Below are 98,929 nucleotides of genomic sequence, written 5' to 3' on the forward strand. Positions count from 1 at the left end.
ACAAAATCGAATTCTAACGAATTAGCGATTTCTGTCCCACTCTCTCTTTCTTAAACTTTTAATCAATATACTTCAGCTTTCCACGGAAATCTTCCAGGCTTTCATAGCCTTTTTCTTCCATAATCGCCTTGAGTTCGGCGGTGATGCGCTCGAAGGCTGCTACTCCTTCTTTATGAAGGGTTGTTCCTACCTGCACCATGCTGGCACCACAGAGGATATGCTCAAAGGCATCGCGCCCAGTCAGGACACCACCGGTACCAATGATTTGGATTTCTGGTTTCAGACGTTGGTAAAAGGCATGGACATTAGCCAGAGCCGTTGGCTTGATATACTGGCCACCAATACCGCCAAAACCATTTTTGGGACGAATGACCACTGACTCATCCTCAATGTAAAGGCCATTTCCAATCGAGTTGACACAATTGACAAACTTGAGTGGATACTTATTGAAAATCGCAGCGGCCTGATCAAAATGCACGATGTCAAAATAAGGAGGCAGCTTGATACCCAGGGGCTTAGTGAAATAAGCAAAAACTTCTGACAAGATTTTTTCTGTCGTTTCAAAATCATAGGCAATCTGTGGCTTACCAGGGACATTTGGACAAGAAAGATTAAGCTCGGTAATTCCCTTAAAATCACTCGCCTGCACTTTCTTGAGAATGGTGTGAGTCTCTTCTGGCGACATACCAACCAAAGAAAGGAAGAAAGTACGATTTGGCTCGCTTTCTTGCAGCTCCAGCAAGTAATCAAGATAATAATCTAAACCATTATTGGGCAGGCCCATAGAGTTGATAGAGCCCAGTGGCACATCCTGATAGCGAGGTTCTGGGTTTCCTTGACGAAATTCCAGCGTTGCCGTCTTTGTCACAAAGGTTCCTGCAACAGAGTTTTTGACTTCTTCTAACTCTTCCACTGTCATACAAGCCACCCCTGCAGCATTCATCAAACAGTTGTCAAATTCAAAACCCGCAATTTTTGTCTTGGTTGTTGTCATTATTTTGACCTCTTATTCCTTAATTTTCTCTATTATATCATTAAAATTCTTCCTATAAAAAATTTATCCTAATTTTCTAGCAAAAGGTTCGGCATTTCCATCTAGAATCTTCAAAAAAATATTATGGAAATTTTCAGAAAATTCAACTTTTTTCTTTACACCCTAAAAAAATTCTGCTATAATGGCTCGTGTAATAAAATATAACAACAAAAGGAGAACGATATGACATCTGCTAAAGAATATATCCAAAGCGTGTTTGAAACTGTAAAAGCTCGTAATGGGCACGAGGCTGAATTTCTTCAGGCAGTTGAAGAATTCTTCAGCACTTTGGAACCTGTATTTGAAAAACACCCTGAGTATATCGAAGAAAACATCTTGGCACGTATCACCGAGCCTGAGCGCGTGATTTCTTTCCGTGTTCCTTGGGTTGACCGTGATGGAAAAGTGCAAGTCAACCGTGGTTACCGTGTTCAATTTAACTCAGCTGTTGGACCATATAAAGGCGGACTTCGTTTCCACCCAACTGTAAACCAAGGGATCTTGAAATTCCTCGGATTTGAACAAATCTTTAAAAACGTCTTGACTGGACTTCCAATCGGTGGAGGTAAAGGGGGATCAGACTTCGATCCTAAAGGGAAGACTGATGCTGAAGTGATGCGCTTCTGCCAAAGCTTCATGACTGAATTGCAAAAATACATCGGACCATCACTTGACGTACCTGCTGGTGATATCGGTGTTGGAGGACGTGAAATTGGTTACCTTTACGGACAATACAAACGTCTTAACCAATTTGATGCGGGTGTCTTGACTGGTAAACCTCTTGGATTTGGTGGTAGCTTGATTCGTCCAGAAGCAACTGGTTATGGATTGGTTTACTACACTGAAGAAATGCTCAAAGCTAATGGTAACAGTTTTGCTGGTAAGAAAGTGGTAATTTCAGGTTCTGGTAACGTAGCTCAATATGCTCTTCAAAAAGCGACTGAACTTGGCGCTACTGTTATCTCTGTATCTGACTCAAACGGTTATGTCATCGACGAAAACGGAATTGACTTTGATCTTTTGGTTGATGTTAAAGAAAAACGCCGTGCTCGCTTGACTGAGTATGCAGCTGAGAAAGCAACTGCTACTTACCATGAAGGTTCTGTATGGACTTACGCTGGAAACTACGACATCGCTCTTCCATGTGCGACTCAAAACGAAATCAACGGCGACGCAGCTAAACGTTTGGTTGCTCAAGGCGTTATCTGTGTATCTGAAGGTGCTAACATGCCTAGTGACCTTGATGCGATTAAAGTCTACAAAGAAAACGGAATCCTTTACGGACCTGCCAAAGCTGCTAACGCTGGTGGTGTAGCTGTATCAGCGCTTGAAATGAGCCAAAACAGCCTTCGCCTCTCATGGACCCGTGAAGAAGTTGACGGCCGCCTCAAAGACATCATGACAAACATCTTCAACACAGCTAAAACAACTGCTGAAACATACGGACTTGGTACAGACTACCTTGCAGGAGCAAATATCGCTGCCTTCGAAAACGTAGCAAACGCTATGATTGCGCAAGGTATTGTTTAAACCCTAAAATTTAAAAATCAGCTTGCTCATTTGAGCAGCTGATTTTTTGTCTATCAATGGATTGTAACGATTTACCGAGCCGACTCTTTTAAAAGAGCTAGATATTCCTCTAAAACTAGGTGATGTTTTTGCATATATTGGGCCGACTCTACGCCAACATAACGATAGTGCCAATTTTCAAAATCCACACCAGTAATATCGCTTTTCCCTTCAGGATAGCGCAGAATAAAGCCGTATTTAGGGGCAATTTCCGCAATCTTATTTGCCATGCCGTCTTCCTGACCTTCTGGCTCGCTCATATCAATCGCCAAGCCTGTCTGATGCTCACTGGCACCTGGCAGCTGAATCCGCTTTTGCACTTCTTGCTCCGCTTCTTGCCGAGACAAGCCTTCTTCTTCGGCCAGAGCTAGGGCTTCTTCATAGAGCTCTGTCTGCTCCGCTCGGCTACGATAGCCCGAAATCAAAGTTTCCTCTGGCGCAATGGCCCGAGCTGCAGCCAAAAATTGTCTAGTATTTTCAGCAATCCGACTATCTACCTGAATATCATCGATTTGGGTCAACCTAGGATGAGACTCTTCCTGTAAATGGCTACGATTGATTAAAGTCAACTCCCAATCATCAACTGACACTTTGGGCAAGTCAGAACTCTGGGCTTTAAGAGCATGATTCATAAAAGTTGGCAAGTCTTCATCCATATCTTGCACTCGCAATAGAGCAAACAGCAAACTGATCCCAATTCCTAGAAATAAGAGCCTATTTATTAGTCGAAACAGAGAGAGTTTTCTCTTTCTTTCATGGCGACCTCGTCTCAAGACTTGTCCTCCAGCTCTTTCGCTCCAACTTCACGATAGGACATATCACCGATGGAAACAACCGAAAATTGTCCATCTTCATAGTCTACGATGGTCACACTACCATTGCCTAGTCCATGAGGTTGCATGCGATTAATTAGGTAGACAAAGGTTCCAATGGTCATGCCATGACTAACTACCAAAGCATTGCCACCACCAGCTGCCTCCAGCTCCTCAGCAATCTCTGAGAAGCCTTGCCAAATTCGGCCGCTGAGTTTTTCCCAATTCTCAGCCCAGCCAGCCGTGTCGACTTCTACTAAGCCTTCTGCCAGCTCGGCATAGCTGAGTTGATGGACATGGTCAATATTAAAGACCCTAGGCATGACCCCCATAAAGAGCTCGCCATCATAGCCACCATCAAAGCTGCCAAAACACCACTCTCGAATGCGCTTGTCAAACCGATAAGGAATCTTTCCAGTCAAGCCCAGCTCTTCCAGAATAATTCCCATGGTCTGAATGGTTCGACCCGAATCACTGGATCTAGCTAGTTTAAAATCAATACCCGCTTTTCGCAAACCAATTCCTAATTCATGGATGCCACGTTCGCCTTCTGCTGTCAACGGACTATCACTCCAGCCCTGAGCTCGTCCGATTGTATTAAACATCGTTTTACCATGCCGGATCAGGTATAATCTTGTTTTTGCCATACACTTCCCCCTTATTCTCCTCTCATTATATCACGTTTCTGAAAAAAAGTAGTTTCTAAGATTGAGAGAAAGCAGCTCAAGAAAGCTCAATTATTGCCATATTTTCTTTCAACCGTTTATTTAGCGTCCAATATTTTGGCACCAACTTCACGGTAGGACACATCTCCCAAGATCTGAATCGTAAATTGTCCTTTTTCATATTCAACGACTGTCACACTGCCGTTGTCAACTTCAGGATTTTTGCTAATGGATTTATCGAGCAGATAGGCAAAAGTCCCAATGGTCATACTATGGCTGACGACCAAAGCATTGCCTCCACCAGCAGCTTCCACTTCTTGAGCAATATCTGTAAATCCAGCTAAAATCCGCCCACTGAGTTGCTCCCATGGTTCAGCCCAGCCAGCCGTATCCACTTCAACCAAACCGTCAGCCAATTCTGGGAAAGTCAGCTCTTTATAATTGTCAGTATCACGCACCCTTGGAATCACTCCACGGAAAAGATCGCCACCATAAGCCCCGTCAAAGCTCCCGAAGCACCACTCTCGAATACGCTTGTCAAACTTATAAGGAATCTTCCCTACCAAATCCAGCTCTTCTAGGATAATCCCCATGGTCTGAATGGTTCGACCAGAGTCGCTCGAGAAAGCCTTGGTAAATTCCAAGCCAGACTCTCTCAGCCCAATCCCTAGTTCACGGATACCACGTTCGCCTTCTTCAGTTAAGGGAGTGTCCGACCAACCCTGAGCCCGACCAATGGTGTTAAACATAGTCTTACCATGCCGGATGATGTATAATTTTGATTTTGCCATGAATATCTCCTTTTTAATCAAGGCCACTCGTCTAAGAGTGGCTTATTTGTCTCGCACTTGACCAAGCAAGACAGAGGGAAAGGGTCTGTTTAGACAGACCCCTATATACTTAGTTTTTAAAGCTGTGAATAGGCGCTGGAATCTGACCGCCACGCGCGATAAAGGCAGCTGACGAAGCCTGATTGACCTTCATGACTGGAGCTGTTCCCAAGAGCCCGCCAAATTCAATCATATCGCCTTCCTTGCCCTTCGGAATAATCCGCACAGCTGTTGTCTTCTGATTGATGACACCAATCGCTGCCTCATCCGCAATCATGGCTGCGATAGTTTCAGCCGGTGTCGCTTCTGGAATGGCAATCATATCCAAACCGACCGAGCAGATTGCTGTCATAGCTTCTAGCTTTTCTAGATTGAGCGAGCCATTTTGCACAGCAGCAATCATGCCCTCGTCCTCTGACACAGGAATGAAAGCACCAGACAGTCCGCCAACCTGATTGCAAGCCATGACACCGCCTTTTTTGACTTGATCGTTGAGCAGGGCAAGTGCCGCTGTCGTACCATGAGTGCCGACTGTTTCTAAGCCCATTTCTTCCAAGACACGGGCCACTGAATCCCCGACCGCCGGTGTTGGAGCCAGACTCAAGTCAACAATCCCGAACTTGACGCCCAGACGCTCGCTGGCCATCTGACCGACCAACTGGCCGATGCGAGTGATTTTGAAAGCTGTTTTCTTGACCGTTTCAGCCACCACGTCAAAGCTCTCACCACGAACCTTTTCCAGAGCCCGCTTGACAACACCCGGTCCAGAAACACCGACATTGATGACCACATCTGCTTCACCGACACCATGAAAGGCGCCCGCCATGAAAGGATTGTCCTCTACCGCATTGGCAAAGACAACTAGCTTGGCCGCACCCATGTCAGAAAGCTGGGCCGTTTCCTTAATAATCCGCCCCATATCCGCAACTGCTGTCATGTTGATGCCGGTCTTGGTTGAGCCGATATTGACAGAGGAGCAGACTTTGTCCGTCTCCGCCAAAGCGCGTGGAATGGAATTAATGAGGATTTCGTCTCCTTTTTGATAACCCTTTTGGACCAAAGCAGAGAAACCACCGATAAAGTCCACACCGATTTCTTTTGCTGCCCGATCCAGAGCATGAGCCAGAGGCAGATAGTCTGTAGCATCCGTAGCCGCTCCGATCAGAGAAATCGGAGTCACGGAGACCCGCTTGTTAACGATAGGAATCCCCAGCTCAGCTGCGATCTCATTCCCGGCTGAAACTAAATCTTTCGCTTTGGTCGTAATTTTTTGGTAAATCTTCTCAGCAGCCCGATCAATGTCCGAGTCAATGCAGTCTAAGAGAGAAATGCCCATGGTGATGGTCCGAATATCAAAATTCTGCTCCTCAATCATGGCAATAGTTTCTGTAACTTGTCTAATATCCATGTGCACTCTCCTTAGATATTGTACATAGCGTCAAAAATCGCTGCGCTTTGAATATTGATTTTGACATTGAGGGTCTGACCGAAGGCCTCAAATTCACTACGAAGTGCTGCAAAATCCTGCTTTTCGTCGCTAGAAACGACAGCCATCATGGTAAAAAACTCGTCCAAAACAGTTTGAGAAATATCGTCAATATTGAGCCCTAGATCGGCAATTTTAGTAGCTACACCAGCCACAATTCCTGCCTTATCTTTTCCAACAACCGTAATAATCGCTTTCATCGTTTGCTCCAATCATCTTTATTGCTAATATTGTAGCATAAATGCCTGTTTTTTGCATGAAATTGCAAAAATCCAAACTGCGAATATTGCGTGCTGTTTAAATATCAGACTCAAATACTCTTCAGAAATTACACATATCTCTTCCTTTCGTTAGAAGTTTATTTTTTATCTATGTTTTTAATTGTAAACGGTTTCAAACTCTGTTATACTAAACTTAAAGAACACATTTAAAAGGAGGTTTCTTATGAAAAACTCATATAAGAAACACTTATATACACAAGCCCTCAGCCTCTCTGCTGCTGTCCTCTTAGCCGTTTTAGCTCAAGGAAATGCGGCAGCTGATACGCTTAACCCTGCTGAAACTCCTCAAGACAGCAGCAAAATCAGTACTCTTGTGGAGCAGCCTACACCTGCAAGTACAGATAAGGCTGAAGAACCTTCGACTACTCCACAAGCTGAACCACTGGAAAAAAGCAGCCCATCTGAAGCTACCGACAGCAAGTCTCCAAGTCTTCCTTCCACAGCGTCAGAGGAAAAAGCAGCTGAAACTACCCAAAAACTGGACACTACGACTAAAACAGAAGTCCGTGCAGCTAGCTCCCAAGAAAACAAGGTTCAGCTTGCCGACAGTAAGGTTTACATGTCCGAAAAAGCCAGCATTGAAGAAACTATTCAAGAACAGGGGGCTCAAGCTGGTAAAATCACTTGGACACTGGACAACAAGCCTATTAGCGAGTGGAAAACTTGGAAAATGGAGGACGGCACCTTCACTGGCGACCCATTTGTCACTGTTGAAGAAAAAGCTGATGGAAATGACCTAAAAGTTTCCCTCAAATTTAATGAACTATTTGGGCAAGACTTAAGCCTGCGCACACCAAACAATATCCGTAGAACCTATCGCAACTTTATGGGAAGTCATGAATTAGTCGGAACCAGCGAAGATCTTGGCCTGACTATTCGCAAGAACATCGTTCTGCGACCTTACGAAGATTTCCATACCCACGATGAAATGCTGGCAGCTATCGAAAAGAGTCGACAAGATGCTAAAACGGATCGCTTGGTACAGATTGAGAACATCGGAAAGAGTGCCCAAGGTCGTGACGTCAAGCTCGGTATCATCAGCTCCGACCAAAAGAGTATTGACGACTATCTCAACACAACCAATAAAGTCGCCCTTACTAAACCAGCTGAAATGTTAGCTGCTCTGAAAAATGGTACGCTGGACTATAAACTTCCAGTCCTTATCAATAACACCCACGCTGACGAACAGCCAGCCATCGACATCATCACTGGGCTCTTCAATACTTTTGCGACCAAGGAGCAAATTTCCTTCCAAACAACTGATGCCAACGGTGCTACTAAAAATATCACCCTCAATGTCAAAGAACTCCTCAAGAAATTCATTTTCCTCTTTGACTTTACTGAAAATCCTGACGGAGATGTTGCCAATACGCGTGCTCTTGCCAACGGAATTGATCCAAACCGCGACACTAGCTATCAGGCTAACCCAGAAACCCGTACTGTAGCTGGACTCATCAACAAATGGAATCCAATTGCACTTTATGACATTCATGGATTCGTTAAAGAATTCTTGATCGAGCCAGCGACACCGCCGCATGATCCAAACTTTGAATACGACCTTCTGTCAAAAAATATGCTGGAAAATGCCCACCACATGGGACGTGCCGGCGTCGCTAACTCTAAGTATGACAGCTATATCATCCCTAAACTAGACTGGGGCGATGGCTGGGATGACTCCTTCTCTGGCTACACTGGTGTCTATGCCATGTACCACGGCATATTAGGACATACCATTGAAATCCCTGAGGGCAATCAGGAATCCTACAAAGCTGGCTACCACGCTGTCCTCGGAGGTATCTCTTACCTGTTCCAAAATCCTGACAAGCTCATGGAAATGCGCCTCAACTTCTATCTCCGTGGCATCAACAAGGTTGAAGATCCAAAAGCTGAAAATGAGTTGGTTGGACCTGACGGCAAGGTTGTTGGACGGGTGAAAAACGGTCAGAAAAAATTCTTCCCTGACTATTATGTCATCCCAATGGGTCTCGATAAAGACAATGATTCCCAACAAGCCTTTAATATGATTGAATACTTCAAGAGAAATGGGGTTGTCATTCAAGAATTGAAGGAAGATGTTGGCAACTATAAGAAGGGTGACCTGGTTGTTGATATGGCTCAAGCTAAGCGCGGCTATGCCAATCATATCCTCTACAAGGGTTCCAACGAATCTGCTTGGGCTGCCATGTATGCTGAACTTTTGGTAAACTTCCCAGATATGAGAGGCTTTAAAGCTGAACCTATCTTTAAAGATAAACTCTTTGATGGCAAGCTCGGTGAAGTCACTGCTCTCCGTGCTACTCGGACGCGCGATATCAACTACTCAGCACCTTACTATGTCATCGCTAATACATCTGACAGCGCAGTCAAAGCTGTCAACCAAGCCATTCGCCAAGGTAAGAAGGTCTATCTGACAGAAGATGGCTATATCGTGGATACATCAACCTTTGCAAGCCTCTTAGCTGATTATGCTATTTATGGAGATGCCTTGTATAAGGTTCCAGAAGGGCCAAGCTTGAAAGCACTGAAGGTCTATGCACCTCCTCATCAATTCTACTGGGCAGGAGTGGACTCCCCTACTCATACCGCTCTGGCATTGAAAAATCTAGGTTTTGATATTGTCGATACACCTGAGGAAGCTGATGTCATCGTCCTTGAAAGTAACAAGTTTGACAAGTCTATCCTTGGTCGCAAACCAACCATTGTAGTGGGTGGCTCTGCTATGCAACGCCTTGAAAAACTCGGTGTCCTAGATGGATTTGATGCAGAAAGATTCTCTGGTGGCAGCGATTTTGAAGGTCTGATGAAGGCTATTATAGAAGATAAAGATCCATTGACTAGCGGCTATAAGAAGAATGATCTCTTCTATTCTAATTCCGGAAACTGGATCGCAAAAGCCCCTGCCAACTTCAAGACTTTGGCGACTATTGCAGACAGTGACTACTACATTGCAGGCTGGTGGCCAGGCAACGAAAAATTAGCTAATAAAATCGTTGCTATTTCTGGTAATTACAAGGAACATCCGCTCTTCGTTTATGCTGGAAATCCAACCAACCGTCTGCATACTATTCACTTCTACCGTTGGGTATCGAACGCTGTCTTTGGCAATCAATTGGCTGAGCTGAAAGATATGCCTATCACTCACAAACCAAGTGTCGAAATTGTAGAAATTTTGAACCTAAAACCTCAGCCAAAACAAGCAGGCAAAACAGCCGACAAACCGACAGCTCCGAAAGCGAAAGAAGAGCAATTAGAAAGCCTAGCTCAGAAAACAAGCGAAGCACAGCCTAGCGCTACAGTTCAAAAAGCAACAAATACACAACAGGCCCAGCTCCCACAAACAGGAAGCAAGGAAAACTCTGCTCTCTTCACAGTTGCAACGATTCTTCTGGCTACAAGTGGTGGCCTCATCTTGCTCAAAAAGAAAGAAGCGTAAGAATTTCTATTCTGCTAGATAAACCTTTACTTACGATAGTTCCTTAAATATAAAAATCGCATGGACAAATCATTTTAGGTTCATCCATGCGATTTTTTTCGTGACTGACCATCTTGCAATTTTATCTGATATTGAGGAAAGCTTAATCGAATATAGACTTTCATTATTAAGCTAAACCAGTTAGAACAGCGCTCACAAAAGCCGATTTCTGGTCTTTATCCTGGATTTTAGGGACTTGAATCATTGCTCTCTTCCACCATCTCAATCCAGGAATCAAAATACTGCTCCATAAATTGAGTCTGCTCCGCTATCAAAGTTTTGTCAACCTCCTCATTAACAGGAGCCAAAACCCACTTGTCTTCTATATCATCACGCCGATGGATGATAGCAACCAACTTTCCTGTAAACTTTTCCAGAGGCTGCTGCTGATCATGGGAAACAATATACACATCCTGCTCTTCGCCATCTCCACCCATCAGCTCAGGGATATAGCCATAATTAATCGGATAGACATTCCCAAAAGAATCTTTAAAACCGACCGGCCGATCAATAACAGCGCTAAACATTTTTTCCTTGCATTTCAACCTTTCTTTACCTCCATCAGCTACTTTCTAGCTTCATTATACAAGAAAAATCCCGCTGGAGCGAGATTTTCTATCTATAGCCTGATTATTCGTTTATATTTCCTATATTATGCAAGCCTTGCACCACATGAAATTAGAATAGACTTTGCTGTTTTTCCTGTTGCTACTTGTCAAAGGCTTTTTAATCAAAATCATCTTTTTTTCATCCAATTGTCTCCTAAGCTTCCTCAGCATTATTTTTATAAGTTTATCTTGCATTGTTTCAGTTGTATTTTCATTGAAATGGACAACAACCTCATAGGTGGTCTTTCCAATCTTTCTCTTTGTGCTACTGCCTTTTTTATCTGTATTTTTCAGTTCTTCCATAAATTCTCCTTTTCTTTTTTGAATGTTTGACAACAAAAAAGGAAATAGCGGCTATTTGCTTTTACCTCCTCTCTATCATTTTATTTAATTATTTTATTTCGACAAACTGGGATTTAGATTTTAACCCTTACGGAAAATAAAACGGGCTATTCTCCTGAAGTATATTCTATAATATTATAGTTTAATGCAGAGTGTAGCTATATAGTCATTTCCATAACGTGATAATCTATTTCTTTTATCACATGATTCATAAAAATCTATCATAGCGAGACCATTTTTAAGTTGTCCTCTAATCTGAGTTTCTAAGGTATGGCTAAATTCATATCCATATTCTGGATTTATGGTTATCTTGCCTTCCTCTTCAAGCTCTTTTGAATTAAAAGGGATTGAAAACTTTAAAAGTAATTCCTCATCGGGTTTATCCCATACAGTGTCAGCATCATACATGTATATCCAAGGGTTCATAAATCCGACCATTAACAAACCGCCCTTTTTCAATACTCGAGAGGCTTCTTTATACATGTTTTCTAAATCTTCTATATATACATTTGAAACTGGATTAAAAACAATATCAAAAGTTTCATCTTCAAATGGAAATGGTTTTGTCATATCGCCTTGAACGGTATTGATCTTTAAGCCTTCTCTTTTAGCAACCAACTCATCTCTTTCTAATTGCGATTTAGAAAAATCCATTATGGTTACATCATAACCTTTTGCAGCGAAAACGGGACCCTGCTGTCCACCACCACAAGCTAACCCTAATATCTTTTTTCCGTTGGCTTTTTCAAACCATTCTTTCGGAACTTTTTTTCCAACAGTTAAGGCAACAGAAATTGGATGTTTTCTAACTTCTTCTAATTCTTCATGTGTCAATGGCTCAGTATAGTCATTTTTTACATTATTCCATCTATCTTCATTGAATTTTATATAATCGTTCATCTTATAATCTCCTCGTAATTTTATACTGTTTAGATTTAGGTTAGATGTGTTGCCAGCACTTGATTTCATTTTATTATACCATATGTTCAATTACTATTATTTCAATATTTTCTTAATTAGTATTTTTAAAATTTATTTTTCCTATATTTAAAATATCGAACCAAAGATTCAATAAGCATATTTCAACTCACATTTTTCGTCACACACGTATCAGTTTTTTAGATGAGCAAGGAATTCCACTCGAAGCAATTCAAGATCGTGTTGGGCACACACGAGGAAGTCGTGTTACAGATATCTATTTGCACCTTACACAAAAAGCAAAAGATCTCATTATTCCTGTATTAGATTCGTTAACTAAATAAGTGTGGCAAAACAAAGAAAAAAGGTTTATCCAAATTGGATAAACCCCGTTATATCAAGCTTTTGCAAGCTTCTTATGCTTTACCTTCTGAACCGAATACGTCGATACGTTCTTCAACAGATGCTTGGATAGCTTTGACACCGTCAGCCAAGAATTTACGTGGGTCGAAGAGTTTCTTCTTGTCGTATTCTGCTTCGTTTGCTTCGTAGTCACGAGCAAATTTACGAGTTGCGTTAGCAAATGCAATTTGGCATTCAGTGTTAACGTTAACTTTCGCAACACCAAGTTTGATCGCTGCTTGGATTTGATCATCAGGAATACCTGAACCACCGTGCAATACGATTGGGAAACCTGGAAGAGCTTCAGTCAATTTCTTCAAGTGGTCAAGGTCAAGACCTTCCCAGTTTGCAGGGTAAGGACCGTGGATGTTACCGATACCAGCTGCCAAGAAGTCAATACCAGTTGCAACCATTGCTTTAGCGTCTTCGATTGGAGCCAATTCACCTTTACCGATGATACCGTCTTCTTCACCACCGATAGTACCAACTTCAGCTTCTACTGAGATACCTTTAGCGTGTGCTTTTTCAACAACGTCTTTAGCCAATTTAAGGTTTTCTTCAACTGGAAGGTGTGAACCGTCAAACATGATTGAAGTGTAACCAACTTCGATACACTCAAGTGCATCTTCGTAGTGACCATGGTCAAGGTGGATCGCTACTGGTACAGTGATACCCATTGATTCAACAAGGTTAGCGATCAAGTTGCGAGCAACTTTGTAACCACCCATGTATTTGGCAGCACCCATTGAAGTTTGGATCAAAACTGGTGCTTTTTTAGCTTCTGCTGCGCGCAAGATAGCTTGAGTCCACTCAAGGTTATTTGTGTTAAATCCACCAACTGCATAACCATTGTCACGAGCTGCTTGGACAAATTTTTCTGCTGAAACGATTGCCATTTGTAATAGGCCTCCTCTTATTTTTTGTGGAATGAACCACTTACATTGTTTATTTTATCACTTTTTCATTAAAATTGCTAGTTTTTCCTGAAATTTTAAGTAATTCCCAAGCAATTTTTGAATTCAGACATCTTCAGCTTCTTTGAGAAAACAAAAAAACTGACCGAAGTCAGCTAATCCTATGCGGAGAGAGGGACTTGAACCCTCACGACCTAAAGCGGTCACAGGATCCTTAGTCCTGCGCGTCTGCCAATTCCGCCATCCCCGCGATTGAGTACTTTACTAGTATAACAGGATAATCTCCCCTTGTCAACACCTTTTTTCAAAACTTTTAAAAAGTATTTTCAAAAAATAAAAATGAGACAGGGCTCGTAAACACTGCCCCATCTCACTCTTCTTATCAATGTTTTTCCAAATTGCGCAACATCTGATCAATCTTATTACCGTACTCAATAGACTCATCTTTGACGAAAGTCAAATCTGGAATCTTATACATCTTGAGATTTCGGCCCAGTTCACGCTTAATGGTACCGGTTGCCTTTTCCAAGCCCAGCTGTGCCTTTTGATTATCCGAAGCCAGGTCACTCATGATGCTATAGTAGACCTTGGCCATAGACAGATCGCCCAGCATTTGAACGTCAGTAATGGTCACACCTTGGACACGTGGATCACGGACTTTCTTTTGCAAAATCTCATTGACTTCACGCTTGATTTCCATCCCTACACGGTCGGTACGAAAATGATTTGCCATAGGATTTCCTTTCTAATTTTTTCTTCTGCAATATGAGGCTGGGACAAAAGTCCTAGCCTCTCAATTGTCTTTGGATTATCGAGCAAGACGCAGTGGTTGAGTGGGCTCTACTACGCTGATTTCATCAGCTTTTACAGCCCTACTCAACTGTGCGGAGGTGGGACGACGAAATCGAATTCTAACGAATTACCGATTTCTGTCCCACTCTCATATTTTTAGTTTTAGTTGAATGAAAGTCGCTCTAAACTCTTTGTGAAAAGGTGCTTGGGATAGAAGTATCGACTTCCACCCAATATGCTTTTCACTGAGAGTTTTCGACGTATTTCTCTTATTTCTTAATTTCTTCCATGATATAGGCTTCAATCGTATCATCCACTTGGATATCGTTATAGCCGTCAATCATGAGACCACCTTCGCGGCCGTTAGTGACTTCTTTCACATCATCCTTGAAGTGCTTCAAGCTCGCCAACTGACCGTCGTAAATTACGACGCCATCACGGATGACACGAACCTTAGAATCACGGGTAACTTTACCATTGATAACCATAAATCCACCGATAGTACCAACCTTGGAAACTTTGAAAGTTTCGCGGATAAGGGCTTCCCCGATGATTTTTTCTTGGTATTCTGGGTCCAGCATTCCTTTCATGGCATCTTCCATTTCTTCGATAACCTTATAAATAATGCTATGAAGACGGATTTCTACATCATCAGCTTCTGCTTGCTGGCGAGCTTGTGGTGTAGGACGAACGTTAAATCCAATGATAAAGGCATTTGAAGCTTCTGCCAAAGTTACGTCGGATTCATTGATAGCACCAACCGCTGAGTGGACAATGGTAATCTTAACGCCTTCCACTTCAATTTTCTGCAAGGAAGCAGCCAAGGCTTCTACAGAACCTTGTACGTCGGCTTTAATAATGACGTTAACAGACTTAACTTCACCAGCTTTGAGGGTATCAAAGAGATTTTCCAGACTGACACGATTAGTAGCTTGACGTTGCTTGAGAAGGGCACGTTTCGCACGTTCTTCACCGGCTGCACGCGCAGCTTTTTCATCTTCATAGACGGCAAAGTGGTCACCTGCCATCGGAGTTTCATTAAGACCTGTGATAGAAACTGGCGTAGATGGACCTGCTACTTTGACACGACGACCTAAGTCATTGGTCATAGCACGGACACGTCCGAAGGTATTTCCGACAACGATTGGATCTTGAACATTCAGCGTACCTTGTTGAACAAGAAGGGTTGCAACTGCACCTTTTCCTTTATCCAAACGGGCTTCGATAACCGTACCGATAGCGCGAACAGTCGGATCTGCCTTGAGTTCTTGAATTTCTGCTACAAGCAGAACTGTTTCCAAAAGCTCATCGATGTTTTGGTTGAATTTCGCAGAGATTTCAACAAACTCAGAATCTCCACCCCAAGCAGTTGACATAACACCATGCTCAGCCAATTCACCAATCACGCGCTCAGGATTGGCACCTGGCTTATCGATCTTGTTGATGGCCACAATAATTGGCACATTAGCCGCTTTAGAGTGGTTGATCGCTTCAATAGTCTGAGGCATAACACCGTCATCAGCTGCTACGACCAAGATGGTAATATCGGTAACAGAAGCACCACGCGCACGCATCGAAGTAAAGGCCGCGTGTCCAGGTGTATCCAAGAAAGTAATCTTCTTGCCATTTTCCTCAATCTGGTAGGCACCGATATGCTGAGTGATCCCACCTGCTTCACCTGTCGCAACGCGAGAGTTACGTAGAGTATCCAAGAGGGTTGTTTTACCATGGTCAACGTGTCCCATGATAGTGACAACTGGCGGACGCTCTACTAATTCATCTGGATTGATATAGCCTTCTTCGACAAAGAAGCGCTCAATATCAGCCGTATCCACTTCTACCTTCTTCTTAGCTTCGATACCGTAATCCACCATGAGGAGCTCAATAGTATCACCGTCAAGAGATTGGTTTTGCGTTGCCATCACGCCCATCATAAAGAGCTTCTTAACAATTTCAGCTGGCTCGCGCTTGATCCGTTTTGCGATTTCCGCAACGGTCATGCCATCTGTGTATTCGAATTCGCTTGGCAACTCATGGAACTTGCGTTCTGTAACAGGTTTTGGAACCTGATTCTGGTTACCTTTTCCTTTTTTATTTTTCTTATTGTTATTCCAGTTACTGTTTCTTTGATTTCTCACTTGATTTTGACTATTTCGATTCTTTTGTTGTTTTCTTGGACCTTCTTCTTCGCGATCAAAATCATCGCGCTTCTTATCTGGTCGAGCTTGCTTTTTACGACGAGTATCTACCGCAGCTTGTGCTGGTGCAGGAGCAGCCTGTTGGACTGTTTCAGCTGGAGTAGCTTTAAATACTTCAGCAGTTGTTGTCTCTGCTTGGACTGGCTCTTTTCGTCTATTCTGGCGTTCATGTGCCTCTTTAGCTGCTTGAGCCTGTTTAAAACGCTCCTCACTAGAACGGGCATACTCCGCATTTTGCTCTGCTTTCAGAGCTGCTGCCCGAGCCTTAAAGTCAATTTTCGGCCCTTGAGGCTGTTGGCGGTTCTGACCGTTAAATCCTTGATGATTCTGACCATTCCGACGGCCATCTTGACCACGATTATCACGACGGTCATTGCGGCGCTCTTGGCGATCGTTGTTGGCCTTGCGGTCATGACGATCACGCTCATTGCTTTCCTTCTGGTCAGAATTTTGTGGTTTCCGATTTTGTTGCTGCTTACGACGCTCTGCTTGTTCCTTGGCACGTGCTTCACGCTCTGCCTTAAAATTTCGACTTTGTGGCCGAGCTGGAGCCGGTTTAGCAGGAGCTTCAGCTGCCGGTGCGTCGGCTACTTTTGGCTCTTCTTTTTTAACAGGGGCCACTTCTTTTTGGACTGGAGCAGCAGGTTTCTCAGCTACTTTTTTGGGTGCGGGCTGGACTGCCACTTCTTTCTCTGGAAGAGGCTTAGCAACTTCTTTAGTTGCGAAGCTAGCCTTAATGCGCTGACCTGCTTCTTCTTCTACACTGGAAGAATGGCTTTTGACTTCTAGGCCTAATTCCTTAGCCCGAGCTACTACCTCTTTACTTTCCTTCCCCAATTCTTTTGCGATTTCGTACAATCTAATTCTAGACAATTCTTGTCCTCCTCTTCTATTGCATAAGAGACCTCATTTTCTTTGTAAAACCAGCATCTGTGATGGCGGCTACTTTACGAGCTTTGCCAATCGCAGTGCTTAATTCCAGTGTTGAAAACACGGTTGACACTTCTATCTTGTAATAATGGCTTTTATCAGTAATCTTTTTTGTCAGATTTGGTCCGGCATCCTCAGCTAAAAAGATCAGATGAACCTTGCCTTCTTGGATGGCTTTGATGACCAATTCTTCTCCTGAAATGATGCGGCCAGCCCGCTGGGCCAAACCCAGCAAGTTTGCTAGTTTTTCTTTATTCAAGACCCAACTCTCTTCTCTTGATCTTGTGATCGACATAGGCAATCAGCTCGTCGTAGAAACTTTCTTCTATTTCCATACTGAAACTACGATTAAAGACCCGCTTTTTCTTGGCCTGCTGAGCTTCTTCATTATCTAGCTTGATATAAGCGCCCCGCCCATTGGCCTTGCCTGTCGGATCAATGAAGACCTGACCTTCTTTATTCTTGACGATGCGCAACAGATCACGCTTGTCAATCACTTCATTTGACACAACTGATTTTCTTAAAGGGATTTTTCTTGTTTTTGCCATATCTGCCTCCCTTATTCTGCGGCTACTGCTTCACTTTCTTCGAGTTCAATTTCAGTTGCCACTTCTGTATCATTCAGCTCTTCCGCTTCAAATTCTGCTGAAAGGGCATCTACTTCGGCTGGTACTTCTTCTGCTATGTAATCTTGGCCAAATCCACCAAGCTCGTTGGCTGCTTCCATTGCTTCAAATTCGCTGGCTGACTTGATATCAATTCTGAAGCCAGTCAAATGAGCTGCCAAGCGAACGTTTTGACCACGACGGCCGATAGCCAGAGAAAGTTTATTATCTGGCACAACAACCAAAGCTCGCTTGTTGTCTTCTGCATGGAAGATAACTTGATCGACCTCTGCTGGAGCAATGGCATTGTAGATGTACTCGGCTGGATCAGCAACCCACTCGATGACATCGATATTTTCCTCAGTCGGAATCATACGGCCACTTTTAGCATCATATTTAGCTGGGTGGAATTTGCTGGTAATCTTCTTGATATTGGCACCACCACGTCCGACGATGGTTCCGATCGCATCCACGTTTGGATTGTGGCTGCGAACCGCTACCTTGGTCCGATCGCCCGCTTCGCGAGACACGCTCATGATTTCAACAGTTCCGTCGTAAACTTCAGGAATTTCCTGCTCCATCAGGCGCTTGATCATCTCTGGATGGCTACGGCTAACGAAGACATTGACACCACGCGGATTGTCTTCTACCTTGTAGACAAAAACTTCGATGCGGTCATGAGAGGCAAAGACCTCACCAGGAATCTGGTCTTGTTTAGATAATTGTGCTTCAATAGTGCCCAGATTGACATAGATAAAGCGATTATCAAATCGCTCCACTGTTCCTGACATGATTTCATTTTCATGTTCTTTGTAGGTGTTGTAAGTGATAGCACGAGTTTGCTTGCGCATCTTTTCCATAATGGTCTGCTTAGCAGACTGAGCTGCTACGCGGCCAAATTCAGCTGGCGCTTCTTCAAACTTGATCTTGTCTCCTAGCTCATAGGCAGAGCTGATAGCCAAGGCGTCCTTGAGGCTGATTTCCAAGCGGCTGTCAAAGACCTCATCCACGACTTCACGGACGGTATAGACATGGAAATCACCTGTTTTTTCATTAAACTCAATGGCTGCGCTGTCTGCCTGACCGTAGCGACGACGATAAGCAGAGCGAAGGGATTCTGTCACTGCTTCGATAATATCTTCTTTTTTAATACCTTTGTCCTCTTCCAAAATACGGAAGGCCTCTAGCATTTCTTTACTCATCTTCATGTAACTTTTGCTGAAGCAAAAGTATTCCTTTCTTCATTATATTATTGCGATCTGTTACTAAAATTTAACGGCCAGTCTTGCTTTTGACACTAGATTATATGGAATTTCAACTTCTTTTTTGCGTGTTTTATCCATATATTCCATGAGCAAGACATCATCTTCAAATCCAAGCAACGTTCCTTCGAAAACCTTATTTTTATCCAGTGCCTTATAAAGACTGACATGGATATAGCTTCCAACTGCAGCTGCCACAGCTTCCTTGGTCTTCAGCGGACGCTCCAAGCCTGGGCTAGTCACTTCCAGAAAATACTGGTCAGGAAAAGGATCGGGCTTGATAGAGTCCAACAGAGGACTGATTATATCAGTCAAATCTGCTGTATCATTGACCGTAATCCCCTCGGGCTTGTCTACAAAAACACTGAGAACATGGTCACCGCCCATCTTGCCGTATTCAATATCTACTAATTCATAGGGTTCTTGTATGGCTGGCTCAATGACTTCTCTTACTAATTCAACAATCGTTGCGATAAGACTGCACCTCCTCACAGATAAGAGGCGAAGATACTTCCTCGCCTCTCTTTTATATTCACTAAAATGATTATAGCATAGTCTGCCTTGAAAATCAAGGGATATACTTCTATTTCTCTACAAAACCTCGAATAGACTAGATAGGATAACTGTAGCTAGTCGCCTTATTGATGGTCCGTAGATACCGTTGTAGAGCTGCTGGAAGAGCTAGAATGACTTTCACTCTCACTCGTGGTGCTGCTGGAAGGCGATGACGACGATGAACGTTCGCTTGAACTAGAAGAACTTGTTACCGTACCGTCTGTCACGTAGAAAGTAATCTTGGTATTTGATTTCAATTTAATACCTTGACCAGCTGCTGGAGACTGGGATGTCACCAAATCAGCTTGGCTGGACTCCACGGAGCGATCAATCACTCTCTCAATACGAGACGAAGCGATTCCCATCTCCATCAGATAGGACCTCGCATAGGCATACGAAACTTGGAGATGACCAAAGTCCGGCATTGGAACAGTAGTCACTGTTTTAGCAACGGTCAGAGTAATCTGTTTATTTGACGTCACATCATAAGAAGAACCTGCAGCTGGGGTTTGACTGATGACCACTCCTTCTTCAGCATCAGAACTTTCTTCTTCTACAATCTTGATCAGCTTCTCAGGAATATTGTAAGTGCTTTTCAGATCTTCAATCGCCTCTGAGGACTTCTTACCGACGTAATTTTCTACCGTAAAGGTTTTTGCTCCTTTAGAGACAATCAAATCCACTTTACTGTTTTCGCGACGTTGACTATTAGCTGGTGGATCTGTCTTGATGATCTTACCTTCCGCCACTTTATCACTGTAATCCTCCTTGATTTCTCCTACCTCAAGACCCTTAGCAGTAATGGTCGAACGAGCTTCTGCCACTGTTTGTCCTGCTACATCTGGAACCGTAGTATTAGCAGGACTCTTGTAGATCAGAAAGAAGAAAGCTGCAAAAACTAAGAGAATAGCTAAAAACATAACTTTGTATCTAGCTCTTAAATGACGTTTTTTCGGCTTTTTGACTGGAGCTTTCAAAACGGGGGCCTCTCTCTTCACATCAGCTGTAGCTTTAGGAGCCACTGCTTCTGTGGCAGGGCTTGGGGTTGACTGAGGAACTGGAGGAACTTTTGGCAAAGTTTTAGTATCTGCCTTGGCCCCATCATCAAAGACCAGTTTCTTTTCATTTCGACGGTCATAGGATAAGCTGCTAGACAAGTCAACATACATCTCCGCAACCGATTGATAGCGATCGCTCAGCTTTTTAGCCGTTGCCTTAATGACCACATTTTCCAAGGCCTGAGGAACATTCGGATTTTCTGCGATGATTGAAGGCAGAGGCTTTTGGAAATGCTGCAAAGCAATCGTCACAGCACTATCTCCGTCATAAGGGATATGCCCTGTCAGCATCTCGTAGAAAATAATCCCCATGGCATAAATATCACTCTGAACAGTGGCTTTGGAACCCCGTGCCTGTTCTGGTGAAAGATAATGCACCGACCCCAGCATCGAATTGGTCTGGGTCAGACTGGTCTCTGCGAAAGCCACGGCAATCCCAAAATCTGTTACCTTAGCATCGCCATCTGGTGTCAAGAGGACATTTTGTGGTTTCAGATCACGGTGGACAATCCCGCGTGTATGCGCCAGGCGCATAGCCAGTAGGATTTGCCCCATGATTCTGACCGCTTCTTCGTTTGAAAGTGGAGAATTTTCTTTGATATAGCGCTTGAGGTCAAGGCCAGACACATATTCCATGGCCAGATACTGCTGACCATCTTCTTCTCCAATATCGGAAATCCGGACAATGTAAGGATGATCCAAGTCCGCCATTGCTTTGGCTTCTCTTTGGAAGCGGGCAACTGCAATAGGATCCGTCTGATAATTGGTTCTAAGAACCTTTACAGCAACTTCCTCACCATCAAGTATCAGATCTCGCGCCAGATAGACATCTGCCATGCCTCCACGGCCAATCTGTTTGATGATTTTATATCGCCCGGCAAAGATCTTGCCGATTTGAATCATTCCTGCTCCTCCTTGTCAAAACGAACCAGAGCAACTGTGATATTATCCAGCCCTCCAGCATTGTTGGCAAAGCGAATTAAGGTTTCAGTTTTTTCAGATAGGCTGATATCGCTGGTGACAATATCATAAATTTCGCTGTCTGAAATCATATTGGTCAGACCGTCACTGTTGAGCAGAAGGTAATCACCAGCTTCTAACGTGATCATGCCATAGTCAGGCTGCACTTCGTCTTTTTGACCGATAGATTGAGTGATAATATTCTTCTGCGGATGGCGTTCCGCCTCTTCTTGTGTAATCTGTCCAGCCTTGAGCAAAGCATTAACAAGTGAATGGTCACTGGTTAATTGGCTATATTCCTCACCGCGAATCAAGCCAATGCGAGAATCACCAATATGAGCATAGATAGCTTGATTATCAATAATGGCTAAGGCTTCTAGCGTCGTGCCCATACCCTTGTATTCTTCGTCCTGACCAAATTGGTGGATGCGCTGATTTTCTTGTTCCAAATGCTCTGCAAACCATTCACGGACTTGGTTTACTGAGTCAATCTGAGTATCAACCCATGCAGCACCCAGGTCTGTTACAGCCATTTCACTGGCAATGTTACCAGCTCTGTGGCCACCCATACCATCGGCCAAGATAATCATGGTCTTGCCAGCCCGATTTACAAAAAGATTGGCATAATCCTGATTATTTGTCCGCTTTTGACCAACATCTGTTAATATTGAAATTTCCATACTGTCAGTTTCCTCCTCTTAGTCCGATATCTTCCTAAATTGACTGATAAAAAATCCATCGCTTCCGTATAATTCCGGCGTAATCAAGATACAGCCGTCTTTCACGATATCTTCTCTTTCATGTTCTAGTCTAACTTGCTCAAAATTTGGGTGTCTTTCTAGAAATTTCTTGACTACTTCAAAATTCTCTGCAGACACAATCGTGCAAGTACTATAAGTTATTATACCACCTTTACGTAGACTTTGACAAACGCTGTCTAATATATCCAGCTGAATTTTTTGTAAATTTTCAAAATCAGCGTTTTCTTTATTGTATTTAATGTCTGGTTTGCGGCGAATTAAGCCGATGCCAGAGCAGGGAGCGTCCACTAGGATTTTATCAAAAGCATTTGGTCCAAAAGTCTCAAATACCTTGATCGCATCCAGTTTTTTAGTAGTAATTTTATCTGCCAAGCCTAGACGTTCTGCATTTTGACGAATCAAGTCCAGCTTATGGTCGTAAAGATCCAAGGCTGTAATCTGACCACTCGTCAGATAGGAAGCCATGTGCACAGCCTTCCCACCTGGCGCACTGCAGGCATCCAGAATCTGCTCATTCCCTTCAATATGCAAGGTTGGAGCAACCAGCTGACTAGACTCGTCTTGAATAGTAATCAAGCCTTTTTCAAAGAATTCATGACCAGCAAAATGGCCTTGTTTCTTGACCAAGGCTGAAGGGGCTAAGAGCGAATCGTCCGCACCCAAAACCGCTTTAACTTCTTCCTTTCGAGCCAAATCCGTCACTCGGATGCTGGCCTTGTTGCGCTCAAAGAGACCAGAAAAGATAGCTTCCGCGCGTTCTTCCCCGTATTCGTCAATCAACACCTTGACTAGCCAGACTGGTAGAGAATACTGGACTGAGTAGCGCTTATTCTTGCGGTTTATACTGGTCGGATCGGCTGCACCTTCCCGCTCGATTTTCCGCAGAATCGCATTGACATATTTTTCACTGCCACGCTTACGACTTTTGGCAATCTCAACAGCTTCATTGACGACAGCGTGCTGGGGGATTTTATCCAGATAGAGCATCTGATAAAGGCTGAGCTCAAGCAGGATATAAAGCCAAGCATCCAGCTTGTCTCTATCCTCCACAAAATGAGCCAATTGCCATTCCAGACTAATTTTGCGAGCGACCGTTCCATAGACCAGCTCCGTAACCAAGCTTTTATCAGCTGAACTGAGAGCACTCTGTTTCAGAGCCTTATTGAGGGCGATATTGGAATAAGCGCCCTCTTCAAAGACTTCTTCCAGAATTTCCAGAGCAAGCTCTCGGGCTCTTTTTTGCTTACTTTCCAAATTCATCACCTACTGCTAAATTCCGACCCAGACCGTTGAGAAAGTCCTTAATATCCATTTTGGGCTTGCCGAATGGCTGCACCGTCTTTAGAGAAAGAGCTCCCTCCCCCGCTGCGACCGCTAATTCTTTCTTGCTGATTGTCAAGATTTCACCTGGACGACCGCTGCCTTTTACTTGGCTAACCTCGTAAATCTTGAAGCGCTGGCCAGCTAGCAGGGTATGGGCCACCGGCCAAGGATTCATGCCCCGAACCTGATTGAAAATCTGACGACTGGTCTTTGTCCAATCAATCCGCTCTTGCTCTGGGCTGATATTCGGTGAAAAAGTCACCAGCTCTGGATTTTGAGGCTGAACTTGAATCTCTCCCGCTACATAGGCTGGCAAGACTTCTAAAAGAAGATCGCGACCAATCACAGCTAGTTTTTCAAAGAGAGTTCCCACGTTATCAGACTCTTCAATAGCTGTCGCTCGACTGGCAATCATATCACCAGCGTCCATCTCCTTAACCATTTCCATAATGGTCACACCTGCTTCTTGGTCACCATTTATCAAGGCATAATGAATGGGCGCTCCGCCACGGTATTTGGGCAAGAGAGACGCATGGACATTCACTGCGAAGTTAACGCTGTCCAGCAAGCGGCTAGGCAAAAATTGACCAAAGGCTGCTGTCACGATGCCGTCAGCCCCTAAGTTCATAATCTCTTCCAAGTCCGCGCTTTTAGCTAACTTTTCTGGTTGGTAAACTGGCAAGCCGTTAGCTAAAGCCACTTCCTTGACCGGTGTCATGCGGATTTCCTTTTTGCGGCCCACCGCTCGGTCTGGCTGAGTGACCACCGCTAAAATTTCATATTGTTCGCTTTCCAGCAGGCCTTTTAAGACCGTTGCTGAAAAGTCAGGCGTTCCCATAAAAATTAATTTCACTGTCATTTCCTCAAATCTGTCGCAGAATCCCATCACCTGCGACTGTTTTTCTTTCTATTATATCAAAAAAGCGAGCAAAGCTGATAGCTCTCGCTCACTTTCGCCATCAGATAAAATTCTGGGGTTCATTATCAATACTAAGGCGCAGGTCCTTGTTTTCCGCTTGCTGCGTTAATTCCAAGACCTGATTGAGTGTAGCTTGCAGGTCATCTTCAAAGCGATACTTCAGTAAAATCTGATAGTGGTAGAGGTTGTGGGTTCGAGCAATGGGTTTGGGTGTGGGACCCAAAATTTGCACCTTGTCCGACAAGCCACTCCGTAAAATATCCATGACTTGATAAGATTTCTTGACTACCGTTTCCTCATCCTTGTGGGATAGGGTCAGCCCGACTGTATAGTAATAAGGCGGATATCCTAACTGCCGTCGAATTCCCATTTCATAAGCGTAAAAACCTTCGTAATCCTGCTTTCTGGCAAAGTCAATGGCATAGTGATGCGGGTTGTAAGACTGGATAAAGACTTGCCCAGTTTTTTCAGCTCGACCTGCCCGACCTGCTACCTGAGTCAGCAGCTGAAAGGTTCGTTCTGAAGAGCGAAAATCTGGCAGATTCAGAGCCGTATCCGCATTGAGCACACCGACCAGGGTCACATTAGGAAAATCCAATCCCTTGGCAATCATCTGAGTTCCCAGCAGAATATCTGCCCGCCCCTGACCAAAAGCCTCTAGGATCTCTTCGTGGCTCCCTTTTTTTCGGGTCGTATCCACATCCATCCGCAGAATGCGGGCCTCTGGAAAGAGAGTCACCAGCTCATCATAGGCTTTCTGCGTTCCCGTACCATAGTAGCGAATGCTGCGACTGGCACAATTAGGACAGGTTTGCGGAATATCCTTGGTAAAGCCACAGTAGTGACAGTTCATGGTCTTGGTATCCATATGCAGGGTCAGAGAAATGTCACAGTTGGGACAGGTGTCCACCGTGCCGCATTCCCGACACATGACAAAGCTAGAATAACCTCGCCTGTTGAGCATGAGAACCGTCTGCTCACCCTGCTCCAGACGATCCTGAATAGCTTCTAGCAGGACTGGAGTGAAATTACTGGCTTCATTTTGCCCAATGTAATCTCGGAAGTCCACCACCTGAACCTGGGGAATCTGTGCCAGCGGATTAGCCCGCTTGGTCAGCTGCAAAAAGTCATATACGCCACGGCTGGCTCTGGCCCTGCTCTCCAAACTCGGAGTCGCCGAACCCAGCACTAAGACAGCTTGATTGTAGCGAGCTCGCAGGAGAGCCACCTCTCTGGCATGGTAGCGAGGATTGGAATCCTGCTTGTAGGAAGACTCATGCTCCTCGTCAATGATGATGGCTCCGATATTTGTCAAGGGGGCAAAGATGGCCGAACGAGCACCAACAACGACCTGAGCTTCTCCTCGCTCCACCTTGCGCCACTCATCGTACTTCTCGCCATCAGATAGACCAGAATGCAAAATAGCTACCTTGTTACCAAAGCGCGAAATAAAGCGATCGGTCACCTGAGGAGTCAGGGAAATTTCCGGCACCAGCATAATCGCGGTCTTTCCTTGGATTAGAGCCTCCTCAATCACCTCGAGATAAACCTCGGTCTTGCCACTCCCCGTCACTCCTTCTAGCAAAACGGGCTGAGCGTCAGCTTGGCCGATTTTTTGACAAATCGCAGTGACCGCGGCTGCCTGCTCCTCATTTAGAACCAGCTTTTTATCCTGTCGCTCCTTTTGGAAATGCGCTGCAGACCGGCTGACCTCTCTCTCCTCTGTATGAAGAAGCTCCTTTTCTAAGAAAATGTTGACTACTGCAGGCGAAAAGAGTTTACGTAAGTCTTTGAGAAGACCTGATTGTGGATTTTCCAGCAAATAAGTCTGAAGTTCCTGCTGCTTTTTCGCTCGGGCAGAAGGCAAGAACTGAGTCAATTTCTCACTGTTCACATGATACCAAGTTTCTGTCTTGATATGCTTACGGTCCGTCGCTTGGTATTCCAAGCGAATCTTACCAGCCTGAGTTAGCCGCATGAGCTTGGACTGACTTTTCTTGTCTAAATCAGAAAAGCGAAGACTAGCTTCCTGGCCAAAAATGGCCTGCCGCTCTTCGGAAGAAAGCTGCTCCGTTGGATAAAGCAACTTGTCATAGCTGGAATTAAGAAGACTCGGCAACATGGCCTTCAGGATGGAAATTTTATAGGAAAAGACAGACAGGCGCAATTGGTCAGCTAGCCAGAGCTGCTCGGCATTGAGAACCGGCCTAAAGTCAAGAACTTCAGCAATATCTTTCAATTCTCCGATATGACCAGCCAAATCTTCCTCTCTCTCATCAGCCAAGCCAACAATCAGCCCCTGAATCAACCGACCGCCCTTACCAAAAGGCACATGCACCCGCATCCCAGCTTCTAGCATCTCAGAAAACTCCTCTGGAACCGCATAGCTGTATGGTTTATCCGTCTGCATCAGAGGAACATCGACAATAACCTTGGCAACTTTCACACTCTCACCCCGCTTTCCCTAAACGAAAAATAAGATTGAGTATCCCAACCTTAAATTTTCTCACCCTCTTCTTTTTCTTTGGCAATTTGTTCTTTGATCTTGCGCTCTTCTTCTTCTTTACGCAAACGTTCTTCTTCCGCACGACGGCGAACTGCTTCGCGTTTTCCTTCTGGATCTGGGTGAATCACAACATTACCAGATTCAATTTCTTCTAAAGCACGTAGCGTTGATTTTACTGATTTAAAATCTTGAGTTGGCTTAGCGCCAGCTTCTAGCTCATGGGCACGCTTAGCTTCTAAGATAACCAAAGAATATTTTGACGGTACCTTGTCCAACAAGGTATCAATAGACGGTTTTAACATCATAACTATTTACCTAATTTCTAACTTTATTAACGAACAACTACTTCATCCTTAGGAAGCATGTCTTGGTAGTGACCGATGACCCGGTCCACACGAAAATGCTCGGCTTCAATTACACGTTTCACACGTTCAGCTGCCAAAGGCACTTGGTCATTGACAATAGCGTAGTCATACTCTCGCATCAAGGCAATTTCTTCTTTTGCTTTCTCAATTCGCTGAGCAATAACATCTGCACTGTCTGTACCACGGCCAACCAAACGGTCTTTCAACTCTTCCAAGTCTGGCGGAGTCAGAAAGATAAACACAGCATCGGGCACTTTTTTCTTGACTTGGAGTGCTCCTTGCACTTCGATTTCCAAGAAAACATCTATCCCCTTATCCAAGGTCTCATTGACATAAGTGAGTGGAGTCCCGTAATAATTGCCGACATACTCTGCATACTCGAGCATCTGCCCTTGACGGATCAACTCCTCAAACTCTTCACGAGTGCGAAAGAAATAATCAACACCATCAACTTCACCAGGACGCTGCGGACGAGTCGTCATAGATACAGAATACTGAAACTGATTGTCCGTACTCTCAAAAATTTCCCGTCTTACTGTCCCTTTTCCAACGCCTGAGGGGCCAGAAAAGACAATTAACAAGCCTCGTTCTGTCATCATATCTCCTTCACAGTCTTTCTATTTAGTGTAACAAAATTGCGCTCATATTTCAAGAAGATTCAAAGAGATTTCCTTGATAATCCTCCAGAATCCTGCTAGATTTTAGACGCTTTTATTCATCAAATAAGCCTTGAAGACTGGCGAAAGGACTGTTAGCTTCTTTCTTCTCCATTTGCTGCTTTTGGTAGTCTTCCTCCGTCAGCACCTGCCAGTCATTTCCCGTAGGCATACTCGCACCAGCTTCCTCTTCAGGAGTCAAAACTTTCAGCGGAATATGAAGTAAAATATTGTCCGCCACACTGGCTGCCAGATCGATCGTATCTCCCTCAAATGGTAGAACCAAATCATCTTCCAGCAAATCTTTTTGCACGGAGCCATCTTCGACGGAAGCAAAGACTTCATGAACCATGTAGGCTTCCTCCCTATCAACCGGAGCCATACTGCGACTAGAAGCGAGGATAATCTTGTAGGTCAAGGTGTAATCCAAAAAATAAAGCCCATTTTCATACTGAGCCTGACCTCTGGCCACGATTTTCTGGATATCTAACACTTCACGATTACGCTCTTGTAGCTCTTGCGCCAAATCAAAGTCTTGGTCGAACCGCAAGCCGCCAGCATTCTTCTTAATTTCTTGAATATTTAACATTTCAGCCTCATTTTACATTATTTTTTCTTCATTATATCATTTTCTCAGCCAAATACCTATACCCAAAACAGCCATGAAACAACTAAAAAGAAAATCTCTCAGCCAGCTGGACTGAGAGACAACACGTTTTTCCTAAAAAGGGATTATTTTCGGAATTTGAACTGGCTGTAAAGACCAAAGACGATGATCCAGACAGCTGAACCGATCGCTCCCACCACCGTTGACTCTTGTAAGAAAAGAGTGACAAAGACAAAGGCAAAGAAGAGCATGGTCAAAGGATTGAGAAACTTGTAAGCTGGCATGAGATAACCATCTGCCATAAAATCTGGTGACTTACGATATTTGAGGTGGGCCAGCATAGTCAGACCATAGATAGCGATGTAGACACCAGATGAGGAGGCCGTAATCAGAGCAAAGGAGTCCGATACTCCCGGAAGAATCTTGATAAAGGCCGCAAAGGCAATGGTAGCCGCCGAAGCCAAAATCGCATTCTGCGGAACATTTTGCCGAGATAACTTCCCAGCTCCTATTTTCTCAAGAAAAGGATTGGGCGTATCGTGGGCAATCTGATACAAATGGCGACCTGTTGAGTAAAGGGTCGAGTTTAGTGCGGAGGCCGCTGAGGTCAGAACCACGAAGTTAATCAAGGCTGCCGCCCATTTGAGACCCGCTAACTTAAAAACGATAACAAAGGGAGAGTCAGCCGTTGCCAGTTTTTCCCAAGGAATGATAGCCATAATGGCAAGGAGAGAACCCCCGTAAAACAAGACAATCCGCAAAGGAATTTCTTTGATGGCTTTTGGCAAGACCGCCCGTGGATTAGCCGTTTCAGAAGTGGTAATCCCGATAAATTCAATGGCCTGATAGGCAAAGAAAACCATCTGGAAAGCCATGACAAAACTTACAAAGCCATTAGGGAAAAGCTGAAAACCTCGTCCAATATTCCCAAGACTAGCTACTCCGTGAGGCGTTTTAAAGCCTGTCAATACCATAAAGACAGCCGTTGCAATCAAAGCAATAATAGCTACAATCTTTATCATAGCAAACCAAAATTCGACCTCACCGAAAACTCGAACCGCTATCAGATTGACCAAGCTAAGAAGAGCTAGAAAGACAAGCTGAATCATCCAAGCTGGCCAGTCAGGAAACCAGTACTGCACATACTGGGCAACAGCCGTAATCTCAGCCATTCCAATAAAAATCAGAGAAATCCAGTAGGACCAACCAGAAAAATACCCCCAGCCAGTTCCCAAATATTTGGTAATAAAGTTGATAAAGGTATGCTGGTCAGGGTCATAATAAAGCATTTCCCCAATCGCCCGCATCATCAGATACATGAAAAGGCCCGTCAGCATGTAAATCAAGATAATGGACGGACCCGTCAAACTAATCGAGCGCCCTGCCCCCAAGAAAAGTCCCGTACCAATGGTTCCAGCAATGGCTATAATCTGAACATGCCGATTTTGTAAGCCACGTTTCATCCCGTTCTTTTCTTTTTTCTCGTTGTTTTTCAACTCATTTTCATTCATTCAATCATTTCCTTTCACAAATCGCTTTATTGTATCACAATTCAAGCAATTCTGCTAGAAATTCTTTTATTTTTATCTATAAAAGTTAGAAAAAATATTTATTTTTATGCTAAGACCTGTTAATCTTCATCCGATACTCTTAAATTTATCTTCTCTTTTGTAGTAGATTGCCACGGATGATGTCCCCAAACTCAGTAAATCTCCTATTTCAAACTCCAGCCGCCGTCAATTTTGATAATCTCGCCCTGCATAGCAGCTGCCTTACCGCTTGCCAGAAAGAGACTGACATCAGCTACTTCTTGAGGATCCAGCCAGCGCTTGATCGGCGTTTCCTCAGCAACCCAGTCTGCCAGCCCGCCTGGCTCAAAATCTGCGGCAGTCATGGCTGTCTTGACAGCGCCTGGCGCCAAGCCAAAGACTTGGATATTTTGATCCGCATAGTCCAGGGCTATCTGCTTGGTCAAACCAGCTAGAGCATGCTTAGAGGCTGTATAGGCAGCACCGCCGCCGCCAGCCAAAAAACTAGCAATCGAGCACATATTAATGATGATACCAGACTTTTTCTTCAGCATCTTCTGCAGGTAAAAGCGAGTGATTTTCATGGTTGCGGTCAGATTCAGCGCAAAAAGCTGCTCCCAATCCTCGTCACTTGTCTCGTGCAAGGGACGATAATCGTCCAAAATACCGGCCGTATTACAGAGAATGTCCACCTCAGGCAAGCTAGTGAAGAGTGGCGCCAAGTCATCTGTCAAATCCATTTTAAAAAAACGTAGTTCATTTAGAAACTCCGGATTTTCACCCTTATCTACCCCATAAACGCGGTAGCCATTTTCTAAAAAGGTCAGAGCCTGAGCTCGGCCGATGCCAGAGCTAGCTCCCGTCACCAGTACTGTCTTAGTCATCCACTTCTACCCAATCTGTCGCGAGGACATCACAAGGAGTTGGACTCCACATGGAGAAGCCCTCCCCTTCGCCTGAAACATTGATGAGGAAATAAGGTGTCACCTCGAGAGCCACCCCATTCTGCTCAATCGTGTCAAAGAGCTGGACGTAGTTCTCTGCCCCACCCCAGCCTGTACGCACATATTTTTTCTTGGCCTTAAGGCCTGGTAAAATTTCTTCAAATGTCATGGTTTTCTCCTTTATTGTCTATAAACCTTGATTTGATAAGGTTTGTGAACCTCTGGAATGAGGTGGTTTTTAAATTTGTTCACCTTTTTGTGGACTTACAAGTCATTTATGGCTTTTTCGTAGTATGAAACAGCCTCTTTTTCTTTGTCCTTGGATAGGTGACTATAGATGTCCATGGTCATAGCCAAGGTAGCATGGCCTAACCGGTATTGTAATTCTTTATAGCTGATACCAGCGTTGAGCAATAAACTAGCGTGAGTATGGCGGAAGGCGTGGAAGGTAAAGCGGGGTATTCCAATTTCTTTGCAACGCCTATCCAGGGAATCTTGCCTTGTGGCCATATTCTGATATTCCTTAGTCGGGATAGCAAATACTACAGACGGAGCACGCGCCCCATCTTCTACGAATAGTTGCCGCTGCCTATTTTTGTAGAGCTTCAACATATTGACTGTTTTCCGGTCAATGCTAATCACTCTAACTCCTGCTTTACTTTTAGGCGGGCCTACTAGATCCACCAGCCTATTATAATTTTTTGATATGCTGATGGTCGCATTCTCCAAGTCGATATCAGACCACTCCAGAGCCACTGCCTCACCAAAGCGACAACCAGTCGCAAGTAGTAGGCTATACAGCACATAATCAAAATAATGACTGTATTTTTTGAATGCCAGCTTCTCCATATAGCCTAAAAGAGACTTCAAGTCCTCCGGAGCGATAAACTTGATTGCTTTACTCTCACGCTTTGGCTTCCTGGGCAGGATAATATCCCTCGCTGGGTTGAATGGCAAGAGCTGCAGCGAAACGCCATATTTTAAGATACGGCTATTTATCGAGTGAACCACGCCAAAGTGAACCAAGCGACTTGATAAGTCATTGATGAAACTCTGGATATAACTAGCTGCCAGCTTATCCAGTTTCATCTTTCCAAAAACTGGGATTAAGTGGCTATTCACCATTCTTTCTGTCGCTATGAAGGTTTGGGGTTTGACAGTCAGCCGGTAACTTTCCAGCCATAGGGCAGCCAATTCTTGATAACTCTTCACCCGCACAGTTTTATGAACCGTTGACCCGTTCGCTTTAAAGTCAAGCTGCGCGTGCTGGGTTTTGCTTTTGACCTCTTTTTTTGTCCGTCCGGTGATACTGGTCTTTACTTTCTTCCCCGTTACCTGATCCACTCCTAGATAGACACTTGCGCGGTACACGTTGCTACCGTCTTTCTTTTTGACTTCTGTTATTTTCATGATATACCTTTCCATCAGCAGGCAAGCTGTTATTAAAAAGATTTTAGATTGAATTAGGTTTATATCATGCTAGGAGCTACGAGACCCCCCTCTATTTTCGTTTTTAATGAGTTGGGCAGCATATATACCAGAAAAGAAAACACGCGCTTAAACGGGCTTATATTGCGTTTTAAAACGTGGCATATTTTGGGTGAATAATCTAGGTCAAAAAATGAGATTGTGAAGGTATGAGACTATTTATCCGCTAGGTGCTTGATTTGTCTTTCAAAGTCCGAGTTTATCTTTTGGGTTTTGTTGAATAGCTGATATTCTGCTTTTGCTTTATCTTTCGCAGCCTTGGAAGTGATTTTCCCATGACCTTCTAAAATATCGTATTCTTGGAAAGTCAAAAATCGGTCAATGCTTTGGGCTAGTTGTTGCATTGTCTGAGCTTTTCTTTGTTCAATTTGCCTTTCCAGGTAATCAAAGTAACTAGATATCCCTCGTTCAAGGGAACGGATCTGTTTTTCTGTTAGGTAATTCTTTGCTATTTGGGTATCTGATTGCAATATACGACCGTCAGGGGAGTTTTTCCATGTAGTAAGCCCCATATTGTCCTTTGTATGATCTGCTTTTGTGTAGATGATTTCCGCAGCAGTCTGGCCAGTAATTGCGTAATGGAACTTATTCTGTACATCCGCATAGAATTGCTTTGTCAACGTGCTTTGTGGGTCATAGTCGATAGAGATTTCAGCAAAAATATCTGTAATCTGCAACCATATACGACGCTCACTAGCTCGGATAGAACGCACGCGCTCCAAGAGCTCACGGAAATAGTCTTTTTCCAGAAGGTTCTCACCTTGTTTTAGACGGTCATCATCCATAGCGAAGCCTTTTATCATGTACTCACGAAGTACCGAAGTAGCCCATTGTCTGAAGCGCGTGGCTTTTTGAGAATTAACACGGTAACCAACTGAGATGATGGCATCAAGATTGTAGTAGCTGACATCCTTAGTTTGGGTTTTATCAGCAATTGCACCGTGTTTTGTGGTTATTTCCATTTTGGAAACAACCACCTTTTCTTCTAATTCTCCCTCTTCAAAGATATTCTTTAGATGCTTACTGATTGCAGGAACACCTACATCAAACAAGCGAGCCATTTCTTTCTGACTAGCCCAGATAGTTTCCCCGCGTATAATAACGCTAGCTGTTTCTTGGTTGTTATCTGCTGAATAGATTAAAAATTGTAATTCGTTCATAGCTTCCTTTCTGTTAGTGTTTTAAAAATTAGATTTTTTAGATGTTTGATTTGCTGAACGCCGAGAAATCACGCGCTTCATGGTTGTTGGACATTGTGGCAAGTGGGTTGATAGGTGATTTATTACCGGTTGTACCTTATTCCATTAATTGTATTTTGAAGTGCAACAATATCGGTACTTGATAAACTTTTGCCATCTAGAGTTAATTTATGAATTACTTCGGGATCATCAATGATATTCAAATCAGTTAATTTAGTTTTATCTAATTCTTTGAAACGGTATCTATCGAACGTTCCTGTTTTATGTTGAAGAGCTTTTACAGCAGAATATATTTCTAATTCTTGATCCGTCAAAGTGTTTAACATAATCTCAGTATATTCAGCTTTTGAAATCCCGTCAATTATACTGCTATCTTCAAAATATTCAACAAATTCTGTTAAAAATCTTTGATACCAATAATCGACCACCATACCTTTAACATATTCTGAATCGGGATAAGAAGAATAATCCTCATGATTTAGATGCTCCCCATATCCATTAACACCATACTTAGAATCAAGGAACTCAGTATATTCAGGGAAAACGGACATATCTTCAAGATTCCATGAACTAACATAATCACTAAAATCTTCTAAAGATCTAATTTCCCCTTCGTCATCATCTAATCGTTCATTTAATTCTTCAAGAATACGTGAAGAATACTTCTCCCAAAATTCAGGTAGTGTATCAGGAACATATATCTCTTCTTTTTTTTCGTCTGATAAGTCTAATTCAAAATACACATCATAATTTATTGGAGATAGTTCAGCGATAGAAAGAATTATCTTAAAAAACAATTCTTTAGTAGGGTAACGTTTTTCATTTTCTATATTTGAAATATAAGGTTGAGAAACCTGAACAGATTTAGCTAATTCCACCACTTTTATATTTTGTCTTTTGCGTAAATCCTTTAAATAAGTTCCTATCATCGTAACACCTCCTATTAAAACACATTATAACAAGAAATATAACTATTGACAAATAAAAATAATAGTGTAAAATAAATTATAACAGGTTATATTTCTTGTTATAATTTATTTTGGAAGGAGTTTTTTTATGAAAAACAATTTTCGTATTTTGCTTGCTAAAAAGCGTAAAAAGGTTTCAGACGTCTATAAGGCTACTGGTATTTCAAAAAGTACATTGACCGCTTTGTACTATGAGCGCACCAAAAACCCTGAAGCAGAAACTTTGCTTAAAATCGCTGACTATCTAGGCGTTACTATTGACGAATTATTAACACCAGAAGAGTAAGAAAGGGGCCAAACCATGAACCTAGTCTACATGGACGGTAAGAAAGAGCCGTATACAACCCACGAAATAGTGGCAGAACATGCTGAAATAGAAATAAATTCAGTAAGAAAACTAATTGATAAGCACAAAGAAGATTTAGAGGCCTTTGGGGTTTTGTCATTTGAAATCCATAAACCTAAAAAAGGATCGTTAGGCGGACGGCCTAGAAAAATCTATCGCTTAAACGAACAACAGGCTACTTTATTAGTGACTTATCTAGGAAATACCCGACCTGTTAGAAACTTCAAGGCAAATCTAGTAAAAGCATTCTTTGAAATGCGGGACGAGCTGACACAGTTTAAGCTGCAGCGTGCTTTAGAGAAGCCAAAGCGTAAAATTTTGCATGACAGTATAGAGACATGGGAGGCAAAACCCAAGCACGCGCATAGCACCATTACAAATCTTTTGCTAAAAGGCACTAGCGGCATGAATAAAAAGCAACTGATGGCGGCGCGTGGCGGTCTGACAGGCATTGATAGCCTAACCAGTACCGAGCTTGTCAAATACCAAGCCTTGGAAGATATGGCTATCGCTATGATTAACCTAGGCATGACCTATCAGGATATTAAGTCCATGGTCTTCAGACCAAAAGAAAACGCACCACAAGGCGCGTGAGAGCAACAAAAAAGGCTTTGAGAGCGACCAAACTATCAAGCCTTTCACACTATCACTAAAACATAATAAACAAGCAGGCAAGCTGTTATTAAAAGGGTTTTAGTAAAGATTTATACCTAGATTATAGCATATCTAGGACATTTTGACCATACGTAGAGCGCCAACTCTTTAAACTGGTACTTTCTCACGCTTTCAAACTTTGGCGACTCTGAGCGTGGGAATTAACTAGTATAGTAAAAGGCAAGAAAGACATTAAAAAGCTGTCGAAACAGGAACAAGCCTATCAAGGCAATTACACAAACACAGAAAAAGGAGTAAACACCATGGCAGAAACATCATACGAGAATTTAACTAGACGTATAGACAGAATTAGCGCAGAAATGCGAGAAATTAGCGAAAAAAATGGCCTAAGAAGACTTTCTTTATTGGCAAATCAGACAAAGTCCATCAAAGAAGATTTGTCCCGTTTACTTTGGATTGAATTTCCAGAATTGAATGAAAGTCATAAAATCGAGGCAGTCTCTAAAAGCACTACGGGAATGTTTTTCCATCCTGGTATTTTTGAAATGGATGCTATGCGACAAGCCTTTTTCAAAAGACAAGCCAAAACATTCTTCTTGACAGAGGCAGAACAACAATCTTATATCACTTATACAGAGAATCTATATCTAGAATCAACTAAAACTCTCAAAGAAATCATAAAAGATACTGACCAAAATTTACCCAATTCTAGTTATCAAGAAAAACGGGTTCGAAATATCGAACTATTTACAGCAGCTATCAGTAGCAATGTACAACACGAGGAGTTATAAAAAATGAGCGAACTACTAGGCGCAATTTTAACACTACTACTTTTCTTTCTGGCTGGCGTATGCGCTGAGCTGTTTCACTCCTGGGCTATTGCTTACAGACGCCGAGGGTATATCACCAAACGGCAACTCAGAAAGATGGAAAAATAGCTTGAAACAATGGAGGGCAGAGGATGACAAATAAAACGAATGATATTCTAGTGGACTATGAAGGGCTTTGCGGACAGTTAAAGGACATTCTAGATGTCTTAGAGTTAGCTAGTGCAGAGGAAGGGCAGAGAACTTTTTCCCTGCTCCATACAGCTAACCACGCTCTAAAACAACTCATTTCAGAACATGACGCTCTAGCCGAGACATACCGGAAGGAGGCCTGCCATGACAGAGCTTGAAGAAAGAATTCTAAGACTGATACCCGTAGGGGCGGACGAGCCACGCGCAGGGCGGGATATAGCCAATGTGCTAGGGCTGGAGATGAGAGCCTTACGAGATCATATTCTCCGGCTTATCGTTCGCTATGGTATCCCTATTGTGGCCAAACGTGGGGTAGGTAACGGCTACTATATTCCTGCTAACGATACCGAACGCCTAGCAGGGATCAGGGAGCTAAAGGCTCAGTATGACACAGAGGGAAAGCGTCTAGATGTGCTAATTAAAGCTGATTTAGAAAGCTATAAAGAGCTGCTGAAGGGAGCTGATCAGAATGTTTAGTCTCAGCAAAGAAAGTGAATATGAGCTAACCCATGGCGTTCTGGAGCTTGTGGAGAACTATCTAGAAGCGCGTGAGAAGGTCAAACCACGCTTGACGGGGTTAATTTCAGCCCAGCAAGCCATGGACGAACTGGACATAAAATATAAGACACTGCAACGGTGGGAAAAAGCAGGACTAAGACGATACAAACCACCGCTAGAGGATGCTAGAAAAGTATATTACAGGGTTAGCGAACTTTTAAAATTTTTGGGGGTGGAAAATGGCAAGGTATAACGTACACCCCGCACAAAGCGGCGGTAAATATCATGATATGAAAATTTATAAAGATAGGCAGCCTAAACCTCTTACACACGAGGAACAAAAACGCTTAAAACGCCTGAAAAAGAAACGGAGAAAGGGGCGATAGGATGGCTATCTACGAAAGCCGAGGATTTGGATCACTAGTCCGGCCATATAAAGGCAAGTTAGAGCCGTTTGAATATATCGCACAGTTTAAACCCATGGCAGTCCCAGAGGGCGCAGATATTGAGGAATACAAACAAACTGTGGCGCCCTACTGCTTAAGTGGAAAAATAATTGTAGAAAAAAACGGCAGCTATCGCAGAAGTAATCAAAGTTTAGTTTATCGTGATTTGATTTTCCTTGATTATGATGAGATTAAGGGAACAACTGAGAGATTCATAGAAGCTGTTTCTAGCGCCTTGTTTGGCTTCTCCTATATTTTATACCCAACTATAAAACATAGCCCAGAAAAGCCCCGTTTTCGCCTTGTGGTGAAACCTGACAACGTGATGAATGAGGCAACCTATAAGCAGGTAGTGAAAGAGATTGCTGACAAGATAGGGATTCCCTTTGACATGGCTAGTTTAACCTGGTCACAACTCCAAGGGTTACCGGTAACAACTGGAGAACCAGCAGAATATCAAAAAATTATCGAGCATGGCCTAGATTATCCAGTACCACAGGGGAGTGCTGAACCACTCAACAAAATAACTACTACTGCTACTCCTTACACCCCCAGAACAAACGGACAACGCTCTATCACTATGAGAGTCATAGACACCCTTTTCAATGGTCTTGGTGACAAGGGCGGACGGAATGTAGCACTCACGCGCTTTGTAGGACTACTCTTTAATAAGTGGGTGGATTGTGACATAGAAACAGCTTACGAATTGGCAAATATAGCTAACAACGTGACGCCTGACCCGTTGCCTATCGAGGAGCTAGACCGTACTTTTACCAGTATAGCTAGAGCAGAATTTAGAAAGAGAGGGTAGAACCATAGAACTAGAAGAATTGAAAAACCTAAAAAGTGAAATCTTAGATGCGCGTGAAACCGAGGATAAGTATTTCAAAACATTCAAAGGTGTTAGGGGACAACTAATCAAAGAATGCCAGGAACTCAAGGAAGAGGCTTATCAAGCAGCCTATGATGGAATTATGGCTGATAGCAAGCACCTTGAAAATGTAAAAGACGGAAGATTGACCATAGAGCAGCACGAGGAACTAGCTAGACAAAAAGGGCAAGAAGCGAGTAATAAAGCCCTACCTACTAAACCGCTAGGCGTGGCAATCATGCTGACAAAGCATATTCGCTTTATCAGGATTAAACCAGAGGCACAAGGGCAAAAAGCCCCACTCTATTTCTATAACCCTGATTTTGGCATCTGGGTAGAAGATAACGAATTTTTACAGGATCTTATCTCTATAATCTTCCCAAATGCTACTGAGAAACAAGCCTTTGACACATTGTATAAAATTGCTAGACAGAGCCAAATGAAAGAGATTCAAAGTGACTATACTGTTATCGGTAAGCAGCTTTACAATGCCAAATCAGGCATATTTGAAGATATTACACCAGCTATAACGGTCACACGAAAGATAAGAACGAGCTACAACCCTAACGCAAAAGAACCAATCATAAAAGGTTGGAAACCGACAACGTGGCTTCTAGAATTATTTGACGCTGATACGGAACTTTATAACCTCGCTATCCAGATCATAAAAGCCAGTATCACGGGGCAATCTTTGCAAAAAATCTTTTGGCTATTTGGCGAGGGAGGCACCGGAAAGGGCACTTTCCAGCAGTTGCTGATCAACTTGGTGGGGATGGAAAATGTGGCCAGTTTGAAAATTACAGGCTTAACTAAAAGTCAATTCTCAACCTCTATCCTATTGGGAAAGTCCCTAGTTATCGGTGATGATGTGCAGAAAGACGCTGTTATAAAAGACACGTCAGATATGTTCAGCTTAGCAACTGGCGACATCATGACCATTGAAGATAAAGGCAAGCGACCATATAGCATACGCCTGAATATGACGGTGGTACAATCTTCTAATGGCTTACCAAGAATGAACGGGGATAAGTCGGCTATTGATCGACGATTTAGAATTTTACCTTTTACCAAAGTATTCAAAGACAAGCCTAATAAAGCCATAAAAGAAGATTATATCAACCGAAAGGAAGTCCTGGAGTATTTGGTTAAGTTGGCGATTGAAACACCGATTACTGATATTAACCCTATGAAGTCTATTGAAATCTTGGAAGAACACCACAAAGATATGAACCCTGTTATTGATTTTATTTCCAAGTTTTTTACTGATGATCTAAACAGTGAATTTATCCCTAATAGTTTTGTCTATCACGTTTGGAAGTGTTTCTTGGAGTACTATGACATAAAACAATCTAGGTCAGAAATGGGCTTACACCGAGAAATTAAGAGTAATCTTCCTGAAGGTTTCGCAGTTGGCCAGAAAACTATTCCAGCGGGTCAACAGATTCATAAAGGTTTTTATCCTAAAGAGGATTTACCGTCTTTTGCCAGTCTTAATTATTTCAATGGCAGAGAAACCCCAGAAAGACAGAAAAAACCAAAAAATGAACGAGGTTACTACAACAATAGGCTAAAACTTAAGAAAAAACGTTGAAATTTTATACACTTTATACACTAGCTTATTTTTTTAACACACTTAGAAACACTGTATTATCAATGGTTTTAGACACTTCCCACACTTTATACACTTTTTTTGAAATTTCCCTATAAGAGTATTATAGAAAGCTCCCCTATTATTTGTTTATATATATTTTATTTTTAGTGTATAAAGTGTCTAAAGTGTATAAAACAAGACTTTATCCCTTGATATGACTGGGTTTTAAATTTATACACTTTCAAAACTAAGTGTATAAAAAACAAAAGAAGCGTCTAAAAAATGGAGGAAAAAATGAAAATCAAACTATTTTATCGACAACAGAAGCAAAGCCTACAGGAATTTGAATCTCAAGTCAACGACTTTATGGCAAGTGTTGAAGTTGTGGATGTGAAATGCACTGAAGCGACTGAAGGTGATTATGAGAATTTAACTGCAACATTGGGTCTACTGATCCTATATAAAGAATAAGGAGGAATCCCATGACAGAACCAGCATACTTCGAACAGGCAGATCAAGAACTGGAGGAACTCAACCGTAAGCGCAGGGATTTTATGACCGATGCGACACCAGTGTGTCTTGAAGATACGCCTGAATTGATTGAACTAGGTGAAAAGCTCCGGACAGAAGATACCAGCATAAACGCCTATGAGTTATACAGACACCCTGAAGCGCGTGCAAAGTTATTCGCCCAAATCGCGGAAGCCTGCTTCTTGCTGATTGCAGATAGTTCACCAGTAACAGTGCAGCCAACACAAGCACAGCGGATCCATTTTTGCGAGTACCTAGAAGGGCAGTTCCAGAATATCATTAAGAAGTTAGTCGCAGGCACAGACAAGCAAGCCCTGGAGTCTTTACTTGGAGCTTTGCAACTACCCAAAGAAAAACAAGCTCAGTTTGTCCGTGATGTGGCAGTAAGTGGCTTACTCAGTGAAGAATAGCAGCAAAGGGGCATTGCCTCTTTTTGTGGCTTAATTGCTACTTATCCCAATAGATTTGGGTTTTTCTGTATATAGGTATTTTTGAACGGATGAAAACTATAAAATCAATAGCTATTGAGACATTTATAAAGCCATTGAAAATAAAAAATCTAACCCATGGTATAGCTGAGTTAGACGGCAGGAAACTAGAAATAGACTTAGATAATTTATATATCACCCTTGGCAAAGACTACTTTGATTTAGATAGAATACCAGGGACTAAGGGAGGCTATCGCTACTTCTTTCTATGCCCTATTTGTGGTCGGCGGTGTAGAATACTTTATAAACGATATTTGCTCTATGGTTGCGGATCATGCCAGAAAATACACAAGTCAACCCTGAACCGCAGTAAAACAGATTGTCAATACTATTGGGAGAGAGCACTGAGAGAGGCTAGAAAGGTATAGCCGGGTTGGAGTCCTAAACGTGGCGGATATATGTTTGACGCTTTTCCTGAACGACCAAAGTATATGAAACATGACAAGTATTATAAGCATTATCAAAAATTCCTGAACTATACTAGAAAAGGTGACGGTCTTTGGATGACTGGCTTGGGTAGATTGAGGTAGCTTCTTGGCCACTAAACGGAATGGCTAAAGCTCTAAAAAAGTACCAAGTCTTGGGTTAGGCTGCGCGTGCTCAAAGCTCGAGCAAAGCTGGAGAAAATGCAAAATATCCCCTACCATTTATACAGGGAAGGAACAAATATCTCTCCTTATCTGCTTACAACATGTTGGCAGGTATGGAAAAGTATGTACACATTCTCCCAGTTTTCGAAAACAGAAAAAGCCAAGACGCTCCGCCTTAGCTTGATCGATTCATGCTTCAAAGATGAAGTTATAGAGTTGAACAACCTTCTGAAAGCTCGGTGTGTCCATGGTGGTGATTTTTTGCGCCTGGCGTTCTCGAAAGTCGAAGGTGTAGAGCTGGAGCGGATTCACTGAGCCGTCTACCTCAGAGGATAGGACAGGAACCAGCAAGCCTAGCTTTTCTAGTTTCTTCTGGCCATGCGTAACAGGGCAGACGGCAACGAAGCCAGTGCGTTCTGAGTATTCCTTACGAGATACCACCACAGCAGGGCGGCGCTTCTGTATCTCACGCCCGACAGATGGATCAAAGTCTATCCAGATGATATCCTGCTTTTCTGGGACATAGTTAGATTTCGCTGTCAAGTAGTTTCACCCCTTCAAAATCATTTTCCATACGGAGGTCAGCCGCTTCAGCGAATGGATCTGCAATCTTTGGAGCTAGGACGATCACATTATCAGCGCCTTTGTAAACGACCATTTCTTGACCTTCCGGGACATCTAGCGCCTTGGGAATGGTCACAGTCAGAGAGTTCCCAACTTTACGGGTTTTTACTGTATCCATTTCTTTTCTCCTTTGTTTGTATATATCAAGTATATACCTAAAAAGAGAGAAAAGCAAACAAAAAGCCAGCCTTGTGACTGACTCCTTGGTATAGATTTGATAGATTTATTATACCACAAGAGGAGGCCAAAGCGTGACACCAGAGCAAGTAAAAGCAAAGTTAGAAGGTATTAGATGGTTAGATAAAGAGATTCAGAGTTTGCAGTTAGAACTTCAATATCTAGATCAAGGTCTATTTAAAAAATCAACTCTGACACAAACCAAAGTCCAGACTAGTAGAGTGAACAATACAGAGAATGAACTTGTCTATGTTTTGAAGTTGAAAGAAGATATACAAAACAGACTTTCCAATCTAATCGAGGAACGTTCAGAAACTTCTAAACTCATTGACAAACTGAATGATCCTCTTGAAAGGTCAGTGTTGCGGATGTTCTATGTCAATCACTTGGAAATATGGAATATCGAAGACAAGATAGAAAAGTCAAAAACTACAATTTACAGGATAAAGAGTTCAGGAATAAAGAAGCTTGCTAAGCTCATGGATGATAGAGCTTCTAAACTTACTTAGCAAAGCAACTGCTTCCGCTACTTGCCTTTTGGCCAAATGCTTCAGGCTATCACTTATACTGTTCAACATTCGGAAACTACCCCCTATTTTTTTGGACGGGGCTATATTGTTTCGGTTTAAAAGGACGCGGCCTTTTCTGTGCGAAAAATTCCCTTTTTGAAAATTTTAAAGCAGAAAGAAATGCGGTATTATTAGGCTTTTAAGTTGATTTTTTAACTATAAGGCTACCCATTGACTAAGGATATTTATAAAAACAACCTAGTACTAACAAGTTCTTACACATTCCACCAGTTATCGTGAGGACGAAGCTACGCATGATCGAGCCGAGAGTGAACCAAGAAAGATTTTCATTTTTTAATTGAACAAGGAGCGAACAAAGAGGACTGCAAATATCGAGAGTAATAAAAGATTAACACTATCAAAGGCAGGAGCTATGGGCCTACCCTCTACTCTTTACGTCCTTCACACCATCACTATACATTTTTCACGGAACAATTAAGAAAAGGAGTATGCTTTTTACGGCCGATATGGACATAAGGATAAGAATTATTCTTCACAGATTTAGATTAAGAGGAAATATGATATAATCAAGATATAAAGGATAGAGGTTGAAAAGTATCCGCCTCCAACGCGCCACTTAGCTAGTGGGTCGAGAAATGCGGGCGACATTCGGCGGTCCCGCCTATCCTTTCTTATAGCTAGCCCTTAGAAAAAAATCTAGGGGCTTTTGTGAAGTTATAACTCTACAAAGCATGCACCTCATGATATAATATATCTATCAGCAACTCCACAAGTAATTAAAAAAGCACCTTGTGGGGTGCTAGTTCTTGCCTGCTGAACTCATCAAATTTCATGCCCTTTCGAGGGCTTTTTTTGTTCACCTTTTTGTGGACTCCTGAAGAATATCAAAGATGAACTAATATTGGTATTCTTACTATAAACCGCTATAAATCACTGTAAAGAGACACTAAAGAATATCTAAAATCATGGTTTTTCTAAATTTCTTCAAATGTCATGATTTTCTCCTTTTGTTTATTAATACTCTTATCAAAATTTGCTATTAGCAGTCATAGGTAAGTTAAAACTTCTTCTCCATTTCCACAAAGAGATGAATATCGCCATTGCTTTCCTGCGGAATGCGCCTCACCACTTCAAAGCCCATGTTGAGATAAAGCTGCTGGGCTCGGTGATTGAAGTCAGCCACGGATAGGCTTATGACTTGGGGCGCAAAATTACCCATGATAAAGTCCAGAATTTCCTGCAGAAATGAAGCGCCCTGGCCTTTTCCACAATTCTCCGGCTTCATCCCCAAACCAAGCTCCAAAGTTCGCTCTCCTTTCTGCTCCAAGCAGAAAAATCCATAGAGTTTCTCTTCTCGCAACACTTGATAATAACGGTCCCCACGCGCTTCAGGGGAGACCATTTCTTCATAATCTTCCAGATCATTTTTCATATCATAAAAGTCATAGGGTGCCTCATAATGCCAGTCGTTAGCAATTTCTAAAGCATGCTGATGGCTTAATTGTTCAATTTCCATCTTCTCCTCTTTTCTCTAAAATTCCCAATAAAAGCGTTTCTGGTCAGCTTTTTCGCTGCAGCCAAGACTGCGATAAAATTCATGGGCTGCGGAGCGGGAAATGCCTGAATTAATCCGAATTCCTGTGTAGCCTGCTGCTTTTGCCTCTTCACGCAAAGCTTGCATCAGCGCTCTGCCATGTCCCCGCCCTTGAAAATCCGGAGCGACGGCCAAAGCTAAGAGATTGAGCAAGGACGGGAAATAGAGACAGTCGTAGCTAGCCGCATGAGCGTAGCCTATGACCTGACCGCCTTCTTCAGCTACCAAAATCAAATGCTGGTCATTCTCTAGTAACTTTTTCAGTTGAGCCTCTGTCGCTCCCCTATCGAAGTCATAGCCCAGGCACTCAGCATTAAGTTGCTGAATGGCTGCGGCGTCTCTTAGTTTTACTTTACGAATCATTTGTCACCTCGTTCTTCTCTTTATTATAGCAGAAAAGCAGTCTCTTTGACTGCTTTCAATGAACTATTCTCCCATCTGTCCCTTCAACCAAGACTCGGCCTCTTCTAAAGGCTGATCTGTTGGGATATCTGGCTGAATTGCCTCATTCTCGTAAAGCTTGCCCGTGCGATCTAGGATACTCGAGGTAGTCAAGAGCAAAACCGCTCCATCATATAGTTGATAATAATTATTTCCCGTAGTATAGCTTGCCGTTGGCTGACCAAAAATTTTAACATTTTCAAGTCCCTTAAAAGCTAAAACAGTCATTTCTCCTGAGCTGCCTGTCTTCCCATTGGTAAGGATGGCTATGGGCACTTTCTTTGCTTTCTCATCAGTATGCTCCAAACCAAGCTGCTTCAGAACATCTGACCGAGAAACCGCACTCTTGCTTCCGTTTTTATAAACGAATTGGAAGAGGTCTTCATCAGGCAAAAGAGAGGACAGGCCCGCAATCATCGGATACATATTCCCGCCGGTATTATCTCTCAAATCTACAAGAACTGCCTGATAATCATCCTTTTTAAGAGCTGCTGACAGTTTGTTGGCATAAGTCTTCGCCGCTTGTGCGTCACCAGTGAAATCAGGAACTTTTAAATAGAGAATTCCCTCCCGATTCTGCACTTCAGGCTGATTTTTGCTTTCTGGACTATTTTCGGGATTATCCTGTGGGCTTAAAAAATAAGAATGCTTCCCGCCAGCCTCTTTGGTTAATTTTTCCAAGACAGGATAGGTGTCTTGATAAGTCTTGGCTGATTCAAGCTTCTCTAAAGCTTTCTTTTTCTCATTTTCCCAATCTTTATCCGTATAAAGACCAAAATCAAGCTTTTTCACAACCGAGCGAGCGTAGTCCTGCGGACTAGGTGGAAAAAGAAAAATTCCATAGTCTGGACCAAAGTAGACTAGAAAACCTATTAAAAGAGCAAGCAAAACCAGTACTGTTCCCAAGCAACCTAAAAGAACTTTTTTCATAATTGCACAACCTTTCTTGTGAGGATTCCTGAGCTGATTATAGCAAAATAGAGACACGTTTTCCATGTCTCTACCTTACATTTATAATCGTCAATCTTACATTTTTGTAAGATTATTTTATTTTAATCTACAAAAGCTTATTTCCATCTTTCACTCTTGGAAAACGCAATCATGAGACCAGAACCAGCTAGAACCGCTAAAATGACAAGACAGATATTTTTCAGAGGATACAGCCAGTCTTTATTTTCCTCATGCCATCTTGACTTCCAAAGTCCAACATAGTCAGCGCTCATATGTTCAGGTTGATTCAACTGGATATTGATTACAATGGCTAGTAAGATAAGGGCAAGCAAAGCAAGCGCAAACAGCCAAACTTTCTTCTTTTTCGTTAGGTTAAAACTCTTCATTCTTTTCTCTTTCTACGTTCTGTTCAGAACAACTTTTTTACACTATTTTTCTTTCACTTCTATTCCTGAATGGCGGTAACCATAACCAAAGTAAATCAAAATTCCCAAGAGCAGGGCGATGCCAAAGGCCAACCAAGTATCCCATGTGTACTGAGTCATAAAGGAAAGGCAGATGATAATAGATAAAATAGGAGTTAGAGGCACTAGCGGAGTTTTAAATTCTCCAGCTTTAGGCTGTCCCTTTTCCTTCCGCAACTTCAAAATGGCAAAGGCCAACATAATCAGATAAGTCAAGGTACAGATATTGAGGAAAGAGGCGATGCTAGCAAGAGGAAAGATACCCGCACAAATAGCTGAGGCAATCCCCACTAAGATGGTAGCATTTTGAGGCACACGGCTAGTAGCAGTTAATTCCTTGAAAGACCGCGGTAAAAGTCCGTCGCGCGCTATACTGTAAATCATCCGAGACAAGGCATAGGTCATGGAGATGCAGACAGTGATCAGGGTCAAAATCGCTACGATAGAAACATAATTGGCAGCCCAATCTAGTCCAATACTGCGAAGTGAAAAGGCTACTGCATCTGGAACATTTAGCTTGGTATAGTGGACCAAACCTGTCAAGACCAAGGTTACCAAGATATAGAGGATGGTCACAATCCCAAGGGAAAGGACAATACCGCGTGGCACATTTTTTTGAGGCTCTTTGATCTCATCCACAGACATAGAAATCGACTCAAAGCCCAGAAAAGCAAAGAACATCAGAGAAGCTCCAGCCATAATCCCCGTCTGACCGCCATAAATCTGACCAAAACCAAAAGGCGCAAAGTTAGACCAATTCTCAGGTCGAAGATGGAAAAGCCCAACGAGAATAAAGAGAGCCAAGGCTGAGAATTTTAGGACGACCAAGGCTGAGTTAAAGCGCAGGGCTGCTTTTGAGTTTAGAAGTACCACGCCTGTCACAAAGACCAAAACCAGAATAGGCAACAAATCCACATAAGTCCCTGCTTTTGGATTGAATGTGCCATTCAAGGCTGTCGGTAGCTGGATATGAAAGCCGCTCAAAAGCCCTTTCAAGTAAGAACCCCAGCCAGAAGCCACACCTGATATAGCTGTCATAAATTCCATGATGGTCAGCCAACCAGCCAGCCAAGCCGGAAATTCCCCTAAAACAGCGTAAATATAGCTGTAAGCTCCGCCATTAGCCGGAACTCGAGAGGCAAACTCCGCATAAAATAGGGCAGAGATGCTGACACATAGGGCAGAAATCACGATCGACACAATCAGAGCTGGACCTGCATAAGTCGCCGCCCCAATTCCCGTAACCGTGAAAATCCCTGTACCAACCATGGCACCGATCCCTAAAAGAATCAAATCCATCAGCTTCAGATGCCGCCGCATTCCCGTCCTGTTTTTACTGGCATCTTTTTTTCGAAAAATATTCATAAAATCTCCCTCCAAAGCATAGATGGCTTATTATATCATAGATTATTGGATTTACCAAAGTCTCTTTTAAAATGCCACTTTATCATTTGTCAAAGAAATAAAAAATAAGAAGCTGGGAAACCCCAACTTCTTACATAGAGACAATTTTACGATAACTGCGGGAAGTAATCATGAAGACAATCACATAGCTGATAAAGAAGATCGCACAGACACCCAGTGTCACAGCCAGCATGAGAGCTGAGTTAAGAACACCAAGAGCAGACAAGATCAAGCTCAGCATATGATAAGCAAAGGTCAGATGGATAAAGGCGAAGGCCAGCGGCAGGAAGAAAACAATCAAGATCTGTTTCCGAATGGTTTGTCTGATTTGCTTCTCATCCAGACCGACCTTTTGTAGAATCACAAAGCGATCCCGATCCTCGTACCCTTCTGAAATCTGCTTGTAGTAGATGATGAGGATGGTTCCCAGCATAAAGACGATTGATAGGAAGATACCGATGAAGAACATACCGCCCAGCATGCCTTTGATTTCTTGCTTATCAAAAGCTGTTACCGAGCCATATACCGCTTGATTTTCAGGCAAGGTCTGATTAAACTGATTCAATTTTTCTTGGTAAGCATCCCTCAGATTACGCTGTTCTTCCGTTGACAGCTTTGTATCAAGCCAGCCATAATAATTAAGGTTTACAGCATATTTATCCGTCATTGCAGAGAAGATTTGGTCAGGATTTTTAAGAACCATGTAGATTTTCTCTGGGACGATCATGTTCATCTGATCGGGTAAATGCCCAAAGATAAAGTCTTCTTTGAGTTCCTCTTTGATTTTAAAGGTCTGACCAGCCAGCTGCAAGTCTTGCTTAGAATCTAACTTCACTCCTTGCTGATAGAGAGCCACTTCATCATCCCCAAGATTCAGAGTTTTCCCTGTCATATTCTGATAATCCGCTTCTGAAATAGCCAAAATATACGTTTTCGGTGTGACAAATTTTTGAGCGGCAGCGTTGATATCGAGCTGGTTGTCAGCACGACTTGTCACTCCCATCGTATAGTATGGATAGACACCTTTCTTTGTGACTGGTAACTGCTGCTCATTCACAAACTCTGTCAGCACTTGGTCCATCTGCTCACCTGTGGTTCCTTTTCCTTGAATGCTAAAGTCATGAGGAAACATAGCCTTTTGCATGTAGTCACCGCCAGCATAGATATTAGCTCCGCCAGATAAGGTTACCAAAACCATGGTTGATAGGATAGCAATTGTCGCCAAGCCCACCGCATTTTTCTTCATGCGGAAAATCAGGTTGGAAACGGAAATCATGTTATTAGGTTGGTAATAATAGGACTTCCTCTTTTTCAAAAATTGTAGAAAGACTGTAATTCCAGCATTAAAGAGCAGATAGGTGCCTAGAATCACAAAGAGCACTGCGACAAAGAAGGTAAAGACTGCTGACAAGGGATTGGTCACTCCTAGTGCAAGGAAGTAACCGTATGCCAAGGCTGCCAGTCCAAGTAGCGTTTGTAGGAATAAAAAGCGACTTTTCTTTTCTCCGCTATTCTTTTCTTTGACTAATTGCAGCGCATCAAGCTTTCTCAGGCGCAGACCATTGCTAATCATCAAGCAGAAAAAGACAAAGGCGTAGAAAACAGCAACCGCGATAACTACAGCAGGCTGAAAAGTTGACACCAAGACGACCTTTATCGCCATGATTTTCAGCAAGAGAGCATAGATTAACTGGTCAAATAAGAGCCCAATCCCTAGTCCAAGGATAAGAGTGACCAGACCAAATACCAGTAATTCGATTACCACCATGACAAAGAGGTGGAATTTATTGAGCCCTAGCACACTGTAGAGCCCCAGCTCTTTGGAGCGATTCTTGAAAACAAAGCTATTAGCATAAAAGACGATAATGCTGGTCGTGATGCTGACAATCACCATCCCAAAAGATAGCACCATAGAAACGGCGCTTGCCCCCGTCATTTTTACTAGGTTGGGATTAAAAGTCAGGGAGAAAAAGATGTAGGAGATGGCGATAGCCAGACAAGTCGCCAGAGCGAAAGGATAATAAAGCTTACGATTTTTGATTAAGTTAGAAAGCGCAAGCTTACTAGTTAATCTAAGCATGAGCTTCCACCTCACTTGCCATGACCGTCAGCGTATCGGAAATCTCTTGGAACATCTGTCGCTCGGTCTTGTTGCCGCGGAAGATTTGATTGTAGAGAATCCCGTCCTTGATAAAGAGCACCCGCTTGGCCCGACTAGCTGCCGAAGTCGAGTGAGTTACCATGAGAATGGTTTGGCCGCGGTCGTTGATATCGTCAAAGACATCCAAGAGAGCAGCCGAAGACTTAGAATCTAAAGCTCCTGTCGGCTCATCCGCCAGCAAAATCTCAGGCTCGGTGATAATAGCGCGAGCAACTGCTACCCGCTGCTTCTGCCCACCGGAAATTTCATAAGGGAACTTCTCTTGCAGTTTGTTAATCCCTAACTCGTTGCAGGTTGTAACCAACTTTTGCATCATCTCGGTAATGGAGCGACGAGAAAGCACCAGAGGTAGGAGGATATTATCCTTGACCGACAGGGTGTCCAGCAGATTGAAGTCCTGAAAGACAAAGCCTAATTTCTCCCGACGGAAGCTGGATGCTTGGCTATTTTTGATGGTCGCTGTGTCAGTTCCATTGAGAAAGACGCGGCCCTCAGTTGGCTTGTCCAACATAGCTAGGATGTTGAGAAGGGTGGATTTCCCAGAACCTGATTCCCCCATGATGGCCACGTATTCACCTTTTTCTACCGTAAAGTGAATGTCTTTCAACGCCTCTACTTGGCTGCCCTGAAAGCGAGTTTTATAAATCTTTTTCACATGTTGTACGTCTAATAATGTCATACTTAAACCTCTTTTTTTATTTATGTGTAAAATGGTTATTTAGCTCATCTTTCAATACTTTGTTAGCTAGCTCTACTCTACTATTGCCTGAGCCACTGCCCCTACTGAAAGCAAACTAAAAACGATACTATTATCATACCGAAAAGCCCGATATGTTTCCATAAGCTAATCTTTCATTTTGGACGCTAATCTTACATTTTTGTCACTTAGCGATCTTCCCATTATGGAAATACCTGATTTTCATTAAAGGGAAAGGGCTGTATGATTTGGGTTGCTTTCCCAGTTTGCCTCCCTAAACTTTCAGTTCTATTTGAGCAAAAAGGCGGTGGGACGAGGCTGGGACAAAAGTCCTAGCCTCTCAATTGTCTTTGGATTGTCGAGCAAGACGCAGTGGTTGAGTGGGCTCTACTACGCTGATTTCATCAGCTTTTACAGCCCTACTCAACTGTGCGGAGGTGGGACGACGAAATCGAATTCTAACGAATTACCGATTTCTGTCCCACTCTCCAGCCTCTTCACTGCATCTGCTTCTTAATGACTATATTGTAACCAGAAATAATACTGGCTTGATGCACAGCCCAGTCTGGTTTTTTCGATTTCTTCCTTAGAAATCTTTTGCGCCATTTGTGTTTTTTGTTTATGGTTGAAGAGATTTGTTTTCATAGTGGGCCTCCTTTTATTTGGATATTATTTGTGATTTGTTTTTCCTTACACCTATATGATATAAAATTCCTCGTCCCGCTACCATCGAATAACCTTTCATTTTGGTGTTTAAACTTACATTTTTGTCATCTTAAATAGAAAATTTGACGATTGATAGTTCAGTTGCTCTATTTTCTACAATTCCCTAGAAAAACAGCAAAAAAGACCAAGGCATCTACCTTGGTCTTTCATGCGACAGCTTTAGTTGTCAAGATTAATCTTCTAGAGACTTAATCTTCTTTTTTCTTTAGTTTTGCTACAAGACTAGCTACTAAGCCTAACAATCCCATTCCTGCCAGTGCTGCTAGCTGTGCAGAACGATTTCCTGTGTTTGGCAAACGATCACTGTCTGTTTGACTTGCTTTTCTAGCTTCCGATTTTGTTTCTTCAATCTTTTGTTTTGCTTCTTCAGCCTTTGGTTCTTCTTCGGATTTTTCCGATGCTTGAGCAGGTCTTTCTGCAGCTGACTGAGTCGGACTTTGACCTTTCTCAACTTCTACAATCCGAGTTTCGCCCTTACCAGTCTCTTCTGATTTTTGAGGAGTCACATGATGATGTTCAGGTGATTTCTGTGGAGTCTCTTCCTTCGTTCCGACGAGTACGATTCTATCTGTCGGAGCTTGGAGAACTTCTCGTAGCTTCTCTTCTCGCTTACCATCTGGATAAACTTCTGTGAGAACTCGTTCCTGACCATTTTGGCCTTCTTGAACTACACGACTTTCTCCTAGTTTGAGCGTCGGATCCTCTTTTTCAACTGTTTGGAAGTTGAGCTCTTGTTCGAGGACTTCTAGACTTGGAAGCTCCTCTTGGACAGCGGCTGCAGTTTTCCCAGTCACTGGTTTTTCCTTGGTCAATTGGATGCGGTATTCCTTAACCTGCTTACCATTTTCTGAAACAAGGCGCACCAAGACTGGCAAATAATCATCTCCACTATCCACAACTGTTGAAGCTACTTGGTCGCTTTCTGCTACTGTGATCTTCGGACGTTGACCGATATAAGTCACTTGGTAATTCTGACGCTCATGAGAGAAGTCTGGCAGTTCTTTTCCATCTACCAAAATCTTAGAATTTGTACTTTCCTTAGCCAATTCGCTTGGTGCCAAGAAGGTCATCTCCGTCAGAGCAACTCCATTCTTGTTATCTTTTCTTTCCATTCGCCATCTCATTGCTTTCGACTTGACAGCGTTAAAGCTTGCTGTAAGTTCAGTACCTGCCTGGATTTCTTGGTTGATGTTATATGGAACAGCTTCCCAGTTGTCAGGGTTGTTAAACGGATGATTTGGCTCGTAGGCTTGATAGTTTGAGTAATAGACAGGAGCATCAAAATCTGGTCCAACATAGCGCTCTAAAACAAGCTTAGATGGTGCATCTGTTCCGCTATCGGCAAAGAAGCGCAGTTTGGCTTGAACGACCGTCCGCTTGACAATCTTACCTTGGTCCTTGAAGATAACACCTGCTGAGACTTCTGGATTCGCTGACGGAGTAGCAGACCAGTTGGTCCAACGACGACTGTCATCATGATCCCCATCATTGATATAGTCCACACGGTCATGAGAACCTGGGTCAATATCATTGGTTGCTGAAGCAAAAGCTTGATTGCCATTTTCATCATAATATGGATTGTCTGACACGGACGCGCCCTGCTTATCGGTCACTCGGACAGAGAGCTCGACAGGTAGGCCACTACCTAGCAGGCGCCCTCGAACAATGAATTCACCAGCTTTTGCCAGATTTTCAGCTGGAACTGGCTCCCACTCAACAGTCAGGTCTTTGACTTCATAGTCTGATTTACCAGTGAAGTAAACGGGAACTTTGTTTGGCAAGTCTAGACTTTGACCTAGGTGAAGCAAGCGAGACTGTTTCACTGCTGCTACTGGTTTGCGAGCCAGCAAGTCTTTATCATTTGTAAAGTGGAGACGGTATTCCCCGAGGATATCCCCATTTTCTGCCTTCACGACAACACGAACAGGATCTCCCTCATGGACACTTGGCACGACTGTTGCCAGACCATTATTGCTGACACTAGCAGTTACTGCTGGTACTCTTCCGTCATTAGCTGGGAGATAATAGTCAGTCAAGCTTGGGTTAAAGTTTGGCAAGTCTTGACCAGCCACTTGGATACGAGTTTCTGCCTCTTTCGCTGCAACCACTTGTTTCGAGAAGATTTGGACTTCTGTGATCGAGGTTCCCCACTTGTCATCCGCTCTTACCATACGAATCCGAAGGGCATAAGTATCGACTTTATCAAAGTTAAAGTGATTCATTTCCCCAGCTTTGAGTTGATCTGGTGCTTTGAGGTTGGTCACTGGTTTCCAGTTGGCAGCATCGTTGAAGACATGCTCCTCGCTTTCGACAAAGCTAGGATTTTTAGGCGCGGTCGGCACGGCCTTGCCAGCATAATACTCGATCACGTAGGATTTCGGAGCCCCAACGCCGTGATCTTCGTGGAAGGCTACGTTTAGATTGTCTACTGCCCGCTTGGTCATAATACCAGAATCTCCGAAGAGAACGCCAACTGAAGCCTCATCTTGTCGGTTCCAGTTTGTCCAACGATTGGCTGGTTGGTCATTGTAAGAAATCACCTTATCATTAACATAAGATACTGGGTCACTTGGATTAGAGTCCGAAGCAAAGGCCAGCGGCAATTCTGAACCTGTCCATTGGTCCGAAATATTGGCTCCATTTTCGGTCTTATCAGAGACACGGACATGGAGTTTGGTTGGCAACTGAGTGCCTTCTACCTGACCAGTGACCGTGAAGACGCCTTCTTTTTGATATTGACTTGGCGAAATAGCGTCCCAAGCAACTTTTGCTGAAGAAACTTGCCCATTTGAATGGTAAGTCCGGACACTCTCTGGCAGGTGTGGTGCTTCCGCAAGTGGAGTTGTCACGCTGACTTCCTCTACTGCGACAATGCCTTCCACAGACACCTTAGCACGCGCTTCCTGCTCAATACCTTCAACTTTTCCGACCACTTCAAAAGTGTGGTAGCGATTAAGTTTTTCTTTTTCGACAGCCTGCCAAGTAACCTTATGAACTTTAGGGAAACCTTTGTCGTACTCAACCGTCACGGTTGTTGGCAGTTTTGGTTCTTGATGCAAGTCTGTTACCACATGAACTGGGCGGACTGCTTGAACCACTTTCTTCTCCGTATTGGCTTGAATCGCTAACTCCACTTGCCCTTCAGCACCGTCATACTCTGCTTTCAAAGTCACATTTCCTGGCTTGTGTAGTTCCAAGCTTCCTTTACGAACGGCAACTTCTCCTTCACCTTTCGTAGAGAAGGCCACCTTATCTGCCTGTAAAACTGCCTGAGTGCCATCTTGATAGTGAGCCAAAACAGTTAATTGGGCAGTCTGGTCTTCTTTGAGACCGTCAGCTTGCTCAACTTGGAGACTCAAATGGTCAATTTTCGGTGCTTCTTCAAGGAATTGCACCGCATAAGTTTGCAGGGCTCCGCCATCTTTTGGCTGGACATAAATGTTCGCACGCATACCGTTTGAAGCACTAGCTTGAACCACTGTCACATCCGCATTTTCAGCTGTAGCCGCCACTGAAGGGAGCTGCGCTCCATAGGCAAGGCTCTGATAATGGACTGGTTTTTGACTAGTCAGGTCCGATACTGCCTCACCATCCACAGTCACTAGTGGCGTCACAGGCCCAGCGGCTTGTCCGTCTTCCACGAGCAAGGTAGCAGAAATGGTATCGCCTGCTAAATGACCGGTCATTAGAATACGTGAACCTGCTACAGACAGTTTAGCTTGATCTTCTGGCGCAATTTCCCATTTATCTACATCATAATGTTCGACACTGCCGTCAGTTAGAGCAAGAGGGATCGACTTGTCTACACTGCTCAAGTCCGTTCCTGGAGCTACTCGTTTGATGACTGGCAATTCTCCTTCAACGGCTAAAACTTCCACACGTGCTTCTACTTGGCGACCGTCTGCCTCTCCTTTAACGGTTACAATGCCTGAGTGGCTAACGTCTGCTTGTGACCAAGTTACAGGGCGTTCTGCACGACTACCGTCACTGTAAACAAAAGGAACTGTCGCTGGCAAGCTTGGAGCTTGTCCCAAAACTGTACGAACTTTTGGCACTTCTGTACCCAAAACAGTCTTTTCTTTCTGCTCGTCTTTGCCAGTAAAGACCGTCACTTGGTCTGATTTTAATAAACCAGAATGGGCAGTCAGCGTGAATTTACCGGCTTGGTCTGTTGATTTGACAATGGCAACTCCCTTACCGTTAAAGGCTTTGCGGATCCAAGAGCCGTCTGCTTGTTCCTTGTAACGTTCACGACTAGCTTGCTCACCATTGTCTACACCGACAAGTTGGCCTTGTCCATGCAACTGGAAGCGAACGAGGTTATTAGCAGTTGGCACGACATTGTCGTCACGGTCGACGATTTCATAGTAGATATAGGTCAAGTCTTTTCCATCTGCTGCGATAGCGTGCTCTTCCTTAACCAAGCGCACTCCTGCTGGCTGACCTGCTGTGACAATCTTGTCGCGGGCAATTTCTCTACCTTGGTCGTCACGAGCTACAGCTTCCAGAGTTCCCGGCTGATAAGCCACTTTCCACTCAAGGTAGAGCTCTTGAGGATTTGCTCCTTCTTGATAGCTACGACCATCGCTGGTTTCTTTTTTATTAAATTTCTTGACTCCCAAAGATTGGTTGTTCAAGTACAATTCAACGCTAGCAGCATTGGAGTATGCACGAACTGGTATTTTATTTTCAGCATCTGCAACATTGTCTGCCAAGTCTTGATCTTCCCAGTTCCAGTGAGGAAGCAGGTGAACCATCGGTTTCTTCTTAGCTGAAACCCACTGACTTTGGTAAAGGTAATAGTCATTTTTCGGAATACCCGCCGTGTCCACTATTCCAAAATAAGAGCTTTTCACAGGTGTGTTGTTTTGGTTGTGCCAAGGAGTTGGCTCACCGATATAGTCTGTACCTGTCCAGATAAATTGTCCTGCATAGCCCGCATTATCTCGGTCAAAGGTCCAAGAAGCGGTTGCCGTTTTACCCCAACCAACACGGTCATTTCCATAGTCAGACTGCTCATAGTTGCGCCAAGACTGATTGCTTCCGACCCATTCTTGCTCTGGATGGAAATAGCTGCCACGCGTACGGGTAGCCGAAGACGTTTCAGAACCATAAATCAACCAGTTTGGATGTTTGGCACGTAAGGCTTTGTAATTATCTTCTGAGTAGTTAAAGCCAACTGCATCCAGTTCATCTGCGATCTTTTCATGACCACCACTGCCATCACCAAAGCGGAATTTGTCAGCCCCCATCGTGACATAGCGGGTCTTATCAACTGACTTAATGACCTTAACCAAACGCTTAACCGTCGCTAACGAATGAGCATCTCCGTTAGCTTCACCGATTTCATTTCCAATTGACCACATAACGATGGCAGGATTATTTTTTCCTCTTTCAACCATGGTCCGCAAGTCATAGTCAGACCATTTTTCACCCTTTTTAGCTTCTGGGTGAGTCGCATCTTTTTCAAAGAAACGGCCGTAGTCATAAGGCTTCTTACCTCCATACCAAGTATCAAAAGCCTCTTCTTGGACCATCAGACCCAGCTCTGCCGCAATCTGCAAAGTCTGTTCACTAGCAGGATTGTGGGTCGTACGAATGGAGTTGACCCCCATCTCCTTCATTTGCTTGAGGCGACGATACTCAGCCTTATAGTTTTCCTCTGCTCCTAGAGACCCGTGGTCATGGTGCAAGGATACTCCGTGGAACTTGACCTTCTGGCCATTGAGGGAGAAACCTTCGTTTGGAGTCCAATTGTAATAACGATAGCCAAACAAGTCTTTCTTCGCATCAACTAGCTGACCATCACGATAGACCCGTGTTACCAGCTCATACAAGGCAGGCTTGTCATTAAACACAGTCCACAATTCCGGTTTTTCTACTTCTAAGCTTGCCTGAATGGCACGGCTTTCGTGGGCTTTTATCTTTTGGCTAGCAGTACGGATGAGGTCTGTGACTGCCTCACCACCACGTCTGACAATCTGATATTCTGCTGTGATTTCATGGTCTTTATCGTCTGTATTGACAATCTTACTCGTCACATGAGTAGCGACCTTACCGTTTTGTTGTTTCTCAAGTTCTGGCGTTAAGATAGTTGTACCATTTTTCTCAACATGAACCTTATCTGTCACTTGCAAACTCACATCACGGTAGATCCCGCTTCCTGAATACCAACGGCTGCTCGGTTGCTTGTTGACAACGTGCACAGCGATGACATTTTCCCGACCATCTTTGTGGAGGTATTGAGTAATATCGTATGAAAATTGGTTATAACCATTAGGATAATGCCCGACCAGCTGGCCATTGACAAAGACCTGCGAATCCATATAGACACCATCAAATGTGAGACGAACATTTTTATCAAGATCTTTTTCGTCTAATTTCAGAGGCTTACGATACCAAGCATCTCCACCATTGAGCTGGCCACCTTCATTCTGTGCAGGCGACTCATGGTCAAAATCAAAGTGGATACTCCAGTCATGAGGCAGATCCAATTTTTTCCATGATGTGACATCCGTCTCAGCTTGGACAGCTTCCTTAGCATTAGCATTTAATTTAAAGTGCCAATTCTGATTAAAATTCACTTTTCTGTCTTCGATCATTTGGCTCACTTCTTCCTTGGTCGCAGATTTTATCTCAGGCTGAGCAGCTTTTTCTTGAGTAGCTTCTTGAGCATTCTCTTTTGCTCCATTTTGAGATGCTGTTGAAACTTCCTCCACCGCTTTAGAAAGCTGAGGACTTTCTTCTTTTTTTTCTTCCTGAGAATGCACAACAGGCTCAGCTGCCTGATTTGTCACTGGTTCAGCAGTGACTTCTTCCTCAACGGGCTTTTCCTCCATAGGCTTTTCTGCAACAACCAACGCAGTTGTTTCCTCGGCATAAACTGGACTTGCTCCCGCAACACTCGCTCCAAATAAGAGGAAGCAAGTCCCAATAACTATCGAGCAAACGCCAATAGAAAACTTTCTTATGCTATAAACTCTCTTTCGATTCCAATGATCCTTTCCCATAGGATCCTCCTTCTTTTTCTTTTAGTAACCGCTTCCATTCTTAAGAAAACGTTTTACTTTTTATAATCGTTTCCCTCCTATTTTATAAAACAAGATAGCTTATCTCAATAAACTAAGAAGCTTTTTTATATTTTTGAGCGTTTTTCCTAAAATTAGGAGAAAAACAAACTTTATCGAACATTCCTATAAAAAGGATGAGTGATTATCACCCATCCTTTCCTTATAGATTTATCATATAAATAATCTGTTCTTAGAGTTTAGCCAAGTATTCCTGCACAAGTTTGATGTCCTCTTCCTTGCCACCTCGGTCAATATCGCAGATATGCGCCAGCCTATATTTTTCGATAATCAAAGGTGTCGCCCCGCAGAAGGTCCGTCCATGCTTCACCGAATCTCCATTATTGACAAAACCTTTAATCAGGCTTGAATGTTTCTTAATAAAGCGCTTAGTGGACCAGGGAATTTTCCCAGCCCCAGCATTTCGCGTAATGAGAATGCAAGGTTCTTCCAACTTTTCCTTGATGCTTTGTGTCGGATAGCCCAGCGATTCTGCAAATTGCTTCCCAACTCCCGTTACTGAATCATAAACTACAATCATTTTTTCCTCCTACTTTCTCAAAAGAAGCACTGCTAGAAAAGCAGCAAAGCCTACAACCACTACATCCGATATCAGTTGTAAGAGAATTGCCAAATCAGGCATACTGTGAATATAGAGCAAGATACTGATCGCCGTCAAGGCCAAGACCACCAGCTTGACAGCTACTGCTACACCTGGCATCACGAGCAATCCAAGCAAGATACAAATAAGACCACCAATCAAAAAAGATTGAAAGCCCAAACTCAGACCAAGTCCAAATTCCACCCCACCATAACCAAGGGTCAACAGACCAATCACAACTAGGCAAAGAGCCAAAATAGTCCTTCCACTCAACAGCATTCCACCTTGTTTCATCATTATTTCCTCACTTTCTAACTTGAATGAATAGATTATAATATTCATTCAAACCTTCTCAAAAAAAATATTTTCCTCTAATTTGCTTTCTCCATCGCTCTATATCACACAAATCCACCTCCTTATCTGAATGAATATTCTTATAAATTCATTCACATCATCTTCCAAGAAAAGGAAATTTTTATTTAGCAAAAATTCCCTTTAAAAAATATTTCACCAAGGTCTCGATACTCTCAAAATAACCTGGAAAATCCTGCTCTGTCACATGCATGTCAATGTAGTAGATCAAATCGTAAGCCTTCATGATTTGGGCGACTTCCTCCTGTGAAAAGCCCTTCTCCTGCAAGCGCTGGCTGAAAGTCTGAATCAGAAACTGGTGAAAGGCATTGGCCGCGCGGCCAGCATCCTGATTATAGTAGTCGTGCAAGATCTGAGAAATGCCCGGCTTGCTCCACTCAGCCAAAATTTTATTAGGCGAAATCAACTCAAAAGTGACTGCAAAGAGCTGTTCAACGACTGCCTCAGGTTCACCTTGCCAATCCACGCGCTGCATGGTTTCCTCACGTATGCGGTTATTCTCCGCCACATAGACCTCTAAAAAAATAGCTTCCTTGGACTCATAATACTTATAAAAGGAGCCAACAGCCATGCCGGCACGCTTGGTAATATCTGAAATATTCGTCTTTTTATAGCCTTTCTCAGCAAACACCTGCCTAGCCTCAGCCAATAATTCAGCTTTTTTGTCCATGACTCTCTCCCGCTCTGAATGAATTTTATTTTATATTCATTCACATTATAACACTTTAAAAATCTTTGTCAAGAAAGGCGGAAATCATACTTTGAAAGGAAGACGGAAGTTTGAGAGAATAGCGCCTTTGTTAAATAAAAAAACAAGCAAGGTCTCGTTAAACTTGCTTGCGTCTTGGATACATTAGTGTTTTCTACGATTTTTCAAGGCCTCGTTGATTTTCTTGGTTTTGATCATCGAATCGATAGAAACAAGAAACCAAACCAAGAGGTAAATCAAAATAAAGTTTAGCCAGAAGAACCAGCCGAAAAGCATACTTCCCCAGTCATTGCAGATCATGGCCAAACAAACGATAGTTGCAGTCACTACAAAGTGGCAGAAAAGTAGGAAAGGAAATGGAAAGCGATCTGTCGCATCAAAAATATAGCTTGCTACTCCGATTAAGGCGCTGACAAGGAGGACACTGAGAATAGAGCTAGGAGTCAACGAAAATATTTTTCCTGAGAACAGGCCTACCAGCAGAAAGACCAAACTACCTGTTCTCAGACCATCCTGCATACCGATAAGAATTTTTTTAAAGGTCATAATTTTTCTCCTAAATTCCCAAATAGTCCATAAGCAATTTGACATAGCGGCGACTGACATCAGTTTTGAGCTGATTGGTCAGCTTGGCAGTCATATTGCCCGAAAAGCTATCCGACAAGGATTCCAGATGATCGATATTAATGACTGCATGCCGCGACACCTGAATGAAATTGCGACTATTGAGACGATTTTGAAAACGAGTCAACGTTTCTGTCGTTGTGTAAATGCCCTCGGTACTGTAAATCATCAGGGTTGTCTGATTAATATCGGCCAGGATAATATCCTCTGTCTTGAGCATGACCAGCTTATCATCCGACTTAACAGGCAGGACACCACTTGGACCAGCCTTGAAGTTTTCCAGATAGTCTAGGACGGTCTTTGCCTCACCAGCCAGCTGATCCGCTCTCACGACCACCAGCGGGTCTTGGGAGGAAATCTGAGCATCTTCTTCAAATCTTGTCTGCAAACCTAAGCCTCCTACTTTCTTTACTTGAAGCTCATCCGTCGATTCAGCAGCCAATTTTGACCTAGCCAGAACAGGGCTGCTGCCGTGAGCACTACCCCAACTATATAGTATGTTTCTTGGCTTGTCAAGAGTTTTTGCCATTCAATACGGATACCTAGGAGCTTCTCAAATTCTTGCTGGAGCTGATCCTGGTCCGCAAAAACTTCAGTCAGAGAATCCTTCATCAGGACTTGTCTGAAAAGGGAAGCCATGTAGGTTGAGGGAGTCAGTTTCATGAGATTTTGAGCCAGGCTGGGCAGAGTCCCAATCGGAATATAAGTTCCTACTAGAAAACCAGAGGCCGCACCGATTACCGTTGCGTATTGCCCCAAGGAATTCACCGATTTGAAATAAGGAACAACTAGCGCATTGAGGAGACTAGCCAGCAAGCTATTGAGTAACATAAGGCAGAGCAGCTGGGGAAGCAGCGACCAGTCAAAGGAAATCTTATCCGCTAGAATAAAGTAGGTCAGCATGACAGCAAACATGAAAACTTGCATGACAAAGCCAATCACAAAGGCACTGATTAAGTAGCTAAACCGCAAGCCCCATTGCCCCAAATCTGTGATAAAGAGGTCAGCGGTCACCTTTCTTTCCCGGTCTTCAGTTTGTTGTGAAAAAGCTGATAGGGTGGTTGTCAAGGCGGTGACTGCCAGCGTTCCGCTAATCAACCAGAAGTCGAGCAACTCCGTCGCATGGCTACTGTCTGACCAAGATCCTTTCATGTTGTTCTTTAGAAAAACCAGATATAAAACAAAGGGAATAATGGCTCCAAAGAGAGATAGAATCACCCCACTATGATTGCGAAAATAGAGTAAAAAATTTCGTTTGATCAACATTAACATTTAACGTACCTCTCTTCCTGTCAGAGCCATAAAGGCATCATCCATCGTCCCTGCTTGAAATTCAAATTGTTCAATATAAGGGCCAAGCTGGCTCAGTAAAGTCAAGGCTTCCTTCGTCGTCTCAGGATAAAAGAAAAACTCATTTTCCTTGCCTTGCTCCCATTCACAGCTAGTCGGCAAAGTAGCCTTCAAGTCCTCTGAATCTGAGGTCAAAAGCCGCAAAACATTGCGGGCATAGCGCTCCTTGATCTGGTCAGCAGAGCCTTGCGCAATGACTTGACCATGGTCTACGATATAAATCTTATCTGCATCGTCGGCTTCATTGAGATAGTGGGTGGTCAGGACTACGGTCATGTTTTCCGTCTGCTGCAAGTCTTTGAGCAGCTTCCAGATGCTTTCTCTGGTCTGGATATCCAAGCCTGTCGTTGGCTCATCCAGAAAAAGTAGGTCAGGGCTATTGAGCAGGGCTCGCGCAATGTCCACCCGTCGCTTTTGTCCGCCAGAAAGTGTACCATAGCGCTGTTTGGCAAAGTTAGTCAGACCCAGTTGCTCGATCAACTGCTCAAGCTTGCCTGCTTCCACCTGCTTGTACTGCTTGGCACGGATTTGCAGATTTTCAACTACTGTCAAATTGGCATCCAGTACACTGTTTTGGAAAACCACACCCAGCTTGGCTTGTTCTGCATAAATGATTTGTCCTGATGTTGGCTGTAAAAGTCCAATCAACATCTGAATCGTTGTCGACTTGCCAGCTCCATTAGGACCCAGAATTGCTGTAAAACTACCTGCCTCAATTTCTAAATTCAAGCCGTTAACCGCTACCTTATCGCCATAAACTTTGGTTAGATTTTTCGTTTCTACTAACATGATATTTTCTCCTGTCCTTAACTTCTGAAACTATGATAGCAAGTCTTTTTTGAAAAATCTCAGCTTTTTGGATAAGCGGTAAAATGAGGGAGATGAGAGGTAAAAATCCAGACACCAAAAAATCCCCGACCAGAGGTCAGGGAAACTTATTAGCGGGCGACAATCTTGCGGTAACTGCGGGAAGTTAGTAAGAATACTAAAATATAGGTCAGGAGGAAGACGCCGCAAGTTGCAAGTGTTGTCTGAATTAAGAGAGGAATATTGGTCACACCTAGTAGAGCAACAATCAAGCGCAGCATATGAAAGACTGCTGCTATATGTAGAAAAGCAAAGATGAGAGGTAGGAAGAAAACAGTCAAAATCTGCTTGCGAATGGTACTTCTAGTCTGCTTTTCATCTAAACCAACTTTTTGCAAGATGATAAAGCCATCGCGGTCTTCATATCCTTCAGAGATTTGCTTGTAGTAAATCACAAGAACAGCTCCTAGAAGGAAGATAACGGAGAGGAAGACACCGATGAAGAGCAAAGTTCCAGTAAGTTCCTGATAGCTCTTTTCTGCGCTATGACGGTCACTAGCCATTGCGTAGCTACCATCTTGGGCCTGTTCCTGATCCAAAGTGTCCCTCAGTCCCAGCTGAACTTGCTCGACAAATTTCTTACTGCCCTTAGTCTCTGAAGCAACTCCAATGTAGTAATAGTGTGCAACATTAAGCCCTACTTCTTTACTATCATTGACCACCATATAGAGGCCCTGTTCCATGGCCACGTCGTTTGGATTAGGGATTTCCCCATGCGTGAAATTCGACGGTAAAATCTGCTTAATCTTCCAGTCTTTACCATTTACTCGGAGTGGCTTGTCCTTATTTAAGGAAACATTTTTTCCATAGACAAGAGTTTCATCATCTGCCAAATCTATCTTTTTCCCTGTCATTTTTTCATAATCCTGACGATTGATGACCGTAATCGTACCAGCAGACTTGGTCAAGATACTTGGATCCGAATCCAGCTCGCTTTGCATTGGAACCGTCACATCATTACCAGCTAATTTCATGATGAAGGCTGATTGATAGAGATAGGTAGTATAGCTTGGCTTCTTCAGACCTGTGTCCTGAGCGACTTGCTGAACCTTGTCCAACAGAGTCTCTTTCTGATCGGTTGATTTCGGCAAGACGACGCTAACATTGTAATCCTTTGGATGCAAGGTAGTAATATAATCCTGACCTCCAACATAGATATTGATTGTACCAACCAAAGTCACAAGGAGCATGGTAGATAGAATGGAGATGGTTGCCAATCCTGCCGCATTTTTACGCATCCGCGAGATGAGATTGGAAACAGAAATGAAATTCTGCGTTTTATAGTAGTAGCCTTTGCGCTTTTTGAGAAATTGCAATAGTGTAATCGAACCGGCATTAAAAAGCAGATAGGTTGCTAGGATAACCATGATCACAGCTACAAAGAAATTGCCGATAGCAGCGACAGGTTTGGTAACGGTCAAAGCCATGTAATAAGCCACTCCCATGAGCAAGAGCCCCAGCAAGGTTTGCACCCAAAGGAAGCGTCCCTTCTTCTCGCCTGCTTTCTTTTCTTTCATTAAATTAAGAGAGCTATAGCGCAGAAGTCGCGTAGAGTTGAGCAACAAAATCACCGCAAAAGCGACACCTAGACTAGCTAGAGTCATCCAGACATTCTGCCATTGGAAGGTCGAGGCAAGAACTGCCGGCATTCCCATCAATTTCAAAAGGACTGCATAGAGCATCTTATCTAAAGCTAGGCCAGACAAGATACCCAGACCGACTGTAGCCAGATAAAAGACACAGAGTTCAAAGAAGGTCATGAGCAGCAAGTGACGCTTCTCCATCCCTAGCACACTATAGACACCAAGCTCACGCGAACGGTTCTTCATGACAAAGCTATTGGCATAGGTGATAAGGATAAGGACGGCAATCTGAATGACTTGGATACCAAACTGCAAAGTCATGCGAGCTGCTGTACCACCATAAGAAGTTTCCATATTTGGACTGTGAGCCAGTGAGACAAAACTATACAAAATCGCTGTTGCCAGTACCGTTGCCAAGGCAAATGGATAATACAAACTGCGATTTTTGATCAGATTTGATAAAGCCAGTTTACTCGTTAGTTTGAACATAATTGCCCACCTCACTTGCCATGACTGTCAGAGTATCGGAAATCTCTTGGAACATCTGCCGCTCGGTCTTGTTGCCGCGGAAGATTTGATTGTAGAGAATCCCGTCTTTTATAAAGAGCACCCGCTTGGCCCGACTAGCCGCCGAAGTCGAGTGAGTTACCATGAGAATGGTTTGGCCGCGGTCATTGATGTCGTCAAAGACATCCAAGAGAGCAGCCGAAGACTTAGAGTCCAAGGCTCCTGTCGGCTCATCCGCTAGCAAAATCTCAGGCTCAGTAATGATAGCGCGGGCAACTGCCACCCGTTGCTTCTGACCACCAGAAATTTCATAAGGAAACTTTTCTTGGAGTTTGTTAATCCCCAGCTCGTTGCAGGTTGCGACCAGCTTTTGCATCATCTCGGTAATGGGACGACGAGAGAGGACTAGCGGCAGCAGGATATTATCCTTGACCGATAAGGTATCCAAAAGGTTGAAATCTTGAAAGACAAAGCCTAATTTCTCCCGGCGGAAGCTGGAAGCCTGGCTGTTTTTGATGGTTGCCGTGTCAGTTCCATTCAGAAAGACGCGGCCCTCAGTTGGCTTGTCCAACATAGCTAGGATGTTGAGCAAGGTGGATTTACCAGATCCTGACTCACCCATTATGGCGACATATTCGCCTTTTTCTACCGTAAAGTGAATGTCTTTCAACGCCTCTACTTGGCTGCCCTGAAAGCGAGTCTTATAAATTTTTTTCACGTGTTGTACGTCTAATAAGGTCATCATGATCTCCTTTTCTATAATTCCATTTTAATACAGAAACAGCTTTATTTCCACATTTTACTAATTTTTAAATGCCAATATTTTTATCTCTGCACCAGATAAGCAATCAGTGCGATGACCCAGAGATGGGCTGGGTAAAAGACATAGAAGAAATATTTGCCCCACTTACCATTATAGCCTCTCTCGCCATTGTAGAGATGGAGGAAGGGCAAGACGGTAATAAAGGCCCAGTCTGAATTGTAGAGCATCATCGAAAGGGTCGCTCCCATGGTTGGGTAGATTTCAATGCTTAGGCAAAAGAGCAGAAAAGCCAAGACCATGTAAGAAAGAGTTCTGAGAGCAGGCTGATTGCGGAAGATATAGCTAATCAGCATCAAAGGAATAATGGTCATGCCGCCTTCTGTCAAAAAAACTCCTGCCAAACCAATTAAGACTGCCGCTCCAATCCGCAAATAGCGTTTCTCATCCATAATCTCTTCACCATTTTTGGAGAGACCAAATACAAGATTGAGCACCAGAACGCCGCAGGCTAAGCTGAGAAAGATATTATTCTCAAGATGAATTCCCTTGCTATGAAAGAGTATCGTTAAGATGGTATTGCCCAGCTGCATAATAGCCGCCCAGATAAACAAGCGTGCATTGTAGGCCAAGCGGTTGCGCGTATGCAGAAAGCCTTCTACTGCGCTAAAAGCAAACCAAGCAGCTACACAGCGAGTCAGCAGGTGAAAAATCCCGTCCCAACCTGTCGGCAAAAGCCCTGGAATCTTACCAATATGATCAAAAACCATTAAAAAGGCCATGAAAAGCTTGAGTTGGAAAGCATTGAATCCTCTTGTTTTCATTTCATATCTCCTTGTCTTCTTTATACATCTATCTTACAAAAAAAGAAAGGTCGGTACCATAACCTAACCTTTCAATTTCACTGGCCAACCTTACAAATTTGTAAGAATGCCTTATTCAAATATCATCTTCTTCTCTGAAAAACTAATCATGACAGTCGTTCCCTGTCCGACTTGAGAAGCGATGCTGATCTGATGCCCCAGTTCATCTGCGATTTTCTTGGACAGATAAAGCCCCAAACCAGACGACTGCTGGGTCAAACGGCCATTATAGCCCGAAAAACCTCGCTCGAAAACCCGCAGCAAATCCGCATCCTGAATGCCCAGACCGCTGTCCTTGATATAAAGCGTATCCTCCTGAAAATAAATCTCAATTCCGCCTTGACTGGTATATTTCAGACTATTTGACAACACTTGCTCTAAAATAACGACGAACCATTTCCTATCTGTGATGATGGTTCGGTCCAAATCATGTAGATTGAGACTCAAGCCCTTTTGGATAAAGAAAATCGCATACTTCTTGACAATCTCCTTGACCAAGTCTTCAAGATTTTCCTTTTTCAAGACCAAATCCTCGTGGAAACTCTCCAAACGAAGATACTGCAAGACGATATTGACATAGGACTCGATCTTAAAGAGCTCTTGCTCCAGCTGATTCTTGACCTTCTTGTCCTCAATTTCTCTGACCAGCAATGAACTAGCCGCAATAGGCGTCTTAATCTGATGAGCCCAGAGCGTATAGTAGTCCATCAGGTCATTTAGCTTCTCCCTCTCCTCAATCGCACGGTTCTTCTTGTCCATTTCCAAAAGAGCCAGTTTCTCAAAAAGGAGAACCTCTAAGGCTGTCTGAGGACGACCTGAGGCATAAAAGAGCTGGTTGCGGTATTCCTTATAGGCACTAGCGAGATCCATTCCCAAGAAAAAGCTAGCAAGGAGAAAGGCTAAGAGCAGCTGATACTCTAGCAGACTACGCCCATCTTCGAAAATAAAGGCAAACATCCCCATAATCGAAAATACAATCAGCAAGAGCAACAAGATGAAGCGACGGGAGTACAGATGATGCTTCAAAAAGAAAAATTTATCCTGCATGTCCATTGGTTAAACCGTACCCTATCCCTTTTTTCGTCTCAATAAAATGCTTCAGACCGTGCTCCTCCAGCTTCTTGCGCAGGCGGGCAACATTGACGGACAAGGTATTGTCGTCGATAAAGAAATCGCTGTTCCAGAGCTCCTTCATCAAGTCATCACGTGCCACAATGCTGCCAGAATGCTCAAAGAGCACCCGTAAAATCTGAAATTCATTCTTGGTCAACGTTACAAGCTCGCCCTCATAAACCAAATCCATGGATTTAAGATTTAAAATCACGCCCTGATATTCCAAAAGACTTTGATCTGTCCCAAACTCGTATGAACGTCGCAGCAGGCCTTGAACCTTGGCCAGAAAGACGTTATTGTCAAAAGGCTTGGTCACATAGTCATCTGCGCCCATATTGATGGCCATAACGATATCCATGGACTGGTCACGCGAAGACAGAAACATAATCGGCACCGTCGAAATCTTCCGAATTTCCTGGCACCAATGGTAGCCGTTAAAGAGGGGCAGGCCAATATCCATCAGCACCAGCTGGGGCTCCTCCTTGACAAAGGTTGTCAAAACCTGCATAAAATCTTCAATCGCCACAACCTGATAGCCCCATTGCTCCAGCATTTTTTTGATCATTTGACGGATGACCGCATCATCCTCGACCAGTAAAATCTTGTGCATTCCATTTCCTCACTCATTTTTCTTACTGCTATTATATCAAATTCTCCCTTAAATCACAGAGACTTTTTTGATCTGAGATTCACATTGTTTTCAGAAAATTTCAAGAAATCCTTCAAGGAGTATTGACAAAAGTATAGTAAAAAGATAAAATAACACTACATTCAGAATTGTCTGAAAATTCATTTTTTATAATAAGGAGATTATTATGCTAGAACAAACTCAGACATCTACCTGGCAGTCTAAACTGAAAGCCCTAGGTCCTGGGATCCTCATGGCCTCTGCTGCTGTTGGTGGCTCGCACATTGTTTCCTCTGCTCAAGCAGGCGCCAAGTATGGCTGGGCCTTGATGGGACTGGTCATCTTGGCCAACCTCTTCAAATATCCCTTCTTTCGCTTCGGTGCTGAGTACACCTTAGAAACTGGTCACAGCTTGGTTGAAGGTTATGCTCAAAAAGGGAGAGTCTACTTAGGCATCTTCTTCGTTTTAAATGTCTTCTCCGCTTTGGTCAATACAGCAGGGGTCGGAATTCTCTGTGCTGCTATCATCGCCAGCGCCTTTCCAAACGCCCTTGGACTCAGCATTACTCAATGGTCTCTGATCCTCATCATCCTGATCTGGGCAATGCTACTCTTTGGTGGCTACAAGTTCCTCGATGGCCTTGCCAAATGGATCATGTCCGCTCTAACCTTTGCAACCGTTATTGCAGTCATCGTTGCCATTATCAAGCATCCTGAGTACGGAGCAGACTTCGTTGAAAAGACCCCTTGGCAAATGGCTGCCTTGCCTTTCATCGTGTCTCTAATGGGCTGGATGCCAGCTCCAATCGAGATTTCAGCAATCAACTCCCTCTGGACTGCTGAGAAAGGAAAATCTGTCAATATCTCTGTCACGGACGGACTCTTTGACTTTAACGTTGGCTATATTGGTACAGCCATTCTGGCCATCTTCTTTGTCGCTATGGGCGCTCTCATCCAGTATCCAACTGGTCAAGCAGTTCAAGATGCTGGTGCTGCCTACATCCAGCAATTCGTTGGGATGTACGCATCTGTTCTTGGCGACTGGTCACGGATTCTGATTACTTTCATCGCCTTTCTCTGTATCTTTGGTACGGTTATTACCGTTATCGATGGCTATTCCCGTGTAAATGCTGAATCTCTACGCCTTCTTCTCAATGAAGAGAAGACTTCTCAAAAAACTCTGCATATCTGGATGACCGCTACAGCTATTATCGGTGGCGTTATCATCTACTTCTTCCAAGGTAGTGTGGCTCTCATGCTTCGTTTTGCCATGATTGCTTCCTTCCTGACTACTCCATTTTTTGCCCTTCTAAACTATCTCCTCGTTACAAGCGAGAATAAACATCTGAGCAAATGGCTAAAAGGTCTTTCCATCCTTGGTTTGATCTTCCTCTTTGGCTTCGCCTTATTCTTTATCTACGCCATCCTCATCGGTAAGGCTTACTAGATCAAAAGAGCTGGAAATTCTGAAGGATATCTTCAGGTTTCCGCTCTTTTCTTTTTTCCTTTCTGACAACCTGCCCCACTTATGCTATACTGGAAGAAGATAGAATATTGGAGATAAATATGGGAATAATTTTTGATTACCTAGATCAAGTAGCTTACGACAGTATCTACGACACCCCCTTTAATGAACTGGATATGCTGATACTGACCGAGATAACTTATCTGCCTTTTGACCAGATCGTGTCTGATCAGATGTCCCCTGATTGTACTTGCCGCTTGTTTGAAGCTGCTGAAAAAGTGCCTCAAGATTTGTCCATGTTAGTGACTAAAAATCGTCTGAAACTTTTAGAAAAGGTAGCCAGCTCCACCCGCTTCAAAAATATCAAGCTCATGGGCTATGTCAATGATATTGACCCTGATGTTCAAAAGCAATTTGCAGCTATGATTTTCAAAATCAAGCCCGATAGCTATGTCCTGACCTTCCGCGGAACCGATGATTCCATTATCGGCTGGAAAGAGGACTTCCACATGACCTATATGGATCAGGTCCCAGCTCAAAAAACGGCGGTCAATTATCTGCGAAAAGCCATGGATGCTCTGCCTGGTCAATTCATCCTGACGGGCCACTCGAAAGGAGGCAATCTAGCATCCTACGCTGCTAGTCAGATCGAGCCAGAATATCAAGAGCGAATTCAGAGCATTTACAGCTATGATGCACCTGGACTGAATCACTCGGTCATCACCAGTCAAGGCTACCAGACTATTTCAGACAAGATAAAGCGCTACATTCCGCAGGGCTCTATCGTCGGAATGATGCTCGAAACGCCCAAGCAGGCTCAGATTGTCAAAAGTACAGCTATCGGCGGTCTGGCCCAGCACGATACCTTCACTTGGCAGATCAGCGGCCAGACTTTTGTCCTACTAGATAATCTCAATCCAGAAAGCCTTCAAGTAGATAAAACGCTGAAAAACTGGGTAGATAGCATTTCTGATGACGAACTAAAAGACTTTTTCGATCTCTTTTTCGGCCTCATCTTGGATGCTGGTATCAGCTCCATCAATGACCTCACCAAGCTGGAAAATTTCAACAAAATCTTAGCTGTTTTTGAAAATGCCAACGCCCTCACAGACCAAGAGCGGGAAATGCTGTCGCGCCTCGCCAAACTACTGGTAGACATGCGCTACCAGTCTTGGAAAGACGACATGAACCTGCTGAAGCCTGCGGAAATCCAAAAAGAAATCCGAGAAAATATCTCTCAGTTTGTCAATCAACTCCCTTTTGTCAATACTGAAAAGCCAAAAGAAAACAACTCTGAGACTACTGAAGATGATACTTTACTCTCTTAAATATGGGTATACCAAATCCTAGCTAACCAAGAAAGAAGCTGGGACAAAAGTCCGATCTCAAATATAAAAAGCGAACAAAACTAGTTTTCTGGTAATCAGAATTCTGCTTTGTTCGCTTTTCGCATTTAATTATAGATTTGAAGTGCTTAATAATTAAGATTTTTAAAAATTGAAATCTTTTTGTCCCAGCCTCGATTCTTTTAGATTAGAAATAATTATAAGATTTTAAGATTGACTTATTCATTCACGTTTTTGAAGGTCACTTTAGCTTCTGGGTCAATACCAGTCACAATAGCACTATAATATTGCTCAGCTGATTCTGTGATAAGATTTTTATATTGTTTAAGATATTCTTCTTGTTCTTTATTGCTGAGCTCCTTAATAACATGCTCTCCCGTATCAATATTTTCTGTTGCTCCGCTTAACAACTCTCCGCTGGTATTATATAGTTTATATCGATCTTTGGGATTATCTGGAACATCAACTCCTATAACTTCATATTTAGGGATAATCAATTCATACTCATGCTCAGCGATTTTCCTAACCTTGACTCCTTCTTTAATTCCAAATTTAGCCGTATAATTAAAAATGATGATTGCTTTCTTGACAGATAATGGAATACTGATATTGGTACCAGGTATTTTTTTATCTTTCTCAATCGTTTCAACTTTTTGAATTCCAACATTCAAAAAAACACTTTCATTAACTTTTTCCAAGTGAGTGATTCGAGTATAGACTTGGGTCTGTTCATTTGAAACATTTTTCCCTTGGAAGTACCCAATAATATTATACGTTTTTGCGACAACAAAAAAGATAGCGAGAATGGCTACCACAATCCAAACGTAAATCTTAGCTCCCAAAACTTTTCTTATGAAATTCTTAACTATTTTCATTATCCTATTTCCTCCGAATTAAAAATGCTGTTCCAAGACTAATTATAGCGAGAATCGCTGATAAATAGGGATTCAGCGGAAAAAGAAGGACAATTAAAAGCAACAACAAAACAAGTGATGCAATTTTTACTATTTTCATAATATAACTCCTAAAATCTTTTCAATAAAAATTATATAAATATATATACCTTTTGTCAAGCGGTCTCAAAGAGAATAATACATCAAAATCCCCCAGCAGGAGGCTGCTGGGGGATTGGTTTGCTACCCAATCAAACTTCCATTTGGTACTTTCTCGTCCACAGTCAGGAGAGTCAGTTGGTCGCCGTGCTCGGCTGAGAGAATCATGCCTTGACTGATGCGGCCCATCATTTTGCGCGGTTTGAGGTTGGCTACGATTTGGACTTTCTTGCCGACCAATTCTTGCTCGTTTGGATAGTATTTAGCAATACCAGAGAGGATTTGGCGGTCTTCACCGTCTCCTGCATCCAATCGGAATTGAAGAAGCTTATCAGAGCCTTCAACTTTAGAAACCTCTTTGACTTCTGCGACACGGATTTCTACCTTGTCAAAGTCGTCAAACTTGATCGCTTCACGATTAAGTTTGAGCTCGACTTCTTCTGGATTCCATTCTTTTTCAAGTGCAGGTTTGTTGCCTTCCATTTGTTCTTTGATATAGGCAATTTCTTCCTCCATATCCAGACGTGGGAAGATTGGTGTCCCTTTTTCTACAACTGTCAGTCCTGCTGAGAGCTGGTCAATTGCTAGATTTTCCAGAGACGTTGCTTGAGGCAAGCCCAATTGACTGAGGACAGCCTTGCTGGTTTCCATCATGAAAGGTGCGATCAAGTGCGCTACAACACGAAGACTGGCTGCCAAGTGGCTCATGACTGCTGCCAGTTCTTTGACCTTGGCTTCATCTTTTGCCAGAACCCAAGGAGCGGTTTCATCAATGTATTTATTGGTGCGGGAGATGAGCGTCCAGACTGCTTCCAGCGCGCGTGGATAGTCCACCGCATCCATGTGTTTGTAGTAGTCAGCGATGGATTCAGCTGCCACCTGAACCAGAGCACCATCAAAGTCTGTTACATTTTCTTCATAGGCTGGCACTTGCCCGTCAAAGTACTTGTTAATCATGGAAACAGTACGATTGAGGAGATTCCCAAGGTCATTGGCTAACTCGTAGTTGATACGACCTACATAGTCCTCAGGTGTGAACGTCCCATCAGATCCCACCGGAAGGCTGCGCATGAGGTAATATCGCAGGGCATCCAAGCCATAGCGTTCCACCAGCATTTCAGGATAGACCACGTTTCCTTTAGACTTAGACATCTTGCCATCCTTCATGACAAACCAACCGTGAGCAATCAGGCGGTCAGGCAGCTTAATATCAAGCATCATAAGAAGGATTGGCCAGTAGATAGAGTGGAAACGCAAAATGTCCTTGCCCACCATGTGGAAGACTGTTCCGTTCCAGAATTTATCGTAGTTAGCATGGTCTTCCTGACCGTAGCCAAGAGCTGTCGCATAGTTAAGCAGGGCATCAATCCAAACATAAACTACGTGTTTAGGATTAGATGGCACAGGCACGCCCCAAGTAAAGGTTGTCCGAGATACGGCTAGGTCTTCCAAGCCTGGCTCGATGAAGTTTTTCAGCATTTCATTAAGACGACCATCAGGTGTGATAAAGTCGGGCTGTGATTTGAAAAATTCTACCAAGCGGTCCTGGTACTTGCTCAGACGAAGGAAGTAAGACTCTTCCGAAACCCACTCCACTTCATGTCCAGACGGCGCAATCCCACCCGTTACATTTCCAGCTTCGTCACGGAAGACTTCAGCCAGCTGGCTTTCAGTGAAGAATTCCTCATCAGATACAGAATACCAGCCTGAATATTCACCCAAGTAGATATCATCTTGAGCCAAGAGTTTTTCAAAGACATCAGCCACAACCTTTTCGTGGTAGTCATCGGTCGTTCGGATGAATTTATTATACGAAATGTCCAGCAGTTTCCAGAGTTCCTTGACCCCAACCGCCATGCCATCGACGTAAGCTTGCGGGCTGATACCAGCTTCCTCAGCTTTTTGCTGGATCTTTTGACCGTGTTCATCCAGACCAGTCAGATAAAAAACATCATAGCCCATGAGGCGCTTGTAGCGAGCCAAGACGTCGCAGGCAATAGTCGTATAGGCAGACCCGATATGGAGCTTGCCAGACGGATAATAAATAGGTGTCGTAATATAAAACGATTGTTTTGTAGTCATTTTTTAATCCTTTCAAGGCTAATGAAACCTTTTTGATAACACTTCATTATATCATATTTCCTAGCGATTGAAAGAGGGGACTCTTCCATCCTCTAGTCTTTTTATAGCTTCGCAATCACTTTGCTATAAATCAACTCTATCTTTTGATATAATAAACTCAGGAAATTTCTACTAGAAAAGGACATTTTATGAAACTCATCTCTTGGAACATAGACTCTCTCAACGCTGCTTTGACCAGTGATTCTGCCCGCGCTCAGCTCTCTCAGGCTGTCCTTCGGACCTTGCAAGCAGAAAATGCGGATATCATCGCTATTCAGGAAACGAAGCTTTCCGCTAAAGGACCGACTAAAAAACACCTTGAAATTTTAGAAGAACTCTTCCCAGGCTATGAAAACACTTGGCGCTCGTCTCAAGAGCCAGCTCGCAAAGGCTATGCAGGAACCATGTTCCTCTACAAAAAAGAGCTGACACCCATCGTGACCTTCCCAGAAATCGGTGCACCATCAACCATGGATGTTGAAGGTCGTATTATTACGCTGGAATTTGACGACTTCTTCGTCACTCAGGTCTATACGCCCAATGCTGGCGATGGTCTCAAACGCTTGGAAGAACGTCAGGTCTGGGATATCAAATACGCTGAATACTTGGCATCACTGGATGAACAAAAACCAGTTCTCGCAACTGGTGATTATAATGTAGCCCACAAGGAAATCGACCTTGCCAATCCTGCCAGCAACCGCCGTTCACCAGGCTTTACCGATGAAGAGCGTGCCGGTTTCACCAACCTGCTGGCTAAAGGCTTTACCGATACCTTCCGCCACTTGCACGGAGATATCCCTAACCAATACACTTGGTGGGCGCAGCGCAGCAAGACTTCTAAAATCAACAACACAGGCTGGAGAATCGACTACTGGCTGACCAGCAATCGTGTGGCTGACAAGGTAACCAAGTCTGATATGATCGACTCTGGTGCACGTCAAGACCATACGCCGATTGTCATGGAAATTGAACTTTAAGGAGAAATTCGATGGACTATCAAGCTGTCATTCCCGAATTTGTAGTATCTGATCTCGAACAGTCGCGTCACTTCTACTGCGACTTGCTGGGCTTCTCTGTCGAATACGAACGTCCCGAGGAGAAATTTCTCTTCCTCTCGCTTGAAGACTGCCAACTCATGCTAGAAGAAGGCAGCGCTGAAGAATTAGCCCAACTGACCTATCCTTTCGGGCGTGGTGTCAATATTTCTTTTGGTATTGAGGACGTCCCTCAGCTCCACCAAAAACTGCTGGAAGCTGACTATCCCATCCATCGTCCCCTGACCAAAAGAGAATTTCGCGTAGGAGATAGCTTTATTTATCCTCATGAATTTGCGGTTTTGGATCCAGATGGATATTTCCTACGATTTAGTGAATAAGAAGAGGCTGGGACAAAAGTCCGACCTCAAATATAAAAAGCGAACAAAACTAGTTTTCTGGTAATCAGAATTCTGCTTTGTTCGCTTTTCGCATTTAATTATAGATTTGAGGGACTTAATAATTAAGATTTTTAAAAATTGAAATCTTTTTGTCCCAACCTCCTCAATTGTCTTTGGATTGTCAAGCAAGACGCAGTGGTTGAGTGGGCTCTACTACGCTGATTCCATCAGCTTTTACAGCCCTACTCAACTATGCGGAGGTGGGACGACGAAATCGAATTCTAACGAATTACCGATTTCTGTCCCACTCTCTATTTACAAGTAAATCTCAAATCTATCTATACTATCAGAGAGTATTTTGTAGTGGAAAGCGGCCAAAATTCTGCTCCATCAGTGCAGGATTTCCTAGTTGATAGACCTTGTCAGCCTGCTGGGTCAAACTATCCCATGGCTCCTTGCCGATACGGCTGACGAGTTCAACTTTTCCCTTAAGCTTGGACAAATGCTGGCGTCCCTGTTCAGAAAAGCCTAAAATATGGATTCCTGATGGAAGTTCTTCTTGTCTAGCTCCGACTAGGATATAGGTCAGCAGACGCCGAACCCGAGCCTTGGTATAGCGCTTAGTCGCCACCTGCTCGACCAGCTCTTCTATGGTCTCACTGCTTTTCAAGGCCTCTCTAATCCTAACTGCCAACTCCTGATTAACCTGATAAAAGTCTGCCAAATCCTGACTTGTCACTATCTGGTAACGGAGATAAGGAAAAAGATCCGACCAAGTCACCTTTGCTGCCGTCTCAAGTAGCTTATAGCTTGGAGTGAATTTTTTGAGAAAGTCTGGCTGATCCAGATTCTGACGAAGGGCTGTGGCTGAAGCAAATTCCTGATCAGCTGACATAGAATGGTAACCTGCTCCCTGGCGTTGAATGGGACAAAGCTTGATAGCCTTTCCCGCCGTAGCCTTGGCATAAGCCAAGCCCAAGATATGATTGGGAGTAGAGCCTGAAAAATTGAGCCCTGCAAACTCCTGCCACATGGCCTGAGTCTTCTGGGGATAGGATAGGGAATCAGGCAAACCAGCCAGATAAGCTTCCATCTGCTCTGCCTTTTGACCATAGACCCTCGAAATACTCTCGTAGTCCAGCACTTCCTCAGTCCCAAAAGTCAGCTGATCAATACCTAACTGCTCTAAGATGTCCACTGCCCCCTTAGCGAAAAAGTCCGCCGCCTGAACACTGACCAAGAAAGGCAGCTCAAGGACCAAATCCGCTCCAGCTTCTAAAGCCATCTGTGCCCGAGTCCACTTGTCTACGATAGCTGGCTCCCCTCGCTGAACAAAATTGCCGCTCATAGCAATAATTTTCAGGCCAGAAGCTTGCTCCAGCAGATATTTATGCCCATTATGAAAAGGATTGAACTCTGCGATAATACCGGTGATTGTCATCTCATTTCTCCGCCACAAAGAACCAGCGAGCGCTCTTGTCGGTTGGTTCCTTGTCCTCAAAGTCCGCATAAACCTTGACATTCTTAAAGCCAGCCTGCTCCAGCAAGATATCGTAGGTCAGAATCTCATAGGTCCGCTCCTCATGCACCTCGTCATGGCGCGTGAAGCGACCATCCTCATCTTGGACAAAGAAGGTCAGCTCATGCACGATGGAATGAGGCGGTTCATCCGCATAAGAATCCCAGACCATGGCAAAGGTTTCAGCATTTTCATGATAAGAATAGCCTGGAAAAACCTCGTCAATCTGGTAAATCGAGTGCACGTCAAAGATAAAGCGGCCGCCCTCATTTAGATGCTGGTAAACCTCAGTAAATACCTGACCGACATCCACTTCGTCCTCCATGTAGCAAATCGAGTCCGAATAACAAGTCACCAAATCAAACTGACCGACTCTACTCAAATCCAGCATATTGCCCTGGATAAAGGGAATGTCCAAACCGGCGTCTCTGCTACGTTTCTCTGCCAAATCCAACATTTCCTGACTCAAGTCCAACCCCGTCACATCAAAACCTGCCTGCTTAAAATAAATAGACTGAATGCCCGTTCCACAGGCCAGCTCCAGCAGCTTTTTCTTATCCTTGGGAAAATGTCGCAGGCTGAAATCCGTCCATTTCTCATACAAAGAATCATCCATAATCGCATCGTAAACCGACGCGAAGGTTTCATAAGTTGCCATACTTTTCCTTTCAAAAATAGCCCAGCCAGCAGGCTGACTGAGCCGAATTATGCTTTCTTGCCCAAGGGCAAAAAATCACTTATTTTTTTCTTCCAATAAGGCTGCAACATCCACGCCTGTCGCTTCGTGCCAGAGTTTTTCCAGATTGTAATGGGCTCTCATTTCCTCAGAAAAGACATGGACAACGATGCCACCCAAGTCTAAGAGAACCCAGCCGCCAGCTGCGTCACCCTCAACATGGCCAGCAGAAACACCAGCCGCTGCAGCTTTCTCGCGGATATTTTCAGCCACCGCATCCAGCTGACGACTATTCATCGAGCTGACGATGACAAAGTAATCTGTCACCGTAGTCAGATCTTGCAAGTCCAAAGCCACAATATCTTCTGCACGCTTCTCATCGGCCGCCTTCACGACCAGTTCCAATAATTCTTGTTCTTTCATAGTTCCTCTTTAATTAAAAATGTTTTTGTAATCTCGAACATCCGCAAAACGTTCGTCCCAAATTTTTTGATAAAAAGTATTTATTTTTTCTGCCGAAGCATCTTCCCCATCAAAAGTTGTAAAAGCACCCTCTGGAATGACAAGTTTATAATCAAATTCAAATCCAACTTTAACCGATGCATCTACACAATATTCCGTCTGCATTCCACATAAAACTAGACGACCAATATCTTCTTTATCTAAGTAATCTTTTAAACCAGTCTCTTTAAATATACTATTGTACTTCTTCTGAAAGACCTTTTCGTCTGACTTCCGATTTAAGAGAGGAGACAACTCCCAAGTTTCCAATTCACTATCTTCTGGATTTTCAATATGCTGAATATAGATAATTTCGACACCTTTACTCCTAGCCTGATGTTGCAGAAAGGAAATTTTATCCATCATTTTATCAGACTGAAAGCCTGTCTCCACTAAGATATTTTGTACATCTATAATGATTAGAGCTGTTTTCATTCTTTTATTTCCTTCAAATATCCTACAAAGGCATTGTAGGTCTCTAGGGTTTGCGGGTAGATAGGGAGTCCTTTGTGAGCCAAATGCTCCACCGTCCTTGCTGTTTCATAGGCCACAGCTAGATTGAGCGACCGCTGGGCCAACTCTCTAGCCTTGTCCACTCCCGGAAAGTCCCGGTTATGCTCAATGTAGTCTGCGACATAGACGACCTTGTCTAGCTCAGACATGGTGCTACTGCCCACTGTATGAATCTCGATAGCTCGCAAAATCTCTGCATCTTCGATCCCTAGGTCTTCCTGAATCTTGTAAATGCCCACCATGCCATGCCAGACATTATTGCCCCAGTTTTTCAGGTCCGGATCCAGCTGGTATTTGTCAATCAAGGCCAGAAAATCCTCATCCGAAACCTTTTTCGCATAGTCGTGCAGGAGTCCTGCCAGACCCGCTTTTTCGACGTCAAGACCGAAGCGCTCCGCTAATTCACGGGCAGCCTTTTCCACACCTAGACAATGCCGCAGGCGTTTCTCGGGCATGACTGTTTCCATCTTAGCCAGCAAGGCCTCACGGCTCATGTGTATATAGCTTTCGTAGGTCATAGGTAAAGCCCTTCTTTCTCAATGTAGTCTATAACTGGCTGAGGCAGCAGGAAATTGGGAGTCCGTCCCTGAGCCAGAAAATCCCGCACCATGCTGGAGGAAATATCCATAAGGGGTACATCCACCCAGATGACAGGGTAAGAAGTCCCTGCCTTGTAGCGCGGCCGCTGAACACCGACAAACTGCACCAGCTCAACCAGCTCATCAATCCGGTACCACTTAGGCAGGTAGTCCACCATATCCGCACCGATGATAAAGTAATAGTCCGTATCTGGATGCTGCTCTGTCAGCAGCTTCATGGTGTCGTAGGTATAGGAAATCCCCTTGCGCTCCAGCTCAATGGTTTCAATCTCTAGGCCTTCAATGCCCTCGATAGCCAATTCCAGCATTTTCAGCCGATGCTTTTCATCAATGGTCTCTTTCTTATCCACATGGGGCGGCTCGTACTCTGGCATAAGCAGGACCTGATCCAAGCCTAGCTGTTGGCGAACCTGATCCGCCACGACCAAATGAGCATGGTGGACAGGGTTGAAATTCCCACCTAAAATGCCAATCTGCTTGCGTTTTTTATCTTTAACTTCTGGTTCTAATTCCACCTTGATAAAGGGGGTCAGTAATTCAATAGCCATAGGCTGATATCTCCACAGAAATTTTTCCTTAAATTTGCTTGACTTTAACAGAGAGTTTGCGATTTTCCTTCTTGCTGGACTGCTTGAAGAGAATCAAGATCCGGCCGATCTTCTGCACCGTATCCACTCCGATTTCTTCTTCCAAAATCTCAGCAACTTCATGGATATTCTCATCTGTATTCTGCAAGAGCGTAACCTTGATCAGTTCTCGCGCATCCAGTGCCTGACGAATGCTGGTTTTAATCTGGTCATTGAGACCGTTTTTGCCAATCTGAACGATGGGCTTGAGTGTGTGGGCCTGACTGTTGAGAAAGGCCCTTTGTTTACTTGTTAATGCCATAGTTTTCCTTATTCTTTTAAAAATAGCAGAGCTTATACTCAAAGAGTATTAGTATTGCCCGCACATGAGATTTCTTTCCAAATCAAATGAATACCGTTTCTTTTGAAAATCTTGGACATAGTACCTCATCTTTGTTTTCCCTTTTTGAATAATGCTATGTCCTTCCGCTTCCAGCAGCCCTCTTTGTACTTCAAGGCCTCCAGGATACTTCGCATTGACTTCCCCGCCTGACTTGAGCACTCGCCAATAGGGGATTTTGGCATCTTCCTCAGACCAAGCGACAATCAAAGCAGCAATACCTGAAAAAAATGGAGCACTATTATCCTGTCCAAAGTGAGTACGCAAATCAGCCAAGGTAACCACTTTGCCGTATGGTATTTGCTGAATAGCTTCCACATATTTTTCTGGTGTGATAAAAGTTGACTGGGTCATACATCCTACCTTTCTTAGATAATCGCCTTGCGCAAGACCACGTCCACTCCTTTTGGAGCCCAAGCCGCAACCTTGGCTCTGTCATTGACACGAATCCAGCCCAGACCAGAGAAGACGATATCCGTCTTGTCCTTGATGGTAAATTCATGCTTGACCAAGGCTGGAAATTCTTCCTTTTCCTTGCCAACTGGCGGCACCAAGAGACTGCCGACATGCTTGTCATAAAAGTCGCTGGCACCTTCTAACTTGGTCCGGTGGAGCTTAAGCTCATTGTCAAAATAAGCCGTAAAGCCCTGCTTATCACCTGCCACAAAGTCGAAACGACCTAAACCACCCAAAAAGAGGGTTTGCTCTGGATTGAGCTGGTAGGTTTTGGGCTTGATTTCCTTTTTGGGGCTGACATATTTGAGATTCTTAGCAGAAAGATAATGAGCCATCTGGTGACGATGGATGATGCCCGGTGTATCATAGATATGACTGCCGTCTGCCAAAGGAATCTCGATTTTGTCCAAAGTTGTACCCGGGAAGCGCGAAGTCGTAATGACATCCTTATCACCCGTGATTTCCTGAATAATCGCGTTAATCAGAGTGGACTTGCCCACGTTGGTCACGCCGACCACATACACATCACGTCCCTTGCGGCAATGCTCGATTTTGTCAATCAAATCCTTAATGGCCTGCTTGTTTTGAGCAGAGGTCAGAATGACATCAACTGGACGCAGACCTTCTTCGTGAGCCCGCTCCGTCAGCCATTGGGTCACCTTACTATCCTTGACTGACTTAGGCAGAATGTCCTTTTTATTCCCGACTAAGAGCACATCATTTCCTGCGACAAAGCGAGGCAGACCAGGGATGACCGAGCCATTAAAGTCAAAAATATCGACAACATTGACGACCAAGGCGTCGCTATCCCCAACTTCGTGGAGAAGCCGCAGAAAGTCATCATCCGTCAGCTGAACGTCGCTGATTTCATTATAATGGCGCAGGCGGAAACAGCGCTGGCAATAGAGTTCGCCTGTCTCCAAGCCTTTTTCTAGAGCCGACTGGGGCGTGTAGCCTAGCTGGCTCTTGTCTTCTGTCTGAATAGTGGCTCCGCAGCCGATGCAGAGAAGTTCTTCCATGCTTAAATTCCTTTTTTGTATTGAATTGGACCGTATTTTTCAGTGATTTTCTTGAGCACACGGCGTTCACGCGCCCGATTGATCTGGGTTTTGATAGAGTCGTGCTCGACCAGCGGTTTGACCAAAATCGAACGAATTCCAGCCCGATGAGCTGCCCGAATATCCGTCATGAGCTGGTCGCCCACCATGACCACTTCATTTTTTTCAAAATGAAAAAGCTTGAGCGCTTGGTCAATTCCCCAAGTGAAGGGCTTCATGGCCCAGTAGACATAGTCAATTTCAAACTTTTCAACAGCTCGCTTGACCCGTTTTTGGTTATTATTGGACACCACGATAATCCGAATACCCGCGTCCCGCAAATCATGGAGCCACTTCTTCATCTCTGGGGTCCCGTCAGGATTATTCCAAGCAATCAAGGTGTTATCCAAATCCACCAAAACCGCTTTGATGCCCTGTCTTTTCAAACTTTCTACTGTCAAATCGTAAACTGCCTCGACTGCAAAGTCGGGCATGTAATCTTCAATCGCCACATCTCTCTCCAAAAATCGTATTCTCACTATTATAGCATAAAATAGGCTTTTTGGCACCTATAACCCCATTTCTTCCAAGAGTCATCGGGAGACTTCACCTTTCCTATTTCCCAAACAAATGAAAACAGCTCCCCAAGTGGGAAGCTTCATTTAAAATGGGACAAAGATCATGCTCATAGTCCAGACAAATCTCAATTTTTTTCTTTCCGTAACTTCAATTCATAAAATTTTTGAAGTTCAAGGATAATAGTCGTTTCTCCTTCTTTTCCATCTCTTGTGATGTGAAGCACCTTAGAAAACTTCTGAAAATCCTTTTCTTCCTCACCTGGGGCGATACGAATATCGACAGATTGCCATTGACCATCTTTCTCTTCATATCCTACTAAAGCAACTAGAAATAATTTCCCTTCTATATGACCACCTGTAAAGAAATCTGCCGTATCATTAAAAAGACCACCATAATACATCGGATTAGATAAAGCAAATAGTATAATATTTTTTCTCTCCAATTTTCCATCAACACTAGCTAGGGGAATCTCATCTACCTTCTCAAGCATTGGTAAAACTGTTTCACGCTTTAATAAACCTACAAAGAAACTATTGTATAATGAATCTGAATTCATAATTTTATCATAGCTATTCACATATTCTGCAGCTATAGCAAAGAGAAACAAAAAGAAATAACTTGATATGAATAGAATAATCCATTTTTTTCTAAAAAAGATGCACCAAAAAATTAAAAATAATACGAACAACAAGATTGTAGTTGGATAGAAAAATGTTCTTATGAGATTCTCATATGCAATCTCCCACAATTTTTGATGATATAAGTTTAAATATTCTTCCACTATAACTCTCCTAACTCATAGAATTTTTAGTTCGAGCATAAGCACTCTCCCTGATTTTTGAATGCTCATAGATTATTGCTCGCTAGTCACATCATTATATCATCTTTCATACTTTTTAGCACCCATAGCTTCAAAGCTTACAAAAATGGCAAAAGATGCTATAGTAGATATAAGAATAATTCTCTTGGAGGTGCCTATGGCAAGCAAGGATCGAGAAATGAAAACTGTTTCTCCCTTTTTGCAAAAAATCATCAACTGGTCGTCCATTATCGGAGCTGTAGGTACAGTGGCCTTTTGCATCTGGGCCTACTATGCAGGAATCCTCCAGTCCAAGGAAACCTTATCTGCCTTTATCAGACAAGCAGGCATCTGGGGACCACCTCTGTTTATCTTCCTGCAAATCTTGCAGACTGTCGTGCCCATTATCCCTGGTGCCTTGACCTCTGTTGCAGGCATCTTTATCTACGGGCATATCGTCGGCACCATCTACAACTATGTCGGCATCGTCATCGGCTGCGCCATCATCTTCTATCTGGCTCGCACCTACGGACCAGCCTTTGTCCAGTCCGTCGTCAGCAAGCGGACCTATGACAAGTATGTGGGCTGGCTGGATGAGGGCAATCGCTTTGAGCGTTTCTTTATCTTTATGATGATTTGGCCCATCAGTCCCGCTGATTTCCTCTGTATGCTGGCCGCCTTGACCAAGATGACCTTCAAAAAATATATGCTGATTATCGTGCTCTGCAAACCCATCACCCTCATCATCTACACTTACGGACTGACCTATATTATTGATTTCTTCTGGAAGTTGCTAACAAAATAAAACTCAAAAACATTAAAAATCGAGAGTGGGACAGAAATCGGTAATTCGTTAGAATTCGATTTCGTCGTCCCACCTCCGCACAGTTGAGTAGGGCTATAAAAGCTGATGTAATCAGCGTAATAGAGTCCACTCAACCACTGCGTCTTGCTCGACAATCCAAATACAATTGAGAGGCTAGGACTTTTGTCCCAGCCTCGATTTGTTTATTCTGAAGATGCTGATGTTGTGGGGTGATCTGCAGATGATGCTGACGGTGTCGGAGCTGGAGTAGATGCAGGCGCAGAACTTGCTGGCGGCTCACTGCTAGCGCTCGGCTCAGGAGCGGTTGGTGTCGAACTACTATAGTTAGCACCGCCATAATTGCTCTCCGTTGGTTGGCTGTAAACCGGCTCATCATGCTGATAAGTTGTTGAAGAGCTAGAATTAGACGCACGTAGGCTTCTGCCTCCCATCAAATCTTCATACAGTACGGCATTGGTTTTCAGAGTCTTAACTGAAGACAAGCCCAATGTTTTCCGAATCAGATTTTGCATTTCCAGCAAATGATCAGACGTAACCAGCTGATAGCTACCGCCATCAGCCAAGGTAGCATCTTCCCCACGTAATTGTTCAGACTGAATGCTTCTAAAGGCGTCTTTGTAGCCCAATAACTGAGGGATACTTCCCGCATCCAGCGCTACATTGGTCTGCATATTCTTGCTGACTGCTCGCAAAATAGCTTGATAATGGCTGATACTATTGAGACTGAGGACCTTCTCAACGACCTTTCGGATCACCTCACGCTGACGTTTCTGACGACCGTAGTCACCCTCTGGATCCTGGTAACGCATGCGGGCATAAACCAGAGCCTGGTCTCCATTGATCAAATGCTTGCCTGGCTCGACAGTTGCAGTATATTCCGGTTCATTTTCTTCAATGGAAATCGGGAAATCAAAAGTATTGTTGACTTCAATACCGCCAACTGCATCGACTAGCTGAACCAGCCCTTGCATATTGATCATCACATAACGGTCAATATGGATGTTCATCAATTTCTCAATGGTCGCGATGGCTAATTCTGCACCGCCATAAGCATAGGCGGCGTTTAGTTTAGCTTCTGTCGTTTCGCCTTTTTCATCGATTTGAGTCAGAATATCCCGCTCCAAACTCATCATGACCGTCTTTTTAGTCTGAGGATTGACAGATAGGAGGAGCATGGAGTCGCTATTTCCCTTCCAGGTATCAGACCGAGAGCCGCTTCCTGTATCTACCCCCATCAGTAAAATCGTCAAGGGCTTGGTTTCCGCAATAACGTTCGTCTCATTCCCAAACCCCTTATAAGTATGGGACAAGGCGTCCGTTGACTGATTGTAAATAGTCCAAGCATAGCCTCCTACTCCAATAGCTGTGACAAGCAACAGGCTCAAAAACATTCGTACAATTTTTTTAAACATATTTCATCAATCTATCAGTTTTCCCATCAGGTAAACATCTAGAAATATCCCTTCTCTTAAATAGGCCCCTCTTTTTTGTAGGCCTTCGATTTCAAATCCTAATTCTTTATAGAGATGAACAGCTCGCTCATTTCTAACCTGGACAGTTAGCTCCAAACGGCGAAGACTACTTCCATTTTCTGCCCAGTCCACAGCTTCTTCTAGCAAGATACGACCGAGGCCTTGATTCCAAAAGGCTTTTTTGACAACGATAAAGACTTGCCCAATGTGGCGAATCCGCTCATGAAAATCCGCTGTGATACTGACAATCCCAGCGATTTCATTATCAAGTAAGGCCAAGATATAAAGCTGATTATCCGACTCAGCTTGACGCTGAATGAACTGAGCCATCTGCTCTTCATCCATCAAAATCCCAGCCTCATCCAAGGTCATGTAGTCTGACTCGGCTCCGACTTGATTTAAAAAGCGAATCAAGTCAGCGGCATCTGTCTTTTCTGCCTCCCGCAAGGCCAATTCAAACTCAGCCATGCAGCAATTCCTCCAGTAGTTCCTGAGAACGGCGTCCCTGACTTTCAAAGACTAGCTCGCGACCGTCGTCTTTATTTAGAAGAGTCAGCTTCAGATAATCATCTGGTAAACTATCCCCTAGCAATTCTCCCCACTCGATGACCGTAACTCCCTCACCAAAGAGAAAATCATCCAAGTCAATTGAGTCTGGATCTTCACCAATCCGATAGACATCTAAGTGGTACAGTGGCAAACGTCCTTCATACTCGCGAACAATGGTATAGGTCGGACTTTTGATCATCTGCTTGATGCCCAGACCTTGAGCCAAGCCCTTGGTAAAGGTCGTCTTACCCGCACCCAAGTCTCCTGTCAAAACCAAAACATCTTGCTCCTTAAGCAAGCTTCCGAGACGCTGGCCCCAGTTGATTAATTCTTCTTCATTATGACTAAACATTCTTTTATTATACCAGAAGATTTGCGTTTGCGCTCAATTTTCTAATAGAGGAAGCAAAATGTTTGAAAAAAATTAGATGAGCTTTCGAAATCTTCTAATCAAAGCAGGTCACTCGCTTTTATTTATAAGTAAACTAGGACATTTCCTAAATTTTTCCTGCAAAAAAAGAAGCTGGAAGATGTCCAACTTCTTAACAATGATTCTTAAGAAAGAGCTAGGCTGATAAAGTTAAGGATGAAGAGTAGGTTTAAGATCCAAATCATCGGATGCACATCCTTAGCTTGACCTTTGATGACTTTCACAAGAGCATACATGATAAAGCCTGCTGCAATCCCGTTCGTGATACTGTAAGTGAAGCCCATGAAGATAGAAGTGAAGAAAGCTGGGACAGCTTCTGCCATATCATCCCACTGGATATTTTTCAGACTGCCAAGCATCATGATCCCAACGACAATCAAGATTGGTGCAGTTGCTGCTGTTGGAACGATTGCCAACAACGGGCTAAAGAAGCTAGATACCGCAAAGCAGACCGCTACAACCAAAGCTGTCAAACCAGTCCGTCCGCCAGCTCCGATACCAGCTGCAGACTCTACATAAGTAGTAACGTTAGATGTTCCGGCGATTGCACCGATAGTCGTACCGATTAAGTCTGAGTACAAAGCCTTGTCCAAACCTTCTGACTCATGGTTTTCACCAGAGCTTGCGACGATACCAACTTTTTCACCAGTTCCGATCAAGGTACCAATAGTATCAAAAATATCAGTCAGAGAGAAGGCTAGGATGGCCATAAATGTCTGAGGCAGGCGTGCCGTATCAGCAAAGAGAGCTCCCAAGCCTTCTGGACCAACCGCAACTCCGAACACTTGTCCAAGTTCTTTTAGAGCTGTTGACAGATTGTGCTGACCAAAGTCAATCGCAGACAGGTTTACTAAGCCAACAGCAATCGCTACGACTGTCGTTGTAAAGATAGATAAGATAATGCCACCTTTGATGCCCTTGATAACAAAGAAAACTGTAATCGCTAGACCAAGTAAAGCGAGTAAAACTGCTGGATTATTAAAATCAACTAATCCTGGAGTTGCAGCTGAGTTTGCTGTAATAGCAGCTTTCGCTTGGTCAGCTCCCTTACCAGCTACTACATAGTTGCCTGGATCGATCGAAAACTTCAACAGTCCAGCATTTTTAATCCCTACATAAGCTAGGAAGACACCAATACCAGCTGAAATAGCTGAGCGTAAAGCTGATGGAATAGACTCGATAATAGCCTTCCGAATCTTGGTCAGGGTAATGAAGAGTGAGATCAGACCACAGATGAAGACCATGCCCAGAGCTTCTTGCCAAGTATATCCCAGACTAAAGACAACGGTGAACGTAAAGAAAGCATTGAGACCCATACCTGGCGCCTGTGCGTAAGGGAGGTTGGCATAAAAGGCCATCATGAGCGTTCCAGCAACGGAACCGATGATCGTAGCCAGAAAGACACCTTGAGCTGGCATACCCGTTTGCGACAGCATGGCTGGATTGACAAAGAGGATGTAGCTCATAGCAAAGAAAGTTGTTAACCCAGCGAGAACTTCCGTACGAACATCCGTACCGTGCTCTTTGAGTTTAAATAATTTATCCATTATAGATAATCTCCTAAATTGTTTTATGGCAACTGTATAAAAGAGAACTCCTGATTTTCTTTAAAACAGTGCTGCTTATTCGTTATTTACGAACAATACTATGATTATACTCAAAAACATTCACTTTTTCAAGCCCATTGCTCTAAAAAATACTTTAAAGTGTCTTATTTTTTATTTTCTCTGCTTAAAAAGAGCAAAGTCATGATTTGGATAAAGGTAAATCCAAGGATAAATACCAGACGATCCTTCTGAAAGGTTTCCAGTAGCTTTTGGACAACTAGCTGGGGTCGCGTCACCAGATCCCAAGAATTGAGGCGATCATAACGACCGATATAAATGGCTAGACTCGACAGATAAGACAGACCTGCAACCACAAGCATATCCAGCCACCAAGTCCACTTCCAGCGCTCGCGCAAAATATTCCAGCTTTCAATTCCGCAGTAAACGCCAAATAAAATGCTCGGCACAAAAGCCATAAATAGGTGCATGCTGACAGGGTTCCACAGGGTATCTCCTACCCAAGTCATGTGCACCAAGTCCGTCAGCATATAAAAAGTATTAGGATAAAAGGCCAACCAAACCACCAACAAAAGTGGATAAAGCCATTTCTGCTTCTTAGATATCGTCGTTAAGACCGCAGCGTCATAGGCAATTAAGGCCAGAATCATATTCCAAATCAGGTCTGGTCCCTGAACCGTAATCCCCTGAATATACACAACAAATGCAATTAGTAGGAAAAAAATGTGAATGAAAATTGGTTTACGCATACAAGATCCTCCCCTTACTTTAACTCTCTTCGCTTATAGACTGTCAGCAGACATCTTTCGTCTTAGCTATTGAGGAAACATTATACCACAACTTGTGTCATTTATTCTTAATTCTGTTATAATAGATTTACTATACTGATTGATACTGTACGAGGAATAAGAATGACGAATAAAGTAATTGCTGTAGATTTGGACGGAACCTTGCTCAACTCTGAGAGTAAGATTTCTGATTTTACCAAAGAAACCATCAAGAAAATATCGGCTAAAGGGCACAAGGTCATCATCACAACTGGCCGTCCTTACCGCATGGCTCTAGATTTCTATAAAGAGTTAGAGCTGAATACTCCCATGATAAATTTTAACGGCTCTTTGACCCATATTCCTGAAAAAAAGTGGGAATTTGAACAATCCTTGACCGTAGACAAGTCTTTTTTGCTAGATATGGTTCAACGAAAAGAAGAAATCGAAGCTGATTTCATCGCTGGTGAATACCGCAAGAAATTCTACATCACCAATACAAACGAAGAAATCGCAGATCCCAAGCTCTTTGGCATTGATAATTTTAAGCCAGAAAATCAATTTCAGGCCCAGCTGGTCACTAAAAATCCAAATGCTATCTTGCTGCAAACCCATGCCACAGACAAATACGCTCTGGCTGAAGAGATGAATGCCTTTTACCAGCATGAACTCTCCATCAATACCTGGGGCGGTCCGCTCAGTATCCTTGAGTGCGGTCCTAAAGGTGTCAACAAGGCCTTCGCCCTCCAGTACCTGCTCAATATCCTCAATGTCGATCGCAAGGACCTGATTGCTTTTGGTGACGAGCATAATGATACCGAAATGCTGGAATTTGCAGGAACAGGCTATGCCATGAAAAATGCCAGCGAAACCCTGCTGCCTTACGCTGACCAACAGCTTGAACTCACCAACGACCAAGACGGTGTAGCCCACAAGCTAACTGAGCTCTACTTGTAGAAATCAAAACAAACATAATTTGAACCGCACCTCAACTGCTAGACTCTTTCTGTCTAACTGTTGAGATGCGGTTCATTTTTTAAGGTGAATTTTTCTACTTTACTAACGCTTCTATTCTACTTTTCCACCTTCAACGACGAGGTCATCTGCTTTTGCAGCATCACCGTAGGTTGGGTGAAGAGTCTTTTCATAAGCTTTGTGGAAGAAGTTTTCCTTGCCCAATTTTTCAATGTCTTTATTGATGAAATCAAGCAACTCTTTGTTTCCTTTTTGGACTGCTGGTGCAATAGTATCTGGGTCGCCAAGCAAAGTAATTCCTACTTCATATCCTTTATTTTCAAGAGCCCAAGCTAGAACTTCAGTATTGTCAGTTGAAAAGGCATCTCCACGTCCATCCAAAAGAGCTTGATAAGCGTCACTGTATTGGTCGTATTTTTGAAGTTTAACTTCTGGATGATTTTTCTCAAAATACGTTTCAGCGGTAGTTCCTTTTGTGACAATCAAAGTTTTGTCTTCAAGCTGTTTAACATCTGTGATAACACCTTTCTTAGGAGACACAACACCCAGTGAAACCTTCATGTATGGAAGGGCAAAGTCAACTTGTTTCTTACGTTCGTCTGTGACGGTAAAGTTGGCAAGGGTGATGTCCACCTTGTTAGAAATCAAGTATTCCGCACGGTTGGCAGCATCAACAGACACGTATTTTGCCTTAACACCGAGGTCTTTGGCCAACTGATTTCCCAGTTCGATGTCATAACCTTGGTAAGAGCCGTCGTTGTCTACATAACCAAAAGGTTTCTTGTCTCCAAATACAGCAATTCGAAGTTCTCCACTTTTTTTGATTTCATCAATAGTGCGAGCTTTGGCAGTAGTTTTACCAGATGAAGAAGTAGCATTTCCGCCTGAGCCACAAGCTGTAACAAAGATGAGGGCAAAGGCAAGTGCCAAAACAGTTAAGAGCGATTTGAGTAGTTTCATAAGAATCTCCTTTATAAATATGAGCCAAATTGGCTAAAGTCAAAAACGTTTAAAAATTCTTGTGCTCGTTTGGTTTGTGGATTGGTAAAGAAAGAATGAGCCGTTCCTTCTTCGGCAATCTTCCCTTGGTCGAGGAAGATAATCCGGTCCGCAATGGCTTGAGCAAACTGCATTTCGTGGGTCACCAAGATCATGGTACGACCTTCTTGAGCTAGGTCGTTGATGAGTTCGAGGACCTCACGCACCATTTCTGGATCAAGCGAAGCCGTCACCTCGTCAAAGAGGATAATTTCTGGATGCATGAGCAGGGCACGGACAATGGCAACCCGTTGTTTCTGACCACCAGATAATTGGCGAGCGAAACTGTGTTTTTTATCTAGCAGTCCGACGCGTTCCAATAATTGTAGGGCTTCTTCAGTCACTTCTTTCTTATCCCGTCCTTGTGCTTTGATAGGACCTAGGATAAGGTTCTGCAAAACGTCCAGATGGGGAAAGAGTTCATAACTTTGAAAGACCATGCCAATCTTTTGACGAACCAAGTGAAAGTCTTTCTGGCTTCCAATAATGGACTGGCCATCCAGAAGAATATCTCCACCCTGAATGCTTTCTAGGCCGTTAAGGCAGCGAAGGAGAGTGCTTTTCCCACAACCGGATGGTCCTAGAATAACCACTACTTCCCCTTTTTTGATTTCTAGGGAGAGTCCTTGGAGGATGGGATTGTCTCCAAAGGATTTTTTTAGATCCTTGATTTCTAATATGGTATCAGACATTTAGTTCCTCCAGTGTTTTTCTAAGTGAGTGGATAGCTTGGAAATAGGAAAGCAAACTGCGAAATACAGAACCAGTATGGTACCGTAGATCCAAAAGGATGCTGTTGGAATGGTCAAGCGATTGCTATCGATGATTTGCTGCCCCACTTTTGTAACTTCAACAACCCCAATCAAAACAACCAGAGAAGTCGTTTTAATCATCCGAGTGACGAGATTGATGGCCTGCGGAAGCAGTCTTCTCAAGACCTGTGGAATGATGATGTGGTAGTAAAGTTGGAAATTCGTCAACCCCAGCGCCTGTCCGCTTTCAAACTGATGTTTAGGAAGGGAAGTGATAGCTCCACGCACCAAATCTCCCATCTCAGCCGTTCCCCAAAGGGTAAAAACGATAACGGCAGAAGTCTCTCCAGAAATGTTGATATTAAAATTTCGAGCCAAACCGAAATAAACAATGAAGAGTAGCACCAGCTGGGGCATGATACGGATAAATTCTAGATAAAAGCGTGTCAAAAAACGAACGACTCTAGAATGAGAGGTCATGATGATTCCCATGACCGTACCGAAAATCATGGATAAGAGGACAGAGAGGATGGAAATGCCAATCGTGACTCCCAATCCCTGTAAGATCCGCAAAAGATTATTTCCCTGAAAGAGTACTTGTATTCCCGAATCCTGCATGGCGGAGCCTCCTTTCTATCCAACTGAAGAACAATGATATAGGCAGGAGCATGATAAGATAGGCCACTACCAACATAGCCAGTGCAATATCTGTCTCATAGTAAAGCCCAATCAAGTCCTTGGCAACATACATGAGGTCGGCTAGAGCAACCGCAGAGAAGACAGAGGTTTCCTTGATCAGGAAAATCACATTGGCACTGAAGGATGGCAGAGCGACTGCTGTGGCTTGTGGCAAGACTACGTAGCGAAAAACTTGAGCGGGTGTCAGACCGATCGCTAAGCCAATCTCATGCTGGGTTTGACTAACTGCTTCTAGCCCGCTTCGGAAGGATTCCGCCATATAGGAACCTCCCAAAAAGATAAGACCAAGGGTGGCGCAGACCTCTGAAGAAAGGACAATCCCAATCCGAGGAAGCCCGAAGTAGAGAAAGAAGAGTTGAATCAAAAGGGGCGTATTTCGCGACAATTCAATATAAGCTGTGGCTAGCTGTGTCAAAACAGGGATACGATAATGCCGGATAATACTAACAAGTAAACCAACTAGAAAAGCTCCCAAAATGCCCCAAACTGCGATATGCAGGGTTAGAAAAAATGCCTTTTGATATAATGGTAGATATTGTTCAACAATGGACCAATCCAAAAGAGAACCTCCCATCTAGGAATAATACAGCTATTGTAGCACTAAAAGACATGTTTGGATAATATGTATTTTCTATCACAATGATAAAAAATATTTATCATCTCTATTGCAAACTGAAACTTCCAGACAAAATTTTTGAAAATGACATGAAAAAGAGTTAAGATGTTCCTGTAAATCAAAAAGTAAACGTTTACTTTTATCAAGGAGGACATTTTATGTCATACAAAACAAGCAATGCTGAAGGCCCTGTGGATTTTATTAATACCTATGATCTGGAGCCCATGGCGCAGCAAGTCATTCCTAAAGCTGCTTTTGGCTACATCGCAAGTGGAGCTGAGGACACGTTCACTTTACGCGAGAACATTCGAGCTTTTAATCATAAACTCATTGTTCCTCATACACTCTGTGATGTGGAAAACCCAAGCACTGAGATTGAATTTGCAGGCGAAAAACTGTCTTCACCAATCATCATGGCGCCTGTTGCAGCCCATAAATTAGCAAATGAGCAAGGGGAAGTCGCTACTGCGCGTGGTGTACATGAGTTTGGCTCTCTTTATACAACCAGCTCCTACTCCACTGTTGATCTTCCAGAAATTTCTCAAGCCCTCCAAGGAACACCGCACTGGTTCCAATTTTACTTCAGCAAAGATGATGGCATTAACCGCCATATCATGGATCGTGTCAAGGCAGAAGGCTACACAGCCATTGTCTTAACTGCGGATGCGACTGTAGGGGGCAATCGTGAGGTTGATAAGCGTAATGGTTTTGTTTTCCCAGTTGGCATGCCTATCGTTGAAGAATACTTACCCGAAGGTGCTGGTAAGTCCATGGACTTTGTCTACAAATCAGCAAAACAACGCCTGTCGCCACGAGATGTTGAGTTTATCGCTGAATACTCAGGACTCCCCGTGTATGTCAAAGGTCCTCAATGCCGTGAAGATGTCGAACGTTCGCTTGCTGCAGGTGCTTCTGGAATCTGGGTAACCAACCACGGTGGCCGCCAAATCGACGGTGGACCAGCTGCCTTTGACTCACTTCAAGAAGTTGCTGAAGCAGTTGATAAACGTGTGCCGATTGTCTTTGACTCTGGTATTCGCCGTGGCCAACACGTCTTTAAAGCCTTGGCTTCAGGAGCAGACTTAGTAGCCATTGGACGTCCTGTCATTTATGGCCTAGCCCTCGGTGGTAGCGTCGGTGTTCGCCAAGTCTTTGAACACCTAAATACTGAACTAAAAACCGTCATGCAACTATCTGGAACTCAAACCATCGAAGATGTCAAACACTTCAAACTACGTCACAATCCATACAATCCAACTTTCCCAGTTGACCCTCGTGATTTGAAATTGTATTGATAAATAAAGCAATTTATAATGAAAAAACACACCCCAAAAGTTAGACATAAAATCTAACGATTGGAGTGTGGTTTTTAATCAGAGTGCATCTAAGCTGGCTCTATGGCAGAGATTGGTCAAAGCCTCTGGTAAGTTTGATTTGTTTCTCTAATATTTATTTCTTATTTTCTATTAAACCTTTTCTTGCTCTAGTGGGACAACGACTAGGGTCTTGCCAAGGCTTGCTAATACTTTCAATACCGTATCCAATTGAGGGTTGGTCTTTCCTGTCTCCATTCGAGCGATGACAGGTTGACTGACCCCACTGAGTTCTTCAAGCTTCTTTTGGCTAATGCCCTTTTCATGTCTGGCCTCGATCAGCTCTGTCATAATCGCTACCCTCAGATCACTTTCTAGGATTTCTTCCTTGGTGAAAAGCTCTGCCCTCACTTCTTTCCAATTACTTCCAATAGCACTATTCTTCATCTTTTAGCCCTCTTTCTTTCAAATCTTGCAACTCTCGTTTGGCCTTCTCAATCTCCCGTCTGGGAGTCTTTTGCGTCTTTTTAACAAAATGATGCAGTAAGACAAAACTTCCATCTATCCAAGCCACAAATAAAATCCGATCCCGTAAGGGTCGTAATTCCCAAATCTCTGCCTCTAGATGCTTGATGTAGGGCTCACCGGCACGAGTTCCCTGTTGACTCAAGAGCTCGATATAGTCATTGAGCTTATTGAGTTTGATCCGGCTATCCTTGCTGTTAAGACTAGCCAGCTCCTTCATATAGTCCAAAACTGGTTGATTCCCATGTTTATCTTTATAAAAATAAATAGTGTGCACAAAGCATCCTCTTTTCGAATTTATTATAACTCAAAAGCTATCGAAAGTAAATACTTTTAAGTTATCAAATACTGATAAGTCCCCTTAGAAATATTCAAAAGGGACTCATTTATATAATTCGAAAATAGCGCCCTTATTGGTGCAATGAGGACAGTATTTATCTTTGTGAGAACTAATAAGATTAGCAAGGTTAGCGAAATAGACAACTATGCTTTGTAACCATATTTTACCAATACTTTTGTTTTAAACCTATGATAAAAAATCATAACTTCCGATTCGGTATAACTGCAATAGCAATACCCTTATAATCTTCAAAAGAACCTATAAAAACTAATTCTTCTTTTCAAGAAACTATAGTCTCTTGAGAGACCCTCATCTGGCACTTGTTTTTGACGACAAATGACCGAGGGGCGATGGATCTTATAAATAGCAATGAAAAGAGCGTCCGATGCCTAGATTGCCATAAATCTATAGAAAAAGTGGCCAGCCGAGGCCTAGATTGCCAAGAATCTATAGGAAAAGTAGACAGCCGAGAACCAAGTTGCCACGAAACTATAGGAAAAGTGATCGGCCGAGGACTAGGTTGCTACGAATCTATAGGAAAAGTGATTAGCCGATGTCTACGTTGCCATGATTCTATAGGAAAAGTGACCAGCCGAGGCCTAGGTTGCCATGATTCTATAGGAAAAGTGACCGGCCGAGGCCTAGGTCACTATAAAACTTCATTAAATACCAATAACTAACATATCGAGTAGCTTGATTTCAACTAAAAAGATGTTCGTCTATCGCTTAAAAATCCATCCCATCTGGATTAGGTGCTCCGCCTTCCAAACCGCTGATATTTTTGAGAATCTCTAAGTCAGCAGGACTCAGTTCGATGTCAAAGCAATCCAGATTGCTAGCAATCCGACTCGGAGTGACTGACTTAGGCAGGGGTAGGAAGCCTTCTTGTAAGCTCCAAGCTAGAGCGATTTGGGCAATGGTCTTGCCATACTTATCTGCTATCGCCTGCACGGCTGGATTTTGGAAGAGTTCGCCTTGCCCAAATGGTCCCCAAGCTTCAAGTAGGATATCATGAGCACGGCAGAAGTCTACCGCCTCTGTCTGATAAACACCTGGCGCTAGGCGGATTTGATTGACAGCTGGAGTGACGCGCGCTGTTTCCAGCAGAGCTTCTAGGTGATGAGGCAGGAAATTGCTGACGCCGATCGCTCGGATCTTACCAGCTTGGTAGAGGTCTTCCATAGCCCGCCAAACTTCTGCATTGCGCTTTTGCCAAGCTCCATCTTCTCGTAAAGGCTTAGGATTTGGCCAGTGGATAAGGTAGAGATCCAGATAATCCAGCCCCAACCGCTCCATAGAGCTGTCAAAGGCTTCCACGGCCTCTTCATAAGTATGCTTGCTATTCCAGAGCTTGGTGGTGATGAAGAGCTCTTCACGCGGAATGCCGCTGTCTTTAATTGCTCGACCAACACTCTCCTCATTCTTATAGATAGCTGCTGTATCAATGTGGCGATAGCCAGCCTTCAGAGCGGCTAAGACTGACTGATATGCCTCTTCTCCGTCCTGAGCCTTCCAAGTACCAAAGCCCAAGACTGGGATCTTGACGCCATTGTTAAGGGTATAATTTTTCATATCTGTTCTCCTTATTTTTTCTTTCTTTTGGACAATTTTGGCTTAAAGATATTTTCCTTGGTTGGAGCCATGCCTCGGCTGAAAAAGCTGTAAATGATAAAGGCCAGACCAGCAATAAATATCAAAAAACGATGCAATAGCAATCCAAAGAAGAGGAATACCAAACCCATTCCCATAAATTTATAATCAATCTTTTTCATCCTGTCCTCCTCGTTTGTGATAACCCTATTATAACATCTTCTCTTTCATTGAGAAAGCCCTACCATCTGTTAAGAAAAATATCTCAGAGACTTTCTAGTTGCGCCAACTATTCTAGCTTTGCCCAAGTCCCTCTAGCAAATCCTAGGGAAAAGCAGCAACCCTACATTAAAAAGGACAGGTTACCCCATCCTTTCTAAAAATATAAGGAGACTCAATTAAAGAATACTGGAGGCAGCTTCAAAGCGTTTTTCGCCATCCAGATAAGTAGCAACCAGCTCTAAATCCTTGTCCAGCACGATAAAGTCGGCATCATAACCTTCCTTGATCTGGCCGCAGACATCGTCAATGTGGACAGATTTTGCTGGGATAAGACTGGCCATCATGACTGCTTGGTGAGGATTTGCAATGCCCCACTCAACCACATTTTTCAGACCGTCTTTGAGCTGCAGGATTGATCCTGCCAAGTTACCAGTTGATTTGAGACGAGCTGTGCCATTGGCTACCACCACTGGAAATTCTCCCAGCATATAGTCGCCGTCTTCCAGCCCACCTGCAGTCATACAGTCTGTGATGAGAGCTACATGTTCATGCCCCTTTTGCTTAAGCAAAATATCACAGGCCTTGGGATCTACGTGGTGGCCATCACAAATCAACTCTGCGTAAGTGTGAGGCAGCTCGTACATAGCCCCAACCATACCTAGTTCACGGTGGGTCAAGCCCCGCATACCATTGTAGGCATGTACCCAGACACTAGCTCCTGCTTCCACTGCTGCCTTAGCTTCGTCATAGGTCGCATTAGAGTGCCCCAAAGCGACTGTCACACCTTCATCAGTGATGGTGCGGACAAATTCCTCCACGCCCTCACGCTCAGGTGCCAAAGCAATCTTATTTAGCAGACCATTGGCTGCCTTTTGCCAAGCACGAAATTCATCCATGCGAGGATCCTTCATGTAGGCTGGGTTTTGGGCACCCTTGTACTTTTCAGTGAAGTAAGGCCCTTCAAAGTAGAGACCACGAATCTTGGCACCACTTGCTTCTTGATAGCGCGCACCGATATTTTCTGTCACAGCCAAGAGTTGCTCGTAAGATGATGTCAGCGTAGTCGGTAAGAAACTGGTCACCCCAGTCGTCAAAAGTCCTTCACTCATGGTATGAAGAGTACCTTCGATGTTATTGTCCATGACATCGACCCCACCAAAACCATGGATATGGGTATCCACCAGACCCGGTGCGACAGAGTAACCTGTGTAATCCACCACTTCCGCATCCGCAGGGACTTCCTGTACTAATTTTCCAAATTTTCCATCAATCACTTCCAAAAATCCACCCTTGCGAATCCCTTGAGGATAGAAGAACTGATCGGCTTTTATATATTTAGGCATTTGACTGCCTCCTCTTGTTCTATTTCTATTGACTCTATTATAACGCTTTCTATTTTATTTGTAAATGGTCTATACCTCTTTTTTAGAAAAATTTATTATATTATTTAAATCAAGAAAAGAGAGTGGAACAGAAATCGG

Annotated in this window: 102 protein-coding genes, 1 tRNA gene and 1 pseudogene; 22 read left to right on the top strand and 82 right to left on the bottom strand. The window is 43.4% G+C overall.

Annotated elements, in window-relative coordinates; genetic code table 11:
* Window positions 1-58 precede the first annotated feature (58 nt).
* Window positions 59-994: a dihydroorotate oxidase gene (locus O3644_RS05175; protein WP_371595230.1), complete on the bottom strand. Its 936-nt coding sequence runs from the start codon at window positions 992-994 to the stop codon at window positions 59-61.
* A 222-nt stretch (window positions 995-1,216) separates the two neighbouring features.
* Between O3644_RS05175 and gdhA the strand changes: the two genes are divergently transcribed.
* Window positions 1,217-2,563: an NADP-specific glutamate dehydrogenase gene (gene gdhA / locus O3644_RS05180; protein ID WP_371595231.1), complete on the top strand. Its 1,347-nt coding sequence runs from the start codon at window positions 1,217-1,219 to the stop codon at window positions 2,561-2,563.
* 71 nt (window positions 2,564-2,634) lie between these two features.
* Here gdhA and O3644_RS05185 read toward each other — a convergent pair whose 3' ends face one another.
* The 5 genes from O3644_RS05185 to O3644_RS05205 form a co-directional block, all read right to left on the bottom strand.
* The gene (locus tag O3644_RS05185) at window positions 2,635-3,375 is read right to left on the bottom strand and encodes a D-alanyl-D-alanine carboxypeptidase family protein (RefSeq protein ID WP_371595233.1); all 741 of its coding nucleotides are present in this window, start codon (window positions 3,373-3,375) and stop codon (window positions 2,635-2,637) included.
* Window positions 3,372-4,061: a histidine phosphatase family protein gene (locus O3644_RS05190; protein WP_045498873.1), complete on the bottom strand. Its 690-nt coding sequence runs from the start codon at window positions 4,059-4,061 to the stop codon at window positions 3,372-3,374. Before O3644_RS05190 ends, O3644_RS05185 begins: the two co-directional genes overlap by 4 nt.
* Before the next feature lie 116 nt (window positions 4,062-4,177).
* On the bottom strand, window positions 4,178-4,870 hold the full coding sequence (locus O3644_RS05195; RefSeq protein WP_048766191.1) for a histidine phosphatase family protein: 693 nt from the start codon (window positions 4,868-4,870) through the stop codon (window positions 4,178-4,180).
* Window positions 4,871-4,979: 109 nt separating this feature from the next.
* Entirely contained in the window at window positions 4,980-6,317 is a 1,338-nt protein-coding gene (locus tag O3644_RS05200) for a PFL family protein (RefSeq protein ID WP_371595234.1), read from the bottom strand.
* An 11-nt stretch (window positions 6,318-6,328) separates the two neighbouring features.
* Window positions 6,329-6,595 carry an ACT domain-containing protein gene (locus O3644_RS05205; RefSeq protein ID WP_371595235.1) on the bottom strand — a complete coding sequence of 89 codons (267 nt, stop codon included), beginning with the start codon at window positions 6,593-6,595 and terminating at the stop codon, window positions 6,329-6,331.
* A gap of 244 nt (window positions 6,596-6,839) precedes the next feature.
* On the opposite strand from O3644_RS05205, the gene O3644_RS05210 reads away from it, so the two are divergent.
* The gene (locus O3644_RS05210; protein ID WP_371595236.1) at window positions 6,840-10,109 is read left to right on the top strand and encodes an LPXTG-anchored zinc carboxypeptidase; all 3,270 of its coding nucleotides are present in this window, start codon (window positions 6,840-6,842) and stop codon (window positions 10,107-10,109) included.
* A gap of 227 nt (window positions 10,110-10,336) precedes the next feature.
* Here the strand turns inward: O3644_RS05210 and O3644_RS05215 are convergent, their stop codons facing one another.
* The 3 genes from O3644_RS05215 to O3644_RS05225 all read right to left on the bottom strand — a co-directional run bounded on the left by O3644_RS05215 (window position 10,337) and on the right by O3644_RS05225 (window position 11,998).
* Window positions 10,337-10,675 (bottom strand): inorganic diphosphatase, encoded by a 339-nt coding sequence (locus O3644_RS05215; RefSeq protein WP_048766181.1) that lies wholly within the window; start codon window positions 10,673-10,675, stop codon window positions 10,337-10,339.
* A 120-nt stretch (window positions 10,676-10,795) separates the two neighbouring features.
* Complete coding sequence (locus tag O3644_RS05220; RefSeq protein WP_080978578.1) at window positions 10,796-11,059, bottom strand: transposon-encoded TnpW family protein; 264 nt, start codon at window positions 11,057-11,059, stop codon at window positions 10,796-10,798.
* A gap of 174 nt (window positions 11,060-11,233) precedes the next feature.
* Window positions 11,234-11,998 carry a class I SAM-dependent methyltransferase gene (locus tag O3644_RS05225; protein WP_371595237.1) on the bottom strand — a complete coding sequence of 255 codons (765 nt, stop codon included), beginning with the start codon at window positions 11,996-11,998 and terminating at the stop codon, window positions 11,234-11,236.
* 179 nt (window positions 11,999-12,177) lie between these two features.
* Between O3644_RS05225 and O3644_RS05230 the strand changes: the two genes are divergently transcribed.
* Entirely contained in the window at window positions 12,178-12,360 is a 183-nt protein-coding gene (locus O3644_RS05230) for a tyrosine-type recombinase/integrase (protein WP_255209856.1), read from the top strand.
* A 72-nt stretch (window positions 12,361-12,432) separates the two neighbouring features.
* On the opposite strand, the gene O3644_RS05235 is transcribed toward O3644_RS05230, so the two are convergent.
* The 22 genes from O3644_RS05235 to O3644_RS05340 form a co-directional block, all read right to left on the bottom strand.
* Window positions 12,433-13,314, bottom strand: coding sequence for a class II fructose-bisphosphate aldolase (locus O3644_RS05235; RefSeq protein ID WP_001018995.1), 882 nt, complete (start codon window positions 13,312-13,314; stop codon window positions 12,433-12,435).
* Between the two features lie 182 nt (window positions 13,315-13,496).
* Window positions 13,497-13,582 (bottom strand) — tRNA-Leu (locus tag O3644_RS05240).
* A 132-nt stretch (window positions 13,583-13,714) separates the two neighbouring features.
* Window positions 13,715-14,065 (bottom strand): 30S ribosome-binding factor RbfA, encoded by a 351-nt coding sequence (rbfA, locus tag O3644_RS05245; RefSeq protein WP_005590924.1) that lies wholly within the window; start codon window positions 14,063-14,065, stop codon window positions 13,715-13,717.
* Between the two features lie 328 nt (window positions 14,066-14,393).
* The gene (gene infB / locus O3644_RS05250; protein ID WP_371595238.1) at window positions 14,394-17,195 is read right to left on the bottom strand and encodes a translation initiation factor IF-2; all 2,802 of its coding nucleotides are present in this window, start codon (window positions 17,193-17,195) and stop codon (window positions 14,394-14,396) included.
* 16 nt (window positions 17,196-17,211) lie between these two features.
* Window positions 17,212-17,511 carry a YlxQ-related RNA-binding protein gene (locus O3644_RS05255; RefSeq protein WP_005590926.1) on the bottom strand — a complete coding sequence of 100 codons (300 nt, stop codon included), beginning with the start codon at window positions 17,509-17,511 and terminating at the stop codon, window positions 17,212-17,214.
* Window positions 17,504-17,800: an RNase P modulator RnpM gene (gene rnpM / locus O3644_RS05260; RefSeq protein ID WP_005590927.1), complete on the bottom strand. Its 297-nt coding sequence runs from the start codon at window positions 17,798-17,800 to the stop codon at window positions 17,504-17,506. The genes O3644_RS05255 and rnpM overlap by 8 nt, the downstream gene beginning before the upstream one ends.
* Window positions 17,801-17,811: 11 nt before the next feature.
* Window positions 17,812-19,059, bottom strand: coding sequence for a transcription termination factor NusA (nusA, locus tag O3644_RS05265; RefSeq protein ID WP_371595272.1), 1,248 nt, complete (start codon window positions 19,057-19,059; stop codon window positions 17,812-17,814).
* 63 nt (window positions 19,060-19,122) lie between these two features.
* On the bottom strand, window positions 19,123-19,611 hold the full coding sequence (rimP, locus tag O3644_RS05270) for a ribosome maturation factor RimP (RefSeq protein WP_288931603.1): 489 nt from the start codon (window positions 19,609-19,611) through the stop codon (window positions 19,123-19,125).
* A gap of 146 nt (window positions 19,612-19,757) precedes the next feature.
* Window positions 19,758-21,635, bottom strand: coding sequence for a Stk1 family PASTA domain-containing Ser/Thr kinase (gene pknB, locus O3644_RS05275; protein ID WP_371595239.1), 1,878 nt, complete (start codon window positions 21,633-21,635; stop codon window positions 19,758-19,760).
* A complete protein-coding gene (locus tag O3644_RS05280) occupies window positions 21,632-22,372 on the bottom strand; it encodes a Stp1/IreP family PP2C-type Ser/Thr phosphatase (RefSeq protein ID WP_125373759.1) in 741 nt (246 codons plus the stop codon). The genes pknB and O3644_RS05280 overlap by 4 nt, the downstream gene beginning before the upstream one ends.
* Window positions 22,373-22,390: 18 nt before the next feature.
* Window positions 22,391-23,707, bottom strand: a complete 1,317-nt coding sequence (gene rsmB, locus O3644_RS05285) for a 16S rRNA (cytosine(967)-C(5))-methyltransferase RsmB (protein ID WP_371595240.1) — start codon at window positions 23,705-23,707, stop codon at window positions 22,391-22,393.
* Window positions 23,697-24,635, bottom strand: a complete 939-nt coding sequence (fmt, locus tag O3644_RS05290; RefSeq protein ID WP_371595241.1) for a methionyl-tRNA formyltransferase — start codon at window positions 24,633-24,635, stop codon at window positions 23,697-23,699. Before fmt ends, rsmB begins: the two co-directional genes overlap by 11 nt.
* Before the next feature lie 100 nt (window positions 24,636-24,735).
* Window positions 24,736-27,141: a primosomal protein N' gene (locus tag O3644_RS05295; RefSeq protein ID WP_371595242.1), complete on the bottom strand. Its 2,406-nt coding sequence runs from the start codon at window positions 27,139-27,141 to the stop codon at window positions 24,736-24,738.
* Between the two features lie 50 nt (window positions 27,142-27,191).
* On the bottom strand, window positions 27,192-27,506 hold the full coding sequence (gene rpoZ / locus O3644_RS05300; RefSeq protein ID WP_005590937.1) for a DNA-directed RNA polymerase subunit omega: 315 nt from the start codon (window positions 27,504-27,506) through the stop codon (window positions 27,192-27,194).
* Between the two features lie 26 nt (window positions 27,507-27,532).
* Window positions 27,533-28,165 carry a guanylate kinase gene (gene gmk / locus O3644_RS05305; protein ID WP_185761046.1) on the bottom strand — a complete coding sequence of 211 codons (633 nt, stop codon included), beginning with the start codon at window positions 28,163-28,165 and terminating at the stop codon, window positions 27,533-27,535.
* Window positions 28,166-28,277: 112 nt separating this feature from the next.
* Window positions 28,278-28,811 carry a DUF177 domain-containing protein gene (locus O3644_RS05310; protein WP_048766579.1) on the bottom strand — a complete coding sequence of 178 codons (534 nt, stop codon included), beginning with the start codon at window positions 28,809-28,811 and terminating at the stop codon, window positions 28,278-28,280.
* A gap of 143 nt (window positions 28,812-28,954) precedes the next feature.
* Entirely contained in the window at window positions 28,955-30,340 is a 1,386-nt protein-coding gene (locus O3644_RS05315) for an amino acid permease (RefSeq protein WP_048766577.1), read from the bottom strand.
* Window positions 30,341-30,543: 203 nt separating this feature from the next.
* Entirely contained in the window at window positions 30,544-31,242 is a 699-nt protein-coding gene (locus O3644_RS05320) for a 3-oxoacyl-ACP reductase (RefSeq protein WP_048766575.1), read from the bottom strand.
* Entirely contained in the window at window positions 31,235-31,471 is a 237-nt protein-coding gene (locus O3644_RS05325) for a DUF2829 domain-containing protein (protein WP_002899859.1), read from the bottom strand. The genes O3644_RS05320 and O3644_RS05325 overlap by 8 nt, the downstream gene beginning before the upstream one ends.
* A gap of 95 nt (window positions 31,472-31,566) precedes the next feature.
* Window positions 31,567-32,712 (bottom strand): site-specific integrase, encoded by a 1,146-nt coding sequence (locus tag O3644_RS05330; protein WP_048766571.1) that lies wholly within the window; start codon window positions 32,710-32,712, stop codon window positions 31,567-31,569.
* A 233-nt stretch (window positions 32,713-32,945) separates the two neighbouring features.
* Window positions 32,946-33,950: a RhuM family protein gene (gene rhuM, locus O3644_RS05335; protein WP_371595243.1), complete on the bottom strand. Its 1,005-nt coding sequence runs from the start codon at window positions 33,948-33,950 to the stop codon at window positions 32,946-32,948.
* A 122-nt stretch (window positions 33,951-34,072) separates the two neighbouring features.
* Window positions 34,073-34,918 (bottom strand): helix-turn-helix transcriptional regulator, encoded by an 846-nt coding sequence (locus O3644_RS05340; protein WP_313963180.1) that lies wholly within the window; start codon window positions 34,916-34,918, stop codon window positions 34,073-34,075.
* 127 nt (window positions 34,919-35,045) lie between these two features.
* Here O3644_RS05340 and O3644_RS05345 point away from each other — a divergent pair, with 127 nt between their 5' ends.
* From O3644_RS05345 to O3644_RS05395, 11 genes and pseudogenes are all read left to right on the top strand, one after another.
* Entirely contained in the window at window positions 35,046-35,243 is a 198-nt protein-coding gene (locus tag O3644_RS05345) for a helix-turn-helix transcriptional regulator (protein ID WP_313963179.1), read from the top strand.
* Window positions 35,244-35,258: 15 nt separating this feature from the next.
* On the top strand, window positions 35,259-35,897 hold the full coding sequence (locus tag O3644_RS05350) for a Rha family transcriptional regulator (RefSeq protein ID WP_313963178.1): 639 nt from the start codon (window positions 35,259-35,261) through the stop codon (window positions 35,895-35,897).
* 323 nt (window positions 35,898-36,220) lie between these two features.
* Window positions 36,221-36,709, top strand: a complete 489-nt coding sequence (locus O3644_RS05355; RefSeq protein ID WP_048766556.1) for a hypothetical protein — start codon at window positions 36,221-36,223, stop codon at window positions 36,707-36,709.
* A 170-nt stretch (window positions 36,710-36,879) separates the two neighbouring features.
* Window positions 36,880-37,095: a hypothetical protein gene (locus tag O3644_RS05360; RefSeq protein WP_313963177.1), complete on the top strand. Its 216-nt coding sequence runs from the start codon at window positions 36,880-36,882 to the stop codon at window positions 37,093-37,095.
* Window positions 37,096-37,177: 82 nt separating this feature from the next.
* Window positions 37,178-37,414 carry a DNA-binding protein gene (locus tag O3644_RS05365; RefSeq protein WP_371595244.1) on the top strand — a complete coding sequence of 79 codons (237 nt, stop codon included), beginning with the start codon at window positions 37,178-37,180 and terminating at the stop codon, window positions 37,412-37,414.
* Entirely contained in the window at window positions 37,407-37,688 is a 282-nt protein-coding gene (locus O3644_RS05370) for a hypothetical protein (RefSeq protein WP_048766548.1), read from the top strand. The genes O3644_RS05365 and O3644_RS05370 overlap by 8 nt, the downstream gene beginning before the upstream one ends.
* 134 nt (window positions 37,689-37,822) lie before the next feature.
* Window positions 37,823-38,692 carry a primase alpha helix C-terminal domain-containing protein gene (locus tag O3644_RS05375; protein ID WP_048766545.1) on the top strand — a complete coding sequence of 290 codons (870 nt, stop codon included), beginning with the start codon at window positions 37,823-37,825 and terminating at the stop codon, window positions 38,690-38,692.
* 19 nt (window positions 38,693-38,711) lie between these two features.
* Window positions 38,712-40,343: a phage/plasmid primase, P4 family gene (locus tag O3644_RS05380; RefSeq protein WP_048766543.1), complete on the top strand. Its 1,632-nt coding sequence runs from the start codon at window positions 38,712-38,714 to the stop codon at window positions 40,341-40,343.
* Between the two features lie 294 nt (window positions 40,344-40,637).
* The gene (locus tag O3644_RS05385; RefSeq protein WP_193388941.1) at window positions 40,638-40,814 is read left to right on the top strand and encodes a hypothetical protein; all 177 of its coding nucleotides are present in this window, start codon (window positions 40,638-40,640) and stop codon (window positions 40,812-40,814) included.
* A gap of 11 nt (window positions 40,815-40,825) precedes the next feature.
* A complete protein-coding gene (locus O3644_RS05390) occupies window positions 40,826-41,284 on the top strand; it encodes a hypothetical protein (RefSeq protein ID WP_371595245.1) in 459 nt (152 codons plus the stop codon).
* A 98-nt stretch (window positions 41,285-41,382) separates the two neighbouring features.
* Window positions 41,383-41,892, top strand: a pseudogene (locus tag O3644_RS05395) (hypothetical protein).
* Between the two features lie 249 nt (window positions 41,893-42,141).
* Here the strand turns inward: O3644_RS05395 and O3644_RS05400 are convergent.
* Together O3644_RS05400 and mazE are read right to left on the bottom strand one after the other, a co-directional pair.
* Window positions 42,142-42,495, bottom strand: a complete 354-nt coding sequence (locus O3644_RS05400) for a type II toxin-antitoxin system PemK/MazF family toxin (RefSeq protein WP_048766534.1) — start codon at window positions 42,493-42,495, stop codon at window positions 42,142-42,144.
* On the bottom strand, window positions 42,479-42,694 hold the full coding sequence (gene mazE / locus O3644_RS05405; RefSeq protein WP_048766532.1) for a type II toxin-antitoxin system PemI/MazE family antitoxin: 216 nt from the start codon (window positions 42,692-42,694) through the stop codon (window positions 42,479-42,481). Before mazE ends, O3644_RS05400 begins: the two co-directional genes overlap by 17 nt.
* Window positions 42,695-42,827: 133 nt before the next feature.
* Here mazE and O3644_RS05410 point away from each other — a divergent pair, with 133 nt between their 5' ends.
* Entirely contained in the window at window positions 42,828-43,262 is a 435-nt protein-coding gene (locus tag O3644_RS05410) for a DUF1492 domain-containing protein (protein ID WP_048766531.1), read from the top strand.
* A 1,078-nt stretch (window positions 43,263-44,340) separates the two neighbouring features.
* Here O3644_RS05410 and O3644_RS05415 read toward each other — a convergent pair.
* The 21 genes from O3644_RS05415 to O3644_RS05515 form a co-directional block, all read right to left on the bottom strand.
* Window positions 44,341-44,799: a GNAT family N-acetyltransferase gene (locus O3644_RS05415; RefSeq protein WP_048766529.1), complete on the bottom strand. Its 459-nt coding sequence runs from the start codon at window positions 44,797-44,799 to the stop codon at window positions 44,341-44,343.
* A gap of 15 nt (window positions 44,800-44,814) precedes the next feature.
* On the bottom strand, window positions 44,815-45,240 hold the full coding sequence (locus tag O3644_RS05420; RefSeq protein WP_371595246.1) for a GNAT family N-acetyltransferase: 426 nt from the start codon (window positions 45,238-45,240) through the stop codon (window positions 44,815-44,817).
* Window positions 45,241-45,303: 63 nt separating this feature from the next.
* Window positions 45,304-46,314, bottom strand: coding sequence for a S41 family peptidase (locus tag O3644_RS05425; RefSeq protein WP_062004103.1), 1,011 nt, complete (start codon window positions 46,312-46,314; stop codon window positions 45,304-45,306).
* Between the two features lie 71 nt (window positions 46,315-46,385).
* Window positions 46,386-46,655 carry a hypothetical protein gene (locus tag O3644_RS05430; RefSeq protein WP_061911068.1) on the bottom strand — a complete coding sequence of 90 codons (270 nt, stop codon included), beginning with the start codon at window positions 46,653-46,655 and terminating at the stop codon, window positions 46,386-46,388.
* 42 nt (window positions 46,656-46,697) lie between these two features.
* Entirely contained in the window at window positions 46,698-48,098 is a 1,401-nt protein-coding gene (locus O3644_RS05435; RefSeq protein ID WP_371595247.1) for an amino acid permease, read from the bottom strand.
* 130 nt (window positions 48,099-48,228) lie between these two features.
* Window positions 48,229-50,217, bottom strand: a complete 1,989-nt coding sequence (locus O3644_RS05440) for an FtsX-like permease family protein (RefSeq protein WP_371595248.1) — start codon at window positions 50,215-50,217, stop codon at window positions 48,229-48,231.
* Window positions 50,210-50,977, bottom strand: a complete 768-nt coding sequence (locus tag O3644_RS05445; protein ID WP_048766518.1) for an ABC transporter ATP-binding protein — start codon at window positions 50,975-50,977, stop codon at window positions 50,210-50,212. The genes O3644_RS05440 and O3644_RS05445 overlap by 8 nt, the downstream gene beginning before the upstream one ends.
* Before the next feature lie 531 nt (window positions 50,978-51,508).
* Window positions 51,509-51,640, bottom strand: a complete 132-nt coding sequence (locus O3644_RS05450; RefSeq protein ID WP_005590956.1) for a hypothetical protein — start codon at window positions 51,638-51,640, stop codon at window positions 51,509-51,511.
* A 269-nt stretch (window positions 51,641-51,909) separates the two neighbouring features.
* Complete coding sequence (bgaA, locus tag O3644_RS05455; protein ID WP_371595249.1) at window positions 51,910-58,731, bottom strand: LPXTG-anchored adhesin/beta-galactosidase BgaA; 6,822 nt, start codon at window positions 58,729-58,731, stop codon at window positions 51,910-51,912.
* A 250-nt stretch (window positions 58,732-58,981) separates the two neighbouring features.
* Window positions 58,982-59,329, bottom strand: a complete 348-nt coding sequence (locus O3644_RS05460) for a class Ib ribonucleoside-diphosphate reductase assembly flavoprotein NrdI (protein ID WP_048766516.1) — start codon at window positions 59,327-59,329, stop codon at window positions 58,982-58,984.
* Between the two features lie 9 nt (window positions 59,330-59,338).
* Window positions 59,339-59,686: a hypothetical protein gene (locus tag O3644_RS05465; RefSeq protein WP_048766513.1), complete on the bottom strand. Its 348-nt coding sequence runs from the start codon at window positions 59,684-59,686 to the stop codon at window positions 59,339-59,341.
* Window positions 59,687-59,864: 178 nt separating this feature from the next.
* The gene (locus tag O3644_RS05470; protein WP_125387424.1) at window positions 59,865-60,431 is read right to left on the bottom strand and encodes a TetR/AcrR family transcriptional regulator; all 567 of its coding nucleotides are present in this window, start codon (window positions 60,429-60,431) and stop codon (window positions 59,865-59,867) included.
* 183 nt (window positions 60,432-60,614) lie between these two features.
* Window positions 60,615-61,016 (bottom strand): DUF3021 domain-containing protein, encoded by a 402-nt coding sequence (locus O3644_RS05475; protein ID WP_371595250.1) that lies wholly within the window; start codon window positions 61,014-61,016, stop codon window positions 60,615-60,617.
* A gap of 10 nt (window positions 61,017-61,026) precedes the next feature.
* Window positions 61,027-61,482 (bottom strand): LytTR family DNA-binding domain-containing protein, encoded by a 456-nt coding sequence (locus tag O3644_RS05480; protein ID WP_371595251.1) that lies wholly within the window; start codon window positions 61,480-61,482, stop codon window positions 61,027-61,029.
* 20 nt (window positions 61,483-61,502) lie between these two features.
* Complete coding sequence (locus tag O3644_RS05485; RefSeq protein WP_148887085.1) at window positions 61,503-62,366, bottom strand: ABC transporter permease; 864 nt, start codon at window positions 62,364-62,366, stop codon at window positions 61,503-61,505.
* Window positions 62,367-63,233, bottom strand: a complete 867-nt coding sequence (locus O3644_RS05490) for an ATP-binding cassette domain-containing protein (protein ID WP_371595252.1) — start codon at window positions 63,231-63,233, stop codon at window positions 62,367-62,369.
* 149 nt (window positions 63,234-63,382) lie between these two features.
* Window positions 63,383-65,383 carry an FtsX-like permease family protein gene (locus O3644_RS05495; protein WP_371595253.1) on the bottom strand — a complete coding sequence of 667 codons (2,001 nt, stop codon included), beginning with the start codon at window positions 65,381-65,383 and terminating at the stop codon, window positions 63,383-63,385.
* Window positions 65,364-66,143: an ABC transporter ATP-binding protein gene (locus tag O3644_RS05500; RefSeq protein WP_125382176.1), complete on the bottom strand. Its 780-nt coding sequence runs from the start codon at window positions 66,141-66,143 to the stop codon at window positions 65,364-65,366. The genes O3644_RS05495 and O3644_RS05500 overlap by 20 nt, the downstream gene beginning before the upstream one ends.
* Window positions 66,144-66,226: 83 nt before the next feature.
* Window positions 66,227-66,985, bottom strand: coding sequence for a TraX family protein (locus O3644_RS05505; protein ID WP_371595254.1), 759 nt, complete (start codon window positions 66,983-66,985; stop codon window positions 66,227-66,229).
* 111 nt (window positions 66,986-67,096) lie between these two features.
* Window positions 67,097-68,077 (bottom strand): sensor histidine kinase, encoded by a 981-nt coding sequence (locus tag O3644_RS05510; protein WP_371595255.1) that lies wholly within the window; start codon window positions 68,075-68,077, stop codon window positions 67,097-67,099.
* Window positions 68,061-68,747 (bottom strand): response regulator transcription factor, encoded by a 687-nt coding sequence (locus tag O3644_RS05515; RefSeq protein WP_037615348.1) that lies wholly within the window; start codon window positions 68,745-68,747, stop codon window positions 68,061-68,063. Before O3644_RS05515 ends, O3644_RS05510 begins: the two co-directional genes overlap by 17 nt.
* A 205-nt stretch (window positions 68,748-68,952) precedes the next feature.
* Here O3644_RS05515 and O3644_RS05520 point away from each other — a divergent pair, with 205 nt between their 5' ends.
* Both O3644_RS05520 and O3644_RS05525 read left to right on the top strand, forming a co-directional pair.
* On the top strand, window positions 68,953-70,212 hold the full coding sequence (locus O3644_RS05520) for an NRAMP family divalent metal transporter (RefSeq protein WP_371595256.1): 1,260 nt from the start codon (window positions 68,953-68,955) through the stop codon (window positions 70,210-70,212).
* Window positions 70,213-70,331: 119 nt separating this feature from the next.
* Entirely contained in the window at window positions 70,332-71,558 is a 1,227-nt protein-coding gene (locus O3644_RS05525) for a DUF2974 domain-containing protein (protein ID WP_371595257.1), read from the top strand.
* Between the two features lie 236 nt (window positions 71,559-71,794).
* Here O3644_RS05525 and O3644_RS05530 read toward each other — a convergent pair whose 3' ends face one another.
* The 3 genes from O3644_RS05530 to metG all read right to left on the bottom strand — a co-directional run bounded on the left by O3644_RS05530 (window position 71,795) and on the right by metG (window position 74,710).
* The gene (locus O3644_RS05530; protein WP_371595258.1) at window positions 71,795-72,451 is read right to left on the bottom strand and encodes a DUF4230 domain-containing protein; all 657 of its coding nucleotides are present in this window, start codon (window positions 72,449-72,451) and stop codon (window positions 71,795-71,797) included.
* 4 nt (window positions 72,452-72,455) lie between these two features.
* Entirely contained in the window at window positions 72,456-72,590 is a 135-nt protein-coding gene (locus O3644_RS05535; protein WP_371595259.1) for a hypothetical protein, read from the bottom strand.
* 122 nt (window positions 72,591-72,712) lie between these two features.
* The gene (gene metG, locus O3644_RS05540) at window positions 72,713-74,710 is read right to left on the bottom strand and encodes a methionine--tRNA ligase (protein ID WP_371595260.1); all 1,998 of its coding nucleotides are present in this window, start codon (window positions 74,708-74,710) and stop codon (window positions 72,713-72,715) included.
* Window positions 74,711-74,898: 188 nt separating this feature from the next.
* Here metG and O3644_RS05545 point away from each other — a divergent pair, with 188 nt between their 5' ends.
* Window positions 74,899-75,726 (top strand): exodeoxyribonuclease III, encoded by an 828-nt coding sequence (locus O3644_RS05545; protein WP_148888259.1) that lies wholly within the window; start codon window positions 74,899-74,901, stop codon window positions 75,724-75,726.
* An 11-nt stretch (window positions 75,727-75,737) separates the two neighbouring features.
* Window positions 75,738-76,124 carry a bleomycin resistance protein gene (locus O3644_RS05550; protein ID WP_371595261.1) on the top strand — a complete coding sequence of 129 codons (387 nt, stop codon included), beginning with the start codon at window positions 75,738-75,740 and terminating at the stop codon, window positions 76,122-76,124.
* Window positions 76,125-76,470: 346 nt separating this feature from the next.
* Here the strand turns inward: O3644_RS05550 and O3644_RS05555 are convergent, their stop codons facing one another.
* From O3644_RS05555 to O3644_RS05605, 11 genes are all read right to left on the bottom strand, one after another.
* Window positions 76,471-77,565, bottom strand: coding sequence for a nucleotidyltransferase (locus O3644_RS05555; RefSeq protein ID WP_371595262.1), 1,095 nt, complete (start codon window positions 77,563-77,565; stop codon window positions 76,471-76,473).
* Window position 77,566: 1 nt separating this feature from the next.
* On the bottom strand, window positions 77,567-78,301 hold the full coding sequence (locus tag O3644_RS05560) for a class I SAM-dependent methyltransferase (RefSeq protein ID WP_371595263.1): 735 nt from the start codon (window positions 78,299-78,301) through the stop codon (window positions 77,567-77,569).
* Between the two features lie 75 nt (window positions 78,302-78,376).
* Window positions 78,377-78,742 (bottom strand): ribosome silencing factor, encoded by a 366-nt coding sequence (gene rsfS, locus O3644_RS05565; protein ID WP_371595264.1) that lies wholly within the window; start codon window positions 78,740-78,742, stop codon window positions 78,377-78,379.
* A 9-nt stretch (window positions 78,743-78,751) separates the two neighbouring features.
* The gene (locus O3644_RS05570; protein WP_371595265.1) at window positions 78,752-79,255 is read right to left on the bottom strand and encodes a cysteine hydrolase family protein; all 504 of its coding nucleotides are present in this window, start codon (window positions 79,253-79,255) and stop codon (window positions 78,752-78,754) included.
* Window positions 79,252-79,851 (bottom strand): bis(5'-nucleosyl)-tetraphosphatase (symmetrical) YqeK, encoded by a 600-nt coding sequence (gene yqeK / locus O3644_RS05575; RefSeq protein WP_371595266.1) that lies wholly within the window; start codon window positions 79,849-79,851, stop codon window positions 79,252-79,254. The genes O3644_RS05570 and yqeK overlap by 4 nt, the downstream gene beginning before the upstream one ends.
* Window positions 79,848-80,480, bottom strand: a complete 633-nt coding sequence (locus tag O3644_RS05580) for a nicotinate-nucleotide adenylyltransferase (protein ID WP_371595267.1) — start codon at window positions 80,478-80,480, stop codon at window positions 79,848-79,850. Before O3644_RS05580 ends, yqeK begins: the two co-directional genes overlap by 4 nt.
* A gap of 28 nt (window positions 80,481-80,508) precedes the next feature.
* The gene (gene yhbY, locus O3644_RS05585; protein WP_125406137.1) at window positions 80,509-80,820 is read right to left on the bottom strand and encodes a ribosome assembly RNA-binding protein YhbY; all 312 of its coding nucleotides are present in this window, start codon (window positions 80,818-80,820) and stop codon (window positions 80,509-80,511) included.
* Between the two features lie 48 nt (window positions 80,821-80,868).
* Window positions 80,869-81,252, bottom strand: a complete 384-nt coding sequence (locus O3644_RS05590) for an MGMT family protein (protein WP_125406140.1) — start codon at window positions 81,250-81,252, stop codon at window positions 80,869-80,871.
* A 14-nt stretch (window positions 81,253-81,266) separates the two neighbouring features.
* The gene (gene yqeH / locus O3644_RS05595) at window positions 81,267-82,373 is read right to left on the bottom strand and encodes a ribosome biogenesis GTPase YqeH (protein ID WP_045498675.1); all 1,107 of its coding nucleotides are present in this window, start codon (window positions 82,371-82,373) and stop codon (window positions 81,267-81,269) included.
* Between the two features lie 2 nt (window positions 82,374-82,375).
* Complete coding sequence (locus tag O3644_RS05600) at window positions 82,376-82,903, bottom strand: YqeG family HAD IIIA-type phosphatase (protein WP_371595268.1); 528 nt, start codon at window positions 82,901-82,903, stop codon at window positions 82,376-82,378.
* Between the two features lie 191 nt (window positions 82,904-83,094).
* The gene (locus O3644_RS05605; protein ID WP_371595269.1) at window positions 83,095-83,751 is read right to left on the bottom strand and encodes a hypothetical protein; all 657 of its coding nucleotides are present in this window, start codon (window positions 83,749-83,751) and stop codon (window positions 83,095-83,097) included.
* 196 nt (window positions 83,752-83,947) lie between these two features.
* Between O3644_RS05605 and O3644_RS05610 the strand changes: the two genes are divergently transcribed.
* Complete coding sequence (locus O3644_RS05610) at window positions 83,948-84,574, top strand: TVP38/TMEM64 family protein (protein ID WP_148888252.1); 627 nt, start codon at window positions 83,948-83,950, stop codon at window positions 84,572-84,574.
* 203 nt (window positions 84,575-84,777) lie between these two features.
* On the opposite strand, the gene O3644_RS05615 is transcribed toward O3644_RS05610, so the two are convergent.
* The 5 genes from O3644_RS05615 to O3644_RS05635 form a co-directional block, all read right to left on the bottom strand.
* Window positions 84,778-86,007 carry an LCP family protein gene (locus tag O3644_RS05615; protein ID WP_371595270.1) on the bottom strand — a complete coding sequence of 410 codons (1,230 nt, stop codon included), beginning with the start codon at window positions 86,005-86,007 and terminating at the stop codon, window positions 84,778-84,780.
* Window positions 86,008-86,013: 6 nt separating this feature from the next.
* Window positions 86,014-86,535, bottom strand: coding sequence for a GNAT family N-acetyltransferase (locus tag O3644_RS05620; protein ID WP_048763966.1), 522 nt, complete (start codon window positions 86,533-86,535; stop codon window positions 86,014-86,016).
* Entirely contained in the window at window positions 86,528-86,968 is a 441-nt protein-coding gene (gene tsaE, locus O3644_RS05625; protein ID WP_048763969.1) for a tRNA (adenosine(37)-N6)-threonylcarbamoyltransferase complex ATPase subunit type 1 TsaE, read from the bottom strand. Before tsaE ends, O3644_RS05620 begins: the two co-directional genes overlap by 8 nt.
* A 203-nt stretch (window positions 86,969-87,171) precedes the next feature.
* Window positions 87,172-88,593: an NCS2 family permease gene (locus tag O3644_RS05630; protein ID WP_015605350.1), complete on the bottom strand. Its 1,422-nt coding sequence runs from the start codon at window positions 88,591-88,593 to the stop codon at window positions 87,172-87,174.
* 164 nt (window positions 88,594-88,757) lie between these two features.
* Window positions 88,758-89,360, bottom strand: a complete 603-nt coding sequence (locus tag O3644_RS05635; RefSeq protein ID WP_062005489.1) for a DUF1361 domain-containing protein — start codon at window positions 89,358-89,360, stop codon at window positions 88,758-88,760.
* A 162-nt stretch (window positions 89,361-89,522) separates the two neighbouring features.
* Between O3644_RS05635 and O3644_RS05640 the strand changes: the two genes are divergently transcribed.
* A complete protein-coding gene (locus O3644_RS05640) occupies window positions 89,523-90,335 on the top strand; it encodes a Cof-type HAD-IIB family hydrolase (RefSeq protein WP_062005491.1) in 813 nt (270 codons plus the stop codon).
* 111 nt (window positions 90,336-90,446) lie between these two features.
* On the opposite strand, the gene O3644_RS05645 is transcribed toward O3644_RS05640, so the two are convergent.
* From O3644_RS05645 to O3644_RS05660, 4 genes are read right to left on the bottom strand one after another with little or no spacing between them, the layout of a single operon-like run.
* The gene (locus O3644_RS05645; RefSeq protein ID WP_048763978.1) at window positions 90,447-91,313 is read right to left on the bottom strand and encodes a cysteine ABC transporter substrate-binding protein; all 867 of its coding nucleotides are present in this window, start codon (window positions 91,311-91,313) and stop codon (window positions 90,447-90,449) included.
* Between the two features lie 11 nt (window positions 91,314-91,324).
* Entirely contained in the window at window positions 91,325-92,083 is a 759-nt protein-coding gene (locus O3644_RS05650; protein ID WP_048763979.1) for an amino acid ABC transporter ATP-binding protein, read from the bottom strand.
* Window positions 92,084-92,761: an amino acid ABC transporter permease gene (locus O3644_RS05655; RefSeq protein ID WP_005592385.1), complete on the bottom strand. Its 678-nt coding sequence runs from the start codon at window positions 92,759-92,761 to the stop codon at window positions 92,084-92,086. It lies immediately after the preceding gene.
* Complete coding sequence (locus O3644_RS05660) at window positions 92,721-93,401, bottom strand: amino acid ABC transporter permease (RefSeq protein WP_048763981.1); 681 nt, start codon at window positions 93,399-93,401, stop codon at window positions 92,721-92,723. Before O3644_RS05660 ends, O3644_RS05655 begins: the two co-directional genes overlap by 41 nt.
* 215 nt (window positions 93,402-93,616) lie before the next feature.
* Here O3644_RS05660 and lctO point away from each other — a divergent pair, with 215 nt between their 5' ends.
* Window positions 93,617-94,753, top strand: coding sequence for an L-lactate oxidase (gene lctO / locus O3644_RS05665; RefSeq protein WP_048763982.1), 1,137 nt, complete (start codon window positions 93,617-93,619; stop codon window positions 94,751-94,753).
* A gap of 171 nt (window positions 94,754-94,924) precedes the next feature.
* On the opposite strand, the gene O3644_RS05670 is transcribed toward lctO, so the two are convergent.
* The 5 genes from O3644_RS05670 to nagA all read right to left on the bottom strand — a co-directional run bounded on the left by O3644_RS05670 (window position 94,925) and on the right by nagA (window position 98,791).
* On the bottom strand, window positions 94,925-95,218 hold the full coding sequence (locus O3644_RS05670) for a helix-turn-helix domain-containing protein (RefSeq protein WP_048763983.1): 294 nt from the start codon (window positions 95,216-95,218) through the stop codon (window positions 94,925-94,927).
* On the bottom strand, window positions 95,208-95,573 hold the full coding sequence (locus O3644_RS05675) for a type II toxin-antitoxin system RelE/ParE family toxin (protein ID WP_048763986.1): 366 nt from the start codon (window positions 95,571-95,573) through the stop codon (window positions 95,208-95,210). The genes O3644_RS05670 and O3644_RS05675 overlap by 11 nt, the downstream gene beginning before the upstream one ends.
* 789 nt (window positions 95,574-96,362) lie before the next feature.
* Entirely contained in the window at window positions 96,363-97,208 is an 846-nt protein-coding gene (locus O3644_RS05680; RefSeq protein WP_371595271.1) for an aldo/keto reductase, read from the bottom strand.
* 11 nt (window positions 97,209-97,219) lie between these two features.
* Window positions 97,220-97,408 (bottom strand): hypothetical protein, encoded by a 189-nt coding sequence (locus O3644_RS05685; RefSeq protein WP_125388213.1) that lies wholly within the window; start codon window positions 97,406-97,408, stop codon window positions 97,220-97,222.
* Window positions 97,409-97,624: 216 nt separating this feature from the next.
* Window positions 97,625-98,791, bottom strand: a complete 1,167-nt coding sequence (gene nagA / locus O3644_RS05690) for an N-acetylglucosamine-6-phosphate deacetylase (RefSeq protein WP_125406180.1) — start codon at window positions 98,789-98,791, stop codon at window positions 97,625-97,627.
* Window positions 98,792-98,929: the final 138 nt, after the last annotated feature.

Origin of the sequence: Streptococcus sp. 27098_8_113 (assembly GCF_041432545.1) — a bacterium.
Lineage (GTDB): Bacteria > Bacillota > Bacilli > Lactobacillales > Streptococcaceae > Streptococcus.

Bases quoted from the DNA above. Each gene is read 5' to 3' on its own strand.
- O3644_RS05175 (WP_371595230.1), bottom strand. From the start codon at position 994: ATGACAACAACCAAGACAAAAATTGCGGGTTTTGAATTTGACAACTGT.
- gdhA (WP_371595231.1), top strand. From the start codon at position 1,217: ATGACATCTGCTAAAGAATATATCCAAAGCGTGTTTGAAACTGTAAAA.
- O3644_RS05190 (WP_045498873.1), bottom strand. From the start codon at position 4,061: ATGGCAAAAACAAGATTATACCTGATCCGGCATGGTAAAACGATGTTT.
- O3644_RS05195 (WP_048766191.1), bottom strand. From the start codon at position 4,870: ATGGCAAAATCAAAATTATACATCATCCGGCATGGTAAGACTATGTTT.
- O3644_RS05200 (WP_371595234.1), bottom strand. From the start codon at position 6,317: ATGGATATTAGACAAGTTACAGAAACTATTGCCATGATTGAGGAGCAG.
- O3644_RS05205 (WP_371595235.1), bottom strand. From the start codon at position 6,595: ATGAAAGCGATTATTACGGTTGTTGGAAAAGATAAGGCAGGAATTGTG.
- O3644_RS05210 (WP_371595236.1), top strand. From the start codon at position 6,840: ATGAAAAACTCATATAAGAAACACTTATATACACAAGCCCTCAGCCTC.
- O3644_RS05215 (WP_048766181.1), bottom strand. From the start codon at position 10,675: ATGTTTAGCGCTGTTATTGATCGGCCGGTCGGTTTTAAAGATTCTTTT.
- O3644_RS05220 (WP_080978578.1), bottom strand. From the start codon at position 11,059: ATGGAAGAACTGAAAAATACAGATAAAAAAGGCAGTAGCACAAAGAGA.
- O3644_RS05225 (WP_371595237.1), bottom strand. From the start codon at position 11,998: ATGAACGATTATATAAAATTCAATGAAGATAGATGGAATAATGTAAAA.
- O3644_RS05235 (WP_001018995.1), bottom strand. From the start codon at position 13,314: ATGGCAATCGTTTCAGCAGAAAAATTTGTCCAAGCAGCTCGTGACAAT.
- rbfA (WP_005590924.1), bottom strand. From the start codon at position 14,065: ATGGCAAATCATTTTCGTACCGACCGTGTAGGGATGGAAATCAAGCGT.
- rnpM (WP_005590927.1), bottom strand. From the start codon at position 17,800: ATGGCAAAAACAAGAAAAATCCCTTTAAGAAAATCAGTTGTGTCAAAT.
- nusA (WP_371595272.1), bottom strand. From the start codon at position 19,059: ATGAGTAAAGAAATGCTAGAGGCCTTCCGTATTTTGGAAGAGGACAAA.
- pknB (WP_371595239.1), bottom strand. From the start codon at position 21,635: ATGATTCAAATCGGCAAGATCTTTGCCGGGCGATATAAAATCATCAAA.
- O3644_RS05280 (WP_125373759.1), bottom strand. From the start codon at position 22,372: ATGGAAATTTCAATATTAACAGATGTTGGTCAAAAGCGGACAAATAAT.
- fmt (WP_371595241.1), bottom strand. From the start codon at position 24,635: ATGACAGTGAAATTAATTTTTATGGGAACGCCTGACTTTTCAGCAACG.
- rpoZ (WP_005590937.1), bottom strand. From the start codon at position 27,506: ATGATGTTAAAACCGTCTATTGATACCTTGTTGGACAAGGTACCGTCA.
- gmk (WP_185761046.1), bottom strand. From the start codon at position 28,165: ATGATGACAGAACGAGGCTTGTTAATTGTCTTTTCTGGCCCCTCAGGC.
- O3644_RS05310 (WP_048766579.1), bottom strand. From the start codon at position 28,811: ATGTTAAATATTCAAGAAATTAAGAAGAATGCTGGCGGCTTGCGGTTC.
- O3644_RS05315 (WP_048766577.1), bottom strand. From the start codon at position 30,340: ATGAATGAAAATGAGTTGAAAAACAACGAGAAAAAAGAAAAGAACGGG.
- O3644_RS05320 (WP_048766575.1), bottom strand. From the start codon at position 31,242: ATGACTAAGACAGTACTGGTGACGGGAGCTAGCTCTGGCATCGGCCGA.
- O3644_RS05325 (WP_002899859.1), bottom strand. From the start codon at position 31,471: ATGACATTTGAAGAAATTTTACCAGGCCTTAAGGCCAAGAAAAAATAT.
- O3644_RS05330 (WP_048766571.1), bottom strand. From the start codon at position 32,712: ATGAAAATAACAGAAGTCAAAAAGAAAGACGGTAGCAACGTGTACCGC.
- rhuM (WP_371595243.1), bottom strand. From the start codon at position 33,950: ATGAACGAATTACAATTTTTAATCTATTCAGCAGATAACAACCAAGAA.
- O3644_RS05340 (WP_313963180.1), bottom strand. From the start codon at position 34,918: ATGATAGGAACTTATTTAAAGGATTTACGCAAAAGACAAAATATAAAA.
- O3644_RS05345 (WP_313963179.1), top strand. From the start codon at position 35,046: ATGAAAAACAATTTTCGTATTTTGCTTGCTAAAAAGCGTAAAAAGGTT.
- O3644_RS05350 (WP_313963178.1), top strand. From the start codon at position 35,259: ATGAACCTAGTCTACATGGACGGTAAGAAAGAGCCGTATACAACCCAC.
- O3644_RS05355 (WP_048766556.1), top strand. From the start codon at position 36,221: ATGGCAGAAACATCATACGAGAATTTAACTAGACGTATAGACAGAATT.
- O3644_RS05360 (WP_313963177.1), top strand. From the start codon at position 36,880: ATGACAAATAAAACGAATGATATTCTAGTGGACTATGAAGGGCTTTGC.
- O3644_RS05365 (WP_371595244.1), top strand. From the start codon at position 37,178: ATGAGAGCCTTACGAGATCATATTCTCCGGCTTATCGTTCGCTATGGT.
- O3644_RS05370 (WP_048766548.1), top strand. From the start codon at position 37,407: ATGTTTAGTCTCAGCAAAGAAAGTGAATATGAGCTAACCCATGGCGTT.
- O3644_RS05375 (WP_048766545.1), top strand. From the start codon at position 37,823: ATGGCTATCTACGAAAGCCGAGGATTTGGATCACTAGTCCGGCCATAT.
- O3644_RS05385 (WP_193388941.1), top strand. From the start codon at position 40,638: ATGAAAATCAAACTATTTTATCGACAACAGAAGCAAAGCCTACAGGAA.
- O3644_RS05390 (WP_371595245.1), top strand. From the start codon at position 40,826: ATGACAGAACCAGCATACTTCGAACAGGCAGATCAAGAACTGGAGGAA.
- mazE (WP_048766532.1), bottom strand. From the start codon at position 42,694: ATGGATACAGTAAAAACCCGTAAAGTTGGGAACTCTCTGACTGTGACC.
- O3644_RS05415 (WP_048766529.1), bottom strand. From the start codon at position 44,799: ATGGAAATTGAACAATTAAGCCATCAGCATGCTTTAGAAATTGCTAAC.
- O3644_RS05420 (WP_371595246.1), bottom strand. From the start codon at position 45,240: ATGATTCGTAAAGTAAAACTAAGAGACGCCGCAGCCATTCAGCAACTT.
- O3644_RS05425 (WP_062004103.1), bottom strand. From the start codon at position 46,314: ATGGAAAACGTGTCTCTATTTTGCTATAATCAGCTCAGGAATCCTCAC.
- O3644_RS05430 (WP_061911068.1), bottom strand. From the start codon at position 46,655: ATGAAGAGTTTTAACCTAACGAAAAAGAAGAAAGTTTGGCTGTTTGCG.
- O3644_RS05435 (WP_371595247.1), bottom strand. From the start codon at position 48,098: ATGAATATTTTTCGAAAAAAAGATGCCAGTAAAAACAGGACGGGAATG.
- O3644_RS05440 (WP_371595248.1), bottom strand. From the start codon at position 50,217: ATGCTTAGATTAACTAGTAAGCTTGCGCTTTCTAACTTAATCAAAAAT.
- O3644_RS05445 (WP_048766518.1), bottom strand. From the start codon at position 50,977: ATGACATTATTAGACGTACAACATGTGAAAAAGATTTATAAAACTCGC.
- O3644_RS05450 (WP_005590956.1), bottom strand. From the start codon at position 51,640: ATGAAAACAAATCTCTTCAACCATAAACAAAAAACACAAATGGCGCAA.
- bgaA (WP_371595249.1), bottom strand. From the start codon at position 58,731: ATGGGAAAGGATCATTGGAATCGAAAGAGAGTTTATAGCATAAGAAAG.
- O3644_RS05460 (WP_048766516.1), bottom strand. From the start codon at position 59,329: ATGATTGTAGTTTATGATTCAGTAACGGGAGTTGGGAAGCAATTTGCA.
- O3644_RS05465 (WP_048766513.1), bottom strand. From the start codon at position 59,686: ATGATGAAACAAGGTGGAATGCTGTTGAGTGGAAGGACTATTTTGGCT.
- O3644_RS05470 (WP_125387424.1), bottom strand. From the start codon at position 60,431: ATGGACAAAAAAGCTGAATTATTGGCTGAGGCTAGGCAGGTGTTTGCT.
- O3644_RS05475 (WP_371595250.1), bottom strand. From the start codon at position 61,016: ATGACCTTTAAAAAAATTCTTATCGGTATGCAGGATGGTCTGAGAACA.
- O3644_RS05485 (WP_148887085.1), bottom strand. From the start codon at position 62,366: ATGTTAATGTTGATCAAACGAAATTTTTTACTCTATTTTCGCAATCAT.
- O3644_RS05490 (WP_371595252.1), bottom strand. From the start codon at position 63,233: ATGTTAGTAGAAACGAAAAATCTAACCAAAGTTTATGGCGATAAGGTA.
- O3644_RS05495 (WP_371595253.1), bottom strand. From the start codon at position 65,383: ATGTTCAAACTAACGAGTAAACTGGCTTTATCAAATCTGATCAAAAAT.
- O3644_RS05500 (WP_125382176.1), bottom strand. From the start codon at position 66,143: ATGACCTTATTAGACGTACAACACGTGAAAAAAATTTATAAGACTCGC.
- O3644_RS05505 (WP_371595254.1), bottom strand. From the start codon at position 66,985: ATGAAAACAAGAGGATTCAATGCTTTCCAACTCAAGCTTTTCATGGCC.
- O3644_RS05510 (WP_371595255.1), bottom strand. From the start codon at position 68,077: ATGGACATGCAGGATAAATTTTTCTTTTTGAAGCATCATCTGTACTCC.
- O3644_RS05515 (WP_037615348.1), bottom strand. From the start codon at position 68,747: ATGCACAAGATTTTACTGGTCGAGGATGATGCGGTCATCCGTCAAATG.
- O3644_RS05520 (WP_371595256.1), top strand. From the start codon at position 68,953: ATGCTAGAACAAACTCAGACATCTACCTGGCAGTCTAAACTGAAAGCC.
- O3644_RS05525 (WP_371595257.1), top strand. From the start codon at position 70,332: ATGGGAATAATTTTTGATTACCTAGATCAAGTAGCTTACGACAGTATC.
- O3644_RS05530 (WP_371595258.1), bottom strand. From the start codon at position 72,451: ATGAAAATAGTTAAGAATTTCATAAGAAAAGTTTTGGGAGCTAAGATT.
- O3644_RS05535 (WP_371595259.1), bottom strand. From the start codon at position 72,590: ATGAAAATAGTAAAAATTGCATCACTTGTTTTGTTGTTGCTTTTAATT.
- metG (WP_371595260.1), bottom strand. From the start codon at position 74,710: ATGACTACAAAACAATCGTTTTATATTACGACACCTATTTATTATCCG.
- O3644_RS05545 (WP_148888259.1), top strand. From the start codon at position 74,899: ATGAAACTCATCTCTTGGAACATAGACTCTCTCAACGCTGCTTTGACC.
- O3644_RS05550 (WP_371595261.1), top strand. From the start codon at position 75,738: ATGGACTATCAAGCTGTCATTCCCGAATTTGTAGTATCTGATCTCGAA.
- O3644_RS05555 (WP_371595262.1), bottom strand. From the start codon at position 77,565: ATGACAATCACCGGTATTATCGCAGAGTTCAATCCTTTTCATAATGGG.
- O3644_RS05560 (WP_371595263.1), bottom strand. From the start codon at position 78,301: ATGGCAACTTATGAAACCTTCGCGTCGGTTTACGATGCGATTATGGAT.
- rsfS (WP_371595264.1), bottom strand. From the start codon at position 78,742: ATGAAAGAACAAGAATTATTGGAACTGGTCGTGAAGGCGGCCGATGAG.
- O3644_RS05570 (WP_371595265.1), bottom strand. From the start codon at position 79,255: ATGAAAACAGCTCTAATCATTATAGATGTACAAAATATCTTAGTGGAG.
- yqeK (WP_371595266.1), bottom strand. From the start codon at position 79,851: ATGACCTACGAAAGCTATATACACATGAGCCGTGAGGCCTTGCTGGCT.
- O3644_RS05580 (WP_371595267.1), bottom strand. From the start codon at position 80,480: ATGGCTATTGAATTACTGACCCCCTTTATCAAGGTGGAATTAGAACCA.
- yhbY (WP_125406137.1), bottom strand. From the start codon at position 80,820: ATGGCATTAACAAGTAAACAAAGGGCCTTTCTCAACAGTCAGGCCCAC.
- O3644_RS05590 (WP_125406140.1), bottom strand. From the start codon at position 81,252: ATGACCCAGTCAACTTTTATCACACCAGAAAAATATGTGGAAGCTATT.
- yqeH (WP_045498675.1), bottom strand. From the start codon at position 82,373: ATGGAAGAACTTCTCTGCATCGGCTGCGGAGCCACTATTCAGACAGAA.
- O3644_RS05610 (WP_148888252.1), top strand. From the start codon at position 83,948: ATGGCAAGCAAGGATCGAGAAATGAAAACTGTTTCTCCCTTTTTGCAA.
- O3644_RS05615 (WP_371595270.1), bottom strand. From the start codon at position 86,007: ATGTTTAAAAAAATTGTACGAATGTTTTTGAGCCTGTTGCTTGTCACA.
- O3644_RS05620 (WP_048763966.1), bottom strand. From the start codon at position 86,535: ATGGCTGAGTTTGAATTGGCCTTGCGGGAGGCAGAAAAGACAGATGCC.
- tsaE (WP_048763969.1), bottom strand. From the start codon at position 86,968: ATGTTTAGTCATAATGAAGAAGAATTAATCAACTGGGGCCAGCGTCTC.
- O3644_RS05630 (WP_015605350.1), bottom strand. From the start codon at position 88,593: ATGGATAAATTATTTAAACTCAAAGAGCACGGTACGGATGTTCGTACG.
- O3644_RS05635 (WP_062005489.1), bottom strand. From the start codon at position 89,360: ATGCGTAAACCAATTTTCATTCACATTTTTTTCCTACTAATTGCATTT.
- O3644_RS05640 (WP_062005491.1), top strand. From the start codon at position 89,523: ATGACGAATAAAGTAATTGCTGTAGATTTGGACGGAACCTTGCTCAAC.
- O3644_RS05645 (WP_048763978.1), bottom strand. From the start codon at position 91,313: ATGAAACTACTCAAATCGCTCTTAACTGTTTTGGCACTTGCCTTTGCC.
- O3644_RS05650 (WP_048763979.1), bottom strand. From the start codon at position 92,083: ATGTCTGATACCATATTAGAAATCAAGGATCTAAAAAAATCCTTTGGA.
- O3644_RS05655 (WP_005592385.1), bottom strand. From the start codon at position 92,761: ATGCAGGATTCGGGAATACAAGTACTCTTTCAGGGAAATAATCTTTTG.
- lctO (WP_048763982.1), top strand. From the start codon at position 93,617: ATGTCATACAAAACAAGCAATGCTGAAGGCCCTGTGGATTTTATTAAT.
- O3644_RS05670 (WP_048763983.1), bottom strand. From the start codon at position 95,218: ATGAAGAATAGTGCTATTGGAAGTAATTGGAAAGAAGTGAGGGCAGAG.
- O3644_RS05680 (WP_371595271.1), bottom strand. From the start codon at position 97,208: ATGAAAAATTATACCCTTAACAATGGCGTCAAGATCCCAGTCTTGGGC.
- O3644_RS05685 (WP_125388213.1), bottom strand. From the start codon at position 97,408: ATGAAAAAGATTGATTATAAATTTATGGGAATGGGTTTGGTATTCCTC.
- nagA (WP_125406180.1), bottom strand. From the start codon at position 98,791: ATGCCTAAATATATAAAAGCCGATCAGTTCTTCTATCCTCAAGGGATT.